The following is a 114,827-nucleotide window of genomic DNA, read 5'->3' as shown; positions in this document are numbered from 1 at the left end:
AGCCGGCGGTAACGCTCGGCGTCCGCGTGCGGCTCGTCGCGGGTGTTGATGATCGGCCGGGACCGGGTGGTGGCGCTGGAGACGCCCTCCCAGATGTGCTCGGCGCGTTGCGACAGGCAGAACACGGCCCCGCGCGGGGTCTGCAGCACCTTGCCGGCGCCGCAGATCAGCTGGCGGGTGACGAGGAACGGGATCAGGACGTCGGCGAGCCGGCCGAACTCGCCGTGGCGGGACACGAGATAGTTCTCGTGGCAGCCGTACGAGTTGCCGGCCGAGTCGGTGTTGTTCTTGAACAGGTAGATCTCGCCCGCGATGCCCTCGTCGTGCAGCCGTTTCTCGGCGTCGACCAGCAGGCCCTCCAGGATGCGCTCGCCGGCCCGGTCGTGAGCGACCAGATCGGTGACGGAGTCGCACTCGGGCGTCGCGTACTCAGGGTGGGAACCGACATCCAGGTAGAGGCGGGCGCCGTTACGGAGAAAGACGTTGCTGCTGCGTCCCCAGGACACCACTCGGCGGAACAGGTAGCGAGCCACTTCGTCCGGAGACAGCCGCCGCTGCCCCCGGTAGGTGCACGTGACTCCGTACTCGGTCTCGAGGCCGAAAATTCGCCGTTCCATGACGAAACATTAGCCTCATCGGCCACCCATTGGCAGACTCTGGGACGGGATGAACCTTCTGGTCACCGGTGGCGCCGGCTTCACCGGCTCGCACTTCGTGCGGGCCGTCCTCGGCGACCGCCTGCCGGGGCTGGAGGGCGCGTCGGTCACGGTCCTGGACAGCCTGCGGTACGCGAGCACGGGCTTCGACAACCTCGACGAGGTCGCCCACGCCAAGCGGCTCGACTTCGTGCCCGGCGACGCGGCCGACGCGGCGCTGGTGGAGGTGCTCGTCCGGCGCTGCGACGCGGTGGTGCACTGCGCGCTGGGCGAGGGCGCGGACCACGTCGTGGCCACCGCGACGCTGCTCCAGGCGGCCCAGCGGCGCGGTATTGACCGATTTGTACACATGTCGGCGGACTCGGTGTTCGGTTCATGGCCCGAGGATGCCGCAACGGAGGTTTCCCCGATGTCACCGTCGTCGGTCTCCGCGGCCGGGGTGGCCGGGGCCGACCTGCTAGCGACCGCCTTTCACCGCACCCACGGCCTGCCGGTCGTCGTCGCCCGGGCCAGCACGACCTACGGGAGCCACCAGCATCCCACCGGGACACTCCCCCAAGCCGTCACCGGCCTGCTGGACGGCCGCACGGTGCCCCTGCATCCCGGCCGCGTCCGGGACTGGCTCCACGTCGACGACCTCGGCCGGGCGATCGCGCTGACCCTGACCACCGGCCGACCCGGCGAGACCTACCACGTCGGCGGCTCGATCGAGTTGAGCGAACGCGCCCTGCTCGCCTTGATCGCCGAGGAGATGGGCATCGACCCCGGCCCGCTGATCCCGGCCGACGACGAACCCGGCGACCTCCGCTACGCCCTCGACGACACCAAGATCCGCGAGGAGCTCGGCTGGCAGCCCCAGGTCGAGTTCACCACCGGCCTGGCCGCCACGATCCGCTGGTACCGCGACAACCCCGCCTGGTGGCGCCCGCTCCTGCCTTGACCACCGGCCCGCGGCCCCAGCCGCCCGCCCTGACCACCGGCCTGCGGCCTCAGCCATCAGCACGCGGCCTCAGCCATCAGCACGCGGCCTCAGCCATCAGCACGCGGCCTCAGCCATCAGCACGCGGCCTCAGCCACCGGCGCGCGGCGGCAGCGTTCGAGAGCTGCCGGGACGCGACCTCAGCCGCGCCCCGGTCACATCGTCAGGAGCCGTCGCCGTTGACGCCGTCAGCCGGCTCGGCCGGGTCCGTGGGCTCGGCCGGCTCGGTCCCCTTCGCCGCCGGGGCGCCCTTGTCCTCGGTGTCCTCGGACGCCGCGGAGACGGTCGGCTTGTCGGTGGCGGGGCTCGGCGGGGCCGCGTCGACGTCGCCCAGCTCCTTCTCCGGCACGTCCTGGCCGCCCTCGAGCAGCGTCGACAGCGCCGCCCCGGAGATGCGGCGGAAGGCCCGGCCCTTGCGGCGCCGGTCCAGGACCGCCACCTCGAGCTGCTTGGTGGTCAGCTGACGGGTGGCCCCGTTCTCGCCGCCCACGCTGCCCAGCGCCTCGGCCGCCAGGGCCAGCGCCGCCGGCAGGTCGGCCGTGGTGTCGTGCCGCTCGCGCAGCACGTTCGAGATCGCCTCGGCCTGCCCGCCCATCGCCATGAAGCCCGGCTCGTCCATCACCGAACCGTCGTAGGTGATCCGGTAGAGCTCGTCGGTCTCCGGCGAGGCGCCGACCTGCGCCACGCAGATCTCCACCTCGTACGGCTTCTGGGTCTCGGTGAAGATCGCGCCCAGGGTCTGCGTGTACGCGTTGGCCAGCCCGCGCCCGGTCACGTCCCGCCGGTCGTAGCTGTAACCGTTGAGGTCGGCCATCCGCACGCCGGCCCGGCGCAGGTTCTCGAACTCGTTGTACCGCCCGACCGCCGCGAACCCGATCTTGTCGTAGATCTCGCTGATCTTGCGGAGGGTGGTGATGTTCTCGGCGACGAGCAGGATGCCGCCCTCATACGTCAGCACCACGGCCGAACGGCCGCGGGCGATGCCCTTGCGGGCGTACTCCGAGCGGTCCCGCTGGACCTGCTCGGGTGATGCGTAGAACTGCATGGCCACGGGTGGCTACTCCCTCATGAAGTCGACTGGCGGACGGTACGGGGCGTCAGCCGCCCGGGTTCTCCATGCGGCCGGAGACCACCTGCTCGGCCACCGCGGTGATCTCCTGCTCGGACAGACGGTGCGTGCCGTTCGCCGTCGCGCTCATCACCACCGGGAAGATCTTGCGGGTCAGGTCGGGCCCACCCGTCGCGGTGTCGTCGTCCGCCGCGTCGTACAGCGCCTCCACGGCCAGCCGGACCGCCTCGTCGGTGCTGATCCCGGGCCGGTACTTCTTCTTCAGGGCCGACTTCGCGAACAGCGAACCCGAGCCGATCGAGTCGTAGCCGGTCTCCTCGTACAGCCCGCCGGCCACGTCGAAGCTGAAGATGCGCCCCACCCGGGCCGGGTCGGACGGCGTCAGGTCGAAGCCCGCGAACAGCGGCACCACCGCGAGGCCCTGCATCGCCGCGCCCAGGTTGCCGCGCACCATGCCGGCCAGCCGGTTCGCCTTGCCGTCGAGCGAGAGCATCGTGCCCTCGATCTTCTCGTAGTGCTCCAGCTCGACCTGGAACAGCCGCATCAGCTCGATGCCGATGCCGGCCGTGCCGGCGATGCCGATCAGCGAGTACGAGTCGGCCGGGTGCACCTTCTCGATGTCCCGGCTCGCGATCAGGTTGCCCATCGTCGCCCGCCGGTCGCCGCCCATCACGACACCCTCGGCCGTCGCGATCGCCACGATCGTCGTGCCGTGCGGCGCGAGGTCGGCCGCCATCCCCGGCGGCAACGGCCGGCGCCCCGGCAACATCTCGGGCGCCGCCTGGGTCAGGAACTGCGTGAAGGACGACGTCCCCGAGTTTTGGAAGAACGCTGGTAGACGCCCGGATGGATCAAAGTCCATTGCCACGTGGTTCCTTTCAGATACGTGATCGCCTCGGCGAGGAACACCGGGTTGTCCCGGAACTGCCCGAGCCCGCCGTTGCAGTTGAAGCACAATATCCCGCGCACCCATCCAGTGCGATGATCGTGATCGACGTGTTGAGGGTCGGGCGCGCCACAGATCGCACACACCCCACCCTGCTCCGCCAGCATCTCCTTGACGTCAGCATCGGTGATGCCATAGCGATGGCGTAGGTGGTACTCGCGGGTGCCGCCGTAGAGCCGCTGTTTTGTCTCTCGGCCTCGGGCGTTGTGACAAGGGCGGCAGTACGTGTGATAGCCGTTCTTACTGGCCTTGGTGCGGGCGAACTCGGCCAGCGGCTTGACCACTTCACAGTCCGGGCACCACTTCGAGCCCTCGGCCACTGGCTCCGACGACCGCCGCTGCTCCTTGATCCCGCGCTTACGACGGCTGGCCTCCGACCGCTCAGCAGCGCACTGCTTGCAGTAGAAGGCCAGTCCGTCTCGCTGCCGGGCGTTGCGGTGAAAATCGCTCACCGGCAACGTCCGGCCGCATTGAGGGCAGCGCTTATTGTCCGATCCCCGTAAATCGGACATTTCGTTCACTGACCCCCTTTTTGCACGTATCCCCTCACGAACTCTTCTGCGTTCTCTTCCAGAACGGAGTCGATTTCGTCAAGGAGGTCGTCGACGTCTTCGGTGATTTCGGCGTGCCGCTCGGCTACCTCCGGGTTGGCCTCAGTGGTGACGTCCTCAACCTCTGAGTCCTGCCGGCCCTTGCCGGACTGCGACTGACCGCCGGTGTCTCGAGTTGCCATGGGGTACCACCTTTCTAGCCACCCGAAGCCCGCGACATCGGGTGGCTAAAACCTACCTCGCGGTTGTGACAAAAAACCGCCCGCCGGCCCCGTGTTTCTCAGCGGCTGGTGATGACTTCGAGGAGGTCCTTCGCGCTCTCGCACTTGTCGAACAGCGCGCCCACGTGCTTCTTGGTCCCGCGCTCGGGCTCCATCATCGGCACCCGCACCAGAGACTCGCGCCCGACGTCGAAGATGACCGAGTCCCAGCTGGCCGCGACCACTTCGGACGCGTACTGCGCGAGGCAGCGCCCGCGGAAGTAGGCCCGGGTGTCCTCCGGCGGCTCGGACATGGCCATCTGCACGTCGTTGGGGTCGAGCAGCGTCTTCATCGAGCCGCGCGCGACCAGCCGATGGTAGAGCCCCTTCTCCGGGCGCACGTCGCTGTACTGCAGGTCGACCAGCTGCAGTTTCGGCGACGACCAGGCGAGGTTCTCGCGTTCGCGGTAGCCCTCGAGCAGCCGCAGTTTGGCCACCCAGTCGAGGGTGTCGGCGCACTCGAACGGGTCGCGCCCGAGCTTGTCGAGCACGTCCTCCCAGCGGTCGAGGATGTCGAGGGTCTGCTCGTCGGCGTCGTCGCCCTCGCGCTCCTCGACGAACGCGCGGGCCCGCTCGTAGTAGGCCCACTGCAGGTCGAGCGCGGTGAGCCGGCGCCCGTCGCGCAGCCGCATGAGGTGCTTGAGCGCCGGGTCGTGGCTGACCGATTTGAGCTCGCTGACCGGGTCGGCGATGCCGAGGTCGCCGCTGAAGACCTTCTCCTCGATCATGTTGAGCACCAGCGACGTGGTGCCGACCTTGAGGTAGGTGGAGATCTCGGAGAGGTTGGCGTCGCCGATGATGACGTGCAGGCGCCGGTATTTGTCGGCGTCGGCGTGCGGCTCGTCGCGGGTGTTGATGATCGGCCGTTTGAGGGTGGTCTCGAGGCCGACCTCGACCTCGAAGAAGTCGGCCCGGGAGGAGATCTGGAAGCCGGACCCGGAGCCGTCCTGGCCGAGGCCGACCCGGCCGACGCCGGTGAAGATGGAGCGGGTGACGAAGAACGGCGTCAGGTGGGCGACGATGTCGGCGAACGGCGTCTGCCGGCGCATGAGGTAGTTCTCGTGCGACCCGTACGAGGCGCCCTTGTTGTCGGTGTTGTTCTTGTAGAGCTGGATGCGGTGGGTGCCGGGGATGGTGGCGGCGCGCCGTGACGCCTCGGCCATCACGCGCTCGCCGGCTTTGTCCCATTTGACGACGTCGAGCGGGTTGGTGCACTCGGGGGCGCTGTACTCCGGGTGCGCGTGGTCGACGTAGAGGCGGGCGCCGTTGGTCAGTATCACGTTGGCCAGGCCGAGGTCTTCGTCGGCGAGGGCGTCCGCGGGGTCGTAGGCGGCCCCGGAGTAGGTGAATCCGCGGGCGTCGCGCAGTGGCGACTCCTCCTCGTAGTCCCACCGGGCCCGGCCGCCGCGGTTGAGTTCGGGCCGTGCGCCGTAGGCGTTGACGACCTGGGACGAGGTGACCATTGGGTTGGCGCCGGGCTGGCCGGGAACGGAGATGCCGTACTCGACCTCGGTGCCCATAATCCGTCGAACGCTCATGCGACCATCCCGCCCGCCGTGCTGCCCCTGCTGCTCATGCATCGAGCCTAGACGCTTCGGCGCGGGTTCTCGCCCCGCCGTGTGCGCGGCGTGGCACGCTCGGTGGCGGCGGAGGGACCTTCGAGGCGAGGGCGCGGGCGGGAAGTTCCACCATTCGGTACGAGATCCAGGCAAGTCCGATCGCCCCGCAGAGGTACGTAACCCCAGCCAGCGCCCGGGTCGGGGCCGGCCCCGTCCCGAGGTCCGGGATCAGGCGCACGATCAGGAACAGCAGCACGACGTGCAGCAGGTACAGCGAGTAACTGATCTCGCCGAGCCAGGTCAAAACGCGGGGCATGGTCCGGTTTCGCATGACGAACGCGAACAGGAACGTGACGATCACCGCGGCGCACGTCAGCGCGTACGTCCTCTGAGAACCGATGAAACCGGCGGTGACCACCGTCAGGGCCGTGAGGCCGGCGAAGCGGCCGATCTGCCCGTGCTGCCACCGGTAGATCACCGTGCCGGCGAACATGACGGCCAGCAACAGCAGGCCCTGCCGGGACGAGCTGACCGTGCTGCCGGCCGCCGGGTGCCCGTTGAGGGCGGGCACGAGCACGACCGCGATCCCCAGCACGCCCGCGGCGGGCACGTGACGCCCGGTCAGAGAGGCCAGGACCACGAGGATCAAGACCGCCAGCAGTACGCCGGCGAGCGCGCGACGGTCCGCGAAGCCGCCCCCGAGCAGATCATCGGGAAGGTACGGGCCCACGACCAGCGCCGTCGTCGCCAGCAGGACCGCCCACCAGGCGCTGTGCCGGTGCAGCCGCCACGCGTAGAGCCCGGTCACGATCAGGTAGAACGTCATCTCGTACGACAGGGTCCAGAAGACCCGGACCAGGCCGCGCAGGCCGACCAGGTCGGGCATCATCGTCGCGTGGGCGAGCACGCCGGTGACCGTCTCGGCCCGCAGGGAGCCCGGCCAGCGCAGCAGACCGGCCGCCACCAGCAGCGCGACCAGGGCGATGGTGGCCAGGTAGGCCGGGTAGATCCGCAGCAGGCGGCCGGTCCAGAAGCGGCGCAGCGAGCCGTGCCGCTCCAGCGACATCGGGATGACGTAGCCGCTGACCAGGAAGAACAGCAGCACGCCGTACTTGCCGAGGTCGATCTGGCGGTAGATCGCCATGTGCCGCTCGACGCCGATCATCTGCGGGCTCAGGTGGAACAGCACGACGGTGAGCGCGGCGTAGCCACGGAGGGCATCGAGCCAGGCCATGCGTCTCATGCCCGGTAGAACGAGAGCGCGAGCCCGGGGAAACCCGGGCTCGCGCTCTGGCGAGAAACTACAGGTACTGACCGGTGTTGCTGGCCGTCTCGATGGAGCGGCCGGCCTCGGCGCCCTTGCCGCCGGAGACGAGCGTGCGGATGTAGACGATCCGCTCGCCCTTCTTGCCGGAGATGCGGGCCCAGTCGTCCGGGTTGGTGGTGTTGGGCAGGTCCTCGTTCTCGCGGAACTCGTCGACGCAGGAGTCGAGCAGGTGCTGCAGGCGCAGCCCCTTCTTGCCGGAGGTGAGGAACTCCTTGATGGCCATCTTCTTGCCGCGGTCCACGATGTTCTGGATCATCGCGCCGGAGTTGAAGTCCTTGAAGTACAGAACCTCCTTGTCACCGTTGGCGTAGGTGACCTCCAGGAAGCGGTTCTCCTCGGACTCCGTGTACATCCGCATGACCACAGCGTCGATCATCGCGGCGACCGTGACGTCGGCGTCCTTGCCGTGCTCGGCCAGGTCCTCCTCGCTCAGCGGCAGGCCGGGCAGGATGTACTTGCCGAAGATGTCCTTGGCCGCCTCGGCGTCCGGGCGCTCGATCTTGATCTTCACGTCCAGCCGGCCCGGGCGCAGGATGGCCGGGTCGATCATGTCCTCGCGGTTGGAGGCGCCGATGACGATCACGTTCTCCAGGCCCTCGACGCCGTCGATCTCGCTGAGCAGCTGAGGGACGATCGTGTTCTCCACGTCGGAGGAGACACCCGAGCCACGGGTCCGGAAGATCGAGTCCATCTCGTCGAAGAACACGATCACCGGCGTGCCCTCGCCGGCTTTCTCCCGCGCCCGCTGGAAGACCAGGCGGATGTGCCGCTCGGTCTCACCCACGTACTTGTTGAGCAGCTCCGGGCCCTTGATGTTGAGGAAGTAGCTGGTGTGCTTCTCCTCGCCCCGGCGCTCGGCGATCTTCTTGGCCAGCGAGTTGGCCACCGCCTTGGCGATCAGGGTCTTGCCACAGCCGGGCGGGCCGTAGAGCAGGATGCCCTTCGGCGGGCGCAGCTGGTGCTCCCGGAACAGGTCGGCGTGCAGGAAGGGCAGCTCCACCGCGTCGCGGATCTGCTCGATCTGCGAGTGCAGACCACCGATGTCGGTGTAGTCGACGTCGGGGACCTCCTCGAGGACGAGCTCCTCGACCTCGCTCTTGGGGATCCGCTCGTACGCGTACGCCGACCGGGGCTCGATCATCAGCGAGTCGCCGGCACGGAGCTTGGCGATCTCGAGCGAGTCGGCCAGCGAGACGATGCGCTCCTCGTCGGCGTGCGAGACGACCAGGGCCCGGTCGCTGCGCTCGCCGTCGGGGCCCGCGAGGACCTCCTTGAGGGTGACGACCTCGCCGGTGCGCTCGAAGCCGAAGGCGTCGACCACGTTGAGGGCGTCGTTGAGGAGCACTTCCTGCCCGCGCTGGAGGTCCTCCACCGTCAGCGACGGTGAGACCGCCACGCGGAGCTTGCGGCCGCCGGTGAACACATCGACGGTGCCGTCCTCGTGTGCTGCCAGGAATACGCCGTAGCCGCTGGGCGGCTGGGCGAGCCGGTCAATCTCTTCCTTGAGAGTGACGATCTGGGCCCGGGCTTCCTTCAAGGTCGCCACGAGCCGGTCGTTGTTCTCGGTCACTCGGGCCAGCTGCGCCTGCGTTGCCGCAAGCCGTTCCTCGAGCTGCCGGACGTGTCGTGGGCTTTCGGTCAACTTCCGCCTGACAAGGGCGAGTTCCTCCTGCAGGAACGCGACCTGGCTGGAGAGATCGTTGGCCTCTTTTTCCCAACGTGCGGCGCGGTTGTCCGCCTCGTCGCTGCGTGCCACGTCCCACCTCCCCGGGGGCTCGAACGTCTTGGGTTAACACTAGCCGCTGCGGACCGGATTTCGACCCATGCAACACCCTCGTCACCGAGTCTTGATCCATACGGCTGGTCCTAGCAAGTTAGTTGTCGGGGGTGTCGGGTACGGTCGGCCGGGGCTAATTGCGGGAGGTTCGAAGTGTCGGCACAGACCGGTGGGGACGAGTTGCAGGTCTGGGTCGATCAGGACCTGTGCACGGGCGACGGGCTCTGCGTGCAGTACGCGCCGGAGGTCTTCGAGCTCGACATCGACGGGCTCGCCTACGTCAAGGACACCGGTGGTGAGCTGCTGCAATCCCCGGGTGTACGGACCGGCGTACCGGCCCGCCTGGTCCTGGAAGTGATCGACTCGGCCAAGGAGTGCCCGGGCGACTGCATCCACGTCGTGCGCCGCTCCGACGACGTGGAAGTCGCCGGCCCCGACGCCGCCTGAGTCTTCGGCGATTCCCAGCCGCCGCACCGCTTTCCGGCCCGCCGGGGCCACGATAATTTCGCGGAAAAAGTCACACGCCCGAAACGCAGGTTTAGAGGGTCGGCCGTCCCACGAGAGAGGCCACAACCCTCGAAAACTCCTCAAGTCGGGCGATTTGCCCGGGTCCGCCGTCGTCGAGGGTCTTGCCGAAGCGCAGCGCGTCGTGCCGCAGCGTCTGCCGGGACTCGCCCTCGTCCATGCCGGGCGGCGGCACCGCGTCGTCGACCGAGCTCAGCAGCAGGTAGACGTCGATGCTGTCGACCCGGGCCTGGCCGTTGGAGGTGCGGGTCAGCCGCCGCCGGCAGCCCACCTCGGTGACCGTGGACAACGGCACCACCCGCAGCGACGAGGTCATCGAGCCGACCGGGCCGTCGCCGGGAGCCACGTCCTCGCCGTGCCACAGCACCAGGCGGCTGCCGTCGCAGATGACGACTTCCTGCCAGACGCCGTTGACCTCGTTGACGAAGCGCTCCAGGGTGAAGCAGAGCACCGAGGCGCCGCGCAGGACCCCGAAGAGCGCGTCCAGCGCCACCTCGGGGTCACGCAGGTAGGCCCGGGCCGCCGAGTCGAGATCCTGGTACGGCGACCAGTCGGGGAAGACGGCCGGCATCTCGTTGCTGCTGCCGAACGGCGGAGAACTCATAGCGCCCACCAAACCCTCCCCGTCCCATCCGGCCGCCCCGCCGCCACCCTTGAACGGACTGAAGGCTGTGTAACCGGTCGCCGCTTGGAAGTTACCCGACCCGAGTAGCTGTCGTCACATCTCCGGGGGCCCATCGGTGCTTACTTCGTCCGAGCGAGTGTCATCGATTTCGGCCACGGCCGCCGCGGCCAGCGCCGCCTGGGCCGCCCGGCGCAGCGCGTAGGCCTCGGCCCCCTTGCTCGGCTTGCGGCGGCGCGGCGGCGCGGTCACCCCCGGCGCCAGCTTGCGGGCGGAGACCAGGAAGGCGGTGTGCGCGATCATGCGATGGTCGGGGCGTACGGCCAGGCCCTCGGCGTGCCAGTCGCGCACGAGCGACTCCCAGGCGCGCGGCTCGGTCCAGCCGCCGCGCTCCCGCAGCGCCTCCACCAACTCGGACATCTGCGGCGTGGTCGCCACGTACCCGATGAAAACCCCGCCCGGGATCAGCGAGCGCTCGACCATGTCGAGCGCCTCCCACGGCGTCAGCATGTCGAGGATGATCCGGTCGAAACCGGTCTCGGTGTTGGTCGCCACGTCGCCGTGGTGGATGTGCCAGGCCGGGTGCGGGCCGCCGAGGAACGCCTCGACGTTCTTGCGGGCGATCGCCGCGAAGTCCTCCCGCAGCTCGTACGAGTGCAGCTCGCCGCCGGTGCCGATGGCGCGCAGCAGCGACATCGACAGGGCGCCCGAGCCGACGCCAGCCTCGAGCACCTTGGCCCCGGGGAAGACGTCGCCCATGGCCACGATCTGCGCCGCGTCCTTGGGGTAGATGACCTGCGCGCCGCGCGGCATCGAGAGCACGTAGTCGCTGAGCAGGGGGCGCAGCGCCAGATAAGCCGTACCGCCGGTGGAACTCACGACACTGCCGTCGGGCAGGCCGATCAGGGCGTCGTGGGCCAGGGCGCCGCGGTGGGTGTGGAACTCCTTGCCGGCCTGCAGCACGATCGTGTGCATCCGGTTCTTCGGATCCGTCAGCTGGACGCGATCGCCCTCCCGGAACGGCCCGCGGTGCGCGGGCAGCGAGTCGGTGTCGACGGCGGTAGGCGTAAGGGTCACAGCTAGGTTCACTTCCGTTGTTTCGTCGGTCTACGGGGCTCCAGCACCTGGGCGACGTCGCCGACGCGGAGCACCCCGACGACGTCCTCGCCGGAGATGACCACGTACTGCGCGGCGGGGTGCGCCTGGAGCGCGCGCACCACCTGCTCGCCGCTGAGCTCCAGCGGCAGCGCGGGCACCGCGTCACGCGAGCGCGACACGGTGTCCACCGCCACCCAGGGGCGGCGATCCACCGGAACCCGCTCGGCGGCGACCGGGTCGACCAGTGCGGTGAGATTACCGGCCGAGTCCGAGACGGCCAGCACCACGTTGGGCCGCGGGTCCTCCGAGCGGCGCCGCTGGGCCTCGCCCAGCGGCGTGCCGGCCGGCACGGTGAGCAGCGGGCGGGCCAGCTCGCGCAGCTTGACCAGCGGAAAACGCCGGGTCATCCGGGCCAGCCGGATCGACTGCCCGGCCCCCTGCCACAGGGTGAAGACGACCAGCAGCACGAACAGCATGCCGAACAGGGTCAGCGTGCCGAGCCGGTAGAACCAGAACGCGACCATGGCGGTGGCGAAGGCCAGGACACGCCCGGACCAGCCCGCGGCCTCGGTCGCCCGGTTCCGGTCCTTGATCAGCGCCCACAGGCCCGCCCGCAGGGCCCGGCCCCCGTCGAGCGGCAGGCCCGGCAGCACGTTGAAGATCGCGACCAGGATGTTGCTGGCGGCCAGCTGGAACGCGATCTGCCCGGCCACCGTGCGATCGGGCAGGGCCAGCGTGGCCGCGGTGGCGATCCCGCCGAGAACCAGCGAGACGGCCGGCCCAGCCAGGCTGACCAGGGCGTCCACGCGCGGGGTGGGCGCGTCCCGCTCCATCTCGGTCCAGCCGCCGAGCAGCTCCAGGGTGATCCCGCGCACGCCGATGCCGAACCGGCGCGCCGTCAGCGCGTGGCCCAGCTCGTGCAGCAGCACCGAGCCCAGCAGGCACACCACAAAACCCAGACCCACGAGGTACGCGACGGGGCCGGGCAGCTCCAGACCGGTGCGCACGTAGTTGCCGTACACGTACGTCACCAGCACCGCGAGCAGCAGCATGGATCCGTTCACGAAGACCGGGATGCGCAGGACGTGCCCCACCGGCCGGGCGCCGCGGCGGGTCCTGGGGGTCGTCCTGCTCTCGTCCACGCCGTCGATGCTACGGAGTCGCGGTCACGGGGCGGTCAGCGCGTTTTCGTCGTACCCCTGCCCTAGCCTCTTGGACATGACGGCACCCACGGTCTCCCCTCCCCCGCCCGGCTCCCCCCGCCGGGATCCCGCCGACCGGCCGGCCGGGCCCTCCCTGTCGCCGTCGCGGGCGGCCGACTTCAAGACGTGCCCGCTGCTGTTCCGCTTCCGCACCATCGACAAGCTGCCCGAGCAGCCCTCGGCCGACCAGGTCCGGGGCACGCTGGTGCACGCGGTGCTGGAGAGCCTGTTCGACCTGCCCGCGGCCGAGCGCACCCCCGAGGCCGCGGCCGCCCTGGTCGAGCCGGCCTGGCAGCGCGTGCTGAGCGAGGAGCCGCGCGCCGCCGAGATCCTCACCGCCGCCCCTCGCGCCGGCGTCGCCGACCCCGCCGCGATCGCCGCCGAGGCCGACGCCACCGGCGCTGTGGCAGTGATCCCCGGCCAGGGTGAGCTCGTCGACGTCACCGAGGCCGAGGAGGCCGCCCGCCTGCGCAACTTCCTCGACAGCGCGCGGGCCCTGCTGCCGGGCTACTTCGCCGTGGAGGATCCGCGCCGCCTCGAGCCGGCCCAGCGCGAGAGCCTCGTCTCCACCCTGATCGACGACGAGCTGCTGATCCGTGGCTACATCGACCGCCTCGACATCTCCCCCGCCGGTGACCTGCGCGTGGTCGACTACAAGACCGGCGGCGCCCCGCGCGAGGCGTTCGAGGGCCGCGCCCTGTTCCAGCTGAAGTTCTACGCGCTGGTCCTGTGGCGCACCCAGGGTGTGGTCCCGCGCGTCCTGCGCCTGCTCTACCTCAAGGACGCCGAGGCCCTCGACTACAGCCCCGACGCCGAGGAGCTGGAGCGCTTCGAGCGCACCCTGGTCGCCCTCTCCGCCGCCATCGAGCGGGCCAAGCGCGACCAGGACTTCCGCCCCAAACCCAGCCGTCTCTGCGGCTGGTGCAACCACCAGGCCCTGTGCCCCGAGTTCGGCGGCACCCCGCCCCCGTTCCCGGCCGCCCCCGAGCTCCTGCAGATCGACACCACCCCCGCCGACGACGACCGCCTGGCCTGACCCCGTGCCCGGGTCCCCGCGCCTCGTCCACACCAACCCCGCCCCCGCCTGGCTGCCCCCGGGAAGCACGGCCGAGGCGTGGGCCGGCGCCGACCTGGCCGTGCCCGCCCCCACCGTGATCGTCCGCCTGGCCGTCTTCCGCCCCACCGCCCTGTTCTGCGTCCGGACCCCGAGGGGCTTCGACCTGCCCACTCTTTTCCTCGACGGCCTGCCCGCCCTGGCCGGGGTGGCCCAGCTGACCCGGCGACACCTTCGCGCGCCCGCCACCACGCATGCACCCGCCGATCCAGCCGTCGCCCCGGGGCCGGCCATCCCCGCGGGCGCATCCCCTCGGGCGGCCGCGAGCACCCGCTCGAACGCAACCACCAGCGCGAGCGGGAACAACGGCGCCAGCCGGACTGCCGGCTTCAACGGCGACCTCCCCACGCGGTGCATCGGATTCGTCCGGAATGTCGTGCCCAAGCCGGACGAGACGTACCGACTGCCGGCACCGCTGGCGCACGTGCCGGTCTTCACCCCGCGCGATGCCGCACTCAGGCCGGCGGAGGGCACCGGCACCTGGATCGAAGCCTCCGAGGCGCCGGCGTCACTGAGCGAGCGTCACTGGTGGCCCATCGTCCGCGAGGCGCTCGGGCCCCGGGCCGACGACGGCCGTCGCAGCCTGTAACAGCGATCGCCTAGGGTGACCGCCATGCACGCCGCCGTCGGCCGGAAACACCGGTGACCCCGTCCCGCCCGCTGCGGGTCCTGGTGGCCGACGCCGCCCCCATGCAGCGGTCCGGCCTCCGGATGGTGCTCACCACACCCACACAGGGCGGCGGCGCGGCCGGTGGACCCGCCACCGGTGCGAGCGCGGCCGCCGCCGGCTCTGGCGCCCCCGGCCCAGCCGGCCCCGGCGCTGCGCATGCTGCTGGTGCTGCTGGTGCTGCTGGTGGTGCTGGTGCTGCGCATGCTGCTGGTGCTGCCGGGGCTAGTGCTGATGGCGCTGCGCATGCTGAGGGCGCTGCGCATGCTGCGGGCGCTGCGCATGCTGCGGGCGCTGCGCATGCTGCGGGCGCTGCGCATGCTGAGGGCGCTGCGGGCGCTGCGGGCGCTGCGGGCGCTGCCGAGATTGTGGTGGTCGGGGAGGCCGGGGACGGGGGCGAGGCGATCGACCTGGCGCGGCGGCTGCTGCCGGATGTGCTGATCACGGATCTGGTGCTGCCGCGGGTGGACGGGCTCGGGGTGGCGCGGGCGGTGACCGAGGCCGGGCTGCCGGTGCGGGTGCTGGTCGTGGCCGCCGACGACACCGACGAGGATGTGCTGGCCGCGGTGGCGGCGGGAGCGGCCGGCTTCCTCAGCAAGAACGTCCCGGCGGAGGAGCTGATCGCGGCCGTACGGGCGGTGGCCGCGGGCGGCGCGGTCATCACCCCGGCCGTGCTGGCCCGGATCCTGGCCCGGGTCGCCGACGCGCTGCCGGCCCCCGAGACGACCACCTCGGGCAAACTCGACGCCCTCACCGAACGTGAACGCGAGGTCCTGGTCCACGTCGCCCGCGGCCACTCCAACGCCGAGATCGCCGCCGCCCTGCGCGTCAGCGAAACCACCATCAAGACCCACGTCGGCCACGTCCTGACCAAGCTACGCCTGCGCGACCGCACCCAGGCTGTGGTCCTCGCCTACGAGACAGGCCTGGTCAAACCCGGCGCCTGACCCGCGGCGCGCCCAGCCAGCGCGGTGCCACAACCGGCGGTCAGGCAGCGTTTGGTCCGCCCAGCACAAAGGCACCAAGACGCCGGACCGGGTCACCCCGCCCGGGTACCCACGCCATACCGCCACCGGCATGGGGCCGTGAAGCGGCCACAAGCACGAGAGCCACAACCCACCGCGAACACGGACCGGACGAGCCGCCGCTGACGAGAGCGTGACATACAGCCACAGGCGCGAGGGCGAAAAGCCACCACGAAGACGGACCGGACGGGCGGCCGCCGGCAAGGCCGCCGACGACGGGCGTGAGGGCAGGCAACCGGTCACAAGCAGCAGAGAGCCACAGGCTGCCACGAACACCGACCGGACGGACCGCCGCTGACGTGGCCGCGACCTACCGCCAAAGGCGCGGGCGGCCAGCCGCCGCGAGCGCCGCCCGCGCCGGCCCCTCCGCGGGCAGGAGGCCGCGGGCTCGGCCGCGACAGGTTGCCCGACGCGACGGCCTTCGACCACGCAGGCGCCGGCAGGCGGGGCACGAAACAGACGCAGGGCACGTCGTCGCAGGTGGGCGGAGGGTGTCACGAAACGGTGGGGTGGCGGGTCTCCGTGGTGAATCCAAGGAGGCTCGTGATGGTGGCACCGGTGGTCGTGGGAATTGACGGATCCGAGCAGGCTCTCGGCGCGGTGCGGGTGGCGGCGGCCGAGGCGCGGCATCGGGGGCGGCCGCTGCGGGTCGTGCACGCGTTCATCTGGCCGTCCCTGCATGTGAAGGTGGGGCCGGTGGCCGAGGACATGCCCGGCACGGGGTTGCGTCACCAGGCCGAGGATCTGCTGGCGGAGGCGGCGGCCGAGGCGGGGAAGGTGGCGCCGGAGGTGCCGGTGACGACGGCGCTCGTCGAAGGGGCGGCGACGCCGGTGCTGCTCGGGGAGTCGCGGGAGGCGGCGCTGCTGGTGCTCGGGGACCGCGGGCTGGGTGGCTTCAGCGGGCTGATCATCGGGTCGGTCGCGGTGCACGCGAGCGCCCACGCCGACTGCCCCGTCCTGGTGGTGCGCGGCGACCAGCCCACTACTGAGCCGGGCAACCCCGCCGGCGGCGAGCCGGGCGGCGAGAGAAGCGGCGAGCCGGGCGGCGAGAGAAGCGGCGGGCCGGTTGTGGTGGGGGTGGACGGGTCGGAGGCGGCGGGGCTGGCCGTGGGGATGGCGTTCGAGGAGAGCGACTTCCGCGGGGCCGAGCTGGTCGCCGTGCTGGCCGGGCCCGAGGCGGGTGCGCCGGCGGCGCGGCTGCTGCTCAGCGAGGCGCTGGCCGGGTGGGGTGAGCGCTACCCGGATGTCGTGGTGCGGGCCGAGGTGGTCCAGGGCAGTCCGCGGCAGGTGCTGGTCGAGCGGTCGCGGACCGCGCAGCTGGTCGTGGTGGGGGCGCGCGGGCGGGACACGTTCAAGGGGTTGCTGCTCGGCTCGGTCAGCCAGGCGCTGCTGCATCACGCCGGGTGCCCGGTCGCGGTGGTGCGGGCGCCGGTGCTGGAGGCCGGGGACAACGTGGACGAGTTCGTGGAGCGGCCGGTCGACGCCGTCTCGGGGCTCGTGCCGGACCGGGACGTGCTGGCGGCCCTGCTGGAGGATCTGCGGGCGGCCGGGGTCGACGTCGGGGGCGTGGTGGTGCTGCACGGGCCGGAGGGGGTGCGCATCCTCGACAGCGACGGCACCCACCACGGCTGGCACGCGCGTTTCGTGCGGTTCTTCCAGAACTGGGGGTACGACGACGCCATCCTCAACCTGTACGACGAGGGGCTGCGCAAGGGCGAGGTGGCCTTCATGATCCCGGCCGGGCCGGACGAGCGGTACGAGATCGCTCGTCTGGTCCGGCAACGGCAGGGGCACGCCGTCCACTACTTCGGGGCGGACAGCGCGGAGTCGCTCAGCGGTCCTTGAGGGAGGAGCGGACGATCTCGATGACCGTGTCGGCGGTGCGGTCGAGGTGGCTGCGCCCGTCCGGGAGCATCGCCGTGGGGCTGATGTAGCTGAGCGGGCCGACGTGGGTCGCCGGGTCGAGCGCGTGCACGGTGACCTTCCCGGCCCGCCGGGCCCGGTTCCAGCCGGTCCAGCGCAGCAGCGGCCAGCGCGGCGGGAAGATCCGCCCGCTGGTGTGCTCGATCCAGTCGGCGCCGCTGGTGAGCTGGTCGAGGTGCTGGGCGTGGGTGAGGTCGTTGGCGCCGTTGTGGAAGCCGCCGAGCGTGATCGGCCAGAGCGGTGCGCGCAGACGGCGAAAGATCTCGTCCACGACGCCGAGGGCCAGCTGCGCGCCGCCGCTGTAGCCGAGCAGCACGACCGGGAGGCCGCAGTCCGGCCGGTAGCCGGCCTGTTGCAGCTGGATGGCGATCTGCGAGCCGACGGCCCGGTTGTAGAGGGGCCGGTAGCGGCGGTCGGCTGCGATGAAGATCTGCATCACGTTGTGCAGGAACAGCAGCAGCCCGGCCCGGTGGCGCAGCCAGGTCCACACGCGCCGGTCGGCCAGCGGGTCGGCCAGCGGCGAGTACGGCAGCACCTGCCCGAGCACCCGCAGCTCCGGGGCGCCGTCGATGACGGCTTGGACGAGCCGTCCGCCGTCACGGGTGTCGCGGAAGCGGCGCTTGCCGATGCCGTCGAGATAGACCAGATAGGCGTCCGGTGGGCGGTCCGGTTCCGCGCCCCGGGCGTACGGCATCCCGGGCGGCAGCGTCGTGACCGGCGCCCGCCAGCGCGCCGCGTAGGTGAGCAGCTCGAACCGGGCCAGCAGCGCCTCGGCCAGCAGGACCGGGCCGAGCCCGGCCAGCAGCAGCACCAGCAGCACGTCGGTCATGTCGCCCCCTCCGCCGCCGGGATCCGGGTGAGCCACGCGACGAACCGGCGGACACCCTCGACGGCCAGGGCCAGCCCGGCGCCGGTCACGGCCACGGCGCCGGCCGCGGTCCACCAGCCGGTGGCCGTCGCCGCCGCGAGCGCCCCGGCCAGGCCGGCGCCCACCCCCACCAGCAGAAGGAAGTGCAATAGCGGCCCGAGCAGCGGGAACGCGAGGACGGCGGCCAACAGCAGGGGCACGGCGAGCCCGGGCGTCCAGAGCTGTCCGACATCGCCGGGCGACACGAGGACCCACGCGGTCAGCGGCCACAGCGTGAAGACCGTCGCGTCGACCACCGCGCCGAACAGCAGCAGGCCGGCCGCCGCGGTGCGCGACGCGCCGGAGCGGCGGGCCACCACGGGCAGCACCCGCCCGAAGGCCTCGGACAGCCCGGCGAAGAGCAGCAGGAGGGCCGTCGGGGCGCTCATCGGACGGCCGTCTTCGCGTAGCGCTCGAGTTCGTCGGCGGCTCGCCGGTATCCGCCGGCCTCCCGCTGGGCGGCCTGCAACGTGGCCGCCGCCGCGCGGAAGCGGGGCTCGTCGAGCAGCCGGCGCGCGAGGGCCCGTACCGCCTCGGAAGTGACCTCGCCGGAGGCGAGTGACAACCCGGCGCCGAGCCCGGCCACGCGCGCCGCGACCAGCGGCTGGTCGGCGCCCTGGGGCACGACCAGCATCGGGACCCCGGCCAGCAGGGCCTCGTTGGCGCTGTTCATGCCGCCGTGGGTGACGAACAGGGCGGCCCGGTCGAGGATCTCCGGCTGCGGTACGGATCGGCGGGCGATCACGTTGGGCGGCAGCTCACCGAGCACGGCCGGCTCGGTCTGCCCGGTCGCGACGACCACGGTGCCGCCGAGCGGGGCCAGCGCGGTCGCGAACGCGCCCAGCAGGCGGGGATCGGCGCTGAAAACGGTGCCCAACGACGCGTACAGCACGGGGTCCCGCAGTTGATCCAGGGGGAACGATCCGGCCGGCGGGCGGGCGCCGACGCTGGGCCCGACGAGGCGGTACGAATCGTCGAGCTCGCCGATCTGGAACGCTCGCGACGTGAAGACGAGGTTGAGCGGCTGGCGCAGGTTGCCGAGGTCGACCGCCGGCAGCCCGCCCGTGCGGTGGCGGCGGCGCAGAGCCCAGCGTGACCGCAGATAGCCCGGCGCGAACAGAGCGCGCATGTCGGCGGTGGGGCTGGGCACCTGCCGGTTGAACGCGAACGTGGTGAACGACGACACGGCCGGCACACCCAGCTCGCGGGCGGCGATCGCGCCCCACGGGCAGGCCGAGTCGTGCACTATCAGCTCCGGCCGCCCGCCCCGCAGGTCACGCAGCACCGCGGGCAGGACCCGCACGGCCATCGCGGCCAGCGCCGCCACCAGCCGGGGCGGGGTCGGCGGGTCCGGGATGCTCAGGTCGCCGCCCGGATACAGATGCACAGTGGCCCCGGCCGCCTCGAGTTCGTCACGGAAGGTCGCCGAGGTGTGATAGCTGACCGTATGGCCGCGCCGCACGAGCTCGGCCACGATCGGCAGCGTGGGATTGACCCGCCCGTGCATGCCGATGTTCAGGAACGCGATCGTGCTCATCGCCCGGCCCCCGCCGGCACGCGGGCGGAGGCGCGGTAGAGGCCGGGCCCGTCGACCTCGAGCCGGTCGAGGAAGCCGCCCGCCGTGGCCGCGGCCGTCCGGATCAGCCGCCGTGCCTGCCCGAAGTCCCACGGCGCGGGCCAGACCTCGACCCCGGTCGGCAGCACGACCGTCGGCACGTGACGGGCCACCTCCCGCAGATCCCGCTCGACTTGATGGCGGAAGAGCAGGTCCCCGGCCCGGGCGGCGATCGCGCCGGCCCGAGGGGGCGGAGGTCCCGAGGGCGACGGCCCGACCGACAGCACGACCACGCTCGCCGCTCCCGCCCGCCAGGCCGCACACACCGGGACGTAGGCGACGACGCCGCCGTCGACCAGCGTCCGGCCGCCGCGGACGACCGGCGGGAAGACGCCGGGGATGGCCGCGCTGGCCAGCAGGGCCGACTCGAGGTCCCCGCGGTCCAGCAGCACCTCGTCGCCGCCGGCCAGGTCCATGGCGACGGCGGTGAACGGGATCGGCAGCTCCTCGATCGACGACGGCAGCCCGGCCCGGCCGATCAGCCGGCGCAGGCCGCTGTCCGCGCACAGGCCGGGCCGCGACCAGGGCGGACCGAGTGGGAAGACGTCGCGGCGGCGCAGCCGGGTCCACACGTCGTCGAGCCGGGGCGCGGCCCGGTCCGGGTGGGCGGCCGCGATCGCGCCGGTGAGCGCGCCGACCGACGTGCCGACGATCAGGTCGGGGACGAAACCGCGCTGCTCCAGGGCGTAGCCGACGCCGGCGTGGGCCGCGCCGAGGACGCCACCCCCGCCGACGGCCACGGCCACGGGGCGGGGAAGAGCACGTAAGCCTGCGGTGCCACGCATGATCCACCTCTCTCGGGTCGCCTCCTTCTCAGACCCGGCGGCGGCCCGATGCGTGACAGGGGTGTCACGCATGGCGCGTACGCGTGGTCCTCCGGGCGAGTCGCACGATCCCAGAGGAAGGGACAGCACATGATCAGGCACCGATCACGCGCCACCTCGGCGATCCTTCTCGCCGCGGTCGCGCTCCTGGCGCTCGCCGCCGGGCCCGCGTCGAGCGCCGCCGCCCGGCCGCCGAAACCGACCGTCGTGCTCGTGCACGGGGCGTGGGCCGACGCGTCGAGCTGGAACAAGGTCATTCCCCGGCTGCTCGCCGACGGCTATCCGGTCGTCGCGCCGGCCAACCCGCTGCGGTCGCTCAGCGGCGACGCGGCCTCCATCCGGGCCTACCTGCAAACCGTCCCGGGCCCGGTCGTGCTGGTCGGTCACTCCTACGGCGGCGCGGTCATCACCAACGCGGCGACCGGGCTGAGCAACGTCAAGGCCCTGGTGTACGTCAACGCGTTCGCCCCCGATCAGGGTGAGTCGCCGCTCGCGCTGGCCGGGCCGGACTCCGCCCTGTCGGCCGATCCCACCACGGTCTTCGACTTCGTGCCGGCCACCCTGCCGCCGACCGCCACCACGGATCTCTACCTGAAGAGGTCGACCGTCTTCACGTCCTTCGCGACCGGGCTCAGCAACCCGGACAAGGCGCTGGTGGCGGCCACCCAGCGGCCGGCCGCGTTCGGCGGGCTGGCCGACACGTCCGGGACGCCCGCGTGGCGGACCATCCCGTCCTGGTACCTCATCGGGACCAAAGACGTGATCATCCCGGCCGGCGTGCAGCGGACCATGGCCCGGCGGGCCGGCTCCACCGTGACCGAGTACAACGCCGGGCACCTCGGGCTGATGTCGGACCCGAGGACCGTCACCGCCGGGATCGAACGGGCCGCCCGGGCCGGCTAACCGGTCTCCGAGGGGCGCAGCTGCCGGCGGGAGGTGATGCCCAGCTTGGTGAAGACCTTGCGCAGATGCCACTCGACGGTGTGCGGGCTGAGGAACAGCTGGGCGCCGATCTCGGCGTTGGTCAGCCCGCGGCCGGCGAGCCGGGCGATGTGCGCCTCCTGCCCGGTCAGGGCGTCGCTGATCCGGGCCGCCCGCTCGGCCACCGGGGCGCCGGCCGCGGCCAGCTCGTGGCGGGCACGCTCGGCGAACGCGCCGGCCCCGGCCGCGGCCAGCATGTCGTAGGCCAGGCGGAGCTGACCGCGGGCGGCCCGGCGGTGGTTCTCCCGGCGCAGCCACTCGCCGTAGAGAAGATGGCACCGGGCCAGGTCCGTACGGATCCTGGTCCGGCCCAGATGCTCGATCGCCCGCCGGTACAGCGCGTCGGCCGCCTCCCCCTCGGCCACCAGGGCGCCCGCGCGGGCCAGCGCGCCCACGGCCCAGTCGGTGCCGGCGGCGCTCGCGGTCACTTCCAGGCGGCGGTACGCGTCGGCCGCCGTGTCCCGGTCGCCGCTGCGTACCGCCGCCTCGACCAGCTCGGACAGCGCCCAGTAGGCGAGGGCCGAGTGGATCGGATGGGCCGCGGCCGCCCGGGCCGCCGTGACCGCCTCCTGGTAGCGGGCCAGGCCGTTGAGCAGCACCGACCGGGCCCAGTGGACGAGCAGGACGCCGGCCGCCTCGCCGCGGGCCACGACGTCGGCCAGGGCGGCCTCGATCAGCGGCCCGGCGACCGCCTCGTCACCCCGCCAGGCGGCCACCGTCAAGGCGCCGTACGGGGCCAGCGCGACCCCGGTCGCCTCGCCGATCGCCTCGATCTCGGCCACCCGCGACGCGGCCGAGGCGTGCTCCCCGGCGAAGATCTCCACGCAGGCCAGCGAGCTCAAGGTCAGCGGCAGTGAGCTGAGGTCGCCCTGGGCCCGGGCCACGTGCACGTGCCGGGCCGTCACGACCGCCCAGGTCTCGTCGTCCCACACGTCGGCCGCGGCCATCCCGGCCAGCCACAGCCAGGCCTGGTCGTCGCCGCCGGCCCCGCTCCCCCGGAACGCCCGCAGCGCGCCCAGCACCAGCGGCGCCGCGACGTCGTAGCCGTCGGTGCGGGCCACCGCCAGGCTGTCCAGCAGGTCGTCACCGGGCCGGGCGTTCGCCGGCCGCGGCGCCGCGAGGACCGCCCGTGCCACGTCGGCGACCCCGGCGCCCTCGGCGAAACCGGCGGCGAGGCTGGCCGCGCCCAGCGCGTCCCGGTACGTGTCGCGGGCCAGCCCGGCGTCCAGCGGCTCGAGCCGGCGGGCGGCCTCGAGCAGCAGCCGCGGCGCGGCCATGTCGTGCCCGGCGGCGAACGCGATCTGGGCCCGCATCAGGTTGACCATGGCCCGGTGCCGCTCCGAGGCCGGGCCCTCGTCGGCGGTGAGCAACAACTTCAGCGCGGTCTCGAAGGCGCCGCAGCGCATCTCGGCCTCGGCCGCGGCCAGGGCCCGGGCGGCCCGGGTGGCCGGGTCGGGCGTCAGCTCGGCCGCCCGGCGCAGGAACTCGGCCGCGGCCGCGACGCCGCCCCGGCGCTGGGCCCGCTCGGCCGAGCCGGCCAGCTCGGCCGCGACCTGCTCGTCGGCCTCGTCGGCGGCCCCGGCGCGATGCCAGGCCCGCCGGTCCGGGTCGGTGGCCGCGTCGGTGGCCCGGGCCAGGGCCCGGTGGACGTCGCGGCGCTCGGCCGGCGACGCCGCGCGATAGACGGCCGTACGGACCAGCGGGTGCCGGAACCGGACCCGCGACCCCAGCTCGATCAGGCCCGCCGCCTCGGCCGGGGCGCCCGCGCCGGCCGGCAGATCCAGCAGGCGCGTCGCGCGGCGCAGCAGGCCGGCGTCGCCCAGCGGCTCGGCCGCGGCGGCGAGCAGCACGGTCTGCGCCGGCTCGGGCAGCGACCGCATCCGCTGCTCGAAACTCCGCTCGATCTGGGTGGCCAGCGGCCGGGCGTCGGGCCGGCCGAACCCGCCGGCCAGCTCGGCCGCGGTCAGCCCCCGCGGCAACTCCAGCAGCGCCAGGGGGTTGCCGCGGGTCTCGGCGACGATCCGGTCCCGTACCTGCGCGTCCAGGCGGCCCGGCACGGCCGAGTCGAGCAGGGCCCGGGCGTCCTCGTCGGGCAGGCCGTCCACCCGCAGCTCGGGCAGGCCACGCCACTCGGGGCCGGCCGCCGCCTCCCGGATCGCGAAGAGAAGCCCGACCCGCTCGGCCAGCAACCGCCGGGCCGCGAAGGTCAGGGTCTGGGCCGAGGTGCTGTCCAGCCACTGCGCGTCGTCGATCAGGCAGAGCAGGGGCTGCTCCTCCGAGACCGCGGCCAGCAGGCTGAGCACGGCCACACCGACCAGGAACCGGTCCGGGGCCGGTCCGGCGGCGTCACCGAAGGCGACCGCCAGCGCTGCCCGCTGCGGATCGGGCAGCCGGTCACGCCGGTCCAGCATCGGCGCGCACAGCTGATGCAGGCCGGCGAAGGGCAGCTCCATCTCGGACTCGGCGCCCGCGGCCCGGGCGATCCGCGCACCGTCCGCACGGCCCGCGACATACTGCAGCAAAGCCGACTTCCCAACCCCGGCCTCGCCGCGGACCAGCAGGGCCCGGCCCCGCCCGGCGCGCACGTCAGCCACGGTTCTCTCCAGGACCGCACGCTCCGCCCGCCGGCCACGGAGCACGCGCGGCGCGACACCGCTCGTCATGGCTGACCCCCCGAAACCGAGGCTAAGCCCGCTCCGCGGCCCGGGATAGATCCTCCGGCCCGCCGTCACGAGCAGATTGCGACCATCGCGCGGGCATCTCGGACAAACCGCCACCAGCGCGAGGTCGCAGGGCGGGCTCGAGGCCCGGCCTCGCGCGGAATGCGGGCGCGGGGGCGCGGGGCCCGGCCTCGCGCGGAATGCGGGCGCGGGGCCCGGTCTCGCGCGGAATGCGGGCGCCGGGGCGCGCGGGGCCGCGGGGCCCGGCCTCGCGCGGAATGCGGGCGCCGGGGGCGCGAGGGACGGGGCCGCGGCCTTGCCCGGCATGCGGACGCGGGCCCGCGCGAGACGCTGGGCAGGCTCGCGCGAAGCGTGGGGTGGGGTGGGGTGGGGTGGCACAGGCTTGCCAGGGCACGGCGAACGCCCCGAGCGGGGCTCGGGGCGTTCGCGGGCGGCCGCTCAGTCGCGGCGCGGGTTGGGGGTGGGGCCCCGGCTCACGGGCCACTCCGGCGGGGCGAAGCGGCCGGTACGGCCTTTGCGGCCGGTGAGCAGGCGGCGGCGGACGCCGCGGGCGGAGCTTTCGATGCCGAAGCGGTTGTCGGGGAGCATCAGACTGCCTTCCTCTCGGTGGTGGCGCGGTGGATGTGGATGTCGCCGCTGGCGGTGCGGACCCGCAGCTCGATGGAGCCGGGGCCGCCGGCCTCGGGCGGGAGCACGTCGTCGGGCACGGGCTCGGGCTCGGCCTCGGACGTGGGCGCGGGCCCGGCGTCCCGAGCGGAGGCGGCGTCCGGTCCGGAGTGGAATCCGGGACCGGGGTTGAAGCCAGGACCGGGGCCCGGGCGGAAGTCAGGACCGGGGCCGGGACGGAAGTCGGGACCGGGGTGGAAGCCGCGGCCGGGGCCGTAGTCGCCGAAGTCGGGGACGCGCACGGACTGCAGCATCGCCTTCAGGCCGGGCACCGCGTTGAGCCCGGGCAGGTTGTCCAGGTCGACGAAGGCGCCCAGGCCGACGCCGCCGGGCCCGGCCCCGTGCCCGGGCCCGGTCGGCGCCGACTCCGCGGCCTCCGGGCGGAGGTCGCTGGTGGTGCGGCCGGAGGCGCTGCTCAGGTCGAGCCAGACGCGGGTGCCGGCGGCGATGCCGACGCTGACGTCACCGGAGGCCGACCGGATGTCGCCGGCGCCGTTGACCATGCGACCGATTTCGATGTCGCCGCTGGCCACCGACGAGCGGATGGAGCCGCCGAGGCTGTCGATGCGGATGTCGCCGCTGGCCGTCTTGGCGCTGACGTCACCGGTGACGTCACCGATGCGCAGGTCGCCGGAGGAGCTTTCGGCCTTCAGTGAGCCGCCGACCCGGCGTACATGCAGATCGCCGCTGGCCGCGGTGAGCGCGGCGTCGCCGGTGACCTCGTCCACCGAGACGTCGGCCGAGGCCAGGTCGAGCCGCACGAGCGACCACACCCCCTCGGCCCGCACGTCGGCCGAGGTGCTGCGCCCGGTCAGGCCGCTGCCGAGCGGGACCCGGGCGGTGATGCGCAGTTTCGGGAAGCGGCGCAGGCGCCAGCCGGAGTCGGCCCCGGGCGCCTCGATGAGCAGGTTGTCACCGTCGAGGACGACCCGGGTGCGGTCGGCCTCTTCCTGGTTCTTGTCGTCGTAGGGCTCGACGTCGACCTGGACGGAGTCGCGGGACTCGGCGACCAGGTCGACCGTGCCGTTGATGGCACGCAACGCCACCACGACCGGGGTGGGGTGCTCGAACTCGTACATCTGCATCTCCTGAGGGAAAGGCCTCACCGAGGGTGAAGGTCAAGGGGTCCTAGGCCTGGAAATATCCGGTGATGCGCTTGGCCGAGCGCGTCGTGTACGGCGGGGGCGCCGCCGGGCCGTTGACGGCCGCGGTGACGGCGCGCACGAGCCAGGCGTTGACCGAGATGCCCTCGGCCGCGGCGGTCTGCTCGACGTGGGTCTTGAGCGACTCGGGCATGCGCAGGGTGAGCCGGGTGAGGTCGCCGCCGTCGACCGGCGGGGGCGGGGCGGCCGGCGGGGCGGGCGGCTCCACCGTGGGCGCGTGCTGGGTGACCACGAGGTCGGCCTCGCGGCCGCGCAGCCGCACCTCGACGCTGGCGTCCTGCAGGCGGGTGGTGATCTCGGCGGCCGCGTCGGAGAGCGCCTCCAGCATCGCCAGCCGGGCGGAGGGTTCGAGCGAGTGGCCGAGCAGCTCGGCCGCACGGGTGGTCTCGGGGCCGCCTGGCGCGGCGGCCGCGGCCAGGTCGGCCCGGAGGCTCTCGAGGTACGGCGTCAGGTCCATGTCACCACTATGACGTCATTGGTGACGTCAGTCAAGCGTCAGGGTGACATCTCAGGGACGTCCCTGATGCCGCCTAAGGATTCCCCGTACCGAAATCTCCGCGTCGCGGTACGCCCCTGGGCGGACGTTTCCGCCCCCGTGCGCCGAAACACTGAGTCGGCACGGGCCGGCCGACGGGGGCGGCCCGCACGACCAGGGGGCAGGACGACATGAATGGGACGCCGGTGGCGGCGCGAGCCGAGGAAGTGTGGAAGGTGTACGGCTCCGCGGAGGCGCGTGTGGTCGCCCTCCGCGGTGTGAGCGCGAGCTTCGGCCGGGGCCGGTTCACGGCCATCATGGGCCCGTCCGGCAGCGGCAAGTCGACGTTGATGCACTGCCTGGCCGGGCTCGACACGGTCACCCGGGGCGCCGTGCACATCGGCGACACCGAGGTGACCGGGCTGGGCGACAAGGCGCTGACCCGGTTGCGCCGGGACCGCGTCGGCTTCATCTTCCAGCAGTTCAACCTGCTGCCGACGCTGACCGCGGCCGAGAACATCCGGCTGCCGATGGACATCGCCGGCCGCAAGCCCGATCCGCAGTGGTGGGACACGGTGATCAGAACCGTCGGCCTCGAGGACCGTCTCGGGCACCGGCCCAGCCAGCTCTCCGGCGGCCAGCAGCAGCGTGTCGCCTGCGCGCGGGCCCTGGTCAGCCGCCCCGACGTCATCTTCGCGGACGAGCCGACGGGCAACCTCGACTCGAAGTCGGGCGCCGAGATCCTGTCGTTCCTGCGCGACAGCGTGCGCGAGCACGGCCAGACCATCGTCATGGTGACCCACGACCCGGTGGCCGCCAGCTACACCGACCGGGTGGTCTTCCTGGCCGACGGCGAGATCGTCGCCGAGCTGGACAACCCGACCCCGGAGACGGTGCTCGAGGCGATGAAGTCCGGGGAGGTGCTGGTCTGATGCTGCGCGCGACGCTGAAGAGCCTGCTCGCCCGCAAGCTGCGGCTGGTCCTCTCCGGCTTGGCCGTGGTGCTCGGCGTCATGTTCGTCTCGGGCGCCTTCGTCACCACCGACACCCTCGGGCGTACGTTCGACAACCTGTTCACCGAGGGCTACGCGACCACCGACGTCGCCGTCACGGCCAAGCCCAAGGTCGCCGTGGCCGAGATGGACGGCGAGGAGGTGCCCACACCCCTCAAGGCCTCCGTCGTGGACGAGGTGGCCCGGGTCGAGGGGGTCAGGGACGCCATCGGCTCGATCGGCGTCGACGGCGCCCGGGTCATCGGCTCCGACGGCAAGGTGGTGACCAGCTTCGGCCCGCCGCGCATCGGCGCCAACTGGACCGGCCTGGACGCCATCATGCAGATGCGCCAGGGCCGCGGGCCGGCCGCCGACTCCGAGATCGCGGTCAACGCCGAGGTCGCCAAGGCCGCCGGCATCAAGGTCGGCGACCAGGTGGCGGTGCTGACCCAACTCCCCAAGAAGACGTTCACGCTGGTCGGCGTCTGGGGTTACACCAATGACCGCGACTCGATCGGCGGCGTGCAGGAGGTCGCCTTCACCACCCCGGTCGCCCAGCGTTCCATGATCGGCCAGACCGGCGTCTTCACGCAGGTCACGGTCCGGGTCGACCAGGGTCAGACCCCCGAGGCCGTACGGGACCGCATCGCCGCCCGGCTCGGCGACGCGTACGTCGTGAAGACCGGAACGCAGCTGGCCGAGGAGAGCTCGGCCAACTTCAAGGAGGCCCTGAGCTTCTTCAACAACATCCTGCTGGGCTTTGCCGGGGTGGCCCTGTTCGTCGGCATCTTCCTGATCCTCAACACGTTCTCGATCATCGTGGCCCAGCGGACCAAGGAGCTCGCGCTGATGCGGGCGCTCGGGGCCAGCCGCCGCCAGGTGATCAACTCGGTGCTGACCGAGGCTGTCGCCATCGGGCTGATCGCCGCGGTGCTCGGCCTGGGCGCCGGCGTCGGCGTGGGCGCGCTGCTGGTCTGGCTGTTCGGCCGGATGAGCGGCGGCATGGACCCGGCCACGGTCGGCGTGCCACCGGCGGCCGTCCTCAGCGCGCTGATCGTGGGCGTGGTGGTCACCGTGGTGGCGGCGGTGCTGCCGGCGCTGCGGGCCTCGCGCATCCCGCCGGTGGCCGCGATGCAGGACGTGGCGACGCCGGACCGGCCGCTGACCAAGGTCACCGTGGCCGGCGCGATCGTCGGCGCGGCCGGGGCGGCGCTGCTCGGCGTCGGGCTGTACGGCACGAGCTCGCTGATGCTGATCCTGGCCGGGGTGCTGGTCACCTTCATCGGGGTCGCGCTGCTCACGCCGCTGATCTCCAAGCCGGTGGTGGCGCTGCTGGGCCGGTTGTTCTCCTGGTCGGTGCCGGGGCGCCTGGGCCGGCTCAACTCGGGCCGCAACCCGCGCCGGACGGCGATCACGGCCGCGGCCCTGATGGTCGGCATCGCGCTGGTCACCGGGGTCACCGTGGTCATGGACTCGGCCAAGCAGAGCCTGGCCGCGCAGGCCGACGACACCATCAAGGCGCAGATCGTCATCGCCGGGGGGCAGAACGGGCCGCGGCCACCCACCTTCGACGAGAGTGTGCTGGCCCGGACGCGGGAGCTGCCGGGGGTCCGCTCGGCCGCCGGGTTCTGGCAGGAGCAGGCGCTGGTCGACGGCAAGCGGACGTACGTCGACGCCACCGACGACCTGGGCAAGCTCGCCGACGCGTACGGCACCCCGGGGTTGACCACCTTGCGCGACGACCAGATGGCCATGAGCTCGCAGGAGGCCGCGGACCGCGGCTGGACCGTCGGCAGCGTCCACGAGGTCCAGCTCCCCCGCGGTGAGCTCCACCGATACACGCTGGTGGCGACCTACGACGAGAAGGGCATCCCCGGCACGTACATGCTGCCGGCGGCCGCGACGAAGGAGTTCGGCATCACCCAGCCGATCTTCGGTTTCGTCCGGCTCGACGAGGGCGTCGCCGTGGACCAGGTGCTGCCGCAGGTCAAGCAGCTCGTGGCGGACAGCCCCGAGGTCAACGCGACCGACCGCAGCGCCTTCATCGCCCAGCAGACCAGCTTCTTCGACACGGTCATCACGATGGTGCAGGTGCTGCTGGGCCTGGCGATCCTCATCGCCGTGCTGGGCGTGGTCAACACCCTCGCGCTGAGCGTGCTGGAGCGCACGAGGGAGCTCGGCCTGCTCCGGGCCGTCGGCCTGGGCCGCGCGCAGACCATGCGCATGGTCACGGTCGAGTCGGTGGTCATCTCGGTCTTCGGCGCCCTGCTCGGCGTCGTGGTCGGCGCCGGGCTGGGCACCGCGGTGGTCCGGGCGCTGGACGGCGAGGGCATCACCGACCTGGTCCTGCCGTGGGACCGGATGGGCCTCTACCTGGGCCTGGCCGCCCTGGTCGGGGTCCTGGCGGCGGTGCTGCCGTCGATCCGCGCGGCCCGGCTCAACGTTCTGTCGGCAATAGCCCACGACTGACGAGCAGGTGGGCCAGATAGTCGGGGTCCACCCCCACCAGCGAGGTGCGCAGGTGGACCCCGTCGGTCGGCGGCAGCTCCAGCTCGGCCGGCACGGCCAGCACGACCGCCCCCGAGGCGAGCGCGCTGGCCACGCCGGTCGGGGAGTCCTCGATGGCGACGCACTGCTCGATCGGCACGCCCAGCAGGGTGGCCGCGGTCCGGTAGGGCTCGGGGTCGGGCTTGGGCATGCGAACCTCGTCGCCGACGACCACGACGTCGAAGTTCTCGGCGCCCAGGGTCTTGAGGGCGACCTCGACCAGGCGGCGTCCGGTCGAGGTGACCAGCGCGGTCGGCAGGCCGGCCCGGCGTACGGCCTGAAGCAGCTCCAGAGCGCCCGGGCGCCACACCAGCCCTTCGCCGAACAGCTCGAACACGCGGTCGGTGAGCCACTGCACGTCCGGGGCCTCGGGCCGGTCGGGCTGGCCCAGGTCCTCCCGCAGGATGCGCATGCTGTTGGCCATGCTGCTGCCGATCATGGCGTGCCGCGCGGCCGGCGAGAGGACCCCACCGGCCCGGGCGGCGAGCTCGTGCAGCGCGACCTCCCACACCTTCTCGCTGTCCACCAGCGTGCCGTCCATGTCGAAGAGCACCGCTGCGGGTCGTCGCGCGTTCAGGATGAGCCCCTATCCGTGTGTCGTTGCCTGGGCTTTCATTGTCGCCGAGCCGCCGCGTAGCTTCAGGCGCATGAGAGACGTCTCACTGGCCGAGCCCGTCACCGCCACCACGCCGCGGCCGGTGCGGCGCCGGCTGATGGGCCAGCGCTGGGCCGAGGTGACGTTCCTGCACTGGCCGCTCGACCCGGCGGTGGCCGCGCCGCTGCTGCCGGCCGGGACCGTGCCCGACACGCTCGGCGGCGTCACCTACGTGGGGCTGATCGCGTTCCGGATGGAACGCGTCCTGCACACCCCCTACTTCGGTAGGTTCCCCGAGACGAACGTGCGTCTCTACTCTGTGGACTCGCAGGGCCGGCGCGGGGTCGTCTTCCTCTCGATGGAGGCCTCCCGCCTCGTTCCGGTCCTTCTCGCGCGGGCCACCCTGGCCCTGCCGTACAACTGGGCGCGTATGCGCCTGACCAGGGAGGGGGACCATGTCACCTATGCCACGCGCCGCCGCTGGGGCGCCCGGGCCGCAAGCGCCATGACGATCCGCGTCGGCGAGCCGGTGACCGCGCCGACGCCGCTCGAGCTGTTCCTCACCGCGCGCTGGGGCCTGCACAACACCGCCTGGGGGCGCACGCTGCACCTGTCCAACGAGCACCCGCCCTGGCCGCTGCACCGCGCCACGCTCGAGTCGCTGTCGGACGAGCTCCTCCCGGCCGCGGGCCTGCCGGCCCCGCCCGGCCCGCCGGTCAGCATCCTCTACTCCCCCGGTGTCCCGGCGGTCTTCGGCCCTAGCGCTTCCTGACGACCGACACGTCGGTGGCGACCTGGAAGTCGATGCGCCCGCCGTGCGCCTGGACCACGGCAGCGGCCGCGGCGTCGGCCGCCTCACCGAAGACCGTCCGCCGCTCACGCATGGTTTCTCCGTCTCAGAAGGCCCACAGCAAGCCCACAGTTTTCCGACGCACAGTAGGGGCACCAACCCATCCGGTCACTGGAGGTCTTTCGTGGGTCCTGTCCTAGCCCTAGTGAGCTTCGCGCTCCTGCTTCTGCAGCTGCTGCTCGTGGCCCGGGCGGTGCTGGACTGGAGCGTGGTGCTGGCCGGCCCGGCCGCTCCCGGTGGTGTGCGCTCGCGGCTGACCAGCGGTGTCTTCGCCCTGACGGAGCCGATCCTGGCCCCCGTCCGCCGCGTGGTCCCGCCGCTGCGGGCCGGCGGCATGGCGATCGACCTGTCCTTCATCATCGTGTTCTTCGCGATCGTGCTGCTGCGCTCGTTCATCTAGTCCCGTCACCGTGCTGAACCCAGAGGTTCTCCTCCACGTAGACGCCACGGTCCCGCTCGACGTCGACACGTACCAGGTTCAGGGCGTCGGGCACCACGTAGTCGTAGGTCACCGGGAAGACCATCTCCGTCCAGCTCTCCCACTCGGCGACCGTGCCGGTGATCACCATCGACTCGGCGGCCGGCCCGAGGATGCGGGCGCCCATCCGCTGATGGGTGCGGATCCACGGGTCGATCGACAGGCCGTCGGCCCGCGTCCACGTCGCGTACTCGGCCATCGGCACGGTCGGGTACCGGTGCTTCCAGGTCGGCCGCAACGGCGCGATCACCTTCGAAAGACCTTGGCCGTACGCCCGGCGGGTGAGCTCCCGGAGCACAGCGGTCGCGAGACCCCGCTTGTCGTGGGCCGAACCGACCGCCGCGGCCATGAAGCTCAGCGCCGTCGGTGCCGTCCCCGCCTCGTGACCTTCGACCGCCCGTACGAGCGCGTCGTCGTAACCCGTCGGCAGGCCGGCCACCGTGCCGTCCCAGGCCAGCGGCACACCCCAGCCCCCGGCCACCACCGCGCCGTCGTCGTCGAGCGCCATCACGTCGAACTCGCCGAAGTGCTCCTCGACGCGGCCCAGGTATTTCTTGGGCACCTCGTCGTGGAAGATGAACTCCGGCCACCGCTCCCGGAAGACCGTCGCGGCCTCGTCCTGCAGCTCGGGGTGATCGGCCCGCGTCACTATCTGCACGGCGCGAAGCCTCTCACAGGAACAGGCCCCCGGTCGCCCGGATGTTCTGCCCGGTGACCCAGCCCCCGTCGGCCGACGCGAGGAACGCCACCACGGCCGCCACCTCCTCCGGCCGCCCGAGCCGGCCCAGAGAGGTCTGCGCCGCCGCCCCCGCGAGCGCCTCCGCCGAATTCTCCCCGCGCAGCAGGTCGGTGTCGGTCGCACCGGGCGACACCGTGTTGACGGTGATACCCCGCGGCCCGAGCTCCTTGGCCGCCACCGCGGTGATCTGCTCGAGCGCGCCCTTGGTCGCGCAGTAGAGCGCCAGCCCCGGCCCCGCCACCACAGTGTTCAACGTCGAGATGTTCACGACGCGCCCGCCGTCACGCAGCAGCGGGATCGCCTCCCCAATCGCCAGCAAGGGAAACTTCACGTTCGCCGTGAACGCCCGGTCGATGTCCTCCGCACCGAGCTTCTCGATCGCCGTCGCCCCCACCACCGCCGCGTTGTTGACCAGGATGTCGAGCCCGTCCCGCACCGGCTCCAACATCACCGCAACGTTGCCCGGATCCGCCTGATCGGCCCGCACCGCCACGCTCCCCGGCACCCGCGCCTCGACCTCGCCGGCCGCTTCCCGGTTCCGCCTGTACGTGAACACCACCCGCGCCCCGTCCGCGCCGAGCCGCTCCACGATCGCCCGCCCGATCCCGCGCGAACCCCCGGTAACCAGCGCCGTCTTCCCCGTAAGCCTCATGCCGGCAAGCTAGGCCGCTCCCCCGCCGCCCGTCTTGAACGAATGCGCACCGCTCTCACAGCGGTTCGTGCTGGAACAGCGACCGCAGCTGGGTCGGAGTCACGCCGGCCAGCGCCCGAACCTCCCGCGTCAGATGAGCCTGATCGGCATACCCGCTGTCGGCGGCCGCCGCGGACAGCGCCATCCCCCGGCCGAACTGCCCGGCGACCCGCTGGAACCGGCTTATCCGGGCCACCGAGCCCGGCGACAGCCCGACATCGCGCCGGAACCCGCGCTCGAGGTTGCGCCGGCTCACTCCCAGCTCGGCCGCGACCTCACCGATCCGCGGCGCCCCGGTCCGCTGCAGACGCCGCCAGGCCACCATGACAGCCCGATCTGGCCCCGTCGCCCGGGGCACATCAGCTGCCCAAAATGCTCGCCCGGGCCCGAGCACACCGCCCAGCAGCATGTCGAGCAGCTTGTAGCGCGCTGCCCAGCTCGGCTCCGCGGCGAGACGCCCCGGCAGCTCGGTCGCGCGGGCCCCGATCAGATCGGCCAGCGGCACGGTCTCCCCGGCCAACTCCCCCATCGGCACCCCGAGCAGAGCCGCCACCCCGGCCGGCGTGAGCCCCACCGACACGCCGTGACCCCACATCGAGTCCCCCCACGCCGTCGCCTCCGCCCGCGGCCCGGTCACCAGCCCCGATGGCGAATCGAAGTCGATGACCAGCGTCGTGTAGGCGAGCGCCAGCAGCCGATGAGCCACCGGCTCCCGCGTGCCCGAGCGAAAACCGGCATACCCCACCACATGCCGAAGGAGCCTCGGGTGGGCCGCCCCCACCGCCACCTCACAGGCCGCCGCCGGCGACTCCACCGGCACCGAATGCACCTGCGCCACCATCGGTGAAACCCCCGCTCCGTTGCTCCGGCACGCCCCTGGTCCGGCTCAACGGCATGCCGGCCGGCGAGGTGCCCGACCGCGAGACCGGCTGCCCAGCCACGCCGTCGCCGCACCACCGATCGACCGCGCGCGCCAACGGCCGGAGCCCGCCCTCCCAGGGGGAGCCCCCGCAGGTCATTATTCCGGAGGTGGCCATGATCAGGCGGGGCGCCTGTGGACGGCGGGTGATTGTGGATACCCCCTGGCGGGTCCCGGGGTGGCCTACTCTCGACCGGATGCCGGCGGCCTGCTCCCGACCAGATGCCGGTGGCCTGCTGGGGGGCGGCGTGGCTCAGACCTTGGCGGGGATGCGCCGGTGGAGCTCGGCCAGGAGGACCTCGGGGCCCGGGGACATCAGGCCCACATCCACCAGGTACGCGGTCCGGCCGTTGCGGCGGCGGGTGCGGGGGGCGCGGCCCGGCCCCGCCAGCTCCTGGGCGAATTCGCCGTCGACCGGGGTGACGATCAGTTCGGTGAAGGGGCCCCGGTAGCGCAGCGCCACGGTGTCGACGCCGGACCAGGGCAGGTGGACGGGGCGGCGGCCGGTGGCGGCGAAGTCGAGGCCGCGCATGCTCGTGTGCAGCCAGCCGAGGCGGCGCCAGGCCAGCAGCATGATCAGGGCGGAGACGACGACCGGGACGATCAGGGCCAGCTCGACGTAGCGGACCAGGTCGCCGGCAGTAGGGGTGTCGCCGAGGGCGGCCCGGAGGGCGGCGAACAGGGCGAGGGTGGTGACCCAGACGGCCGCCACGACCCACAGCATGGTGACGTAGACGTTGGCCCGGGGCTGGAAGAACGTCAGCGTGTCGTCGTCCGGTCCGAGGACTTCGTCGATGTGCGCCACGATTGGATTATGGCCGATTTGACGGGATATAGCGGGATTATAGGCAGGTGGGCGTGACGCGACTGACCGGGCCGCCGTACGGCGAGGCGGCGAGGGTGCTCGACGAGTACCGCCAGCATTACGGGGCGAATCCGGCGCCCGAGGCGGTCGAGGCGTGGCTGCGCGAGCAGGTCGAGTCGGCGAAGATGAAGGTCTGGCTGGCCGATGACGCGATCTGCACGGTCGCGGTCGTGCCGGCCGCGCTGACCCTGCGCACGGTGTGGCTGATCCGCGACCTGTACGTACGCCCGGAGGCCCGCCGTCAGGGCCGGGCCCGGGCGCTGCTGGCCGTGGTCGAGCAGGAGGCCCGGGCCAGCGGCGCGCACCGGCTCTCCCTGCAGACCGAGACCACCAACGCCCGGGCCATCGACCTGTACGCCACCAGCGGCTTCCGGGCCGTCACAGAGGTGACAGTGATGGACGACGTGCTGCCGCCGCCTCCCGCACCTTCGTGAAGTTGCGGAAGCGGTAGATCAACAGCAGTTCGAACGCGGTGAGCATGACCGCCGAGAAGATCGTGGCCACGATGACCTGATGAACGAGCGGGCCGACGATGAAGACGAACATCATGAACTCGATGCCGCTGAACAGATGCGGCCGGATACGCCGGCCGACGAGCAGGTTGCGGTACTTCCACCAGCCCGGCGCGACGGTCGCCCCGACCGGGGCCGACGGCTGCGTCTCGGTCACCGGCGGCGGGACGTCGTCCTTGGTCAGCTCGGCCCGGACCTTGCCCATCTCCAGCGCGTTGAGGTAGCGGAACATGTCCAGGAAGATCACCAGGCCGGCCAGCCACACGTACATGAAGTTGTGCGTCGCCTCGTACTGCCCGCCGAACAGGCCGACCGCGCAGGCCAGCACCCGCAGCCGGTCGAAGACGTAGTCGAGCCACGATCCGAACGCCGACGACTCCTCACGCAACCGGGCGATCTTGCCGTCCATGCAGTCCAGGACGAAGCTGAGGTGGAACAGCAGCGCGCCGGCGAGCAGCCAGGGGTAGCTCGCCCGCCAGAAGCACAGCGCCGAGCCGAGGCCGACCAGGAAGGCCAGGACGGTCAGCCGGTTCGGGGTGACCGACCGGAACGGCGCCACCAGACGGATGAGCCGGGAGGCCAGCGGATCGACCAGCAGGACGGTCCACCACGCGTCCTTGTCCTTGTATGTCCGTGACCGGATTTCGCCGAGAGTGTAGTGCCGCGCCATGCCGCAACTCCGTAAGAGTGAAGATCAGACCGCGCGGACCTTACTAGAACATGAACCAGCCGTCCTAGCGTTAACGGAAGGAAAACACGGTGGAGTCCAGCCACGTCACCGGTGAGATCGAGGCGGTGATCCTGACCGAGGAGCAGATCCTGACCCGGGTCGGCGCCCTCGCCGCCGAGCTGCACGAGCGGTACGGCGACCGCGTGCCCGTCTTCGTGGGCGTGCTCGGCGGCGCCGCCACCTTCACGGTCGACCTGACCCGGGCCTATCCGGGCCAGGTCGAGATCGGCTGGATGGCGATCAAGTCGTACAGCACCCGCAATCGCGCCTCGGGCTCGGTCCGGCTGCTCAAGGACCTCGACGTCGACATCCGCGACCGGGACGTGATCATCGTGGACGGTGTCATCGACACCGGCCTGACCATGTCCTGGCTCATCGCCAACCTGGCCCAGCGCGGGCCCCGGTCGATCGCGGTCTGCGCCCTGCTGCGCAAGCCGGAGACGGCCCGGTTCGGGGACACGCGGACGTCGATCGGCTTCGACGTGGGTCCCGGTCTGATCGTCGGCTATGGCCTCGATCACCAGGGCCGCTACCGCAACCTCCGGTGCGCCGCGGTCCTGGCGAGAACCGCGGTCCAGCCCTCCTAAATCACCACAAAAACGGGCGAATGGCAGGAAGCGGGCGTGTGACACCCCGGCGGCGCGGCCGACGGGTGCTGCGCTCCACCCGCAAGTAGTCTTTGGCTATGACTGAGTTCGACGGCCTTCCGCTGCTCCGCTCCCCCGTGGCCATCGCTGCCTTCGAGGGCTGGAACGATGCCGCGGACGCATCGACCGCGGCCGTGGAACACCTCGAGCAGGTGTGGCAGGCTCGCGAGATCTCCACCATCGACCCGGAAGACTTCTACGACTTCCAGGTCAGCCGCCCCACGGTCACCATGTCCGACGGCGAGACCCGCAAGATCGAGTGGCCGACCACGCGCTTCACCGTGGCCAGCCCGCCCGGCAGCGACCGTGACGTCGTGCTGATCCGCGGCATAGAGCCCAGCATGCGCTGGCGCACCTTCTGCGAGCAGATTCTCGAGGTCTGCCACAGCCTCGAGGTCAACCGGATCGTCCTGCTGGGCGCCCTGCTGGCCGACGTGCCGTACACCAGGCCCCTGCCGATCAGCGGCTCCGCGACCGACAAGGGCGCGGCCGAGCGGTACAAGGTCGTCCCCACCCGGTACGACGGTCCCACCGGCATCGTCGGCGTGCTGCAGGAGGCCGCCGGCAAGGCCGAGCTCGACGCGCTGTCGTTCTGGGTCCACGTGCCGCACTACGCGAACAACCCGCCCTGCCCCAAGGCGACGCTGGCCCTGCTCAGCCGCCTGGAGGACGTGCTCGACCTGCCGGTGCCCATGACCGACCTGGCCGAGGAGGCCGACGAGTGGGAGAAGCGGGTCCGCGCCGCCGCCGAGCAGGACGCGGAGCTCGGTGAGTACGTCCGCGAGCTCGAGGAGCGGGTCGGCGACGAGGGCATCCAGCCGCTGACCGGCGACGAGATCGCCAGCGAGTTCGAGAAGTACCTGCGCCGCCGCGGCGGCTCGGCCGGTCCCACCGCCGGCTCCTGGTGAAGTGAGGGCCGGCGGCCGCGGACAAGGCCGCCGGCCGATAACGCGTGTCGCTGCACGGGACGACACAGTGCCTACCGCATCCTAGGAACCTAGGGTCTAGGAGGTCGGTATGACGATCAATCCCGGCGCCGCGGAGTTCCCGCACAGGCAGATCGCCACGCAGCTGCGTGAGCGGATCCGCCGCGGCGATTGGCAGCCCGGCGAGCGGCTGCCGTCCATCCCGGCCATGGCGGAGATGTTCGGCGTGGCCAAGCAGACCGTGCAGCGCACGGTCGACCAGCTGCGGGTCGAGGGCATCCTGATCACCAAGCCCGGGTCCGGCACGTACGTCCGGGGCACCCGCCGCCGCCTGAACCGCCTGTCGCGGGGCCGCTACGGCGCTCACCGCGGTTATCACGCCGATCTGGCCGCGCGGTACCGCCAGCAGTTGGTCAGTGTCGGCCGCGAGCCGGCCCCACCCGAGGTGGCCGACGCGTTCGGCGTGCGGGACGGCACGGAGATGCTCGTCCGCCGGCACATCGTCAAGACCGACGACGCGACGGTCGAGCTCGGCGCCTCTTGGTTCCGCGTCACCGACGCCGGCGGTACGTCCCTGGAGCGCCCCGAGGCCTTCGGGCGCCCGCTCTACCAGGAGGCGGAGGAGGTGCTCGACAAGCGGTACGCGTCGGCGACCGACACGATCAGCGCCCGCCAGCCCAGCCGGGACGAGGCCGAGATCCTCCAGATCCGCCCCGACACCCCGGTCCTGCACCTGCTGCACGTCGCCTTCGACGAGACCCGCAAGCCGATCGAGGTCGCCCAGGCCACCTGGCCCGGCCCGATGACCACGCTCACCGAGGAATACAAGATCCCGGCCCCCGTCCCCACGCCCGACCCGGGCCCGGGTCTGGCCCTCACGTAGCCCGCACAGCGAAAACCCGGGGCCCCTCACGGGAGCCCCGGGTCTCAGTCAACGGCAGATCAGCCGCCGAGGATGCCGCCGGTGCCGAGGATGCCGAGGCCCAGGCCCTGGTTGCCCTCACCGTTCGGGCTGAGGACGTTCAGCAGCGCGAACTGGCTGTTGTTGTCGTTGTCCTCACGGTTGAGACGGTAGTCGAGGTCGTAGTTCGACGAACGGTAGTCGAAGTCGTAGTCGATGTCGGTGCCATCGCCCCAGGGGTTGTTGGCAACAGCAGCGGCGCTGCCGTTGTGGGAGACAGCGGCCGAGGCGGGACCCGCGAAGGCGAGGGTTCCACCGGCAGCCAGCAGCAGACCCGCAACGTACATGACCGGACGACGCATGGTGATTCCTTTCGGACGATTGTTTGACCACCGAAAGTCTGGACGATTGAAGATCAAAATGTGGCTGATTTCGGCTAATTACGACCAATAGCGTACAAATTTCCCGAACTGCCCAGTAACCCAAGATCATCATCTAGGGTCGCCTCGGGGGCGTCTCGGCCGTGATGCCGAACAGCGCTCAAACAGCTCGTCATCCGGCCAAAACCCGCGACACGCCGAAAACAAGCGCCCGGCGATCCGAGGGATCACCGGGCGCTTGGAGGCGGCATCGGCGGTGGGCGCCCGGGCGGGTTCGGGGAAAGCGGGGCGCCGCGGGCCGGCCGAAGGTCAGAGGCGGACGCCGAGGAGCGCGTCCACGGTGCGGGCCATGAGGGCCGGGGCCTGGTCGTCGTCGCCGGCCGAGGACAGGGCGGCATCGGCCCACGCGTCCACCACGGCCAGCGCGGCCGGGGCGTCCAGGTCATCGGCCAGGCTCGCGCGCACGGCGGCCAGCAGACCCTCGCCGGACGGGCCGGACGGGGCGCTCGCGGCCGCGCGCCAGCGGGTCAGGCGCTCCTCGCCGGCCTTGAGGACCTCGTCGGTCCACTCCCGGTCGCTGCGGTAGTGCCCGGAGAGCAGACCCAGCCGTACGGCCATCGGGTCGACGCCGTCGCCGCGCAGGCGGGAGACGAACACCAGGTTGCCCTTGGACTTCGACATCTTCTCGCCCTCGAGGCCGATCATGCCGGCGTGCACGTAGTGGCTCGCGAAGGGCGCCGCGCCGGTGAGCGTCTCGGCGTGGGCGGCCGAGCACTCGTGGTGCGGGTAGATCAGGTCGCTGCCGCCGCCCTGCACGTCGATGGTGTCGCCGAGCAGGTTGAGCGCGATCGTCGCGCACTCGATGTGCCAGCCGGGACGGCCGGGGCCGAGGTCCCCGCCGTCCCAGGCCGGCTCGCCGTCGCGGGCGCCGCGCCACAGCAGCGGGTCGAGCGGGTCCCGCTTGCCGGCCCGGTCGGGGTCGCCGCCGCGCTCGGCCGACAGGACCGTCATTTCGGACCGGCTCAGCGAGGACTCGTAACCGAAGCGGGGGGCCGCGGCGATGGAGAAGTAGACGTCGCCGGTGCCGTCATCGAGGGTGTAGGCGGCGCCCGAGGCGACCAACTCGAGGACGTGGGTGACGATCGACGGGATCGACTCGACCGCGCCGACGTAGTGGGCCGGCGGGATGATCCGCAGGGCCTCCATGTCCTCGCGGAACAGGGCCGTCTCGCGCATGGCCAGGACCACCCAGTCCTCGCCGTCACGCTCGGCCCGCTCCAGCAGCGGGTCGTCGATGTCGGTCACGTTCTGCACGTACGTGACGTCGTGGCCGTTGTCCCGCCAGAGGCGGTTGACCAGGTCGAACGTGATCATCGTGGCCGCGTGGCCCAGGTGGGTCGCGTCGTACGGGGTGATGCCGCAGACGTACATCGTGGCCGGCCCGCCCGAGGGCGCCGAGGCGAAAGCCGCACGGCGGGCCGTGTCGAACAGGCGGGGCGGCTCCCCCGAGCCGGGCAGGGTCGGCACGTCGTGCCCGGTCCAAGCGTCCATGGTTCGCAAGCCTATCCAGTTGGTAGGAACAAAGACGGGCGACCGTGACCGACTACACGGGCGGCCACGGGATCGCGGGCCAGTCCTGCGGCGGCTGCGGGAAGCGGCCGGCGCGCAGCAGGCGCTTCGCGCGCAGGCGTACGTGCTGGACCTCGGAGATCGTGAGGTGCTCCTCCAAGGCCGGCCCGAGGTCGCCGTCGAGCGCGGCCACCAGGGACGTCAGGACCTCGGCGGCCTCGGGGATCAGCGGCTTTCCCGTCCAGCCCCACAGGACCGTACGCAGCTTGTTCTCCACGTGGAAGGAGACGCCGTGATCGACGCCGTGGATCGACCCGGTGGACGGGTAGAGGACGTGCCCGCCCTTGCGGTCGGCGTTGTTGATCACCGCGTCGAAGACGGCCAGCCGGGCCAGCCGGGGATCGTCGGCGTGGGCGAGCGCGTAGGCGTCCCCGTCCTCGTCCCGGGCGTTGGCCACGGCGAGCCAGCCGTGCGGCACGTCGTAGGCCGGGACGAAGCCGATCAGCGGCGACAGGTCATCGGGCTCGTCGATCCAGAGCTGCAGGGCGCCCGGCCCCAGCGGCCCGTCCCGCAGGATGGTCGGGGGCACGAGATCCCAGCCCGTCGCCCGCGACACGAGGTAGGCCGAGATCTCCCGACCGGCCAGCGTGCCGTCCGGGAAGTCCCACAGCGGCTTCTCGCCGCGCACCGGCTTGTAGACGCAGCGCCGGGTCAGGCCGTTGAACGAGATCTCGGCCCGCAGCGTGGTGTTGGACGCGTCGACGAGGCGGCCCTCGATCTCCATCTCGCCGTGGGCGAGCAGGTCGAGGGCGTCACTCTCGGCGAGCGCCGCCGCGGGCTCCGCCGTCACCGGTGGTAACCGTTGTGCCGGGGGCAGAGGTGGCCGGCCGGGTCGAGCGGCTGGCCGCAGAGTGGGCACGGGGGACGGCCGGCGGCCACCACGCGGCGGGCCCGGTCGATGAAGGCCCGGGTCGCCTCGGGGGTCAGCCGCACCCGGAGCCGGTCGAGGTCGTCGTCGGGCTCGTCGTCCTCATCGTCGTCGTCCTCGACGTCGTCGTCCTCGTCTTCGTCGTCGGGGTCGGCGCCGAGCTCGATCTCGACCTCGGACTCCCCCGCCTCGATGGCCTCGATCACCACGGTGCTCGAGTCGACGTCGAAGGCGAGCCCCAGCGTGCCGACGCGGAACTCCTCGTCGACCGGGGTGTCGAGCGGCTCGTTGTCGTGCCCGGCGAGCATCGCGGTCTCGGGCAGCGAGACCCCGAACCGTTTGTTCGCCTCGACGAGCAGTTCCTCGAGCTTCTCGGCGAGGAGCGACACCTGGACCTTCTCCAGCGCGACGCTGATCACCCGGCCGCCGCCGCGGGCCTGGAGGAAGAAGGTCCGGTCACCCGGCTCGCCCACCGTCCCGGCCACGAACCGCTCCGGCGGCTCGAAGGAGTGCACCTGGTGGGTCATGAGGACAACCCTATCCACCCTCCCCGGCCCTCGCGCATCCCCACGGGGCCGGGTTCGCCCACGGCGCAACGCACACCAGCCAGCGGTGACACGCCGGTCACACTGCGCTCCTAAACCCCACTCCCGGCCCCGCCGCCGACGGCGGCATCCGACTGCGCGGCGGGTTGCCCACCGTCCTTGGCCGCCGCGGGCGGGGGTACGAGGGAGGCCAGGTCGGAGGTGTCGTTGACGCGCACGACGAACGGGCGGGTCGGGGTGTACCGGATGACGCTCACCGAGGCCGGATCCGCGACGATGCGCTGGAACTGGTCGAGGTGCAGCCCGAGGGCGTCGGCCACGATGGCCTTGATCACGTCACCGTGGCTGCACACCACCCAGAGCGCCTCCGGGCCGTGCTCGGCGGTGATACGCGCGTCCCAGCGCCGCACGGCCCCGACCGCGCGGGCCGACATGGCTGCCATCGCCTCGCCGTTGGGGAAGACCGCCGCGCTGGGGTGCTGCTGCACCACCGGCCACAGCTCCTCCTTGGCCAGCTCCTTGAGCGGGCGGCCCTCCCAGTCGCCGTACCCGCACTCGGTGAAGTCGTCGTCGACGACCGGCGTGACCCCGGGCAGGGCGAGCTCGACCGTGGTCCGGCAGCGGATCAGCGGGCTGGTCACCACCGCGGCCAGCGGCAGCGCGCGCAGCCGCTCGCCGGCCCTCTCGGCCTGGCGGCGGCCGGTGTCGTCGAGCTCCACCGGCCGCCGGCCGGCCAGCTCGCCGGTCGCGTTGGCGGTGGTCCGCCCGTGCCGGAGCAGAAGGACGGTGGCCACTACTCGGCCACGCCGGACTCTTCGTACGCCTCGGCGACGATCCGGAGGGTGTCGAGGCCGCTCTTCAGGTCGCCGACGTAGGGGCTCACCGACAACGTGCCGACGCCGGCGGCAGCGTACTGCCTGATCCGCTCCTTGACCTGGATCTTGTTGCCCAGAATCGAGGTGCGCTCGATGAACTCCTGCGGCACGGCCTCCGCCGCCTCGGCCTTCTTGCCGCTCAGGTAGAGCTCCTGCACCTTGGCCGCCTCGTCGGCGTAACCCATGCGGACGGCCAGCTGATTGTAGAAGTTCTGCTCACGGCTGCCCATGCCACCGACGTAGAGCGACGCGTAGGGCCGGATCACGTCGGCGCACCACGCCACGTTGTCGCCGAGCACCACCGGCACCGTGGGCGCGACGTCGAAGCCGGTCAGGCCGAGGCCCTTCTTGGCCCGGCCGCGCTCGATGTGCTGCAAATACTCCCCCGCGGCGTCGGGCGCGAAGAAGATGGCGAGCCAGCCGTCGGCGATCTCGCCGGCCAGCTCCAGGTTCTTCGGGCCGACGGCGGCCAGGTAGATCGGGATCTGCTCGCGCGGCGGGTGGAAGCCGAGCCGCAGCGCCTTGCCGGGGCCGTCGGGCAGCGGCAGCGTGTAGTGCTCACCCTGGTACGACACGGGCTGGCGGGCGATCGCCATCTTGACGATCTCGACGTACTCCCGGGTGCGGGCGAGGGGCTTGGCGAAGCGGACGCCGTGCCAGCCCTCGGAGACCTGCGGCCCGGAGACGCCCAGCCCGAGCCGGAAACGGCCGCCGGAAAGGGTGTCGATGGTGGCGGCGGTCATCGCGGTCATGGCCGGGGTACGGGCCGGGATCTGCATGACGGCGGCGCCGAGGTCGATCTGCTGCGTCTGGCCGGCGATCCAGGCGAGCATGCTCACCGTGTCCGACCCGTAGGCCTCGGCCGACCAGGCCACGGCGTAGCCGAGCCGGTCCGCCTCCTGCGCCATCGCCAGATGATCCTGCGGCGTGCTCCACGCCGACTGATAGCCGAGGCTGAGTCCCAGTCGCACGTTCGCTCCCCTCCGTTTTCGCTGTTCGAAGCCTACTGACGAACGCTGCGTGATCTCGGTCGGGTAACCGACGGGTTCCACCTGGGCGTCAGCATTTCCCTATGGAGACTGTCTGAATAAGGTTCACTCATGCAACAGCGACCGCTCGGCCGAAGCGGGCTGGCGGTCTCGCGGCTCGCCCTCGGCACCATGACCTGGGGCCGGGACACCGACCCGGACGACGCGGCCGCCCAGCTCAAACTCTTCCTCGAGGCCGGCGGCACCCTGCTCGACACCGCCGACGTGTACGGCGACGGCGACGCCGAGGCCGTGATCGGCTCCCTGCTCGACCACCTGGTCCCCCGGGACGAAGTGGTGATCGCCACCAAGGCCGGCCTCACCCCGCACGGCTTCCGCACCCGCGACGGCTCCCGCGGCAACCTGCTGCGCTCGCTCGACGCGTCGCTGCGCCGGCTCGGCACCGACTACGTCGACCTCTGGCAGGTCCACGGCTACGACCCGCTGACCCCGCTCGAGGAGACCCTGGCCGCCCTGGACCACGCGGTCAACAGCGGCCGCGTGCGATATGTCGGCGTCTCCAACTTCGCGGCCTGGCAGACCACGCGGGCGGCCACCTGGCAGGCCGCGTACCCCGGCCGGGCCCCGATCGTCGCCTCCCAGATGGAGTACTCGCTGCTCGAGCGGGGCATCGAGCGTGAGCTGCTGCCGGCCGCGGCCGCGCTCGGCTTCGGGGTGCTGGCCTGGTCGCCGCTGGGCCGGGGCGTGCTCACCGGCAAGTACCGCAACGGCCGTCCGCTCGACTCGCGGGCCGCCACCGAGCATCTGGCCGCGTTCGTGCAGACGTACCTCGAGCCCCGCAGCTCCAGCATCGTGCAGGCGGTGGTGACCGCCGCCGCCGGTCTCGGCGTCTCCCCGGTCGAGGTGGCGCTGGCCTGGCTGCGTGATCGGCCCGGGGTGGCCGCGCCGATCCTGGGCGCGCGCACGGCCGGGCAGTTGCAGGGCGCGCTGCTCAGCGAGGAGCTGACCCTGCCGGCCGAGATCGCCCACGCCCTCGACGACGTCTCGGCCATCGACGTCGGCTACCCCGAGCGTGAGGGCGTCGGCTACCCGGACGGCGAGGGCTGACCGGTCGCCGTCCTGCGCCCCCTGCTCCGCGCCGGCACCTACCGGCGCGGCGTCTTCCTCCTGCTGGGTGCGGTCGTCCTCCTGCCGTACGCGCTGACGGCCGGCCTGCTCGCCCAGGCGCTCCTGGTCAGCGACGACAACGTGCCCGGCGTGGTCGTGACGGCGCTGGTCGCGGCGGCGGTGGCGCTCGTGCCGCCGTTCCTCGGCGGCACCCGCGAACTGGAGATCTCGGCCGCCCGCGCTCTGCTGCAGGTCGACCTTCCCGCGCCGGCGCCCGGCCGCCTCCCGCTGGAGACCCGGCTGCGGGCCGCCCTCTGGTTCGGCCTGCACCTGGCCATCGGCGGGGTGGTCGCGGCCGCGGTCGGCATCGCGGTGCCGCTGGCGCTGATCGCCTTCGCCGAGCGCCTCGGCATCACCGAGGGCGCGCTGACCGGCACCGACGTCGGGCCGCTCGGTCCGGGCGACTTGTGGGCCTGGACGGCCGTCGGCCTGGTGCTGCTGATCGGCACCATCTACGCGGTCGCCGGCCTGGGCAAACTCGCCGCGACCATGGCCCCGGTGCTGCTGGGCCCGTCCCCGGCCGAGCGGCTGGCCGCGCTGGAGGCCCGCGAACGGCAACTGGCCCACCGCAACCGTCTCGCCCGCGAGCTGCACGACTCGGTCGGCCACGCCCTGACCGCGGTGACCCTTCAGGCCGGTGCCGCCGGCGCCGTCTTCGACAGGGACCCGGAGTTCGCCCGCCGGGCCCTGACCGCGATCGAGGACCTCGGCCGCAACGCCCTCGACGAGCTCGACGCGGTCCTGGGCGTCCTTCGCGAGGCCCCGCCCGGTGCATCCCCGCGCGAAGGGCCGGGTCGCGAAGGGGGGCCACGGCAGGAAGCGGAGATGCGGCGGGCGGCGCCGACGCTGGCCGAGATCGACCGCCTGTTCGCCGAGGGCGTGGACGCCGAGGTGGACGTCGGGGACCTGCCGCCGCACGTCTCCCGGGAGGCCTACCGCATCGTGCAGGAAAGCCTGACAAATGCCGCGAAACACGGAACCGGCACGGCGCGGGTGCGGATCGCCGCGGGCGGCGACCTGACCATCGAGGTCACCAACCCGCTCGCCGGCGGGCCCGGCGCCCGGGTCCGGGCCGGCGGCGCGGCGGGAAGCGGCGGGCCCCGTGCCCGGGTCCAGGCCGGCGGCGCGGCGGGAAGCGGCGGGCGAGGTCTGGACGGGATGCGGGAGCGGGTGCGGCTGCTCGGCGGCGAGCTGACGGCCGGGCCGCAGGCCGGCTCGTGGCGCGTCGTCGCGCGGCTGCCGATCACGGAGGGACGCCATGACTGACGGGCCGCTGCGCGTGCTCATCGTGGACGACGACGAACTGGTGCGGAGGGGCCTGCGGGCCATCCTCGACGCCGAGGACGACCTGACCGTGGTGGGTGAGGCCGGCGACGGGGCCGAGGTGGTTCCGGCGGCGGTCCGCCTGCGGCCGCACGTCGTGCTGATGGACGTACGGATGCCGCGGCTCGACGGTATCCAGGCGACCCGGCTGCTGATCGAGCGCGGTCCCGACCCGGCGCCGCGCGTGCTGGTCGTGACGACCTTCGAGAACGACGACCACGTCTACGAGGCGCTGCGGGCCGGGGCGGACGGGTTCCTGCTCAAGCGGGCCCGCCCGGCCCAGATCGTCGAGGCGGTACGCGTCGTGGCCCGCGGCGACTCGCTGCTCTTCCCGGCCGCGGTGCGCCGGCTGGCCGCCGCCCACCAGCCGTCGCGGGAGCTCGGCCTGCCCGGCGCCCGGCTGACCGACCGCGAGGCCGAGGTGCTCACGCTCATGGCGGAGGGTCTGTCCAACGCGGAGATCGCGGCCTGCCTCTTCCTCGGCGTCGAGACGGTCAAGACCCACGTCGGCAGCCTGCTCGGCAAGCTCGGCGTCCGCGACCGCACCCAGGCCGTCGTCGTCGCGTACCGCTCGGGGTTCATAGCGCCGTAGCTCCCCCGCGCGAGGGAGACGGCTCGCTTCGCGGAGGGATCCGGCCGAGCCGGGACATCGCGATCGTCGAAGCATGACGAACTCGGCACGCAAGCTCGCGGCCACCTGGGCCGCCCTCTACGGCACCGTCGCCCTGGTCTGGACGTTCACCGGCCGCGGCTTCCCGTTCGGCGCCGGCCACCAGGACGGCCAGACCGCCGTCCTCAGCCGCCTCGACCCGGAGGCCGGAGCCCCGCTGTTCGCCGGGGCGCTGCTGACCGGCGCCGTCGCCCTGCTGATCATGTTGGACAGCGACCGGCCGCCCCGCTGGATCAGACTCGCGGTGCTCGGCTACGTCTGGCTGCTGGTGGCCGGGCTGCTGGTCGTCGTGCCGGACATGCGGCTGCTGGTGGTCACCGGCTATCTGCCGATCCTGATCATCGGCTTCCCGTTCGGATTCCCGCCGATCGACTACTCCGAGGTCTTCAACTGGACCCTGCTCAACCAGGCCTGGGCCGTCCTCGGCGGACTCCTGCTGGCCCGGGCGGCGCTGCGCTGGCAGTTCCGTACGGCCGGGGCCTGTGAAGAGTGCGGCGGCAGCCGCGGCTGGAAGTCACCGGCGTCCGCGGCCCGCTGGGGCCGATGGGCCGCCTACGTCGCCGCTGTGATCCCGATGTTCTACGCCGTCGTCCGGCTGGCCTGGGTGGCCGGCATCCCGCTCGGCATCTCCCAGGAGTTCCTGGACGAGTTGCACGCCGACGGCGGCGTCTGGGGCGCGCTGGGTCTCGGCGCGTTCGCCACCGTGGGCGCGATCCTCACGCTGGGCCTGACGCAGCGATGGGGCGAGCGGTTCCTGGGCCGGCGGCTGCCGATCCGGGCCGCCACCATCCCCGCGACTTTGGTGGCGATCTTCGTGATGTCGGCCTCGGTGGCCTTCTTCGCCGACCCCGAGGCCCTGGACCTGCTGGCCGAGCACGGCCTGGCCGCCTTCCCGATGGCGACGTGGCCGCTCTGGAGCCTGGCCCTGGGCGCGGCCACCCTCGGCTACCACCTACGCCGGCGCCCAGCGTGCCGCACCTGTGAGACACCGGCCCTGGACCGGCTGCGCGAGTCAGCACACCAGCGGGCCGCCGGCCTGTGATCATCGCCGCACGGGGCCGCCGTGACCAGGCGAGATGTCAGCGGAGGGGATAAGCGCTGGTCAGTGCTTGTCGGGGGCCCGCGAACAGGTGCACTCTAGTGGCCATGGACTACGAATACGCGCCGCTGAGGTTGCCCTCGAATGTCGATCGGTTGACCGCGGCGGCGCAGCTCGCCATTCAGGCGGAGTTCTCGGGATGGGAGCTGGCCCGCGTCCAGCTCTACCGGGACGGCACCCGCAAGGTGATGCTCCGCCGTCGCGTTCAGCCCAGCCCGCAGCCCGGGCTGAGCTACTGAGAAGGGCCCGTCCGTGCGGACGGGCCCTTCCTGGTCACAACCGAAGATCAGTGCTGGTGGCCGGCGTGGTCCTCTTCCTCGTCGGGCAGGTACGGGTGCTCGTCGAGCCGGCCGACCAGCAGGTCGCCGGGCTTCGGAGCGAACGGCCCGTCGCCGTCCGAGTCCTCGTACGCCTCCAGGTCGAGCGGCTCGGAGATCTCGCTCACGGTCAGCAGGCCGTCGAGCGGCTCCAGCTCCGGCACGTCCAGCGACGACAGCGAGCCGTCGCCGGCCTGCAGCAGCTCGAGCACGGCCTCACCGACCGTCTCGACCGCGCCCGGGTCCTCGTCCTCGGGGACGGCGCTGCGGCGGGCCACCTCGGCCCGGCGCAGCAGCGCCGAGATGCTCGGCACGCGGTAGTCGCGGCGCTGGCGCACCGAGAGGACCTGCGGGTACGGGTCGGTGGACTCGGCCGGGTCGAAGCCGTCGACACCGAGACCGAAGCGCTGGTCGGCCTCGTCGGGGTCGATCGACTCCACGTCCCAGGGGGTCACCTCGCCGTACGCGTCGAGCATCTTCTCGTCGTACGCGAAGGAGGCGTTGTTGAGGTTGACGTACGCCTGCCAGACGTCGTCGTCGTCCATCCGGCCCTCGGCCGCCTTGACCGCCGTGAGGTGCGCCCGGGCGGCCTCCACGACGCGCTCGAGGGCGGCGTCGAGCTCCGCGTTCTGGTCGGTCATCGAAGTGGGTCCTTCCACACAAGTCAGCTGTTTCGGAGCAGACGGTCGAGCACACGCACGCCGAACTCTAGTCCCTCGACCGGAACGCGCTCGTCGATGCCATGGAACAACGAGCTGAAGGCCAGGTCGGCGGGGAGCTTGAGCGGGGCGAACCCGAAGCACCGGATGCCGAGGGTGGAGAACGCCTTGGCGTCGGTGCCGCCCGACATCATGTACGGGATGGTGCGCGCGGCCGGGTCCTCGGCCCGCAGCGCCTCGCCCATGGCCTCGACCAGCGCCCCGTCGAAGCCGGTCTCGACCGCCGTCTGCTGGGAGATGTGCTCGATGTCGACGCCGGGGCCGATCAGCTCGCGCAGCTCGGCCAGGAACGCGTCGGCGTGCCCGGGCAGGGTGCGGCAGTCGATGGTGGCGCTGGCCCGGCCGGGGATGACGTTGTCCTTGTAGCCGGCCTCGAGCCGGGTCGGGTTGGCCGTGTTGCGCACCGTGGCCCCGATCAGGTTGGCGATCGGGCCGAGCTTGGCGATGACCTCCTCCGGCTTCTCCGGGTCGAGCTCGACCTGCAGGGCCTCGCTGATCTGGTCCAGGAAGGTCCGCACGGTCGGGGTGAGCACGGTCGGGAAGCGGTGCCGGCCGACCCGGGAGACCGCCTCGGCCAGGGTGGTGATCGCGTTGTCGTCGTGCACGAACGAGCCGTGCCCGGGCCGCCCGGTGGCGTGCAGGCGCAGCCAGTCCAGGCCCTTCTCGGCGGTCTGGACCAGGTAGAGGCGCAGGTCGTCGTTGACCGTGAACGAGTAGCCGCCCACCTCGCCGATGGCCTCGGTGACACCCTCGAACGCGTCGCGGTGGTTGCGCACGAGCCACTGCGAGCCGTACTCCATGCCGGCCTCTTCGTCGGCCGTGTACATGAGCACGATGTCGCGCGGCGGCACGTAGCCGGTGCGCTTCCAGTCGCGGACGACGGCGAGCATCATCGCGTCGAAGTCCTTCATGTCGATCGCGCCGCGGCCCCACAGGTAGCCGTCCTTCTCCTCGCCGGAGAACGGGTCGACGGACCACTCGCTGGCGTCGGCCGGGACCACGTCGAGGTGGCCGTGCAGCATGAGCGCGCCCCGGCTGCGGTCGGCCCCGGGGATGCGGGCGAACAGGTTGGCCCGGTTCGGCGCCGACTCGTGGATCTCGGACTCGATGCCCACCTCGCCGAGTTTCTCCGCGACGTACTCGGCGGCGACGCGCTCGCCGACCGTGGTGCGCGGGTCGCCGGTGTTCGTGGTGTCGATGCGCAGCAGGTCACGGCAGATGCCGGTGACCTCCTCGGCGGCGGTGGTCGTCATCCGCTATTCCTACCAGCAGATCGTTACAAGGTTTGTCATGGGCATCACTCGGGGAAACGTTGCGGCCGTGTCGTCACTGAATCTTCCCCCGCTTCCGCCCATGGGTGGCGAGACCACCGGGCGCAACGTCGTCGACGTCATCACCCAGCAGCACCGCGAGCTGCTCAAGCTGTGCGACCGCATGCTCGAGGACCCGGCCGACAAGCGGGTCACCGACGTCGTGATCGCCACCCTCTCGCGCCACCTGAGCTGCGAGGAGCAGTACCTCTACCCGGCCATCCGCAAGGTCGTGCCCGGCGGCGAGGAGCTGACCGACCGTGAGCTCGCCGAGGACCACGCCCTGCTGGTCACGCTGCAACAGTTGCAACAAGGCCGCAGCGCCGAGCACGCCGCCGACGTGGCCGCGGCCGTCCGCCGGCACGTCGACGCGGACGCCGAGGAGCTCCTGCCCGTGCTCGTGCAGATGGTCCCGATCGAGGACCTGATCCGGGTCGGCAACCGGTTCGAGACGGCCGCGGAGGCCGCGCCGACCCGCCCGCATCCGGCCACCCCGTCCACTCCCCCGTGGAACAAGGTCGTCGATCCGGCCGTGGCCGTGGTGGACAAATTGCGCGATGCCGTCACTCGCCGCACCACGTATGCCAAGGATTTGTAGGGAAAACGCCGGATTCGTTAACCCATTTGTCACAAGTGGGGGATCTTTCAGCGGCGCTTAGGGCTAGCCATCTATGTCTTCGTGGTCCTAACGTCACGCTATGAACCTGGAGCTGCGGCATCTCAAGGTGGTCTGCGCCATCGCGGAGACCGGCAGCGTGACCAAGGCGGCATCGCAACTGGGCCTGGCCCAGCCGGCGCTGACCGCGCAGCTGCAGCGCATCGAGAGAACTCTCGGCGGGCCGCTCTTCGAGCGCGACCGCCGGGGCGCGCGTCCCACCGCGCTCGGCGAGCTGGTCCTCGCCCGGGCCCGAGTGCTCCTGCCGGCCATGAAGGGCCTGCAGGACGAGGCGGCCCGGCTGGCCGGGGCGACCGGCGAGGGCCGGATGAGCCGCTACCGGTTCGGGGCGATCGGCGGCCCGATCCTGGGCGGCATGGTCCACCGGCTCTCCATGGCCGAGCCGGAGGCCCAGATCACCACGTACGCCTCCTACTACGTCGACGAGCTGGCCAACATGGTGATCGCCGGCAAGCTCGACTACGCGCAGGTCGGGGTCTGCGGCGACGCCATCCCGTCGGCCGACTACGGCCTGGTGTGGCAGACCGTCGCGGTCGACGCGGTGTGCGTGCTCATGCCCGAGGACCATCCGAACGCCAAGGACACCGACGTCGACCTGGCCGAGCTGGCCACCGAGCAGTGGGTGGCCGGCACCGGCGACGGCTGTTTCGGCGACTGCTTCGCGGCGGCCTGCGCGCGGGCCGGGTTCACGCCGCGGCGGGTCCTGGAGAGCGACATCCGCGGCTGCGTCGACATGGTCGAGGCCGGGTCGGCGCTGGGGTTGTGCCAGCCGACGTTCCGGGCCCCGGCCGGGCTGGCGCACCGTCCGCTGCGCGGGGCCCCACTGCGCTGGCGCTATGTGATCGGCTGGCATCCGGACTCGCCGGCCGCGCTCAGCGCGCCCCGGCTGATCGAGATGGCCCAGGACGCGTACGTCGAAGTGGCCGCGCGCAACCCCGCCTACCTGGACTGGCGGGTCGACTATCCCCACCTGGGCGTCTTCGACGGCCTGGCCCAGCTCGGCGGCCGATGACGAAACGGCCCGGCTTCTCGCGAAGCCGGGCCGTTCTGTTCGCAGGGATCAGGCGAAGGTCAGCTTGCCCTCGACCGCGTCCACCTTGACCGACTGCCCCGCGGCGATGTCACCGCCGAGCAGCATCTTGGACAGCCGGTTGTCCAGCTCGCGCTGGATCACCCGGCGCAGCGGGCGGGCGCCGTACTCGGGCTGGAAGCCCTTCTCGGCCAGCCAGTCGATCGCCTCCGTGGTGATCTCCAGGCTGATGTCCTGCGCGTGCAGGCGGCGCCGGGTCTCGTCGAGCATGAGCTCGGTGATCTGGCGGACCTGCTCCTGCTCGAGCTGCCGGAAGATGATGATCTCGTCGATCCGGTTGATGAACTCGGGCCGCAGCTGCTCCTTGAGACGCCGGTCGAGCCGGTCGCGCAGCTCCTCGCTGGCCGCGCCGCCCTCGCCGGAGCCGAAGCCGACCGAGCGCCGGGTGCCGCTGATGATGTCCGAGCCGAGGTTGCTCGTCATGATCAGCACCGTGTTCTTGAAGCTCACCGTGCGGCCCTGGCTGTCGGTCAGCCGGCCGTCGTCGAGCACCTGGAGCAGGATGTTGAAGACGTCCGGGTGGGCCTTCTCGATCTCGTCGAGCAGGACCACGCTGTACGGGCGGCGGCGAACCGCCTCGGTCAGCTGACCCGCCTCGTCGTAGCCGACGTAGCCGGGAGGGGCCCCGACCAGGCGCGACACGGTGTGCCGCTCCTGGAACTCGCTCATGTCGAGGCGGATCATCCGGTCCGACTCGCCGAACAGCGCCTCGGCCAGCGACCGCGCCAGCTCCGTCTTGCCGACACCGGTCGGGCCCAGGAACAGGAAGCTGCCCACCGGGCGGTCCGGGTCACCGAGGCCGGCCCGCGAGCGGCGTACCGCCTCGGCCACGGCCGCGACCGCGTCGTCCTGGCCGACCACCCGCTCGTGCAGGTGTCCCTCCAGGCGCAGCAGGCGCGCCTTCTCCTCCTCGGTCAGCTGGGACACCGGGATGCCGGTGGCCCGCGACACGACGTCGGCGATGTCGGCGTCGGTCACCTGGGGCACGCCGTCGGCGCTGACCCCGGCCGCCTCGATCTGCTCCTTGAGCGAGTTGATCTCGTCGCGGAGCTGGACCGCCTTCTCGTAGTTCTCCGCCGCCACGGCCTGGTCACGGTCGCGGGACAGCTGCTCGAGGCGGCGCTCCTTCTCGCGTACATCCGCGTCCGGGGTCTTGACCCTCAGCCGCACCCGCGCCCCGGCCTGGTCGATCAGGTCGATCGCCTTGTCCGGCAGGAACCGGTCGGTGATGTAGCGGTCGGACAGCTCGGCCGCGGCCTGCAGGGCCTCTTCGGTGATCCGCACCTGGTGGTGGGCCTCGTAGTTGTCGCGCAGGCCGCGCAGGATCGAGACGGTGTCCTCGACGCTGGGCTCGCCCACCAGCACGGGCTGGAAACGCCGGGCCAGGGCCGCGTCCTTCTCGATGTACTTGCGGTACTCGTCGAGCGTGGTCGCGCCGACCACCCGCAGCTGGCCGCGGGCCAGGGCCGGCTTGAGCATGTTGGAGGCGTCCATGCCGCCACCGTCACCGCCGCCACCACCGGCGCCGACCAGCGTGTGGATCTCGTCCAGGAAGACGATCATGCTGTCGCCCGAGTCACGGATCTCGTCGATGACCTTGCGCAGGCGCTCCTCGAAGTCGCCCCGGTAGCGGGTGCCCGCGACCAGACCGGCCAGGTCGAGCTGGATGACCCGCTTGTTCTCCAGGGTCAGCGGGACGTCGCCGTCCACGATGCGCTGGGCCAGACCCTCCACGATCGCGGTCTTGCCGACGCCGGCCTCGCCGATCAGCACGGGGTTGTTCTTGGTGCGCCGGGAGAGGATCTCCACGGCCTGCTCGATCTCGCTCGCGCGGCCGATGACCGGGTCGATCTCGCCGCGGCGGGCCATCTCGGTCAGGTCGACGCCGAACTGCTCGAGGGTGGGGGTGTTGGCGTTGCCGCCGGCGCCGCCGCCACGCTGGGCACCGGCCCGCGGGGCGCCCTGCTGCGGCTCGGCCGACTGCTGCAGCGCCTGCGGGTCCAGCTTGCCGCCCAGCAACCGCCCGGCCGCCGAGTCGGGGTTGAGGCCGAGGGCCATCAGGATGTGCTCGGGACCGACGTACGAGGCGCCGACCGCCCGGGAGATCTGCAGGCTGTCGAGCAGCGCCCGCTTGGCCGCGGGGGTCAGCTGGACCTGGGTCGGGAGCTCCTCGCTCACCCCGGCCGGGCGGCCGAGGGCGGACAGCAGCGCCTCGGGGTCGGCCCCGGCCCGGCGCACGGTCTGCTTCATCGGCTCCAGCTGCAGGGTCGCCCAGAGCAGGTGGTCGGTGTCGAGGTCGGCGATGGTGCGGTCGGGGTCGGCCAGCTCGGCCGCCCGGCGCGCCGCCGCGGAAAGAACCTCACGGGCGTCGCCGCTCATGTACTTGGTGATGTCGATGCGCTGCGACCGGCGCGGGTCAGCCGCGCCGAAGAAGCGCGCGAAGAAGTCGTCCCACTGGCCGGGCCCGCCCGGTCCGATCGGTCCGATGCTCATACGTCTTCTCTCTTCTCCGTAGCCGTTGTGCCGGGGGCCTTTACCCACCTTGCACGACCCGTATCAGCGCCGTGCCGGATCGATTGATTCCCCGTTCTCGAAGAAAGTTGACTCGGGTACGCTCAACTCCATGACCGTACCTTTGGTGATCGTCGACGGGGCCAATGTCGTCGGTTCCGTGCCCGACGGATGGTGGCGCGACCGCCCCGGCGCGGCCCTGCGACTGCGCGACGCATTGACTCCGGTCGCTGCCAATGGTCTGCCCGATCTACCCGGCCCGGTCGAGGTCGCGCTGGTCGTGGAGGGTCAGGCCAAGTCAACCCCACAAGGCCCGGCGGAGGTACGCGTCGTGAGCGCCCCCGGCTCGGGCGACGACAGGATCGTCGACCTGGTCCGTGAGGCCGGCCGCGAGAGGCGCGTCGTCGTCGTGACAGCCGACCGCGGATTGCGCGACCGGGTGACACAACTAGGGGCCGAAGTGAAGGGCCCGTCAAGCGTGCCCAGACGGTAAGGTGTGACGATGATCCCACGGTCCGTAGCCCCCGTCCGGGCTCCGGCTGCGACCTGGGTCACGCCCCCGCTTCCGTTGTACGGCAACGATCACGAGCGTCGCGATCGCTCCTGGGTGGACTCCGCCGCCACAGTTCCCGCCGTGGCGGCCCGCTCCCCCGGTGTCCCTCGCCTCCCTCGCCGCCGGCTGACGCGCTCCTCGGGCGACTTGCCGCGGCTGTTCGCCGTGCCCCCGGAGTTGCCCGCATGTCCGCACCCGCAGACTCGCGCGCCGGCGCTCGTGCCGTGCTGCGCCGGCCGTACGTCCCGCTCGTCCTCACCGCCAGCCAGGTCGGCCGCCTCCCATGGGCGCGGCGCCACTGGCCCTGCTTCTGTTCGCCCGCGAGTCGGTCAGCCTGGCCGTCGCGGGCGCCCTGGTCGCCGTCTTCACCGCCGGCATGGCGGCCGGGGCCCCCGTGCCGGCCCGGGCCGTCGACCGCTGGCGGCAACCGCCGATCCTGTACGGCTCGGCCCTGCTCTCGGCCGCGGGCTATGTGGTGGTCGCGCTCAGCGGCGGCCGGGCCGGCCTGATCGTCGCCGGGGCCGCGCTGGCCGGGCTCGGCCCGCCACCGATGGAGGCCTGCCTGCGCGCCCTCTGGCCCGATCTGGTGCCCCCGTCGGCCGTGCACGCGGCCTACGCCCTGGATGTGGCGCTGCAGGAAGTCATCTTCGTGGCCGGGCCGCTGGTCACGCCGGCCGCCGTCGCGATCGGCGGCCCCACGGCCGGCCTGCTCACCGCGGCCCTGCTCCAGCTGGCCGGGGTGATCGCCTTCGTCCGCGTTCCCGCCGTACGCCGCTGGCGCGGCCGCCCGGCCCGCCGTCACTGGCTGGGCCCGTTGCGCGAGCACCGCCTGGCCGTCATGGTCACCGGCATCCTGATCGACCGGTCCCGGCCGACCGGGCGGGACGGCGGGCCGGACGACCACGAGCACTCGGCGGCCATCCTCGACCAGGCCGCCGCCCACCTGGCCCCGCACGGCTCGCTGGTCCTGTTCACCAGCACGGGCATCGTCGGCGGGCGTGACCCGTTCCAGCGGGCGGCGGCCGAGCCCCTCACCGGCACCGGCCTGGCCTGGGCCTATCACGAAGTCGACTCCGACGTGTTCGGCGAGCAGCTCGACGGCCCGGCCTACGCCGACACCGAGCGCATCGCCCTCGTCATGCTCGTCGCGACCCGCGGCCGATGACCGGCGGCCGCGAACCGGCAGGAATGGGCGGCGCTTCCGTGGGCATGCGGGGCGCCATGACGATCACCGCCATGACCGCCGCCCCGGCCGAGGAGCTCGACGCCGCGCTGGTCGGCCTCGGCCGCGCCCTGCGCGAGGTCGGCTACGAGTTCACGACTGTCACCCCGGCCACCCACGAGCGGGTCAACCGGCGGCCGCAGAACCAGCGGGCGTTCGGGGTGCGCGACGTGTTCGGGTGGAGCCGCCCGTTCGGGCCGGGCGTGCTGCCGGAGCGGATCGTGCAGCTCATGGCGGCGGCCGGCGTGCTCGAGCAGGACGGGGAGCAGTGGCGCAGCACCGTCCGTTTCTCCTCCTACGACGGGGAGCTGTTCGTGCACTCGGCCTTCCCCACCGACGCCGAGGACTCCGTGTTCTTCGGGCCGGACACCTACCGGATGGCCGGCGCCGTGGCCGCCCACGTCGAGCAGCGTGAGCAGCCGATCCGCCGGGCGGTGGACATCGGCTGCGGCACCGGGGCCGGGGCGATCACCGTGGCCAAGCGGGCGCCGGAGGCGGGTGTGCTCGCCGTCGACATCAACCCGGCGGCCCTTCGGCTGGCCCGGATCAACGCCGAGCTCGCGGGCACGCCGGGCGTACGGCCGGTCCGCAGCAACCTGCTGGCCGATGTCGACGGGCAGTTCGACCTGATCTTCTCCAACCCGCCCTTCATGATCGACCCGGCCGGGCGGGCGTACCGGCACGGCGGCGCGCACGGGCACGAGCTGTCCATGGCGATCATCGACGCGGCCGCCGAGCGGCTGGCCCCGGGCGGGTCGCTGGTGCTGTTCGCCGGGACCGGGATCGTCGGCGGGCAGGACCCGTTCCACCGGGCGGCGGCCGAGCGGCTGGCCGGCACCGGCCTGGACTGGACCTATCGCGAGTACGATCCGGATGTGTACGACGAGGAGCTCGACGGGCCGGCCTACGCGCACGCCGAGCGGATCGCCCTCGTGCTGCTGACCGCGACCCGGTGAGGGAGCCGATGACCGGGCCGACGATCGGCGTCGAGGAAGAGTACCTGCTGCTCGACCCGCGGACGGGCCAGAACGTGCCGGTGGCGCCCGCGGTGGCCGGGAAGCTGCCGGAGGAGCTGCGGGAGCAGAGCCGCCGCGAGTTCCGGCACAGCATGATCGAGATGGTCACCCCGGTCTGCCACGACCTGTCCGAGATCGATCAGAGTCTGCGGACGATGCGCCTGGCCGCGGCCGAGGCGGCCGCCGCCTCCGGGGCGAACCTGGTGGCGCTGGGCGCGACGCCGGTCGGCGAGCCGGCCCTGACCGTGACCGACGACCCCCGCTACCAGGCGATCGCCGGGCACTACGGGCCGATCGTCGCGGATCCGGCCGTCTGCGGGTGTCACGTGCACGTCGGCGTGCCCGACCGGGCGACCGCGATCCAGGTGAGCAATCACCTGCGGCCGTGGCTGCCGGTGGTGCAGGCGATGTTCGTGAACTCGCCGTTCTTCGCCGGGGTGGACACGGGCCACGCCAGCTGGCGGGCCATGCAGCTGGACCGGTGGCCGAGCCTGGGCCCGGCGCCCTGGTTCGACTCGGGGGCCGACCTGGAGCATACGGTCCGGTTGCTCGTCGACTCGGGCGTGATGCTCGACGAGAGCCTCGTGCTCTGGCACGCCCGGCCGTCGCTGCGCTACCCCACCATCGAGGTCCGCGTCGCCGACGTGTGCCCCTCCGTCGGCGACACCGTGCTGCTCACGGCGCTCATCCGCGCCCTGGTCGGCACGGCCCTGGACGAGCTGGCGGCCGGCCGGCGGGCCGACCCGGTGCCGGACTGGGTGCTGACGGCGGCGCACTGGAACGCGGCCCACGCCGGGCTCGGCGGCACGCTGATGGAAGGCGACCGGGCCCGGCCGGCCTGGGAGATGGCCGGTGAGCTGGTCGAGCGGGTGACACCGGCCCTGGAGCGGCACGGCGACCGGGCGACGGCCGAGGAGCTGATGGACCGCCTGCGTACCGTGGGCACCGGCGCCGAACGGCTGCGCCGCGAGCTGGCCCGCACCGGCGACCTGCCGGCCACGCTGGCCGACGCGGCCCGGCGCACGGTGGCCGGGTGACCCAAGGTCACCCGTGGGGTTCAATCCTGTTCACTCAAGCGCGGCCGCCGACCGCGGGGAAAGCCGCCCGAAGTGGACTGTCGGTGGTCCCCGCGCCGAGCATTTTCGCAGGTCGAGCCGCTCGTCAAGGGCGGCCCGGGTAAATGGGGCGTGCGGGCATGGCCGGGCCGGGAGGGGGCAGTAGGCTTTGAGGACAGTAGTCCTTTTCCGCATAGCAGGAGGCTGCACGGGTGGCCAGTGTCGCCGAGGTCAAAGCGGCCGTCGACGCCGCACTTCAGCAGGTGACCGAAGGGCAGGCGGCGATTCAGGCGGCCCGGGAGAAGATCGGCGAGGCCCAGCAGAGCCTGGCCGCGGCGCTCGACGGGAGCGGTAACGACGCGGTCGGGGCCGCGCACGCCTCCCTGTCGCAGGCCGACACCTCCCTCGAGGAGTGCCTGGGCGCCACGCTGCTCGCCATGGAGCAGGCGCAGACCTACACGGCGATGCTCTGACGCGATGTCGCTGATCCAGGAGCTCGGCGCGCGGCTTCGCGCCACCTCGGACGAGTTGCCCACCGGGCAGGTCACCGTCGCGATGGAGAAACTGCGCAGCGCCACCGAGATTCTCATGTGGGTGCGCGAGCAGTCGGTCGACCCGATCGGCGTGCCGCAGCTGGCCAACGCCACCGAGGCGGCCGAGCGGGCCGCCGCCGCGCTGCGGCTGGCCCAGGACGCGATCGCGCAGTACCTCGCGTCGATCGGCCTGACCGGCGACGCCGGCGCCCCGCCCGACCGCGACTGGAAGGCCGGCCTGGAGAAACCCGGCGAGAGCTCCGCCGCCCCGGGTGACGCCCCGGCCAGGCCGGAGCAGCTGGGCCGGTGGTGGCAGGAGCGGGTCGCCCAGCTGACCGGCGAGCCGCCCCCGGCCAAGGACGACAAGAGCAACCAGCCCGACACCGCCGAGCTGCTGCGCCGGGTCGCGAAGGACGTGCGGTCCGGGAACCGCGCCGGGCTCGGCCGCGAGCTGCACGGGGTGAACGCCTCGACCGGGCTCGCCCTGTCCGCGGTCACGCCCCCGGTGCTGCACCGGCTGGCGGGCGACCTGCTCGGCCACGAGCCCCGCCCCGAGGACGTGCCGCGACTGCGCTCGGCGGCCGAGGGCCGCGTCCGCTCGTTGCTGCCCGGCACCTCCCCCGCGGTGCTCGAGACTCTGATCGCCCGCATCTGCCGGGTCCCCGTGGAGAAGGGGGGCGCCCAGCGCCCACCCGGGCATCCGGCCGACAACGCGGTCACCGCGAGCGTGCTCACCGGCGTCCTGCTGGCCCGCCTCGGGCGCGACGCCGGCACGCTCGACCCGACGGCGCCGGACCCCGTGCGCCGCCCCACCGAGGCCGCCGAACCCGGATGAGCGTGAATCCCGCCGCGGCCGCTCCCCGATCGCCGGAGCGCGCCCGCCCCGGGCGGCCCCGTCCACCGGGCCGCCCGTCCTCTCCAGTAGCCCTTGCCCGAACATTGACGCCGCGAGAACGTGTTGAGCTATATGGCTGAGTCGACCGCACAGCAGGTGATGGAGATCCGGGCCGGGCTGTCGCACGCGCTCGGCGCGGCCGCGATCGCCCTCGACCGGGCCCGGGGCGCGCACGCGGCCGCCGTCGAACGACGGCGGCGGCTGGGCGCGGCCGCCGAGACGCGCCTCCGCAAGATCGACAGCGCCCGCGACGCCCGGGTGGCCGAGATCGATCAGCAGCACAAGGCCGACCTCGCCGCCTACGCCGGAGCCGCCGCGGCGGCGGCCGACCGGGCCGCGCCCGGCGCGGCGGGCGACCCGTGGGACGACTGGCAGGCCACGCCGCTCGACCGGGCGGCCGAGCTGCGGGTCGGCCGGCTGCTGTTGCCGCACCCGGAGGAGGTGCCGGCCCTGGTGCCGCTGCTCGACCGCGGGCACGTCGTAGTCCGCGGCGACCGGACCCTGGGCGACGAGGTGGTGGCGGGCCTGCTGCTGCGCGCGCTCGGCACCGCGGCCCCGGGTCAGGTGCAGCTCATCGGCTACGACCCGGAGCACCTGGGCGGCGGCCTGGCCCGGTTCGCGCCGCTGGCCCCGGCCGGCGTGCTCACCTTCGTCGGGCCGGGCGGGCTGCCGGCGCTGCTGGACGACCTGACCGGCCACGTCCGGCGGATCAACGAGACCGTGCTGGCCGGCGAGTACACGTCGCTGCGCGAGCTCAACGCGGCCACCCACCGCCGGCCGGAGCCGTGGCGGGTGGCCGTGCTGCTCGGCGCGGGCGAGCTCGGCCGGGCCGAGCAGGCCCAGCTGCAGAGGCTGCTGCGCACCGGGGCCGCCTGCGGCGTGCACCTGGTCATCCAGGGGCTGCCGGTCCAGGCGGCCGACGGGATCGAGTTCGTCACGGCCGCCGGCGGCGACCATGCGCGTCTGAGCAGCGCCGGCGCTCTACCCGTACGGCTTGATGGTGGTCCTCCGCAAGCTGTCGTGGCCGCCACCTGCCGCCGGATCGCCGAGGCCGTGGCCGCCGGGCCCGCCCCCGTCGCGCTGGACAGCCTGCTGCCGCCGGAGGAATGGCAGGAGAGCGCGGCCACCGGGCTGAGCGCGCCGCTGGGTGACAGCCCGCAGGGCGTGCCGGTGCAGGTGACGCTGGCCGACTACCCGCCGCACGCGCTGATCGCCGGGCCGTCCGGCACCGGCAAGACCAACCTGATCTACGCCTGGATGGGCGCCCTGGCCGCCCGCTACTCCCCGGCCGAGCTGGCCTTCTACCTGCTCGACTTCAAGGAGGGGGTGTCGTTCGCCCGGTTCGCCCCCGGCCGGCGCGACCCGAGCTGGCTGCCCCACGTGCGCCTGGTCGGCGTCAACGTCAACACCGACCGCGAGTTCGGGCTGGCCCTGCTGCGCTTCCTCGGCGAGGAGCTGCGGCGGCGGGCCGACGCGGCCAAGCGGTACGAGGTGACCAACCTGGCCGAGCTGCGGGCCGAGGACCCCACCGGCTCGTGGCCGCGGATCGTGGCCGTGGTCGACGAGTTCCAGGTGCTGCTCTCCGGGCGCGACGCGGTCGCCGCCGAGGCCGTCGACCTGCTCGAGGACCTGGCCCGGCGCGGCCGCTCCCAGGGCATCCACCTGATCCTGGCCTCGCAGGACGTCAGCGGCATCGAGGCCCTGTGGGGCCGCCCGGCCCTGGTCGCGCAGTTCTCGCTGCGCATCGCGCTCCCCCGGGCCCGGCGCATCCTGGCCGAGACCAACACCGCGGCCGAGTCGCTGCCGCGCTACCACGCGGTGGTCAACGCCGACTCGGGCGCGCTCGGGGCCAACAAGGTGGTCCGGGTGCCGGCCGCCGGCGACCGCGAACGCTGGAACGCCCTGCAGCACCGGCTGTGGCGCCGGCGCCCGCCCGAGCTGGGCCCGCCGCGGCTGTTCGACGGCGACGTGGTGCCGCGGCTGGCCGACAGCCCCGACTTCCGGCGGCTGGCCCCGGCCGAGCCCGCCACGGCGCCGATGGTGCTGCTGGGCGAGACCATCGACGTGGCCGCCCGCTCGGCCCGGACCGTGCTGCGCCGCGCCCCCGGCCGCAACCTGGCCGTGCTCGGCACCCGGATGGACGAGGCGTGCGCGGTCCTCGCGACCGCCGCCCGGTCGCTGGCCGCGCAGTTCCCGCCCGACGGGGCCCGCTTCTCGATCCTCTGCCTCGACCCGGACGCCCGCCCGGCCGCCGCCGCCTTGTGCGAGCAACTGCCCGACTGCGGGTGGTACGAGGCCGACAACGCCGACTGGCTGCTGGAGGACGCGGCCAACGAGGCGTCGTCGTCGTGGCCGGCCGACCGCCCGCACTTCCTGATGATCTACGCGGCGGACGCGCTGCCCGGTGGCAAGGACACGGCCGACCAGCTCCGCACGGTCCTGCGCCAGGGCCCGGAACGCCGCCTGCACGTGCTCGGCTGGTGGCGCGGGGCGGCGCTGCTGCGCGACGCGCTCGGCGGGCAGGCGTCCCGCACCGACCCGATCGGGGCCTGGGTCGCCCTGGACGTGCACGGCAGCGAGCTCGCCCCGTTCTACCCGGGCGCCGGCGCCCCGGCCTGGTACCCGCGCCCGTGGCGGGCGCTGCACTTCGACCGCTCGGTGCACCGCGGCGCCGAGGTGATCATCCCGTATGGAGCTGGGTCATGACGCAGGGCCTGCAGCCGCACGACTTCGAGACCGCCGACTACCGCAGCGTGCTGCGCCGGCTCACCACCCTCGACGACGAGGCGGCCACCATGCGGGCCGAGGCCGTCCGCTGGCACGAGGAACGCGTCGCGGCGGCCGAGCAGGCCCTGCGGAGCGCCGACGAGGCCGTGCTCGACGCCGAGGAGGAGGTCGCCGCGGCCCAGCGCTCGCTGGAGGCCGCCGACGCCCGCGCGGCCGGCCTGTGGTCGGAGTACGTGCACAAGGTGGGCCCGGTCGCCGAACGCTACGGCCGCACCGTGCCGCCGGCGGCCATCCCCCGCCAGCGCACCGACCGCGACGCCGACGACTACTTCGACGAGGTCGCCAACAAGGTCAAATACACCGCTCCCGCCCGCCCCATCACCACCGGCATCAAGATTCTCTTCGGCCTGTTCGGCTTCCTGGGCGGCATCATCGGCGTCATCCTGCACCAGGTCCTCCGCGAGAACGGCGGCTCCGCCACCGGGACCTGGAAGGACGCCCTCCCGGTGGTAGCCCTCCTGGTCCTCCTGGCCTGCCCCGTCCTGGCCGTGGTCGCCGCCAAGCGCGTCGCCGACCGCCGGGGCGCCGCCCTCGACACGTCAACGGTCGTCACCGTCCTGATAACCGGCCTGGTCACCGCCGGCCTCCTGCTCACCGCCGTGCGAGCCGCCGCGCCCTAGGCCACTGGCTCGACCTTGATGAAGTCGGCGAGCTCCACCGGATTGCGGTGGGCGTCGTATCTGCGGAGCAGGCGGATGTACTCGGCTTTGTCCACGTTCCAGTCGTAGATGACGAGGTTTGCGTCTTCCGTGTCGGCGGCGCGCTGGGCAGCGATGAGAACGAGATCGGCGGTGAGCCTGGTGGAGCGGCCGTTGCCGTCAGCGAAGGGGTGGATGCGAACCAGCTCGGCGTGCGTGGCGATCCCCAGCTGACGAGGGCTCCAGTCCTCGGTGTGCTCCCAGCGGTACCGGATGTTCTCGAGCGAGTTACGCAGCTCCACCGTGATCTGCCAAGGGTCGACGCCGATGTTGAGCTCGTGTCTCCGGATGGCTCCGGCCCAAGTCCAAAGGTCGCCATACAGCCAACCGTGAAGGTCCGCAGGAAGTACTCGTCCAGAAGCTCGGTCAGGCCGCGCTCTCGGCTGAGAACTTCCAGCAGCAGGCTCTGGGTGACCTCGTCGAGGATGGTCTCTTCAAGGTCAAAAACTGCCGCTTTGGTGATCGGTTCATCGAGAAAGCGACGAGCCCTGGGCAACGGCGCTTCGAGCTCGTCGTCCGAGACCGGAGTCTCGCCGTAGCCCGGCGTCAACACCGTCAGACGGCTTTCGACCTGCGCTTCAGGAACTCCTCGGCCTTCGCGGAACGCACGAACCCGGGCGGGACCACGCGGCCTTCCAGCCGCATGGAAGCCTTGGCCGAACGAGCGGCAATGCGCTTGATGACGTCCTTGGTGATGACCCGAGACTCCATACGAGCACCTCCCAACGTCGGCTGCTCTTGCTCCGCGCCAATAGTACAACCTGAGTCAGCGGGGTAGGTGGAGGCGGAGGATGGTGCCGCCGGTGGGGGCGGAGTCGATGGTTATGCGGCCGTTGTGGCGTTCGATGATGCGCAGGCATGTGGAGAGGCCGATGCCGTGGCCCTGGCGGGCGGCGGGGTCGACCTGGGCGAACATGTCGAAGACGCGGGCGCGCTGGTCGGGTGGGATGCCCAGGCCGTTGTCGGTCACCGTGATCTCCCAGCCGGTGGCGGTGGGGGCGCCGGCGACCTCGACGCGGGGTGGGCGGCCGGGGTGGCGGTACTTGACCGCGTTGTCGATCAGGTTCTGCAGGAGCTGGCGGAGCAGGGTGGGGTCGCCGCAGACGGTGGGCAGGGTGGCGGTGACGGTGACCTCGGCGCCGGTGCTCTCGATCAGGGTGCGCAGGTCGGTGACGACGTGGGCGACCACGCCGGCCAGGTCGACCGGCTCGGTCACGCGCGGGGCGTGGCCGGCCCGGGCGTAGGCGAGCAGGGCCTGCACCAGCTGTTGCATGCGGTCGGTGGCGGCCGCCGCGCCGGCCAGCCACTTCGCGGCCCGGGGGTCCAGCTGGCCGCCGTACGTCTCGGTGAGCATCTCCAGGTAGCCGCGGGCGCCGGCCAGGGGGCGTACGAGGTCGTGGCTGACCGCCGCCGCGAAGCCCTCCAGTTCGTCGTTGGAGCGCCGCAGGTCGGCCACCAGCTCCTGGATCTGGCGCAGGTGCTCGCGTTCGCGGGTGATGTCGGTGAGGGCGACCACCGCGCCGATCCGCTCCCCGTTGTCGGCGATCATGCTGCGGGCGCTGGCGGTCAGCGTCAGCAGCCGGTCGTCGGCCGTGCGCAGCACCAGTTCCTCATTGTCGACCCGGATGTCGTCGTTCAGGGCCCGGAACAACGGCGCCTCCGACTCCGGGACCTCGGTGACGCCGTCTGCCTCGAGCAGGTTCATCCGGCTCGCCACCTCGGCCGGGTTCTCCCGGTTGTCCAGGGCGCCGCCCCAGCGCCGGACCGCTCGGTTGAGGACGGTGAGCCGGCCTTCGCCGTCGGTGGCCACGATGCCCACGTCGACCGTCTCGACCAGGGTCTCGGCGAATTTGCGGCTCTCGGCCGCGAGCCGGCCCTGGCGGCGGCGTTCGAAGAGCCCGACCAGGATGTCGGCCAGGTCGCTCAGGCGCTCGATCTGGCGCGGGCTGAGTTCCTTGGGCGCCGAGTCGAAGACGCAGAGGGTGCCCAGGGCGTACCCGCTGGGGGCGATCAGCGGGGCCGAGGCGTAGAAGCGCACGTCGGCCATCCGGCCGTCGACCCACGGGTTCCCCGCGTAGAGCGGGTGCTCGCGGGCGTCGCGGACGTGCACGAACTTGCCCTCGCGGAGCTGGATGTCGCACATCGAGTCGGACCGCGGCGAGTCCCCGCCCTCGAAGCCGACGGTGGTCAGCTGGCACTGCCGGTTCTCGTCGATCAGGTTGAGCGTGGCCGTCGGCACGTCGGCCACCATGGCGGCCACCCGCACCACCGCCGACAGCTCGTCGTCGGCCGGGTTGTCGAGCAGTTGGTACTCGTGCAGCGCCGCGACCCGGTTCCGTTCGAGAGACGTCACGTCCTCCGATCGGCGGGCCCGGCCGGAATCTTAATCGCCGAAGGCTTTCGACAAGGTGATCACGGCGGGGCCGACGACGACGATGAAGATGGCCGGGAACATGCAGAACATGACCGGGAAGAGCAGCTTGACCGGGACCTTCTGGGCCATCTCCTCGGCCCGCTGGCGGCGGCGCATGCGCTGGTCGGCGGCGTGTTCGCGGAGGATGCCGGCGACCGAGATGCCCAGCTCGCCGGCCTGGATGAGGGCGGTCATCAGGCGCTTGAGGTCGCGGACGGTGGTCCGGGCCGACAGCGAGCGCAGCGCCTCCGAGCGGGAGACACCGAGCCGCATCTCCTGCAGCACCCGGTTGAGCTCGTCGGCCATCGGGCCCTTGGTCGCGCCGGCCACCTGGTCCATGGCCGAGTCGAGACCGAGGCCGGCCTCGACGCCGATGACCATCGCGTCCATCACGTCCGGCAGTGAGTAGAGGATTTTCTCCTGGCGTTTGATGCCGGCGTTGTAGACGAGCAGTTGCGGCAGCAGGAAGCCGGCGATCAGGCCGGCCGGGGCGCCGATCAGGATGTCGTCGGTCTTGGAGGTCCAGCCGTAGGCGAAGAAGGCGCCGACCCCGGAGCCGGCCACGGCGGCGACCGGGCGGGCCCGCATGACGCGGGCCAGCGGCCACAGCGCCGGGTTGCCCGCGTAGTCGAGCAGCCGGCTCAGCCGTTGCCGGTCGGCGGCCGGGGTGAGCAGCTCGGCCAGCCGGTCGAGGGCGGCGATGACCAGCACCCGCAGCCGCCGCTGGAACGCGCTGCCGGTGTCGCGCTGGATCTCGGGGCCGGTGCCGAAGGCGGCCAGCGCCCGCAGGATCCGCTCGAAGCGCGGCGGGGGCAGCAGGACGGCGATCGCGGCCAGCAGGAAGGCCAGGACGATGCCCGCGACCGCCGCGCCCAGCACGATGTTGGCCATGGCGTTACGCCTTCACCTGGACCACGACGCGCAGCCAGATGGCGCCGACGGTGATCGCGATGATGCCGATGGCCAGCATGGCCCAGCCCAGCGGCTCGGTGAACAGCGGGTTCAGGTAGGCCGGGTTGGTCAGGTAGAGGACCAGGCCGGTGCCGATCGGCATGGCGGTCAGCACGTAGGCCGACATGCGGCCCTCGCCGGACAGCGCCCGTACGTGCCGGCGCAGGTACGAGCGTTCGCGCATGGTGTCGGCGGTGGTCTGCATGACGTCGACCAGGCTGCCGCCGACCTCCCGCTGCAGCCGCAGCGCCATGACCAGCCACAGCATCTCGTCGCTGCGGGTGCGCTCGCCGATGCGTTCGAGCGCGTCCTCGAAGCTGCCGCTGATCCGGGTCTCGGACAGCGCCCGGCGCAGCTCGGCCGCGACCGGCCCGGCGTCGTCACGGACCGCCGCCTCGACGGACTGGTGCAGGGTGAAGCCGGAGCGCAGCGAGCTGATCATCAGCTGCAGGGCGCCCGGCAGCTCGTCCGAGAAGGCCTGCTCACGCCGCTTGATCCGGCTGCGCAGCAGCGCGTTGGACCCGAAGAAGCCGGCCAGCAGCCCCAGCGGAACTCCGGCGCCGGGCGAGAAGAGCACACTGAGCAGTACGGCGGCGACCGCGCACACGAGCAGCCGGATGGCCAGCCACTCCGCGGGCCGGGTGGTGGCGCCCAGGCGGTCGAGCAGCGGCGCGCTGCGCTCGGCGAAGCGGCTGAGCAGCTCCGAGCGTTCCACCCGGAGCCCGGTCGCCTGCACCACCCGCCGCCACCAGACCTCTTTCTCGGCCTCGCGGCGGACGGTGAAGTGCTGCAGCGAGGCCAGCCGGCGCTGGATCGGGGTGCGGCCGAAGGCAGCCACGAGCGCGGCGTAGGCCAGCAGGAAGGTGGCCGCCGAAGCGGCCGCCACCGCGATGACGAAGGCCGGGATCACCGCGCGCGGCCCGGGGCGAACAGCGCCGGGGGCAGGGTCACGCCGTAGCGGGCGATCGCCTCGGCGAACTGCGGGCGGATGCCGGTCGAGCGCAGGCCGCCGGACCCGCCCGGGGTGTCGGCGCCGGCCGTCGGGTCGAACAGGAACAGGTCCTGCAGCGTGATCACGTCGGACTCCATGCCGACCACCTCGGTGATGTGGCTGACCTTGCGGGTCCCGTCCTTGTACCGGCCGACCTGCAGGATCAGGTCGACGGCGGAGGTGATCTGGTCGCGGATGGCCCGGCTGGGCAGGTCGAGACCGGCCATCAGCACCATGGTCTCGAGCCGGGCCAGGGCGTCGCGCGGGGTGTTGGCGTGCAGGGTGGTCAGCGAGCCGTCGTGACCGGTGTTCATGGCCTGCAGCATGTCCAGGGCGGCCGAGTCGCGGACCTCGCCGACCACGATCCGGTCGGGGCGCATCCGCAGCGCGTTGCGCACCAGGTCGCGGGTGGTGATCACGCCCCGGCCCTCGGAGTTGGGCGGGCGCGTCTCGAGCCGGACGACGTGCTCCTGGTCGAGCTGGAGCTCGGCCGCGTCCTCGATGGTCACCACCCGCTCGTCGACCGGGATGAAGCCGGAGAGGATGTTCAGGATGGTCGTCTTGCCGGAGCCGGTGCCGCCGCTGACCAGGATGTTGCGGCGCCCGCGGACGCAGACGTCGAGGAATTCGGCGGCGGCCCGGGTCAGGGTGCCGTACGACATGAGGTCGCCCACGGTCAGCGGCACCGACGAGAACTTGCGGATGGTCAGCGACGAGCCGTCGATGGCGATCGGCGGGACGATCGCGTTGACCCGGCTGCCGTCGGGCAGGCGGGCGTCGACCATCGGGCTCGCCTCGTCGACCCGGCGGCCGACCCGGGAGCAGATCCGGTCGATGATGCGGCGCAGGTGCGCCTCGTCGTCGAATTCGGCGGTGACCTTCTCGATGCGGCCGAAGCGCTCCACGTAGACCGACTGCGGACCGTTGACCATCACCTCGGTCACCGAGTTGTCGCGCAGCAGCGACTCGATCGGCCCGTGCCCGAGCACCTCGTCGACGACCTCGTTGACGATGCGGGACCGGTCGGCCCCGGACAGCGGGGTCTCCTCGCGGGCCAGCAGCTCGTTGAGGGCCTCGCGGACCTTGCCGTCGAGCTCCTCGGTGCCCTCGCCGCGGCCGGCCGCGTACAGCGACGGTCCCAGCTCGTCGGCGAGTTTGCGCTGGATGCGCTGCCGGACCTCGTACACCTGGTCGTTGACCGGCCGGCCGGGGCGCTGCCGCTCCTCGGCGGCCGGGACCGGTGTCTTGTCGGCGGGCGGGTTGGCGCCGATGCGCGAGGACAGGCTCATGACCGGCCCTTCCGGGACAGGAACCGGCGGCGGCGTTCCGGCGCCTCGGCCACCCCGGCGCAGCGGTCGGCCAGGGTGCGGATGGCCCGGCTGACCGGGTGCATCGGGTCGGTCTGGCAGAGCGGCTCGCCCGCGTTGACCGAGACGGTGACGTCGCGGCTGGAGGGCACCTGCACGGTGAACGGCATGCCGACGGCCAGCTCGACCTCGGCCGGGCTCAGGCCGACCTGGGTGTTGGCCCGGTTGAAGACCAGCAGCCGCTTGTCCTGGGCGTAGTCGAGCAGGTCGAACATCTCCACGGTGAGCCGCACCGACTTGAGAGTGGGCAGATCAGGGGTGACGATCGGGATGTACCAGTCGGTCATGTCGAGCGCCGCCAGCACCTGGTCGGTGACCACGGCCGGGGTGTCGACGACGATGAAGTCGTAGACGGGCCGGGCCGCGTCCAGCAGCTCGACCACGAACTCGCGGGTGACCTTCTCCCCCTCGGCCGGGCTGGGCGGGGCCAGCAGGGTGTCCAGGCCGGGCCGGTACGGCGTGATGATCGAGCGCAGGCCGGGCTCGTCGAGGCGGCCGGTCATGGTCACGCCGCCGGCGATGTTCCGCTCGGGTGAGAGTTTGAGCATGATGGCGATGTCGCCGAACTGCAGATCGAGGTCGATGAGCAGCACACGCCGTCCGCCACCGGCCAGGGCCACGGCCAGGTTGGTGGCCAGCATGCTGCGCCCGTTCCCGCCCTTGCCGGAGAAGATCGTGATGACCCGGGCGTACGGGGCCACGTCGGCCGACGTGCGCAGGGTGGTGCTCAGCGCCTTGGAGAGGTCGATCGAGCGGATCGTGGCCTCGCGCAGCCCCTGCTCGTCGTCCTCGGCCACGATCTCCCGCACGCCCGACTGCAGGCACCGCAGCACCACGCCGGGGTCCACGACCTTGCGGATCAGCACCACGCCGATCAGCGGCCGCTGCAGCCGCTGGTAGGCGGCGACCATCAGCGCCTCCTCGAGGTCGACGGTGGCCCCGATGATGATCAGGATGGTCTCCGGGTAGCGCCGCAGGTGCGCCTCCAGGTCGGCCATGCCGTCGAGCATCGTGCAGCCGACCTCCCGGAAGGCCGGGCCGACCTGCGAGCGCCGGGCGTCGTCGGGCTCGACGTAGACGTAGAGGCTCACGGGAACAGCCTCGAGATGTCGACGCCGGGGCCGGGCTCCGCGGTGGCGTCCGGGCCGAGCATGGCGAGATACAACAGGCCGGTACGGGCGGCGTGGATCAGCCGCTGCGCGTCCTCCGAGTCCACGGCCAGGGTCGCCACGTACCGGACGTACGTGCTCTGCGAGGTGCCCGCCGCGGTGGCCGAGGCGCTGGCCGAGGCCGAGGCCGATGCCGACGGGGCGGGGGTCGGCTTGGGCGTGATGTCGGGAGCCAGGGCCTCGCCGATCGAGATGACCACCGCCCGCGGCAGCAGCAGCCGGGTGGTCTGGTCCTCGGCGTTCTCGGCGGTGATCGGGAAGGTGCCGTAGACGGCCACCCGGTCCCCCGCGATCAGGTTGCCGGCCACCTGCTGCGGGATGCTGAGCTGCACGGTCACGGCCAGCATGCCGGTCGGCACCGCGAAGGCCCGGCTCGAGGCGGAGGCGGACGGCCCGGCCGCCTGGAACAGCGGGCGCATCAGCAGCTGCATGCGCTCCGCCGGGGCGGTCAGCGTGAGCCGGTCGAGGTCGCTGGTCCAGCTGGTCAGGGTGCCCTCGGGCACGGTCCGGGCCGGCATCAGGACCCGCTCGGCCAGCCCCTTGGAACGGATGTCGGAGCCCTTGGTCCCGGCCGGGATGCGCTGTTTGGCCACCAGCACCCACACCCCCTTGGCGCCGTTGAGAGCCCGGCGGTCCGCGGAGTGCGCGTACGCCAGGATCGCCACCCCGCTGATACCGGCCAGCAGCAGCGCCGCGAGCAGAATCAGGACACGCCGTCGCATGTCCTAACAATCCCAGGTGAAGGTCATCCCGTGCGGCCAATCACCTGGACTCCGTACACGTCAGGCGAAGTGCCGAAAGCGGTCGGGAACGGCTGCGGGGTCACCGAGCGCGTGAAGTAGCCGTAAATGCAGCCCTGCAGCGCGCAGGCGGTGGTCCGCAGTGAGGTGAGACCGGTGCTGAACAGCGTCGACAGGGTGCCGGTGAGACCGGAGACCAGGCTCTCGTAGCCGGTCAGGACAAACGGCGCGAAACCCACGATGCGGTACGAGGCGGGCAGGATGTTCGTGGCGCCGGCGACCTTGTCCCAGATCGGCACGAGGACCGACTGCCCCTTGGCGATGACGTCGTTCATGGCGTTGAAGCAGCGGATGGCGCCGGCCAGGTCGAGCAGGCCGGTGTTCATCCACAGATTGGTCGTCGCGGTGGGGGCGATGGTGATCCGGCAGTTGGCGTCGGCGGTCGGCGTCAGCCAGGCCCAGCCGTTCTGGTTGCCGGCCAGGATGTCGGCCGGGGTGTTCTTGCAGGGCGAGAGCAGCGGGTTGTTGACCGGGATGGAGAAGTTCTGCGGCGGGCCCAGGCCCAGCACGCCGAGCAGGCCGGTGCCGCCGAGCAGCGGGTCGAGCAGCGGCGACCGCAGCAGATCGGCCCCGTCGTTGGTGAGCCGCTGCCAGTCGCACTTGCTGATGGCCAGCGCCAGCACGGTGGCGGTGACCGGCACCCCCCACGCCACCCGGGCGCAGGCGCCCACCTTCTTGCCGGCGTATCCGGCGACCAGGGTCTGGGCCAGGCGGGGCGGGATCAGGGTCGAGTTGTCGGTGTTGAGTGTGGTCGTGCGGACCTCGACCTGGTGATAGTTGCCGGTCATGGTGGGCTGGGGCCGGCAGGTGGTGGCCGTGCCCCACGGATTGGGGCAGTTCGCGTTGTCGAGGCAGATCTGCGCGTCCGCTCGGCCGTCCTTGGCGTTCTTGCCGGCGTAGGCCTGGGCGTTGAGGGTCTGCAGCGGGACCGTGCACTCGGCCTTCTTGGCCACACAAGCCTGCGCGACCTTCCAGGAGGCGGCGTCGGCCCCGCTCTGCAGCTGCTCGCGCTCGGCGTAGAGCAGGCCGATGTCGATGACGATGGCGCCCATGCCGAGCAGGATGCCCATGCTCAGGAAGAGCGCGACGACGACGGCGATCGCGCCCTGGTCACCCGGCTCGCCGTCGCGCGAGGCGCGCGGAATGAGCGAGGTCAGCCCAGGCACGACATGACCCCGATGGCCTTGATGGTCGGGGTGCCCGGGTTCTGGCTCGAGCCGCCGAACTGCACCATCAGCTTGAACAGCGGGGTCACCGGGGAGAAGACGCGGGTCACGGTGACGGAGGAGTCGAGCGCGCCGGTGCCGCAGACGGTCGGGGCGGTCGGGTAGGTCAGCGTGACGCCGGCGCCGGCGATGCCCTGCACCTTGGCCTTGACCTCGGTCACCGTGCCGTTGAGGGCGCCCAGCCGGGCCCCTTCGCGGGCCGCCTCGGTGAGCAGAATGTACTGCTGAAGAAACCGCCCCATGTCGATGATCCCGAACAGGATCAGCAGGAGCAGGGGCAGGACGATCGCGAACTCGATGGCCGCGACACCGCGATCGCCGCGGGTGGGCCCGAGGGCCCGCCCGCGGCGGATGAACCGGCGACAGCGATCGGTCAGATGGCGTTCATCAGGGTCTTGAACAGCGCGATGATGTCGTCGCGGAGCAGGCCCAGCGTGGCGACGAGGCCACCGGCGATCAGCGCGGCCAGGATCGAGTACTCGACGGCGGTCGCGCCCTCGTCCGACTTGTGCGCCGTGCGAACGTAGCTGATCAGCATCTTGAAGAATTCCATCGGTGTCCCCCAGGGTCAGCGGCGGCCGGTTTCGCCCGCCAGTTGCTGTACATATCGGGAGCCCAAAGGTCTGCTTGAGATCGCTCATGGTTGCAGGGCAGTCGCTATCGGTTGCTATCAGGATCAGCGCGAGGGCGAGGTCGAGCCCTGGGCCAGCACCGCCCGCAGGGTCCCGGCCAGCACATCCGCGGTGAAGGGCTTGGCCAGGAACGGCGAGCCGGCGCGGATCATGCCCTTCTTGACGGCGATGTCCTCGGGGATGCCGGAGATGTAGACGATCTTCATGTCGGGCCGGACGGCCGCGGCCGAGCGGGACAGCTCCCCACCCGAGACGCCGGGCAGGCCCAGATCGGTGAGCAGGACGTCGATCCGGCTGCTGTGCACCCGGCAGGTCATCATCGCGCTGACCGGGTCCTTGGCGGCGAGCACCTCGAAGCCGCGCATCTCGAGCATCTGCGTGGTCATCTCACGCAGGTCCTCGTCGTCCTCCACGAGGAGGACGACGGGGCCGCTGCGTTCCGTACGATTCCACATCATTTCCCCCTCTCACCGCACACGCTAGCGAGAGTTACGGGGCCTCCGGCCGGGTTCCGCGAAAGAACCCGGCCGTTTAATTCTCAGACAGCGGGTACGACGAGCGCCTCAGTGAGCAGGCGCCGGGCCAGCACCAACCGGTCCGCGTCGTCCTCGAGCGGCAGATCACCGACCCGGACCGCCTCGCCGGACAGGGCCCGCCGCAGCGCCGGAGCGCAGTACGAGGGGAACTTCATGGTGCGGCCCACCAGCCGCAGCACGACGTCGTAGGCGCCGTCCTCGGCCAGCCGCCAGCGCAGGCCCTCGCGGGCCCGGATCTCGTCGCCCGGGGTCAGCCCGGCCGCGAAATCGAGCTGGGCGAGAGGGCTGACCGGCTCCGGACGGGCCGACGGCCAGTCCCGGCCGAGCAGCCGCCCGGCCACCTCGGCCGGCTCGACCGTGCTCAGCCAGTCGCGCAGGGCCTCGATCGTCTCGGTCAGCTCGGGCTCGATCGCCGCCGGGTCGGAGACGTCGAGGCCGTAGGGCAGGGTGGCCCGCAGGCGGGCGTCGTTCAGGGCCAGGCCGAGCAGCTCCTCGACCATCGCGTAGCGGGTCATGGCCCGGACCCCGATGGTCAGGTGCAGCGAACGGGCGCCCTGGGCCTCGGCCGAGTGCAGCCAGCCGCGGGGCAGATAGAGGGCGTCGCCCGGCTCGAGCAGGATGTCGAACGCCGGCTTGCCCTCGGCGGTGGCGCCCACCTCCTCGGCCCGGCCGCCCCAGGCCTGCTTCTCCAGCGGGTCGGCCAGCACCGGCTCGTGCAGGCGCCAGCGCTTGGTGCCGTCGACCTGGAGCACGAACACGTCATGGGTGTCGTAGTGGGTGCTGAAACCCTGGCTTTGCGGGGGCGTCAGGTAGGCGTTGACCTGCAGCGGGCGGCGCAGCTCGGCGCCGAGCCGGCGGCTGTAGTCGATCAGCGGCGGCCAGAGCCGGTGCAGGCCCTGCAGCACCAGGGTGGCGCCCTCGGCGTACAGCCGCATGGCCTTCTCGTCGATGACCTGGTCGCCGATCTCGGCCCCGGCGCCGCCGCTGCCGGTGAACCTCTCGGCCGGCAGCACCTTGCCCTTCTGGGCGACCCGCAGGAACGGGGTCCGCAGGCCCCGGCGGCTGAGCAGCTCGTCGACCGCGGCCGGGGAGAGCAGGTCGGCGAAACCGTCCGGACCGGCCAGCTCGGCGGCCCGGGACAGCAGCGGGGCCTGGCCCCAGTAGGCGGCGGCGAACTTGGCCGGCTCGACCGCCACCGCACGGGAGAGCGCCGGGCTTTCGCCCGGCGCGTCGACAGTCATCCCGTTGTTCCTTAATCAGTTGGCGGAGCCGTCGGCGCCACCGTCGTGACCGTCCGGGTTGGCGCCGCCGTCCGCGGGACCCTCGGCCGAGCCGTCCGCGCCGCCGTCGTGGCCGCCCGGGTTGGCGCCGCCGTCCGCGGGACCCTCGGCCGAGCCGTCCGCGCCACCGTCGTGGCCGTTGGGGTTCGCGCCGCCGTCGGCCGGGCCCTCGCCGGCGTTCGAGCCCGAGGTGGTGGTGATGTCGTCGTCACTGAGAGACATGAGAGCTCCTTGGTGGTCCGTGGTGCGTGGGATCCCGCCATACCCCGTGATCATCCCGTCTAACCGGGGTAGGAGCGGGGTAACCGGGCTCACGTGATTCGTATCGGGACCTCGGGATGGCAGTACCGGGACTGGCGGCCGGCCAAAGGCGCCGATGAGACCGGCTATCTCTATCCGGGCGGGCTGCCGCAGCGGCTGTGGCTGGAGCACTACGCGGCCCGCTTCCAGACGGTGGAGGTCAACAACGCCTTCTACCGGTTGCCCGAGCGGTCGACGTTCGAGCAGTGGCGCGCCCGCACACCCGAGGACTTCTGCGTGGCGGTGAAGATGAGCCGCTATCTGACCCACATCAAGCGCCTCAAGGATCCCGCGGAGCCGGTGGAGCGGTTCATGTCGCGGGCCGAGGCGCTCGGGGACAAGCTCGGGCCGGTGCTGATCCAGCTGCCGCCGACCCTCAAAGCCGATCTTGCGCAGCTCGACGCGACACTGAGCCTTTTTCCCGCCGACGTCCGCGTTGTCGTCGAACCGCGCCACGAGAGCTGGTTCACGGCCGATCTGTGTGCTCTCCTCAAGGAGCGCAGGGCCGCTTTGTGCTGGGCCGACCGGCTCGGGCGGCCGGTCACCCCGCTGTGGGTCACGACCGACTTCGTGTACCTCCGGTTGCACGAGGGCCGGGCCAAGCCGTGGCCCCGCTACGGACGGGCGGCGCTCAAGACGTGGCTGGAGCGGCTCACGGGCGTACCGCAGGCCTTTGTCTTCTTCAACAACGACCCCGGCGGCGCCGCTGTGATCGACGCTGCGGCCCTGGCCGCCGAGGCCGACCGGCGTGGCCTCGACCGCACCCGCACGCCCGAGACCAAGGACCGCCCGTAGGGTGGGCGAGGTGCGCAATCTCGAGTTGAACGGCCGCGTCCCCGACCTCGCCGAGACCCACCGGCTCGCCACCATCAACTACGGCCACTTCACCTCGATGCAGGTCCGCGATCTCGCCGTGAAGGGCCTGGCCCTGCACATGGCCCGCCTGGCCGACGGCAACGAGGAGTTCTTCGGCTGGAAGATGGGCGTGGACGACGAGGCGCGCCTGGTCTCGCTCATCCGCCACGCACTCGGCGACGTTCGTGACGCCAGCGTCCGGGTCTCGTTCGTCCCCGGTCCGGCCGAGGGCAGCCCGCCCGACGTGGTGATCGCGGTCGGCGATCCGCGGCCCGCCGAGCCGGGCAAGCCCCTGCGCGTGCGCACCGACGGCTACCGCCGGGACTGGCCCGAGCAGAAGCACTCGGCCACGATGGGGCTGATCGTCACCCGTCGGCAGGCCGTCCGCGACGGCTACGACGACGCCCTCTTCGTCGGCGACACCGGCCTGGTCAGCGAGGGCACGACCTGGAACGTGGCCTTCCACGACGGCCGCGAGGTCGTCTGGCCGCAGGCGCCGATGCTGCGCGGCACCACCATGGTGCTGCTGCAGATCGCCATGACCATGAACGGGGTGCCCTGGTCGCTGCGCCCGGTGGCCCAGGCCGACCTGCCCGGCTTCACCGGCGCCGTCACGGTCAACTCGACCTGCCCGGCCCAGCCGATCGCATGGATCGACCACCAGGCCTACCCGTCCAGCGACCGGCTCGCCTCGTTGCTGACCGACACCTGGAAGTCGGTGCCCTGGGACGAACTCTGAAAGCCGGTCCGGTCGGCGTCGGTGATGGATCTGATCACCCGCGCCGGGACGCCGGCGGCGATGACGCCGGCCGGGATCGACTTGGTGACCACGCTGCCCGAGCCGACGATGGCGCCGTCGCCGATCGTCACGCCCTGGTTGATGGTGACGCCGCCGCCGATCCAGACGTTGTCGCCGATCACGACCGGCTTGGCGTAACAGGCGCCCGCCGCCCGCTCCCCCGCGTCCACCGCGTGGTTGGACGTGTAGATCCCGACCCGCGGCCCGAACAGCACATGATCGCCGATGGTGATCCCGCCGCCGTCGAGCATGACGCAGTCGAAATTGGCGTAGAAGTGATCGCCGATGCTGATGTTGAAACCGAACTCGCACCGGAAGATGGGCTCGAAGTAGCAGTCGCGGCCCACCTTTTTCAGCAGGCGGGCCAGGATCGCCTCCCGCTCGGCCGGCGGCCGGCCGAAGCTCGCGTTGTACTCATTGGTGAGCAGCACGGTGCGCTGCCGCGCCTCGATGAGCTCCACGGTGAGGTCGTCGTACATCTGCCCGGAAAGAATGCGGTCGCGCTGCGCCTCAAGCGTCACCGAGCAGTTCTATCAGAGTCGTCGCGTTGCGCTGCGCGTAGTCCGTGTAGCAGTTGTTCATGAAGACCTGGGTGGTGTCGGCCTCGGCGGCCAGCTCCTTCAGACGCGGGGCCCAGGCTTCCAGCTCGGCCACGGAGTAGTTGTAGCCGAACTTCTCGTGGATGTCCTTGCTGGTCCACTTGTCGCTGTGGCCGTGGAAGCGGACCACGGCCAGGTCGGAGGTGGCGGCCAGGACCGGCGGGACCGACGACTTGTAGCCCTGCGGCATGTCGACGCCGACGAAGGCCAGCTTGTGCGCGCGCAGGAAGTCGAGCGTCTCGTTCTGGTTGGCGCCGTCGAACCAGGAGGCGTTGCGGAACTCGAAGACCGGGCGCAGCGGCTTGCACCGCGACGCCACCTCGAGCAGGTACTCCTTGTTGGACTTGCGGATGCCCCACCACGGCGGGAACTGGAACAGCAGGGCGCCCAGCTTGCCCGCCTCGACGAGCGGGTCGAGGGCCGACAGGAAGCGGGTCCAGACCTCCTCGTACGACTGCGGTGGCAGGTCGTCGGGGTAGACGTTCTTCTTGTCGGTCTCCGGCCGCAGGTCCTTGTAGAGGGCCGACACCTTCGTCGGGTGGCCGGTCAGCATGCTGAAGGCCTTGATGTTGAAGGTGAAGCCGTCCGGGGTGCGCTGCGCCCACAACTTCGTCGTCTGCTCCGCCGGCGGCCCGTAGTACGTCGAGTCGACCTCGACGACCGGGAACTGCTTGGCGTAGTAGGCGAGCCGCTTCTCGGGGGTGTCGGCCGAAGCCGGGTACCAGCCCGAGGCGAGCAGCGTCTTGTCCGTCCAGGACGCCGTGCCGACCTCGATCGAGCCCATGCCCTCAAGCTAACCCTTCAAGCGGCAGGTCCGCCGCTTTCACCAGCGGCGGACCTGACCTCGAGACGCGTCAGCCGGCGCGGCGCTCGCGGTTCTGCTTGCAGTTCACGCACGTGGTGGCCGAGGGGAAGACCTCGAGCCGCTCCCAGGGGATCGGGTTCGAGCAGCCCTCGCAGTTGCCGTACGTGCCGTCGTCCAGGCGCGCCATGGCGTGCTCGGCCTGGGTCCGGCGGTCCAGCAGGGTACGCAGGAGCGACGTGGCGGCGTCGCGCTCGGCCGTCTTGGACCCGCTGTCGGCCTGATCGTCGCCGGCCGCGTCGCCGATCTCGACCAGGCGCAGCTTGTGGTTCTCGGCCAGCGCCTCCTCGTACTCGGTGTTGATGTCGTCGAACCGGCCGCGCAGGATGACCCGGATCTGCTCGATCTCCTCCGGCGTACGCCCCACCTTGGCGGCACCCTTACCCGTGATAACCGCTCCATTGACGAGCATGCGCTCCCCTGCCCTTCCATTGCCCCAACCGGCGGGTTCCCCCGGGGACGGCCCCATCGCACCGTGGTGCCGTCGATACCCACCGCCGAAGATCCCAAACGGGGCCTCCGCTGAAAAAGTAACCGGAGCATAACTGTCAGTGGTCGGTCGCGCTACAGACTCGCGTCACCAACGTTCTTCGACCACCGCCGGGCGCCTCAGGTCGTCCATCCGCACGACCCAGTCGGCGAAGGACGCGGGAGCCACCTCCTCGGCGTACCGCCTCATCGCCGGGACGGTCCAGAGCTCGCCAGCGGGCGTACGCCGCCTCAGCGCGCCCTCCGAGATCTCGAGATGCACGGTGACGTCGAACGACAGCCCCCCGCCGAGCAGCAGCGGGCCACTGACCAGCAGCACCGTGCCCTCCGCCAGATCTTGATAAGGCGCCCGGGCCGCCCGGTCGGTCGCCGCGTTCCACAATCTGGTCACGATCCGGCCCGATCCGCCCGGCCCGGCGGGGTCGAGAACCTCCCGGGCCAGACCGGCCTCGTCGAACCAGCCGGCGTAGAAAGTGTCCGGATTGTCCCGTCCGAACTCCAGCCGCACCGAAGCGGGCCGGAGGAAGTCGGACGTGTCGATCCTCACCACCGGGCGGCCGCGCTCGCGCAGCGGATCCACCAGGGCATCCGCCAGATTTCCGGCGCCCGCGGCGGCCGGGCCGTCGATCGCAACTCGGAGGTAACTGTCGGGTTCCCGACTCATCAGGAAATCGGCCAATTCATTCACGAGGTTGTCGGTCGAGACGGGTCGCACACGCACGCGGACAGAGACTACTCGTGGGGCTTGACGATCACCCGCGCGTCGTCGGCCAGGCGATAGCCCACCCCGTACACCGTGGTGATGACCGGGGCCGCGCCGCCCAGCTTGAGCCGCAGCCGGCGCACGTGGACGTCGACCGTGCGCTCGCCGGTGTGCTCGTAGCCCCACACCCCGGTCAGCAGCTGGCCGCGGGTGAAGACCCGGCGCGGGCGCTCGGCCAGGAACAGCAGCAGATCGAACTCCAGGCGGGTCAAGGGCAGCGTCTCGCCGTCGACCACCACCTGACGGCTGCCGGTGAGCAGCCGGATCTCAGGCCCGTCACCGTCGGCGGCCGGCCCGGCCGCGGGTGCCTCGACCGCGATCGTCCCCTGGTTGTCCTCGACCAGCTCGCGGACGGCCTCGATCAGCCGCCGGGCCTGCGGGGTGAGCGTGTCGCCGGTGAGCGGGATCGCCAGCGTCACCGTGAGAGCGGGTTCGCGTAGCGCATTGACCGGCATTTGTGTTCAGCCCCCTGAAAAAACGAATACGAACAGTCACACTCCGTAAACCGCGAACGATATTTCCCGTTTCGGGCGGGCCGGGTCAACCCGGCAACCACAGTGTGGGAAAACCGTTCCAGAACCAGCTTTCCGGCACTGAAAATGCATTTTACGAACCGATTAAGAGCAGGATTTCCGACCAAAATCGCCGGGTGCCCGTGGTGGGCGCCCGGCGATTTTTGGGCCTTGATCAGTCGCCGCTGGAAATGAGGCGGCGGCCGACGGCCGCGATGAGCCGGTCGAGCTCGGAGCCGAACGGGTTGTCGTGCACCAGATAGGTCCACGTCGCGCTCGGCCGGACGATCTTGGCGCGGTCGGGCTCCCAGCCGTCGGAGAGGTCGACTTCCTCGAACGTCTCGATCGTGCGCTTCTCGACCTCCAGCAGCAGCGTCTGGAAGGCCGGCACGGCGGACCGGTGGAACTCGTCGAGCGGGTCGAGCTTGCCCAGCGCTCGCAGGTGCACGCCCTCGCGGACCTCGGAGAGGTAGGCCAGGTGGTCGACCCAGAGCCGGTCGAGCTGGAACAAAGCGATGGCCCGGGCCGCCTCGGAGAGCACGTCCTCGTCGATCTCCTTGGCCTTCTCCGGCGAGCGCTCGAGCAGCATGATCGCCGCGACCTCGGAGGTGAGCAGCCGCTCGCGGCGCTCGGCCAGGGCCACCCGCTGCTGCTCGATCACCTGGCTGTAACGCCAGGTGTTGCGGTGGATCTCGTGGTTGACGCCCTCGGCCACCCGCTGGGCGTGCTCGACGGCGTAGTTGACCTGGTCGTCGTGGACCACGCCGTCCATGTCCATCCGCGGCGAGGCGGGCAGGATGTCGCCGGCGTGCCGGGTGACCAGCTCGTCCTCGAGGCTGACGAAGAAGACCGAGCCACCGGGGTCGCCCTGCCGGCCGGCGCGGCCGCGTAGCTGGTCGTCGACGCGGCGGCTGTCGTGCCGGCCGGCGCCGATCACGTACAGCCCGCCGAGCTCGACCACCCGGTCGCGGTCGGCCTCGTCGCTGCCGCCGAGGCGGATGTCGACGCCGCGGCCGGCCATCTGGGTCGAGACGGTGACCGCGCCCAGCGCGCCCGCCTCGGCGATGATGGCCGCCTCCTCGGCGTCGTTCTTGGCGTTGAGCACGTTGCTCGGCACGCCGGCCGCGGCCAGCTGCTTGGCCAGCAGCTCGGACGCCTTGACGTCGAGGGTGCCGATCAGGACCGGGCGGCCCTTGTCGTGGGCGATCTTGATCTCCTCGACCAGCGCCTCGTCCCGGGTGTCGTGGGCCGAGTAGATGCGGTCGGGCTCGTCCTCGCGGATGTTGTCGGTGTTCGACGGGATCACCGCGACCTCGAGCTTGAAGTACTCGCGGAGCTGCTCGCCGACGTGCACGGCGGTGGCGGTCATGCCGCACACCGTCTTGTAGAGGGCGATGAACGCCTGCACCGTGATCGTGTCGAGGACCTCGCCCTCGGCGGTGGCGCTCAGGCCCTCCTTGGCCTCGACCGCGGCCTGCAGACCGTCGGGCCAGCGGCGGCGCTGGGCGACCCGGCCGCGCATCTCGTCGATCAGCTCGACCGAGCCGTTGCGCACGATGTAGTCGACGTCGCGGCGCAGCAGCGTCTCGGCGTGCAGGGCGACGTTGACCGCCGACAGCTGCAGGACCTGGTCGTCCGCGTACAGGTCGACGCCGCCGAGCTTCTCCTCGACCTTCTTCAGGCCGGCCTCGGTGAAGGCGACGCTGCGCCCGTCCTCGGCCACCTCGTAGTCCTTGCCGCTGACCAGGTCGCGGACCAGGTCGGCGGCCTCGTGCACCGGGTCGGCCTCGGAGGAGAGGCTGCCGGCCAGCACCATCGGCACCCGGGCCTCGTCGATCAGGATCGAGTCGGCCTCGTCGACGATCGCCGTGGCCAGCTCGCGCTGCACCCTGTCCGCCACGTCGGTGACCAGCTGGTCGCGCAGGTAGTCGAAGCCGGCCTCGCTGACCGAGACATAGGTGACGTCGGCCTGGTACGCCTCGACGCGCTCCTCGTGAGTCGACGCCTCGGTCACCCAGCCGACGGTGAGCCCGAGCAGCTTGTAGACCGGCTCCATCCACTCCGCGTCGCGGCGGGCCAGGTAGTCGTTGACGGTGAGGACGTGCACCGGGCCCCGCCCCAGGCGGACGTGGCCGTAGGCGGCGATCGTGGCGGTCAGCGTCTTGCCCTCACCGGTGGCCATCTCGGCCACCCGGCCGTCGAGCAACGCCATCGCACCGAGCAGCTGAACGTCGTACGGCCTTTGCTCGAGAGCCCGCCAGGCCGCCTCGCGGCCGACCGAGCAGATCTCGGCGTAGTCGCTCGCCTCGCTCGCCGCGGCGGTCAGGGCCTCGTCGTCCAGCTCGCTGAGGGCCTCCGCATGAGCTTCGATCGCCGGCAACCTCTTCCGCAGCGGCCCGAGGTCGACCGTGGTGCCCGGACGCTGCAGAAACTTGCGGAAACGGCCCTTCAGCCGCTGAGAGACACCCATGGCGCGCAACGGTACTCGATTTACCTGAGCGCTAGGTCACGACACCGCCGCCGCCAAGACGTTTGTGGCCCCCTCACGCCGGGCACCATGACCCGACGGATTAAGAAGTTAGGGAGACAGCGTGCCGAATCAGCTGGTGTGCCGCCCCGAGCAGGCAGGCCCGGTGGCCGTGCTGCGCATCAACGGGACGCTTGACCAGCTCACCGGGGACGCTCTCAAGCAAGCCATCCGGTTGCGCCTGGCCACCCAGCCCAACCGGTTGCTGCTCGACGTCACGGACATGCACGTGGGCGACCCGCTCGGCCTGTCCGCGCTCAGCGCCGCGGTCTGTGAGACGGCGGAATGGCCGAACGTGCCCATCGTGGTCTGCGGCGCCGACGAGAGCACCCGGGGTTCGGTGACCGAGACCCCCGACTGCGAGGGGCTCGCCTTCTCCGACGACTGCGACAAGGCGATCGCCGAGAGCGCCGGCGAGCCCGTGTTGCCGCGCGTGCACGTCCGGCTGCGACCGGTGCCTGACGCCTGCCGGCAGGTGCGCACCCTGGTCACCCAGGCCTGCGCCGCCTGGCACCGGGCCGACCTGGCCGCGGTGGCCGCGCTGATCGCCACCGAGCTGGTGGCCAACGTGGTGCGCCACGCCCACACGACCATGGAGTTCACCCTGACGGCGCTGCGCGACGGGCGGCTGAGCATGACCGTGCGCGACCACAGCCGCCGGATGCCGAGGCCGACCGAGGCGGCCGTGGGCGACGCCGGCGGGCGGGGGCTCAAGCTCGTCCGAGATCTGACCGACGCGTGGGGTGTGTTGCCGGTCAGCGACGGTAAGGTCGTGTGGACGCAGTTGAACGCCGGACCTTCCTGACCCTTTTTATGACAGAGCATCGGGACATCGTGGCTGTCGGCGCCTCCGCCGGAGGTGTTGAGGCTCTGCGCGCCCTGGTGGCCGGTCTGCCGCCCGATTACCCCGGCGCGATCCTCGTCGTCCTGCACATCGCGCGGTCCGCGCCGAGCGCCCTGCCGGCGATCCTCAGCCGGGCCGGGTCGCTGGGGGCCAGCTCCGCCGTCGACGGGGAGGCCTTGCAGCCCGGCCACATCTACGTCGCCCCCAGCGACCACCACCTGATGTTGCTCGAGGGCCGGGTGCGGCTCACCCGCGGCCCCTCCGAGAACGGGCACCGCCCGGCCATCGACCCGCTCTTCCGGTCGGTGGCCCGCGCCGCCGGGTCCCGCGCCGCCGGTGTGGTGCTCTCCGGCTCACGGGACGACGGCGCCGCGGGCCTGGCCGCCATCAGCGCCCAGGGCGGGGCGACGATCGTGCAGGACCCGGAGGACGCGCTCTGCCCGTGGATGCCGCAGGCCGCGATCGCCCGGCTGACCCCCGACCACATCCTCCCCGTCGCCAAGATCGGGGCCCTGCTAGGCGGGATGGCCGAGATGGACCTACCCGATTCACACCCGCCGCGCGACCGCGTGCTCGACTTCGAGATCGCCGTCGCCGATCCCGAGCAGCAGGCGCCGACCACGGACCAGGTTGCCGAGCCGGCCGGTTACGGCTGCCCGTCCTGCGGCGGCAGTCTGTTCCAGATCGAGTCGGATCCGCTGCCCCGCTTCCGCTGCCGCATCGGCCACGCCTGGTCACCCGAGAGCCTGCTCGACGAGCAGGCGGTCGCGCTCGAGGGCGCCCTGTCGATCGCCCTGCGGGCCCTCGAGGAGAAGTCGGCGCTGAGCCGCCGCCTCGCCGACACCCGGTTCGCCGGAAGCGGCGCCCGTTTCGACGACATGGCCGTGGAGTCGGCCGCGGCGGCGGCCACGCTCCGGAAGTTGATCGACCGGCTCGGCACGCCGACCGGCGGCCCGTTGCCCGCGGCATGACGTACGGTAGCGTCTCTGCCGTGCAGCCGACGGATCCGCACTTCGAGGCGCTCCTGGTCTATCTGAAAGAGGCTCGCGGCTTCGACTTCACCGGTTACAAACGGTCGAGCCTGATGCGGCGGGTCAACCGCCGGATGAGCCAGGTGAACACGGGCGACTACCAGGAGTACCTGGACTTCCTCCAGGTCCACCCGGACGAGTTCACCGCGCTCTTCAACACGATCCTGATCAACGTCACGGCCTTCTTCCGCGACGCCGACGCGTGGGACTACCTGACCAAGGAAGTGCTCAACCCGATCGTCGAGAGCAAGCCGGCCAACGCGCCCATCCGCATCTGGTGCGCAGGTTGCGCCTCCGGCGAGGAGGCGTACACGCTGGCGATGGCGCTGGCCGAGGTGCTGGGCGTGGACGGCTTCAAGGACCGGGTCAAGATCTACGCCACCGATGTGGACGAGGAGCAGCTCAACGAGGCCCGCCAGGCCACCTACGGCGACCGCCAGATGCAGGGCCTGCCGGACGAGCTGGTCGAGCGCTACTTCGAGCCGGTGGCCGGCGGCCGCTTCGCCTTCCGCAAAGATCTGCGGCGCTCGGTCATCTTCGGCCGCAACGACCTGGTCCAGGACGCCCCGATCTCCCGGATCGACCTGCTCACCTGCCGCAACACGCTGATGTACTTCAACGCCGAGACCCAGGCCAAGATCCTCGGCCGGTTCCACTTCGCCCTGCGCGACGACGGCGTGCTGTTCCTCGGCAAGGCCGAGATGCTGCTCAGCCACGCCAGCCTGTTCACCCCGATCGACCTCAAGCGCCGGGTCTTCCGGCGGGTCCCCCGGCTGTACGCGACGCCGGGTGTCGCCTTCGCCGAGCCGACGCCGCTGAGCAGCCTGCCCGTCACCGGGCTCGACGAGCTGCGCAACGAGGTCTTCGCGGCCAGCCCGCTGGCCCAGCTCTCGCTCACCTCCGACGGCCTGGTCGCCCTCTCCAACCGCCAGCTCGAGAAGCTGTTCGGCGTCTCCTCGCGCGACATCGGCCGCCCGTTCCGCGACCTCGACCTCTCCTACCGCCCGGTCGAGCTGCGCCGCTTCATCGAGCAGGCCCAGCTCGAGCGCCGCACGCTGCGCATCCCCGACGTGGAGTTCCAGCGCGGGGCCGACCTGGTCAACCTCGACGTGCAGATCAGCCCGCTCAGCGGCGCCGACGGCAGCCTGCTCGGGGTCAACCTCATCTTCCACGATGTCACCGCCTCGCGCCGCCTCAAGGACGAGCTGGAGCACGCCAACCAGCAACTCGAGGCAGCGTACGAGGAACTTCAGTCGACCAACGAGGAGCTCGAGACCACCAACGAGGAGCTCCAGTCCACCGTCGAGGAGCTGGAGACCACCAACGAGGAGCTCCAGTCGACCAACGAGGAGCTGGAGACCATGAACGAGGAGCTCCAGTCCACCAACGACGAGCTCCAGAGCATCAACGACCAGCTGCGGATCAGCAGCACCCAGCTCGACGAGGCCAACGACTTCCTCGAGACCGTGCTGACCAGCATGCAGGCCGGCGTGGCGGTGGTCGACCCCGACCTGCGGATCCGCATGTGGAACAGCCGCGCCGAGGACCTGTGGGGGCTGCGCTCGGGCGAGGTGATCGGCCAGCACTTCCTCAACCTGGACATCGGGCTGCCGATCGAGCACCTGCGCCCGCTGCTGCGCGGCGCCCTCGGCCCCGACGCGGAGACCGCCGAGATGCAGGTCGACGCGGTCAACCGGCGGGGCAAGGCCATCTCCGTACGGGTCGCCTGCACCCCGCTGCGCCGCCGCGAGGGCGGAGCGCGGCCCGAGGGTGCGATCATCGTGATGGAGACCGCAGCCGCCGAGTTGTCCTGACCGGTTTGCCCATCAGCCGCCGGGGTATCCCGCGGGCGGCCGGAGAAGGTGGGAACATTGAGCGTCGCGTTCGAGGTCACGGGCACCAGGCTGGAGCTGGTCGTACGGCTGAGCGGGTCGCTCAGCCTGACCGACGTCTCCAGCCTGCACCTGCGCCTGCTCAAAGCCCTGGCCGAACACCCGGACGCGCTGCTGCTCGACCTGTTCGAGCTGACCGTCGACGAGCCGCTGGCGCTGGCCGTCTTCACCGCGGCCAACCGCCAGGCCGCCCGGTGGCCGGGCATCCCGCTGCTGCTCTGCGCCGCCCAGCCGCAGGTGCACGAGCTGCTGACCGGGCCCGCCTACCACCGGCTGCCCGTCTTCAAAAGCCTCGACGCGGCCCGCGCTCAGATCGCCGGCGTGCCACCCGCCCTCTCCGAGCAGCTGCTGCCGGTGACCGGGGCGCCCCGGCACGCCCGCGACATGGCCACCGAAGCGTGCCTGCGCTGGGATCTGCCGGGTCTGGTCGCGCCGGCCAGCCTGATCGCGAACGAGCTGGTCAGCAACGTGGTCGACCATGCCCACACGATGATGACGATGGAAGTGTCGCTGCGGAAGCGCTATTTCAACATAGCCGTCCGGGACGGCTCGCCGGCCGAGCCCGTCCGTCCCGGCGCCGCGTCGGCCGACCTCAACCGGGGCCGGGGCCTGCTGCTGGTCGACGCGACCGCGCACGCGTGGGGCTGGATGCCCTCGGCCGACGGCAAGGTCGTCTGGGCGTCCCTGGCGCTCCCCCGCGAGCCGCGTTAATCCAGCAGATTGGCCAGGCCGGTGACGCCCAGGATGCTGGTGACGTACGGCTGAGCCCCGGTCAACCGGAGCTTCACCTCGGCCACCGACGCCGCCGACGCGGCATCCACCAGCACCGCGATGCCCGCGGCGTCCAGCAGCGGCACCCCCGACAGGTCGATCACCACCGGGTCGTCCCCGGCCAGGCTGATCGCGTGCCGCAGACCGATCCGCAGCCGCTCGGCCGTGTCCCGGTCGACCTCGCCCCGCACCTGGACCCGCACGACACCGTCCACGTGGACCGACTCCACCACCATCGGGCTGCGCTCGGGCCGCGACTCGGCGCCCTCCCAGCGGGGCGGGGTGTCGCTCAGCATCGCCTCCCGCAGCCAGGTCAGGGCGCGGGTCAGCAGCCGCGACACGTGCATCTGGGAGACACCCAGCTCGGCCGCGATGTCGGCCTGCGTGCGGTTGCCGTAGAACCGCAACGCCAGCATCCGGCGCTCCCGGGCCGGCAGCCGCATCAGCAGGTCGGCCACGGTGACCTTGTCGTCGACCATCTCCAGGTCGTCGTCGAGCCCGCCGACCAGGTCGCCGAACTCGGCCGCGCCGTCCCCGCGCATCGGCGCGTTCAGCGACGAGGGGGCATAACCGGCCGACGACTCCATGGCCTCGAGCACGGCCCCGACCTCGACCCCCAGCCGCTCGGCGATCTCGGCCGCGGTCGGCGTCCGGCTGAGCGTGCTCGTCATGACCATCATGGCGTGCCCGACCTCGAGGCTGAGATCCTGCAGCCGCCGCGGAACGTGCACACCCCAGGTCTTGTCCCGGAAGTGCCGCTTGATCTCACCGGAGATCGTGATGACGGCGTACGCGGTGAAGGAACCCCGCTCCGGGTCGTACCGGTCGATGGCCTTCACCAGCCCCAGCCGCGCGACCTGCTCGATGTCCTCGAAGGTCTCGCCGCGGCCGCGGTACCGCCGGGCCAGCCGGCCGGCGAAGGGCAGGCACAGTCGGGTCAGCTCCTCACGCAGCTCGGCCCGCTCACCCTCGGCGGCGCCATGCGCTTTCTCGGCGTACGCCAGCGCGGCCGCATCCAGGTCGTCGAGACCGTCACCCGGTCGCAGACCGGGCTTGTCCTGCTGTCTCACGTCACGCGCGAACACAGGCTCTCCCCTCGACGACAGCCACGGCATCCGTTCCCGGCCAAGCCCCCCAAACGAATCTTCGGCCGCCCGGCCGCACGTCCGCCAGGCCACCAAGATCATTATCCCGGCCGCCCGTTCGCGACGTTACTGCCCTGAGCGCCTCTGCACTAAACACTTGAGAGAGTGCAACGAACTTTCCCCCGTCAGGCGGACCCCTCGTCCCCACCACCGAGCGGCTTGTTCACCTGCCCCATGTTCGGCGCCTCCAGCGGCGGCCGGTTGGGCCGCCCACCAGCCCCCTGCGCCGCCGCCGGCGCCCGGTTGATCGGCCCGGCGGCCGGCCCGTCGACCGGCGCCCGATTGAACTGCCCGGCCTGCGGCCCGTCGGCCCCCGTCACCGGCACCTCGATCGGGGCCCGGTTGGGATTCACCCCCGCGGGCCGCACGCCCAGGCCGCTGCTCCCCTCGGCCTCGAACCCGCCCCCGAACCGCACAGCGCTCCCGTCACCGCTCCCGGCAGCGCCACCGACCGCCGGCCGCCCGGGAAGCCCACTGGGCGCATCGTCCCCAGCCCCCGGCCGCCCCACCGGCCCGGCAGCCCCCACCGCGGCCCCAGCCGGTCGCATCGCGGCCCCGGAATTCCGTGGCAACCCGCTCGGCTCCTCCCCCGGCGCGGACCCGAACGTTTGCGACCGCCCCGGCCCGCCCGGCTCCCCGCCGAACTGCCCAAGCCCACCCGGCTCCCGACCCGGCGCGGCAAGCCCGCCCGGTTCCCCACCGCGCGACGCAGGTCCACCCGGCTGCCCACCCAGCGCGGCAAGCCCGCTCGGCTCTCCACCTGGCGACGCAGGTCCGCTCGCCTGCGCACCCTGCGCGACGAGTCCGCTTGGTTCCCCACCCCGCGACGCAAGTCCACCCAGCGCGGCAAGCCCACTCGGCTCCCCACCGCGCGACGCAGGTCCACCCGGCTGCCCACCCAGCGCGGCAAGCCCGCTCGGCTCTCCACCTGGCGACGCAGGTCCGCTCGCCTGCGCACCCTGCGCGACGAGTCCGCTCGGCTCCCCACTCGGGGCGGCAAGCATGCTTCGCCCGCCGCTCAGCGAGGCAAGTCCGCTCGGCTCCTCGCCCTGCGGGGCGTGCGGGCCAGGCCCGAGTGATTCCTCGCCCTGGCTGCGCCGCATGCCAGTCGGCAGCTCGCCCGTGAAGGACGGCGCGCTCATCTCCCGCGGCTCGGAGTCCTGGCCGAGACGCAGACCCGAACCGTCGTGCCCCGGAACCGAAGACAGCCCATGTGGCTGCGAAACCCCCGGCGCCTGAACGCCCGGACCGCCGCCCGACCCGACCGGGGAGGCACCGGCCGATCGTCCGGCCGCCGTGTCGAAAGCGCTCGCAGCCGAGTTCGGCTCGAAGCGCTGCGACGCGTCCGGCGCCTCGAAACGCCCCGCAGCAGCCGGCGGCTCGAACAACGGCGGCGCAAGCGGCTCCGGCGGCCGATCCTCAGCACCCGGAGCCCGCTCCGGAATCGGCCGGCCGGCCGGCGACACCGGACCGCCGGCCCCACCGCCGGCGGCACCCCGCCCAGCCGCGTTCCCCGGCCACACCGAAGGCGTGAACCGAGGAGACGCATCCAACGGCCGGTTCTGCCGCCAGCCGGGCGGAAGCACCGGCGCCGCCATCGGCTGACCTTGAGCCACCACCCCGCCCGAACTCACCGATCCGGCCGCCGGCTCTCCCTCTCCTCTGATGCCCGCCGGCCCATGACCGGAGAGTTCTCTTCCTCCCGACTGCTGGGCCACTGGCCCTTGCGCCCCGCCCGCCCAAGCCGCCGGAACGGAATGTTCCGTTCCTTGGTGTGCCACGGTGTACTGCGTGTCGCTTCCCTCGTGCGGAACGGAAGACTCCGTTCCACTGTGAAGGGCGCCTGAGGTGTACTGCCCTTGGTCCTCTGGCGGAACGGACCGTCCCATGTCGCCCTGCCGTGAGCCGGCGTCCTGCGCGCCGCTCTGCTCGTGGCCAACATGCTGCCCGTCGTCGTTCGACAAGCCGGCGAACTGCGAACCGTCACGCTGGAGGTCGGCGCGCTGCGAACCGTCCCGCTGCGTGTCGGCGCCCTGCAGGACGGCGCGCTGCGAACCCTCCCGCTGCGTGTCGGCGCCCTGCAGTACGGCGCGCTGGGAACCGTCACGCTGCAGGTCGGCGCGCTGCAGATCGGCTTGGTGCAGGCCTGCGGGTGCTTCGACCGGCCCGTGCGGAACAGAGTGTTCCGTTCCGGCGGGTTCAGGCGCGGTGTACTGCATCTGCGACGCTCGCGGAACCGAGTGTTCCGTTCCGTGGCTCTGCTGCTCGAAGAATTGGGTGCCGGCCAGCGGCTGCGGGGTCGAGGATCGCCGACCGGGAGGAGTCGCCTCGGCTGGGCGGGCGGCTTCGATTACGCGGGCGGCTTCGATTACGCGGGCGGCTTCGATTACGCGGGCGGCTTCGATTCCGCGGGCGGCTTCGGTCGGGCGCGCGACATCGGGCGGGCGGGCCGCTTCGGTGGGATGAGTGAGGTCTTCGGGATGCGCAGTCGGCCACGGGTTCTGGGTGGGAGGGCTCACTTCGGCTCGCCCGGAGGGGTGGTCGGGGGTCATTGCCTCGAGTGTCGCTTTGGGCTCGGCGTGGGCGTTCGCCTCGGATGACCAAGGGCTGTCGAGGTGGATTCCGGTGTCGGCCGGCGCGGGGCGCTCCGGCCGAGCCGGCGCTTCCGGGTGCCACATGGAGGCTTGGGGATCCGCGTTGACGAGCGAGGCGCTGCTGAAGCCGAGGCCACTCGGCGGTGGGGTCTCGAACGAAAGAGCCACTGGCTTGGCCGCCGTCTCGTTCGGGTAGCCGGAGCCGGCCGTGGGCCCACCGATCGGACTCGCGGGGCTCGCGGCCTCGTTCAGCTCGGCGGCATTCCACTGCGAAGTCTCGTCCGGCTCACTGCGCCGGCGCGGGTACGCGTCGCCCGGCTGATCGCCGTGGGCGGCCGGGCGGTCGGTGGGGTGGATCTCGTCCAGCTTGGGGAGGTGGGCGATCAGGCCTGGCACAACGGGTTCCTCGGCGGCCGATGACTCCCAAGCGAGCCGGCCCGGGGCGGCGGGTGAGGACAACCGGTGCGCGCCCTCGCTAAAGGGACCGAACGCCGGCGACTCGGCGCCGGACGCGGGCGGCTCGAGACCGGCGGGGGCACCGTGTGCGGGTCGATCAAGGCCAATGGGTGAGCCGAAGCCGGGCGGCTCGAGACCGGCGGGGGCACCGTGCGCGGGTCGATCGAGGCCAATCGGTGAACTGAAGCCGGGCGGCTCGAGGTCGGCGGGCGAGTCGAAGCCGGGGCCGTCAGGGCCGGTGGGCGAACTGACGGCGGGCGAGCCGAGAGCGGGCGTGTCGAAGGCCGGCGAGCCCAGAGCGGACGAGTCGCGGGACGGGAGGGTGGGGGGTGCACCGAGTTCGGAGGGCTCGGAGCCGGCGGACGGGAGCGGATTGAAGGCGGCCCGGGGGTCGTAGGTGGGGGGTTTCGGGGGCGCGGGAACGAAGCCGCCGGGTGACGAGTGGGCGGCGTTGTAGCCGGAGGCAGGGCCGCGGCCCTGGCGGGAGGCGGCGACCAGGCCCGAGGACTCGGCGAGGCCGGCGGCGGTCAGGACCTCGGCGGCGGCTTGGCCGGCGGCGCACGGGAGGGGCTGGCCGCAGGAGGGGCAGATGGTGGAGTCGGGGCCTGCGTGGGCCGCGAGCATCTCGCGGGCGGTGCGTGCGAGGACGCTGTCCGGGTTCACGAACGCCTTCGTCGATGCCACTGTTTTCCGCCCCCATCGCGCGCCTCGGCGAACCTGAGAACAGTTCACCGCCGGGAGGTGGCGATTCGCGCGATTTTCCGTAATTCGGGGACAGGCGGGGCGTACGAGCCGAATCTTCTGACGCTTCGGGCCTGCGTACGCCGCGAAAACGTGAATCTTGGGCCGGGGCGGGGCTTAACGTTCAGACGTATTCACTCACGGTGTGGATCTAGTTGCGCTCCGTACGATGTGAATAGTTTTCAGGAGGTGATCCCCGATGGACGACGTCGAGCTGCACCGTGAGCAGATCCTCCGGCACGTCAGCCCCGTCATCACCGGCCGGTTCGCCGGCTTCCAGAGCTCGTACACCCGGCAGGTCAAGATCGGGCAGTCGGTGCTGATGGCGATCTTCGTGGCGGCCGGCATCACGCAGATGATCGGCTCCCTGCTGCGGATGGGCGGGGCCCGGCGCAGCTTCAAGGAGCTGAAGAAGGGCCCGGAGTTCCTGGTCACGCCGGTCCGGGTCCGTGACGACCTGGGCCAGACGTACGAGGTCGAGATGCACGGCCAACTCCCCCAGTCGGCGCTGCACCGGGGCGACCTCGTCCAGTTCACCACGGCCCCGCAGAAGGACCCGACGCTGCCGGTCCGGCTCGTCCAGGTCGTCAACCTCACCACGATGCAGCCACTGACGCCGCGCATCCCCACCATGTGGTCGCACCTCGGCCCGGCCCTGCTGCTGCAGGCCGTCCTCGGCGCCGCCGTGGTCGCCGCCCTGGCGGCACTCGCTCTGCGGTAAACGAGCGGTCAGAGCTTGTCGACCGGGACCGCCCCGGCCATCGCCTGCATGCCCACGTCGTTGGGGTGCAGGTGGTCGCCGCCGTCGAAGTCGCGGCGGAGCTTGCGGGGGTCGGCCGGGTCGCGCAGCGCCTGATCGAAGTCGGCCACCGCGTCGAACTCGCCGTTGCCGCCGGCCCGGATCCAGTCGTTGACCTTCATCCGGACCTGGTCGAGGGCGGGCGTCCACGGCCCCCACCCCTGGAACGGCGTGATGGTGCCGGCGACGACCCGCAACCCCCGCGCGTGGGCCCGCGCGGCGAGGTGGGCCAGGCCGGAGGTGAGCTGGGCCGGGTTGGTCTGCTGGGGCTGGCCCATGATGTCGTTGATGCCCATCAGGATGATGACCGTGCGGGCGCCGGACTGCTCGAGGACGTCGTCGGCGAAGCGGGACTGGGCCGAGCGGCCCGCCACCGACTCGTTCTTGGTGTACGGGTACTGCCCGTCCAGCAGCAGGCGGTTGCCCCCGATGCCCACGTTGGCCACGCCGTAGTCGGGCTCGGGACCGGCGGCCAGCCGCGCGGCCAGGAAGTCGGGCCAGCGGTGGTTGGCGCCGCGCACGGTGGCCGCGCCGTCGGTGATCGAGTCGCCGAGCGCGACGATCGTGCCGGCCGCGCCGGCCACCTCGACCCCGCTGAGGTAGAACCAGGGCGACGTCCGCGCCGTGTAGGGCCGTGGCGTCAGGTCGGCCGTGACGTCGGCCGGGCCGGGGCTGACGAACGACATCTGCCGGCCGTCGACGTGGTAGGTCGACACCGGCGGGCGCACCGGTGTCCAGATGCTGACCAGTAGGTCGGTGTCGACCGGGGCCTCGAGCGCGACCGGGTCGGAAAGAACATCGGCGCCGACCGGAACCGAAACCCACTTGATTCCGTTGAACGTGACGTCGTGCATGGTGCCGGGGGCGGCGCTGCCGTCGCTGGGGTCGTCGGACCCGTCGCGGCGCCCGCCCGCGTGGGCCGAGACGGCGACGGTGACGTGCCCGAAGAGCACCGGGGCGGTGCCGAAGCGGTTGGTCAGGCGGACCCGGACCTGGGTGCCGCCGACGGTGGTGTGCACGACATTGCGCACGGTGTGGCCCTGCGGGCCGCCCCGGTAGCCCGCGGCGGGCGCGGCGGCCCACGCGGTCGACCACTCGGGGCCGGCCGGCGCGGCGGGCGCCGAGGCCTGCGCGGCGGTGGTGGGCGGAGCCGCGCGCAGCGGCCCCATGCTCACCCAGGCGACGGTGAGAATCGTGGAGAGCACCGCCGCCACCACGACGCCGATGACCAAGCGCCGGCTTCTCACTCTGTTGCCCTCCCCAGGGTCAAGTCCGGATGAAATCCGGTACCGCAGGGTACCGCTGCGGTGTCGTCCCCCGGCGTCAACCTTCATTACATCGACGATGATGGAAGGGACACCCTGTGCGATCTCATGCTTTGGTGTCTTCTGGCGCGACACGCCGAGCGTGTGGGAGTTTGAAACTTGTCCAGAAAGAAGGTGTGCCATGGGCGAGGAAGTCGAGCAGACCAACTTCACCCGTGAGGACCGCGCCAAGTACCGGCACAAGATCCGGCGGAGTCTGGACGTGTTCGCCGCGATGCTGCGCGAGTCGCGTTTCGAGTTCGAGCGGCCGCTCACCGGCATGGAGATCGAGCTCAACCTCATCGACGAGCGGGCCGACCCGGCCATGCGCAACTCCGAGGTTCTCGGTGCCATCGCCGATCCGGATTTCCAGACCGAGCTGGGCCAGTTCAACATCGAGATAAACGTCCCGCCGCGGCGGCTGGCCGGCGACGAGAACGCCGACCTGGAGCGCAGCCTGCGGGGCAGCCTCAACAACGCCGAGATGCACGCCCGCAAGGTCGGCGCGCACACCGTGATGATCGGCATCCTGCCGACGCTGCGGCGCGAGCACATGACCCTCGAGGCGCTCTCCGCCAACCCGCGCTACAAGCTGCTCAACGAACAGATCTTCGCGGCCCGCGGCGAGGATCTGGACATCCGGATCGACGGCGTCGACCGGCTCGCGGTCACCACCGACAGCATCGCACCCGAGTCGGCCTGCACCAGCACCCAGTTCCACCTGCAGGTGAGCCCGGCGCAGTTCGCCGCGTACTGGAACGCGGCCCAGGTCATCGCGGGCATCCAGGTCGCCCTCGGGGCGAACGCCCCGCTGCTGTTCGGCCGGGAGCTGTGGCGTGAGACCCGCATCCCGCTGTTCGAGCAGGCCACCGACACCCGGTCGGACGAGATAAGAGCTCAGGGCGTACGCCCTCGCGTGTGGTTCGGCGAACGATGGATCACCAGCGTCTTCGACCTGTTCGAGGAGAACGTGCGGTACTTCCCGGCGCTGCTGCCGATCTGCGACGAGGCCGACCCGTCGGAGATCCTCGAGCGCGGCGAGGTGCCCGAGCTCTCCGAGCTGCGGCTGCACAACGGCACGATCTACCGGTGGAACCGCCCCATCTATGCCGTGGTGAAGGGCCGCCCGCACTTGCGGGTGGAGAACAGGGTGCTGCCGGCCGGCCCGACCGTGGTCGACACGATGGCCAACGCCGCCTTCTACTACGGCCTGATCCGTACGCTGGCCGAGGCCGAGCGTCCACTGTGGACGCAGATGAGCTTCAGCGCGGCCGAGGAGAACTTCCACACCTGCGCCCGGCACGGCATCGACGCGAGCGTGTTCTGGCCCGGTCTGGGCTACATCCAGGTCACCGAGCTGGTGCTGCGCCGGCTGCTGCCGATGGCCCGGCAGGGCCTGGACAAGTGGGGCGTCTCGGCGGCCGAGAGCGATCGGCTGCTCGGCATCATCGAGCAGCGCTGCCTCACTCACCGGAACGGGGCCGCCTGGCAGGTGCAGACGCTGCATGCCTTGGAGGCCGACGGAAACGACCGCCAGGAAGCGCTGCACGAAATGCTTCGGCGATACCTCCCGCTGATGCATGAGAACCTCCCTGTGCACGAGTGGCCGTACCCGTCCTGACCGCGGTCGCCGGCCGGCGTTCGCGGACCAGGAGCACCAGCCCGGCGCCGGCCACGATCAGCAGGAGCGACATCACCCCGAGCCCGGCCACCTGGGCGCCGGTGGTGGGCAGGTCCTCGTCCTCGCCGCCGTTGCCGCCGCCGTTGTCCCCGTCGCCGCCGTTGTCCCCGTCGCCGCCGTTGTCGCCATTGCCGCCGTTGTCGCCATTGCCGCCGTCATCGCCACCGTTGCCGCCGTCGTCCCCGCCACCGGTGTCACCGTCGCCGCCGTTGTCGTCCTCGTCCTCGTCGGCGGCCGCGGCCAGCTTGAGCCAGACCTGGACGGTGTTGTCCGCCGAGTCGCCGTCGGCGCTCGTCGTGCTGATGGTGACCGGCATCGCGTAGGTGCCGGCCGCCACCGAGTCGGCCGCGTCGAGGGTGAGCCACAGCTCGTGACCGGCCGAGGCGGCGGTGTCCGGCGCGCTGCACACCACGTCGTTGGTGACCGCGGTGTCGTCGACCGCCATACAGGGCGCCTCGACAGTGTTGTCGGTGGTCTCGGCGAGGGCCGACACCTCGGCCGCCTCGGCGTCGGCGGCGGCGAGCAGGACCGCCGCCTTGAGGATGGTCACCCCGGCCGGCGGCGCGACGGCGAACCGCACGTCGTCGGCCGTCTCGGTGCCGTCGTTGGTGTACGGGAGCTTGACCACCAGCGAGCCGTCCCGCGGCAGGGTCTGCGCCGGCTTGCCGTACTTGATGGCCAGGTTGACCTTGTAGCGGCCGACGGTGATGTCCGGAATCGCCACGTCCGCACTACCGCCGCAGGTCAGGTCGAACTGGGGAGCGGAGCTGAGCGCCTCGTCGACGCACCCGCCGGTGAGTTTCTGGTCGTCGGCCGCGCCGGGGTCGACGACCAGCGGCAGTGAGATCGTCTTCTTGGTCCCGGCGTTCAGCGAGATCGTGCAGACCACGATGCCGGCGCTCGATCCGGCGGCGCAACCGGAGGGTAGCCGGCCGGGGGTCATGCCGTCCGGAACCCTGATGGTGGCGACATAGCGGCCGGCGTTGCCGGGTCCCGAGTTGGTCAGGGTGATCGGCAGCACGGTGGCCTGGCCGGCGGCCGGGTTGGCCACGGACGGGCTGCCGATGGTGACCGCGACCGAGTACGACGTGTCGGTCGTGCTCACCAGCAGACCGGCCGTGGTGAGCTTGTCGGTCGGGTCGTCCGGGTCCACCAGCGTGACGCCGGTGACCCGCCACGCGGACAGGCTCGCGGCGGTGGAGCCGACGGCGACGGCGAGCCGCAGCACGCGCGGGGTGCCGGCCGCCAGGTCGACCCCGGTGCAGGTGACCGCGGATCCGGTGACCGGGCAGGTCAGGCCGCCCAGGGTGGCCCCGGTGACCCGGAAGCCGGTCGGCAGCTCGGCGAGCGGGACGGTCAGCGTGAGCCCGGTGTGCGCGACCGTGGCCGAGAGCCGGACCAGCGCGGTGCCGGACGACCCGGCCGCGATCACCGAGCTGTCCAGGCTCAGTGCTCCGGTGGTGCTCAGCGGCTGGTCGACCGGTGTCGCGTCGAGCGCCACGTCGAGGTCGTCGCCGCAGGCGCTGTTGCCGTCGCCCGAGACGCAGCCACCGGTCAGCGAGTCGCCGTCGGCGACCCCGCTGGAGACGACCAGCGGCAGGGTCCAGCCCAGCGAGTCGTTCGCTTCGAGGCTGTACGTGCACGTGAGCACCGTGGCGCTGCTGACCTGGCAGTCGTCGAGAGCCTGGCCCGACAGCGGGCCGAACTGGGTGTTGTTGGCGGCGACGATCCGGGCCGTGCGGTTCACGGCGTGCGAGGGCCCGGCGTTGGCCGCGGTGACCGTCAGGCTGGTCGTCTCCCCCGGCCGGACCGTGGCGCTGGTGTTGGTGGCGGTGAAGGTGATGGCCGAGACCGGGTCGCCGACGGTGAACATGTCGGCGTTGATGCCGGTGCTGGTCTCGCCGTTCGCGGTCACCGAGATGCCGGTGGCCCGCCAGCGTGCGCCCGGCGCGAGGCCGGGGTCGGAGTTGACGACCACGGTCACCGCGGTGTTCGTGCCGGCGCGCAGGTCGACCCCCGTACACCTGATCTGGACCGAGGTGTAGCCGCAGGTCGAGCCGGCCGGCCCGGAGACGCCGGTGATGGTGAGGCCGGCCGGCTTGCCGGTGAGCGGGATGGTGAAGGCGGCGTCCTGCACCGCGCCGGCGGCGCTCAGCTTGAGGGTGCCCGAGGCGACCCGGCCCGGCACCACCGTGGTGTCGGCCGGCACGAGCTGCAGGCGGCCGGCGAGCGGGGTGGCCAGTTCGATCTCGGGGATGGCGACGTCCGGTGGGACCGCGCAGGAGCCGTTGCCCGCGGCCTCCACGCAGCCGCCGGTCAGCGCGATCCGCGGGTCCGCGTTGGCGTCGATCTTGATCGGGAAGGCGATCGACAGCAGGCCGCCGCCGGCCACGGTGATGCGGCAGTCGAGCCGGGTGTCCGAGGTCCGGGTGCACAGGCCGGCCGGCGCGCCGATCAGCTCGGGGAAGGTGGCCCCGGGCGGCGCCAGCACCGTGTAGGGCAGCCGGTTGCCCTGCGACAGCCCGGCGTTGGTGAAGTTCAGCGTCACCGCGCCGGTCGCGCCGGGCAGCAGGCTGCCGGCCGGCGGCCCGGTGACGTCGACGGTGACCCGGACGTCGGTGGCGCCGATCCGGGCCAGCGTGGTGTTGAGGAACGAGGCCGACTGCGTGTTCTGCGCGACCTGGACGTCCGCCCGCCAGGTGGCGTTGGCCGGCGCGTCGTCCGCGACCTGCGCCGTGAGCGTGATCGCGGCCGTGCCGTCGGCCGCCAAAGAGATGTTGCGGCACGTCACGTCGACGCCGCGGGTGATCGTGCAGGAGCCGCCGTCGACCCGGGCCTGCAGGATGCTCAGGCCGGTGGGCAGCCCGGCGGCCGGGATGGTGACGACGAGACCGGTGCGGGCCTGGTCGGTGTGGACGTTGACCAGGATCGTGCCGGTGGCGCCGGGCACCAGCGACGGGTTGCTGGCGGTGACCGTCACCGACTGGGCCAGGGTCGGCGTCAAGGTGATGGCGGGCAGGCTCCGGTCGCAGACGTTGTCCTTGTCGGTGTCCAGGCAGCCGCCGGTCACCGGCTGGGCCGGGTCGGCGTTGGCCGGGATCTGCACCGGCAGCGCCCACGTGATCGGCGCCGGGGCGTCGGCGGCCAGGTCGAACCGGCAGTCCAGGTAGGCGGTGCCGACCGGCGTGCAGTCGTCCGCGGCCGCGCCGGCGAGCGGGCCCCAGGTGGTGCCGGCCGGCGCCTTGACGCGCAGGGACACCCCGGTCGCGTCGGAGAAGCCGGTGTTGTCGATCGAGGCCGTGATGGTGGCGGTAGTGCCGGTGGCGATGGTTCCGGTCGGCGCGCTCAGGTCGTACGTGATCTGTGGCTGCGGCGTCCCGGTGCGCAGCAGCACGCCCGAGGCCTGGCTGGTGGCGCCCGAGGAGTTGGTCAGCGTCACCACCGGCGCCCACACCACGCCCGCGGCCAGGTTGGGCGCCGGCCGCATCCGTACATCCAGAAGGGTCTCGTTGTCCCCGTCGGCCAGGGTGACGTTGGTGCAGGTGATCACACTGGTGTTGGCCGTGCACTGCGAGCTGGGCGGGCCGGCCACGTCGATGACGGCGATGCCCGGGTCCTTGCCGGCCAGCGGGACGGTCAGGGTGAGGCCGCTCAGGGCGCCGTCGGTGTTGACCCGGACGTGCCCGAAGTCGGTGTCGCCGGGCACCACGGTGGTCTGCTCGACGGTCATCCGGGCCCGGTCGGCGAAGGGCGTGCCGAGGGCGAAGGCGATGGCCGCGTCACAGGTGGCGTCGCCCGGCACATCCGCGCAGCCGCCGGTCACGCTGCCGCCGGCTGAAGTCGCGATCCGCAGGGCGAGCTTGAACGAGCGTGACTGGCCCGGCGTCAGATCGGTGACGCAGGTGACCCGGGTGGCCGAGTCGGCCGTGCAGTGGGCCGCGGCGTCCGTGCCGGCCAGGTCGGCGAAGGTGGTGCCGGCCGGCGCGGTGAAGACGGCCCGCGCTCCGGGGTGGTCGGAGAGGCCCTCGTTGGTCATCCGCACCGTCACGTCGGCCGTCCCGCCGGGCAGCACGCTGCCGGCGGCCGGCAGGTCCAGGGCGATGGCCAACTGGCGGTCGGGCTGGCCGACGGTCAGCGCGAGCGGCCCCAGCGTCGTGCTGCTGCCGGCCCCGGCCGGGTCGGTCACGGTGATCACCGGCGTCCAGGTGGCGCCGGCCGCCGTGTTCGGGGCGGTCCGGAGGTCGAGATCGAGGGTGGCCGTGCCGCCGGCGGTGATGGCCGTCGCCGGGCAGGTGATCGTCGACCCCACGGTGCAGGGGGTGACGCCGAGGCGGGCCCCGGTGACGGTGACCCCGGCCGGCAGCCCGGCCCGGCTCACCTCGACGGCCAGGTTCGAGCGGGCCAGCGTCGAGCGCAGCACGATGGTGGCGGTGCCGTCGTCGCCGGGCACGGGGGTGGCCGCCGTGGCGCCGGCGACACTGAGCACCGCGGCCAGCGGGTTGCGCACGGTGAAGTCGGCGATCGTCGCGTCGCAGGTGCCGTCGCCGGTCAGATCCAGGCAGCCCCCGGTCAGCACGGTGCCACCGGTCGCGTTGGCGGGGATCACCAAGGGCAGGCTGTACGAAGCCGCGGGGCCGTTCGCCGAGACATCGGTACGGCAGGTCAGAGTGGTCGGCGTGGTGCGGACACAATCGGCCAGCGCGTCGCCGGTCAGGGTGCCGAAGGTGGTGCCGGCCGGGGCGACGATGCGTACCGGCGCCCGGAAGTTGGGAACGACGCCCGTGTTGGCGAGAGCGGCCGTGATCGTGACCGTCTGGCCGGGCAGCGCCACGTCGTTCTGCGGAACACCGCTCAGGGTCGCGGCCAGGGTGTAGTTGGCGGCGCCGACCCGGGAAAGCAGCTGGTCGGTGATGACCGTCTCGGTGCCGTTGCGCCCTCGGATCTCGATGTTCTGGGCGTCCCACACGATCCCCTCGGTGAGTCCGCCGGGGATGGTGATGTCCAGGGTGAGGGTCGCCGGAGTGTTGGCGGTCAGGGCCACCGTGCAGAGCACGCCGCTGCCGCTGGGCGCGCACGGTGCGTTCGGCGTGACCGAGTGGCTGCCCGGCACGTCGCCGAGCGGGACGAACACGTCGACGGTCTGATTCTTCAGAGAGGTCACCACGAGCCGGGCCGTCCCGGTGCCACCACCGATCGGCAGGTCGGCCCGTTCGGCCCGGACCAGGATCTCCTGGTCGAAGCGGGTGGTGAGGGCCAGGGCCGGCAGCGGCCGGTCGGTGACGGTGCACGCGCCGTCGTTGTCGAGGTCGACGCAGCCGCCGGTGATCGTGCCGGTGGGGTCGGCGCCGGCGCTCACCGTCACCGGGAGGGCGACGTTCAGAGTGTCCCCGGCGTCGATGTCGGCCTGACAGGTTATCCGGGCCGCGCTGACCCGGGTGCAGCCGCCGGGCGCGCTGTCGAACGTGGTTCCGGGCGGGGCGACGAAGCCGAAGCTGTGGTTGGGCGCGTCGGACGGGCCGGTGTTGGCCACCTTGACCGGGACGGTGCCGGTGTCGCCGGGCTCGACCGCGGCGACCGGGTCGAAGGACGCGACGATGGTGGAGCGCGGCGCCCCGGTGACGGCGAGCAGCCGGGTCCCGTTCAGGGTGGCCGTGTCGGCGGCGTCGAGCAGGGTGATCGAGGTGGTCTCCCACCTCACGCCGGCCGCCAGGTCGGCGGCGGCACTCGCGGTCAGCGTGATGTCCCTGCTGTCGCCGCTCGGGATGGACGCCCAGGTGCAGGTCACGAGGGTGGTCGGGTTCTGGGCGCAGCCCGGGTTCGGGCTCAGCGTGTCCAGCGTGACGCCGGTGGGCAGGCTCAGCGGGAACTGTACGGTGAGGTTGGTCAGCGGAACGCCGGCCGCAGTCACCCGGACGGTCGCCGAGCCCGAGTCGCCCGGGGTGATCGTGGCCGGGGTGACGATCACCGTGGCCCGCCGGTCGATCGGCTGGCGCAGGGCGAAGGCGGCGATGGCGTCGGAGCCCGGGCCGCAGCCGGGCACGCCGGTCAGGTCGACGCAGCCGCCGCCGACCGGGGTGAAGATGTCGGCGTTCAGCGGCACGGCGATCGGCAGGGTCAGGGTCGCGGTGCCACCCGCGGCGGGCACGTCGACCCGGCAGAGCGCCTGGTCGGGCAGGGTCCGGAGGCATCCCGTGGGCATCGTGCCGAAGGTGGTGCCGGCCGGCGCGGTGACCAGCGCGATCTGGCCGGCCGCGAGGGACGGGCCGGTGTTGCGCAGCGTCACCGTCAGGTTGGTGTTCTCGCCCGGGTTCACCGTGCCGGTGGCCGGGCCGGTCGCGGCGCTCACGGTGACCGCGGTACGCGGCGCACCGATCACCACCAGGTCGCCGGTGTCGGCCGCGGTCTCGGCGCCGTCGGTGACGGCGATGCCGGAGGTCCACGTCGCGGCCGCGGCGTCCGCGGCCGCGGCGACCTGCACGGTGATCACGGCGTCGTGGCTCCCGCCGGACAGGTTGACGCCGGTGCAGGAGAACGACCCGTTCGGGTTGAGTGTGCAGGTCGAGCCGAGCGGGCCGGCCACACCGGACACCGTCAGCCCGGCCGGCTTGGCCACCGGCGCGGTGACGGTCAGGCCGGTGACGTCGGCGCCGGCCGAGATCCGGATCCGCCCGGTGCCGCTCTCCCCCGGCGCGATGGACGCGCTGGTGGTGGTGATGGTCAGCCGGTTCTGCAGCGGGGTGGCGATCGGGATCGGCGTGATCGTGCCGTCGGCCGCGGTGCACACGGCGTTGCCGTCCAGGTCGACGCAGCCGCCGCTCAGGGCGGCCCCGGGCCGCACGGAGGCGTCGATGCGCAGCGGGAAGGTCCAGGTGGGCGGGGCCGCCGCCACGGTCAGGTCGAACGTGCAGGTGGCCCGGGTGCCGGCGAGGACGACCTGGCAGGCCGGGTTGTCGGCGCCGGTGAGGATGGCGCCGTTGGGCGGGATGACCGTGACGGTCGCCCCACGCGCGTCGGACGGCCCGGTGTTGTCGACCGAGACGGTCATCGTGCCGGTGCCGCCGGGCAGGATCGGGGTGCCGCCGGCGTCGGCGGTCGCGGTCAGCGTGGAGCGCGCCGCGCCGACCCGGGCCAGCACCTGGTCGGTGGCCGGGACCGTGCCGGCCGGGATCTCGGTCGTGATGCCGGCCGCGGTCCAGGTGGTGCCGGCGGCGGCGCCGGCCGGGGCGGTGACGGTGACCTCGATGTCCTCGGGCGTCAGGGGGTCGACGGCGCCGACCGCACAGGTGGCGATGGAGCCGGTCACCGGGCACGGCGTCCCGTTGTTGACCGTCACGGACGGCGCCTGCAGCCCCCCGGGCAGGCCGGTGAGCGGGATGTTCACCCTGACCCCGGTCAGCGCCGACCGGGTCGCGGTGACCCGGACCGTCGCGGTGGCGGTGCCGCCGGGCGTCACCGTGGCCGGGGTGGAGCTCACCGCCACCTGCGCCGAGGCCGGCACCTTGAGGACGATCGACGGGAGCGCCACGTCGCCCTGGCCGCAGCCGGAGAAGCCGTCGATGTCGACACACCCGCCGCCGATGGTCGAGCCCGGCTCGGCGTTCGACGGGGTCACCAGCGGGATCGTCAGCTCGGGGGTGGGCTCGTTCACGGCCAGGTTGACCGCGCAGGACAGCAGCGTGCGGTTGAGGTCGGTGGTGCACAGCTGCGCGGTCGCGGGGTCGGTGAGCTGCCCGAAGCTCGTGCCGGGCGGCGCCGGGACGGTGAAGGTCCCGCCCGTGGCGACCGACGGGCCCTTGTTGGTCACGGTCACCTTGAGATCGGCCGTCCCGCCCGGCGCGACCGTGCCCGCGGCCGGGCCGGTGACGCCGGCCTCCAGGACGTACGCCGGCACGGTGGTGGTGGCCAGGGCGCCGAGCGTCGTGATCCGTTCGTTGTCGGTGTCGACCGTGACCCCGGTGGCGGTCCACGTCTGCCCGACGGTGGCCGTGGCCGGCACCCGTACGGTGACCAGTATGTCCTTGGCCGCCCCGGCCGTGAGACCGAGGCCGGAGCAGACGATCGAGGCGCCGGACGGATCGCACGTCCCGCCGCTCACCGAGGCCGCGGTGACGGTCCAGCCGCTCGGCAGCTGGGTCTTGGGAACGGTGACCGTGACGCCGCTCTCGGCCTGGGTGGAGGTCAGCGTGACCCGGCCCGTCCCGGTCTGGCCCGGCGTGATGGTGGCCGGGCTGACCAGCGCCGTCATCCGGGTGCTGAGCGCGGCCCGCAGGGTGATCGCGGGCAGGGCCGGCTCGCCCGCGCCGCAGGTCGAGTCGTTGTCCACGCTCACACAGCCGCCGGTCAGCGGGGTGGCCGGGTCGGCCGTCGGCAGCACCAGCAGCGGCAGGGCGAAGGTCGTCGGCGGGTCGGTCGGCGTGCGGTCCACTGTGCACCGCACGGTGGTCGCCGTGAGCACCTGGCACGCGCTCGGCAGGCCGACCGTGCCGAACGTGGTGTTGCGCGGGGCGACCACGACGAACGGGGCGTTACGGGCGTCCGACGGCCCCTGGTTCTGCACGTCGATCGTCATCGTGGTGGTCTGGCCGGGACTGACCGTGCGGGCGGCCGGGCCGCGGGCGTCCACGCCCAGCGTGTACCGCGGCACCGCCGTGATGACGACGGCGCCGCTGGCCGAGCCGGTCGAGTCGCCCGACTTGGCGGTCACCGTGCCGGTCCAGTTGGCCGAGGTGCCCGAGCCGAGCGAGACCGGCAGGGACAGAGTGACCGCGCCCGGGGTGCCGCCCGAGGCGGCCGGGACGGTCACGTTGGAGCAGCGGATCTCGGTCCCGACGACGATGCAGTTGCCGCCGCCCGGGTTGCTGAGCTGGCCCATCGAATAACCGGTGGGCAGGCCGGTGACCGTGATCGTGGTGCCGGTGGCGGGCAGGGCGCCCGAGTTGGCGACCCGGATGGTCGCGGTCGTCTCCGGCCCGCCCGGCGTCGCCGCGGCCGGGATGATGGAGACGCCGCCGGTCAGGTTCACGTCCGGATCGAGGATGGTCAGCAGCCGGCCGTGCCCGGTCACCGCGGTGCCGTTCAGGCTGGTCGTGATGTTGGCGAGGTCCCAGGTGCTGGTGGGGGCGGTGGTGCCGGCGGCCGAGACGTTGAGGGTGATGGTGGTGCTGCCGCCGCCGGGGACCGAGACGCCCGTACACCTGACGTTGCCGTTGGCCACCGCGCAGGTCCCGCCGGGGACCGAGGCCGTGTTGACGGTCACGCCGTCGGGCAGGCCGGTCAGCGGGATGGTGACGATCGCGTCGTCGGCGTCGGAGGGACCGTTGTTGGTGAGCTTGACGGTGGCCTGGGTGCTCTTGCCGGCGGCGAGGGTGGTCGGGTTGACCGTGAAGGCGCCGCTGGTGGTCGACCGGGCCTGGGCGGAGGCGAGGGTGCCCTGCCCCTTGACGGTCATCGTCTGGGTGGGATCGCCGGGCACCGGGACGCTGGTGGCCGTGATGGTGTCGGCCGCCGGCGCCCACGGCGGGGCCGAACCGGTGGCCGAGGACTTCAGCTGCACGGGGAGGTTCACCTTGGCCACGCCGTTGCCCGGCACGGTCACGTCCTCGCAGATGATGTAGTTCGCGTTCGACGTCATGTCGCAGGCGACGTTGCCGACCGTCGCCGGCTTGAGGGTGTAGTAGGCCGCGTTCGGCTTGGGGATCCGGATCGTCGTGTGCGGGGCCGCGATGTCACCGGTGTTGGCGACCGTGACCGAGGGAGTGCCGGACTCGCCGGGTACCAGGGGCGTCGGGGCGGTGACGACCGCACCCAACTTGATGTTGCCGGTGCAGAACGCCTCGTTGACGACCACGCTGCCGCTGACGAGGACTCCGGTGATCTTGAGGGCGTCCAGACTGAGCGAGCGGACCGTGACGTCGAACTTGCCGGTCGTCGTGTTCCAGTCGGCCTTCTGGTAGTTCGTCTTGCCGGTGATGATCCCGGGCAGGTTGATGTCGAGGTTGGCGGCCGCGCCGACGTTGAGGCCACCGATCTTCAAGCCCAGCGTGTTCGTGCCGGCCGTGAAGTCGGTGGCCGACATCTCGCAGGAGGCGTCGAGGGCGTCGGCGGCGATCACCCCGCCGAGCAGGTTCAGCCCGGCGACCCGGCTCCTGGCCCGGCCGCCGCCGGGAACCGGCTCCGCGGTCGTGGTGATGGCGCCGGTGTCGAGGACGAGCGGCACGAGCCCGGTCAGCACGGAATGCGTGTCGGCCGAGCCGTCGTGCCAGTTCGACGTCACCCCGGGCAGCTTGACGTTGGCGTTGATGATCACCGCAGCGGTGAGGTTGACCCTGACGCCGTCCGCCCGCGTCGTGACGGAGGTCGCCGCGTACGCGGGGCGGGGCACCATAAGCAGGGCAAATGCCACGAGGACGGCGATGAACGCCGCCGGGATCCGGCCGAGCCTTTCCGCAACCACGATCCGATCTTCGATGGCCTAAGTCGGATATGTCTCTCGTTTGCGGGAGTTCCTGACAATTCTTTCATGTTCGGCCCAGGCTCATGAAACGTCTCAGCAATCACGGTGACCCCGTGAGCCACTCCCGCCACAACTTCCCCGGACCGGGCCGCGGGTTCCACCATGGACAGTCGACAGTTGGTCGGATGGCTTACCTAGCAACAGTTCCCGGTTTGTCGTCCACGATGGACTTTTACGAACCTCGTGAGCTGAGAGATTGCGACGCTGCTCACGTACGCGGGCGGGCATGCGCAGTCGATCATCGGCGTTGTCCACACCTGGAGGGCACGTGATTTCATTCTCATTGAGAAAACTTGCGTGATAGGCAATCTTTGGCGGATCCTGATCGAGCCACCGAAGAACGGGCACGCCAGGAGCACGCCGTGACACAAGCAGTACAGCGATCCGCCGGGACGCGGGTCGCGCGCGGCCGCTGGGGGCGGCGGCTGAAGACCGGCGGCGTGGTCGCGGTGCTGATCCTCTTCGCGGTCGAGCTGGTCGTGGGCTGGTCCTCACTGTCCGGCGCCCTGCGTCAGCTCCGCACCCCGCATGTCGGCTGGCTGGCGCTGGCCGTCCTGGCCGAGGTCGCCGCCATGAGCGCCTACGCCCGGATGCAGGGCCGCCTGCTGCGCTCGGCCGGCGTGCGGGCCTCGCACCTCGACAACGTGAAGCTCACCTACGCCGCCCACTCGCTCAACGAGACGCTGCCGGGTGGGGCCGCCTTCTCGACCCGGCTCAACTACCAGCAGATGCGCCGCTTCGGGGCCAGCCCGGCCATCGCGTCCTGGACCATCGCGCTCAGCGGCATCCTGTCGGCCTGCGCCCTGGCCGTGGTCACCGTCGGCAGCGCCCTCGCGGCGGGCGGCGGGGCCGACTGGACCCACCTGGCCGCCCTGTTCGTCGCGACTGTCCTGCTGATCCTCGGCGCCCGGCGCTTGGCCCGGCGCCCGGAGAGCGCCGAGGCCCTGCTCCGTTCCCCGCTGGCCGCCGTCAACCGCCTACGGCACCGCCCCGCGGCCCAGGGCCAGGAGCGCGTCCGCGACTTTCTCCTGCAGTTGCGGGCCGCCCGGCTCCGCCCCGCTCACGGCGCCGCCGCCGCGATCCTGGCCGTGCTCAACTGGCTGCTCGACGCGGTCTGCCTCTGGCTCTGCTTCCTGGCCGTCGGCGAGCACCCGGCCGGCCCGACCGCCGTCCTGCTGGCCTTCTGCGCCGCCATGGCCGCGGGCACCATCACCATCGTCCCGGGCGGCCTCGGCATCATCGACAGCGCCCTGATCCTCGGCCTGATCGCCGGCGGCGTCACCACTCCGGCCGCGGTCGCCACGGTCGTGCTCTACCGCATCATCAGCTTCGGCTTCATCATCGGACTCGGCTGGCTCTCGTGGCTGCACCTCCGCCACCAGGCCCCCGCCATCGCCGCCTCCCCTGTCCCCCACCACGCCGCCGACCTCGTCATCGCCCCCGCGCCGAAGGCCCTCACCTGCCCGGCCGCCGCGGAAGCCATCGCCGTCTCCCTCATCGGCCTGCCGCTGCCGGCCGAGCCGCACCGCCCGAGTCCGGTCCCGGCCAACCTGCCACCCGCCGCCGGTCACCGCCTCGCCGCCTCCCCCAAGGCGAACGCGGCCAAGGACAACGCCACGCTGCTCCCGCGCCGGCGCCGGTCGAACGCCGCGAAGGCCACCCTCCCCCAGCGCCCGGCCCCCGATCCGGAGACGGCGTTTCGGGGATCGTAGGCATCCTCGATGCGTAGAACGCGCAGGCGCAGGGAAATGCAGCGGTCGATGAGTAACGACCGCCAAGCCCCCCTGATCGAGCCGCCCCGGCTGCGCACCGAGGAGGAGCGGCACGCCACCCGGCTCGAGCTGTTCTTCGACCTCGCCTATGTGCTCGTCGTGGCCGAGCTCGCCCATTCGTTCGCCGACCACCTCGACCTGCGCGGGGCCGCCAGCTTCGCCGGGCTGCTGGTGGTGACGTGGTGGTCGTGGGTGACCACCACGCTCTACGCCAACCGGTTCGACACCAACGACGTGATCTACCGGATCGCCAAGCTGGCCATGACCGGCGCCGTCATCGGGATGGCGGCCTCGGCCCAGGGCGCGACCGGCGGCGACGGCGCGCGCTTCGCGGCCTGCTATCTCGCGACGCGGGTCATTCTGCTGCTGCTGTACGCCCGTGCGTACCGCCATGTCGAGGACGCGCGGCGCACCATCGCGATCTATCTGGCCGGCGCCGGGATCGCCGCGGTGCTGTGGGCGATCTCGATCCCGGTCGAGGGCACGGCCCGGTACGTGTTGTGGGGCGCCGGCATCCTGATCGAGGCGGCCGCGCCGCTGGTCGCCACCCGGCTCGGCGACGATGTGCCGCTACATCTCGATCACATGCCGGAGCGCTTCGGTCTGTTCGTGATCCTCGTGCTCGGCGAGTCGATCGCGTCGCTGGCCACCGGGGTGCACGACGCGCACTGGTCCGGTTCGTCGGTGGTGGCGGCCGCGGTCGCCTTCACCGCGGTGGCCGCGATGTGGTGGGTCTACTTCGATCTGGGTGGCGCCGCCGGCAAACGCCAGCTGATCGAGGAGAGCGACGACGACGAGGAGAGCGGCGTCGTCGACGCGTACATCTATGGGCATCTGCCGTTGATCGTGGGTCTGGCGATCGCGGCGGTCGGCATCGAGCAGTTCGTCGTGCACCCCGCCGGGGAGCTGGAGGCGGCCGGCCGGTGGGCGCTGCACGGCGGCGTGGCCCTCTACCTGATCGGTGTGGCGGTCGTGATGATGGGGACCTCGGGGCGGTGGCGTTCGGCCTGGCCGTGGCCGGCCGCGGTGATCCCGGTGGTGGCGGGGCTCGGTTTCGTCGAGGCGCTGGAGCCGGTGCTGGCGGTCGTGTCGGTGACGCTCGTGCTGGTGGCGACCGTGCTGGCCGGCATCTACGAGCAGCGCCGCGGCGCCCTGCGGACGACCGAGACCTGATGCGGGTGGCGACCGCCCCTGCCCCATGAAGGGGCGGTCGCCCGCCGGAGCTCAGAGCTGGTTCGACGCCTCGGTCAGCACCGAGCGCAGAATCTGCTCGATCTCCTGGAACTGCGCCTCGCCGGCGATCAGCGGCGGGGCGAGCTGGATGACCGGGTCGCCCCGGTCGTCGGCGCGGCAGTAGAGGCCCGCGTCGAACAGCGCGTGTGAGAGGAAACCGCGCAGCAGGCGCTCCGACTCCTCCTCGTTGAACGTCTGTTTGGTGGCCTTGTCCTTGACCAGCTCGAGACCGAAGAAGTAGCCGTCGCCGCGGACGTCGCCGACGATGGGCAGGTCGGTCAGGCGCTCGAGGTAGGAGCGGAACAGGTCGCTGTTCTCGCGGACGTGACCGTTGAGGTCCTCCCGCTCCATGATGTCGAGGTTGGCCAGGGCCACCGCCGAGCCGACCGGGTGGCCGCCGTAGGTGATGCCGTGGGCGAACCAGTTGGTGCCCTCGAGGAACGGCTCGGCCAGCCTCTCCGAGGCGATCATCGCCCCCAGCGGCACGTAACCACTGGTCAGGCCCTTGGCCACGGTGATGATGTCGGGCGTGTAGTTGTACTTGAGCCCGCCGAAGTACTCGCCGAGGCGCCCGAAGCCGCAGATCACGTCGTCCGAGACGAGCAGTACGTCGTACCGGTCGCAGATCTCGCGGACCCGCTGGAAGTAGCCGGGCGGCGGCGGGAAGCAGCCGCCGGCGTTCTGCACCGGCTCGAGGAAGACCGCGGCCACCGTCTCCGGGCCCTCGAACTCGATGGCCTCGGCGATGCGGTCGGCGGCCCAGACGCCGAACTGCTCCGGCGTCATGTTCTCGTCGGGGCGGCGGTAGTAGTTGGTGTTCGGCACGCGCATCGTCGACGGCACGAGCGGCTCGAAATCCGCCTTGAGGGCGGGGATGCCGGTGATCGACAGGGCGCCCATCGACGTGCCGTGGTAGGCGATCGACCGCGAGATGACCTTGGTCTTGGTGGGCTTGCCGGTCCGCTTGAAGTACGAGCGGGCGAGCTTCCAGGCCGACTCGACCGCCTCGGAGCCGCCGGTGGTGAAGAAGACCCGGTTGAGGTCGCCCGGGGTCAGGTCGGCGATCCGGTCGGCCAGCTCGACCGCCTTGGGGTGGGCGTACGACCAGATCGGGAAGTACGCGAGCTCGCCCGCCTGCTTGGCCGCGGCCTCGGCCAGCTCCTGGCGGCCGTGGCCGGTCTGCACGACGAACAGCGCCGAGAGACCGTCGAGGTATTTGCGGCCGGTGGAGTCCCAGACGTAGCAGCCGTCGCCCCGCACGATCATCGGGATGTCGGCCTTCTTGTACGACGAAAGCCGGGTGAAGTGCATCCAGAGATGGTCGCGCGCGTCGCCGGCCAGCTTCTCGTAGTCGGGTGACTGGAGGTCGGTCAAGGGGTGCTCCTTAAAAGCTCTGCTCGAGCAGGGTGAGGCCGCGGTCGAGCTCGTCGTCGGAAATGATCAGGGGCGGCAGCAGGCGGACGACGTTGCCGTAGGTGCCGCAGGTCAGCAGGAGCAGGCCGAGCTCGTGCGCCTTCTTCTGCACGGCGGCGGTGGTGACCGGATCGGGGCTCCGGTCATCAGGACCGACGAGCTCCAAGGCGAGCATCGCTCCGCGCCCGCGGACCTCGCCGATCACCGGGTGCTTGGCCGCGAGGGCCTCCAGCCGGGGGCGGGCCACGGCCTCGATGCGGCGGGCGGCGGCCGCGAGGTCGAGCTCGCGCATGGTCTCGATCGAGGCCAGGGCGGCGGCGCAGGCGATCGGATTGCCGCCGTACGTGCCGCCGAGGCCGCCCGGATGCACCGCGTCCATCAGCTCGGCCCGCCCGGTGACCGCGGCCAGCGGCAGCCCACCGGCGATGCCCTTGGCCGTGGTGATCAGGTCGGGCACCACGCCCTCGTGCTCGCTGGCGAACCAGGCCCCCGTACGGCAGAAGCCGGTCTGGATCTCGTCGGCGATGAACACCGCTCCGTTTCGCTTCGACCAGTCGGCCAGCGCCGGGAGGAAGCCCTCGGCCGGCACGACGAACCCGCCCTCGCCCTGGATGGGCTCGATCAGGACGGCCGCGACGTTGGTCGCGCCGACCGTCTTCTCGATCTGACCGATGGCGTACGCCGCCGCGTCCGCCCCGGTGCGGCCGTCGCGGAACGGGTACGACATCTGGACCCGGTAGATCTCGCCCGCGAACGGGCCGAAGCCCTGCTTGTACGGCATGACCTTCGCGGTCAGGGCCATCGTCAGGTTGGTCCGGCCGTGGTAGGCGTGGTCGAACACGACGACCGCCTGCCGGCCGGTGGCGTGGCGGGCGATCTTCACCGCGTTCTCCACCGCCTCGGCGCCGGAGTTGAACAGCGCCGAGCGCTTCTCGAAGTCGCCCGGGGTGAGCGCGGCCAGCTCCTCGCAGACCGCCACGTACTGCTCGTACGGCGCGATCATGAAGCAGGTGTGGGTGAAACGCTCGACCTGCGCCTTGACCGCCTCGACCACCTTCGGCGCGGAGTTGCCCACGTTGGTGACCGCGATGCCGGCGGCGAAGTCGATCCACTCGCGGCCCTCGACGTCGGTCAGGGTGCCGCCCGCGGCGGTGTCGACATACGACGGGATCATGCTGCTGACCCCGCGCGCGACGACCGCGGCGCGGCGCCGGTGCAGATCGGCCGAGGTGGGCATGTCTCAACTCCTTCAGGTCCAGAGGACGGATCATTTCACTGATTCCGTGGTCAACGGAAGGCCTGACAACTATTTCCGTGTTACATCTGTGGGTACGCTGCGCCCGTGATCCCCTTTTACGTCGCCGGTCGCCCGGCTACCAGCAGCGATGTCCTGACCGTTCGTCACCCGTACTCGGGCGCGGTCGTGGGCGAGACCTCCTACGCCACGTCATCTCAGGTCGAGGAAGCTGTGGCCGCCGCATCCAGCGTTATGTCTGATTTGTCGGCAGCGGCTCGGGCCGCCGCCTTGGATTCAGTGAGCCGGCAGCTTGGTGATCGGGCTGCAGAGATCGCCACGCTGATCACTGCCGAGAACGGCAAACCGGTCAAATGGGCGGCGGCCGAGGTGAACCGGGCCGTCTCCACCTTCCGATGGGCGGCCGAGGAGGCCCGCCGCTTCTCCGGCGACCTGCAACGCCTGGACACCGACCCGGCCGCGGCGGGCCGGATCGCGCTGGTACGCCGGGTACCGCGCGGCCCGGTGCTCGGGATCGCGCCGTTCAACTTCCCGCTCAACCTGGTCGCCCACAAAGTGGCGCCGGCCCTCGCGGTCGGCACGCCGATCATCGTGAAGCCGGCCCCGGCCACACCCCTGACCGCGCTGCTGCTCGGCGAGATCCTGGCCGGCCTGGACCTGCCGGAAGGCATGTTCTCGGTGCTGCCGGTGCCCAACGACCGGATGGCGTCGCTGGTCGCCGACCCGCGCCTGCCGGTCGTGTCGTTCACCGGCAGCGGGCCGGTCGGCGCGCGGATCCGGGCCGCCGTGCCGCACAAGCACGTGACGCTCGAGCTCGGCGGCAACGCGGCGGTGCTGGTCGCCGAGGACTGGGACGACCTGGACTACGCGGCCCAGCGGGTGGCGACGTTCTCCAACTACCAGGCCGGGCAGAGCTGCATCGCGGTCCAGCGGGTCTTCGTCCACCAGCGCCACCTGGCCGCGTTCGAGCCCAAGCTGATCGCCGCCGTCCAAGCCCTGAAGACCGGCGACCCCCGCGACTCCGCCACCGACGTCGGCCCGGTGATCGACTCGCGCGCCGCCGACCGCATCGCCGACTGGATCGACGAGGCCGTGGCCGCAGGCGGCCGGGTCCTGACGGGCGGCACCCGTTCCGGGACCACCGTCGCCCCGACCGTGCTGACCGGCGTGCCGGCCGGTGCCAAGGTTTCCGCCGAGGAGGTCTTCGGCCCGGTGCTGGTCCTCACGGCCGTCGACTCGGACCAGGCCGGCCTGGCCGCGATCAACGACTCGGCGTACGGCCTGCAGGCGGGCGTCTTCACCCGCCGCCTCGACCTGGCCTTCACCGCCCACCGCCGCCTCCAGGTCGGCGGCGTCGTCATCGGCGACGTGCCCAGCTTCCGCGCCGACCAGATGCCCTACGGCGGCGTCAAAGGAAGCGGCTCCGGCCGGGAAGGCGTGGCCAGCGCGATGGAGGACTACACCGAACCCAGGGTCATGGTCCTGACCGGCGTGGACCTCTGAGGCGCGCCCGGTCGGTCAAACGCGCCCCACCCCAGGGACCCGCCCTCCCAGGGGGACCCCCACAGGTCATTATCGTCGGTTTTCCACGATCGCGCGCGAGTGCCTGTGGACAAGCGCCAATGTGGAAAACCGGTCGCTCGCGATCGGCTGCGTTAGGCTCGCAGCCCTTCGATGATCAGCTGGAGGAGCCGCTCGCGCTCCTCCAGCTCCGGGGCGGACTCGGCGGTCCAGGCGACGGCATTGACCAGAGCGAACAGCTCCGCCGCGGTGAGGTCGGCCCGGATATTCCCGGATTTCTGGGCGTTGGCCAGGAGCGTTCCGCCGGCAGTGCGCATGGCGTCGCACGACGAGTAGAGCGGCGATTCCGCATCGGCCAGCGTGGCCATGATCGAGGCGGGCAGACCCTGATAGGCCCCGGCGCCGTACGCGAACTCGATCAGCCAGCGCTCGAGCGCCTCTCCCGCTTCGTACTGCTGCTCCAGCGCCGCCGCCCGCAGGGTGAGGTGGTCGAAGCGCCGCCGCATGAGCTGCTCGAGCAATGCCTCCCGCGACGGAAAGTGCCGGTAGAGGGTCCCGAGCCCGACCTCGGCCCGCCGCGCGACATCCCGCAGCGAGGCCTGCGTGCCATGCTCACGCACCACCACCCGGGCGACATCGAGAATCCGCTCCCGATTCCGCCGCGCATCCGCCCGAAGCTCCGCCACAGCGGCAGCCTATCGGCGATCTCCGCCCGTCCTTATCCGAAATGTCGGAAAGGCCAGCGCTGAGAGCGGGGTGGGTGGGGCGCGGCGCGGGCTTCGTGGCGCGGGGGTGACTGCGGGAGTGTGACGCGGCGCGGGCCGGGGCGCGGCGCGGGCTTGCCGGCGCGGGCTTGGCGCG

Annotated in this window: 101 protein-coding genes and 3 pseudogenes (1 of these 104 running past the window's edge); 42 read left to right on the top strand and 62 right to left on the bottom strand. The window is 72.1% G+C overall.

Translation table 11 applies throughout. From position 1 onward, the window contains the following. Positions 1–617: the beginning of a Pup--protein ligase gene (gene pafA / locus AB0J66_RS32895; RefSeq protein WP_364669009.1), read on the bottom strand. Its footprint begins 742 nt before the window's first position; only the first 617 of its 1,359 coding nucleotides appear in the window; the start codon lies at positions 615–617; its stop codon lies off the left edge, out of view. Positions 618–666: 49 nt separating this feature from the next. Between pafA and AB0J66_RS32890 the strand changes: the two genes are divergently transcribed. Then, positions 667–1,596: a GDP-mannose 4,6-dehydratase gene (locus AB0J66_RS32890; RefSeq protein WP_364669006.1), complete on the top strand. Its 930-nt coding sequence runs from the start codon at positions 667–669 to the stop codon at positions 1,594–1,596. Positions 1,597–1,798: 202 nt separating this feature from the next. Here AB0J66_RS32890 and prcA read toward each other — a convergent pair whose 3' ends face one another. The 7 genes from prcA to arc all read right to left on the bottom strand — a co-directional run bounded on the left by prcA (position 1,799) and on the right by arc (position 9,103). Beyond that, positions 1,799–2,686, bottom strand: a complete 888-nt coding sequence (gene prcA / locus AB0J66_RS32885) for a proteasome subunit alpha (RefSeq protein WP_364669004.1) — start codon at positions 2,684–2,686, stop codon at positions 1,799–1,801. Positions 2,687–2,732: 46 nt separating this feature from the next. Beyond that, a complete protein-coding gene (gene prcB / locus AB0J66_RS32880) occupies positions 2,733–3,572 on the bottom strand; it encodes a proteasome subunit beta (protein WP_364669002.1) in 840 nt (279 codons plus the stop codon). After that, on the bottom strand, positions 3,491–4,102 hold the full coding sequence (locus tag AB0J66_RS32875) for an endonuclease VII domain-containing protein (RefSeq protein WP_364669000.1): 612 nt from the start codon (positions 4,100–4,102) through the stop codon (positions 3,491–3,493). The genes prcB and AB0J66_RS32875 overlap by 82 nt, the downstream gene beginning before the upstream one ends. Before the next feature lie 65 nt (positions 4,103–4,167). Then, on the bottom strand, positions 4,168–4,383 hold the full coding sequence (locus AB0J66_RS32870) for a ubiquitin-like protein Pup (protein WP_364668998.1): 216 nt from the start codon (positions 4,381–4,383) through the stop codon (positions 4,168–4,170). Positions 4,384–4,481: 98 nt separating this feature from the next. After that, complete coding sequence (gene dop / locus AB0J66_RS32865) at positions 4,482–5,999, bottom strand: depupylase/deamidase Dop (RefSeq protein WP_364668995.1); 1,518 nt, start codon at positions 5,997–5,999, stop codon at positions 4,482–4,484. A 34-nt stretch (positions 6,000–6,033) separates the two neighbouring features. Further along, positions 6,034–7,263, bottom strand: a complete 1,230-nt coding sequence (locus AB0J66_RS32860) for an acyltransferase (RefSeq protein ID WP_364668993.1) — start codon at positions 7,261–7,263, stop codon at positions 6,034–6,036. Positions 7,264–7,321: 58 nt separating this feature from the next. After that, positions 7,322–9,103: a proteasome ATPase gene (arc, locus tag AB0J66_RS32855; protein ID WP_364668990.1), complete on the bottom strand. Its 1,782-nt coding sequence runs from the start codon at positions 9,101–9,103 to the stop codon at positions 7,322–7,324. Positions 9,104–9,277: 174 nt separating this feature from the next. On the opposite strand from arc, the gene AB0J66_RS32850 reads away from it, so the two are divergent. Further along, positions 9,278–9,571 (top strand): ferredoxin, encoded by a 294-nt coding sequence (locus AB0J66_RS32850; RefSeq protein WP_364668987.1) that lies wholly within the window; start codon positions 9,278–9,280, stop codon positions 9,569–9,571. Positions 9,572–9,662: 91 nt separating this feature from the next. Here the strand turns inward: AB0J66_RS32850 and AB0J66_RS32845 are convergent, their stop codons facing one another. From AB0J66_RS32845 to AB0J66_RS32835, 3 genes are all read right to left on the bottom strand, one after another. Continuing rightward, positions 9,663–10,253 (bottom strand): hypothetical protein, encoded by a 591-nt coding sequence (locus tag AB0J66_RS32845; RefSeq protein ID WP_364668984.1) that lies wholly within the window; start codon positions 10,251–10,253, stop codon positions 9,663–9,665. A gap of 114 nt (positions 10,254–10,367) precedes the next feature. Continuing rightward, on the bottom strand, positions 10,368–11,348 hold the full coding sequence (locus AB0J66_RS32840) for a tRNA (adenine-N1)-methyltransferase (RefSeq protein WP_364668982.1): 981 nt from the start codon (positions 11,346–11,348) through the stop codon (positions 10,368–10,370). Between the two features lie 8 nt (positions 11,349–11,356). Beyond that, the gene (locus tag AB0J66_RS32835; RefSeq protein WP_364669260.1) at positions 11,357–12,421 is read right to left on the bottom strand and encodes a site-2 protease family protein; all 1,065 of its coding nucleotides are present in this window, start codon (positions 12,419–12,421) and stop codon (positions 11,357–11,359) included. A gap of 166 nt (positions 12,422–12,587) precedes the next feature. Here AB0J66_RS32835 and AB0J66_RS32830 point away from each other — a divergent pair, with 166 nt between their 5' ends. From AB0J66_RS32830 to AB0J66_RS32810, 5 genes and pseudogenes are all read left to right on the top strand, one after another. After that, complete coding sequence (locus AB0J66_RS32830) at positions 12,588–13,607, top strand: PD-(D/E)XK nuclease family protein (protein WP_364668979.1); 1,020 nt, start codon at positions 12,588–12,590, stop codon at positions 13,605–13,607. A gap of 4 nt (positions 13,608–13,611) precedes the next feature. Continuing rightward, positions 13,612–14,274, top strand: coding sequence for a hypothetical protein (locus tag AB0J66_RS32825; RefSeq protein WP_364668976.1), 663 nt, complete (start codon positions 13,612–13,614; stop codon positions 14,272–14,274). A 177-nt stretch (positions 14,275–14,451) separates the two neighbouring features. Then, complete coding sequence (locus AB0J66_RS32820) at positions 14,452–14,793, top strand: hypothetical protein (RefSeq protein ID WP_364669279.1); 342 nt, start codon at positions 14,452–14,454, stop codon at positions 14,791–14,793. Next, a pseudogene (locus AB0J66_RS32815) lies at positions 14,706–15,299 on the top strand (response regulator transcription factor); the annotation flags it as partial. The gene AB0J66_RS32820 and the pseudogene AB0J66_RS32815, both read left to right, overlap by 88 nt. Positions 15,300–15,923: 624 nt before the next feature. Then, positions 15,924–16,808, top strand: a pseudogene (locus AB0J66_RS32810) (universal stress protein); the annotation flags it as partial. Positions 16,809–17,208: 400 nt separating this feature from the next. On the opposite strand, the gene AB0J66_RS32805 reads toward AB0J66_RS32810, so the two are convergent. From AB0J66_RS32805 to AB0J66_RS32790, 4 genes are read right to left on the bottom strand one after another with little or no spacing between them, the layout of a single operon-like run. Further along, positions 17,209–18,129, bottom strand: coding sequence for a hypothetical protein (locus AB0J66_RS32805; protein ID WP_364668974.1), 921 nt, complete (start codon positions 18,127–18,129; stop codon positions 17,209–17,211). Further along, positions 18,126–18,596: a hypothetical protein gene (locus AB0J66_RS32800; protein WP_364668972.1), complete on the bottom strand. Its 471-nt coding sequence runs from the start codon at positions 18,594–18,596 to the stop codon at positions 18,126–18,128. Before AB0J66_RS32800 ends, AB0J66_RS32805 begins: the two co-directional genes overlap by 4 nt. After that, positions 18,593–19,744: a macrolide family glycosyltransferase gene (locus tag AB0J66_RS32795; protein ID WP_364668970.1), complete on the bottom strand. Its 1,152-nt coding sequence runs from the start codon at positions 19,742–19,744 to the stop codon at positions 18,593–18,595. The genes AB0J66_RS32800 and AB0J66_RS32795 overlap by 4 nt, the downstream gene beginning before the upstream one ends. After that, positions 19,741–20,607 (bottom strand): patatin-like phospholipase family protein, encoded by an 867-nt coding sequence (locus AB0J66_RS32790; RefSeq protein WP_364668967.1) that lies wholly within the window; start codon positions 20,605–20,607, stop codon positions 19,741–19,743. Before AB0J66_RS32790 ends, AB0J66_RS32795 begins: the two co-directional genes overlap by 4 nt. A gap of 129 nt (positions 20,608–20,736) precedes the next feature. On the opposite strand from AB0J66_RS32790, the gene AB0J66_RS32785 reads away from it, so the two are divergent. Then, positions 20,737–21,549: an alpha/beta hydrolase gene (locus AB0J66_RS32785; RefSeq protein ID WP_364668965.1), complete on the top strand. Its 813-nt coding sequence runs from the start codon at positions 20,737–20,739 to the stop codon at positions 21,547–21,549. On the opposite strand, the gene AB0J66_RS32780 is transcribed toward AB0J66_RS32785, so the two are convergent. The 4 genes from AB0J66_RS32780 to AB0J66_RS32765 all read right to left on the bottom strand — a co-directional run bounded on the left by AB0J66_RS32780 (position 21,546) and on the right by AB0J66_RS32765 (position 26,594). After that, positions 21,546–24,290 (bottom strand): AAA family ATPase, encoded by a 2,745-nt coding sequence (locus AB0J66_RS32780; RefSeq protein ID WP_364668962.1) that lies wholly within the window; start codon positions 24,288–24,290, stop codon positions 21,546–21,548. The two genes, AB0J66_RS32785 and AB0J66_RS32780, sit on opposite strands and share 4 nt — an antisense overlap. Before the next feature lie 456 nt (positions 24,291–24,746). Then, positions 24,747–24,896: a hypothetical protein gene (locus AB0J66_RS32775; protein ID WP_364668960.1), complete on the bottom strand. Its 150-nt coding sequence runs from the start codon at positions 24,894–24,896 to the stop codon at positions 24,747–24,749. After that, positions 24,896–26,053, bottom strand: a complete 1,158-nt coding sequence (locus tag AB0J66_RS32770) for a DUF4097 family beta strand repeat-containing protein (protein ID WP_364668959.1) — start codon at positions 26,051–26,053, stop codon at positions 24,896–24,898. Before AB0J66_RS32770 ends, AB0J66_RS32775 begins: the two co-directional genes overlap by 1 nt. Before the next feature lie 49 nt (positions 26,054–26,102). Further along, complete coding sequence (locus tag AB0J66_RS32765; RefSeq protein WP_364668956.1) at positions 26,103–26,594, bottom strand: hypothetical protein; 492 nt, start codon at positions 26,592–26,594, stop codon at positions 26,103–26,105. 209 nt (positions 26,595–26,803) lie between these two features. Between AB0J66_RS32765 and AB0J66_RS32760 the strand changes: the two genes are divergently transcribed. Further along, a complete protein-coding gene (locus AB0J66_RS32760) occupies positions 26,804–27,544 on the top strand; it encodes an ABC transporter ATP-binding protein (protein WP_364668954.1) in 741 nt (246 codons plus the stop codon). Beyond that, on the top strand, positions 27,544–30,072 hold the full coding sequence (locus tag AB0J66_RS32755) for an ABC transporter permease (protein ID WP_364668952.1): 2,529 nt from the start codon (positions 27,544–27,546) through the stop codon (positions 30,070–30,072). Before AB0J66_RS32760 ends, AB0J66_RS32755 begins: the two co-directional genes overlap by 1 nt. Here the strand turns inward: AB0J66_RS32755 and AB0J66_RS32750 are convergent. Continuing rightward, a complete protein-coding gene (locus AB0J66_RS32750) occupies positions 30,041–30,703 on the bottom strand; it encodes an HAD family phosphatase (protein WP_364668949.1) in 663 nt (220 codons plus the stop codon). The genes AB0J66_RS32755 and AB0J66_RS32750 overlap by 32 nt on opposite strands. Positions 30,704–30,797: 94 nt before the next feature. Here AB0J66_RS32750 and AB0J66_RS32745 point away from each other — a divergent pair, with 94 nt between their 5' ends. Beyond that, positions 30,798–31,517, top strand: coding sequence for a DUF2071 domain-containing protein (locus AB0J66_RS32745; protein ID WP_364668947.1), 720 nt, complete (start codon positions 30,798–30,800; stop codon positions 31,515–31,517). Here AB0J66_RS32745 and AB0J66_RS32740 read toward each other — a convergent pair. Continuing rightward, complete coding sequence (locus AB0J66_RS32740; protein ID WP_364668945.1) at positions 31,504–31,629, bottom strand: hypothetical protein; 126 nt, start codon at positions 31,627–31,629, stop codon at positions 31,504–31,506. The two genes, AB0J66_RS32745 and AB0J66_RS32740, sit on opposite strands and share 14 nt — an antisense overlap. Positions 31,630–31,740: 111 nt before the next feature. On the opposite strand from AB0J66_RS32740, the gene AB0J66_RS32735 reads away from it, so the two are divergent. Then, a complete protein-coding gene (locus tag AB0J66_RS32735; RefSeq protein ID WP_364668942.1) occupies positions 31,741–31,995 on the top strand; it encodes a YggT family protein in 255 nt (84 codons plus the stop codon). Here the strand turns inward: AB0J66_RS32735 and AB0J66_RS32730 are convergent. The 4 genes from AB0J66_RS32730 to AB0J66_RS32715 all read right to left on the bottom strand — a co-directional run bounded on the left by AB0J66_RS32730 (position 31,988) and on the right by AB0J66_RS32715 (position 35,227). Beyond that, a complete protein-coding gene (locus AB0J66_RS32730) occupies positions 31,988–32,731 on the bottom strand; it encodes a hypothetical protein (protein WP_364668940.1) in 744 nt (247 codons plus the stop codon). The two genes, AB0J66_RS32735 and AB0J66_RS32730, sit on opposite strands and share 8 nt — an antisense overlap. A gap of 13 nt (positions 32,732–32,744) precedes the next feature. Continuing rightward, positions 32,745–33,464: an SDR family oxidoreductase gene (locus tag AB0J66_RS32725; RefSeq protein ID WP_364668937.1), complete on the bottom strand. Its 720-nt coding sequence runs from the start codon at positions 33,462–33,464 to the stop codon at positions 32,745–32,747. Positions 33,465–33,519: 55 nt separating this feature from the next. Further along, a complete protein-coding gene (locus tag AB0J66_RS32720) occupies positions 33,520–34,344 on the bottom strand; it encodes an AraC family transcriptional regulator (protein WP_364668934.1) in 825 nt (274 codons plus the stop codon). Positions 34,345–34,675: 331 nt separating this feature from the next. Then, positions 34,676–35,227, bottom strand: a complete 552-nt coding sequence (locus AB0J66_RS32715; protein WP_364668932.1) for a hypothetical protein — start codon at positions 35,225–35,227, stop codon at positions 34,676–34,678. Between the two features lie 53 nt (positions 35,228–35,280). On the opposite strand from AB0J66_RS32715, the gene AB0J66_RS32710 reads away from it, so the two are divergent. Then, positions 35,281–35,721, top strand: coding sequence for a GNAT family N-acetyltransferase (locus AB0J66_RS32710; protein WP_364668930.1), 441 nt, complete (start codon positions 35,281–35,283; stop codon positions 35,719–35,721). On the opposite strand, the gene AB0J66_RS32705 is transcribed toward AB0J66_RS32710, so the two are convergent. Beyond that, positions 35,666–36,469, bottom strand: a complete 804-nt coding sequence (locus AB0J66_RS32705) for a CDP-alcohol phosphatidyltransferase family protein (protein ID WP_364668927.1) — start codon at positions 36,467–36,469, stop codon at positions 35,666–35,668. The genes AB0J66_RS32710 and AB0J66_RS32705 overlap by 56 nt on opposite strands. Positions 36,470–36,558: 89 nt before the next feature. Here AB0J66_RS32705 and AB0J66_RS32700 point away from each other — a divergent pair, with 89 nt between their 5' ends. The 3 genes from AB0J66_RS32700 to AB0J66_RS32690 all read left to right on the top strand — a co-directional run bounded on the left by AB0J66_RS32700 (position 36,559) and on the right by AB0J66_RS32690 (position 38,985). Then, positions 36,559–37,116: a phosphoribosyltransferase family protein gene (locus AB0J66_RS32700; RefSeq protein WP_364668924.1), complete on the top strand. Its 558-nt coding sequence runs from the start codon at positions 36,559–36,561 to the stop codon at positions 37,114–37,116. A 98-nt stretch (positions 37,117–37,214) separates the two neighbouring features. Beyond that, positions 37,215–38,084, top strand: coding sequence for a PAC2 family protein (locus tag AB0J66_RS32695; RefSeq protein WP_364668921.1), 870 nt, complete (start codon positions 37,215–37,217; stop codon positions 38,082–38,084). Positions 38,085–38,193: 109 nt separating this feature from the next. Further along, on the top strand, positions 38,194–38,985 hold the full coding sequence (locus AB0J66_RS32690) for a GntR family transcriptional regulator (protein WP_364668919.1): 792 nt from the start codon (positions 38,194–38,196) through the stop codon (positions 38,983–38,985). A gap of 59 nt (positions 38,986–39,044) precedes the next feature. Here AB0J66_RS32690 and AB0J66_RS32685 read toward each other — a convergent pair whose 3' ends face one another. From AB0J66_RS32685 to AB0J66_RS32660, 6 genes are all read right to left on the bottom strand, one after another. Next, the gene (locus AB0J66_RS32685) at positions 39,045–39,365 is read right to left on the bottom strand and encodes a hypothetical protein (protein WP_364668917.1); all 321 of its coding nucleotides are present in this window, start codon (positions 39,363–39,365) and stop codon (positions 39,045–39,047) included. Between the two features lie 327 nt (positions 39,366–39,692). Next, positions 39,693–40,934 carry a cysteine--1-D-myo-inosityl 2-amino-2-deoxy-alpha-D-glucopyranoside ligase gene (mshC, locus tag AB0J66_RS32680; protein ID WP_364668914.1) on the bottom strand — a complete coding sequence of 414 codons (1,242 nt, stop codon included), beginning with the start codon at positions 40,932–40,934 and terminating at the stop codon, positions 39,693–39,695. 52 nt (positions 40,935–40,986) lie between these two features. Beyond that, positions 40,987–41,802 carry an SCO1664 family protein gene (locus AB0J66_RS32675; protein WP_364668911.1) on the bottom strand — a complete coding sequence of 272 codons (816 nt, stop codon included), beginning with the start codon at positions 41,800–41,802 and terminating at the stop codon, positions 40,987–40,989. Next, positions 41,799–42,407, bottom strand: coding sequence for a DUF3090 domain-containing protein (locus AB0J66_RS32670; RefSeq protein WP_364668909.1), 609 nt, complete (start codon positions 42,405–42,407; stop codon positions 41,799–41,801). Before AB0J66_RS32670 ends, AB0J66_RS32675 begins: the two co-directional genes overlap by 4 nt. Positions 42,408–42,517: 110 nt before the next feature. Beyond that, positions 42,518–43,219, bottom strand: a complete 702-nt coding sequence (locus AB0J66_RS32665; protein ID WP_364668907.1) for a histidine phosphatase family protein — start codon at positions 43,217–43,219, stop codon at positions 42,518–42,520. Beyond that, positions 43,219–44,271 (bottom strand): LLM class F420-dependent oxidoreductase, encoded by a 1,053-nt coding sequence (locus AB0J66_RS32660; protein ID WP_364668905.1) that lies wholly within the window; start codon positions 44,269–44,271, stop codon positions 43,219–43,221. Before AB0J66_RS32660 ends, AB0J66_RS32665 begins: the two co-directional genes overlap by 1 nt. 129 nt (positions 44,272–44,400) lie before the next feature. On the opposite strand from AB0J66_RS32660, the gene AB0J66_RS32655 reads away from it, so the two are divergent. From AB0J66_RS32655 to AB0J66_RS32635, 5 genes are all read left to right on the top strand, one after another. Continuing rightward, a complete protein-coding gene (locus AB0J66_RS32655) occupies positions 44,401–45,396 on the top strand; it encodes an aldo/keto reductase (protein ID WP_364668902.1) in 996 nt (331 codons plus the stop codon). A gap of 141 nt (positions 45,397–45,537) precedes the next feature. After that, positions 45,538–46,722 carry a histidine kinase gene (locus AB0J66_RS32650; protein WP_364668899.1) on the top strand — a complete coding sequence of 395 codons (1,185 nt, stop codon included), beginning with the start codon at positions 45,538–45,540 and terminating at the stop codon, positions 46,720–46,722. Then, on the top strand, positions 46,715–47,371 hold the full coding sequence (locus AB0J66_RS32645) for a response regulator transcription factor (protein ID WP_364668896.1): 657 nt from the start codon (positions 46,715–46,717) through the stop codon (positions 47,369–47,371). The genes AB0J66_RS32650 and AB0J66_RS32645 overlap by 8 nt, the downstream gene beginning before the upstream one ends. 73 nt (positions 47,372–47,444) lie before the next feature. After that, positions 47,445–48,491 carry a hypothetical protein gene (locus AB0J66_RS32640; RefSeq protein WP_364668893.1) on the top strand — a complete coding sequence of 349 codons (1,047 nt, stop codon included), beginning with the start codon at positions 47,445–47,447 and terminating at the stop codon, positions 48,489–48,491. Between the two features lie 104 nt (positions 48,492–48,595). Beyond that, entirely contained in the window at positions 48,596–48,787 is a 192-nt protein-coding gene (locus AB0J66_RS32635; protein ID WP_364668890.1) for a DUF5703 family protein, read from the top strand. Between the two features lie 47 nt (positions 48,788–48,834). On the opposite strand, the gene AB0J66_RS32630 is transcribed toward AB0J66_RS32635, so the two are convergent. Together AB0J66_RS32630 and AB0J66_RS32625 are read right to left on the bottom strand one after the other, a co-directional pair. Then, positions 48,835–49,506 (bottom strand): hypothetical protein, encoded by a 672-nt coding sequence (locus tag AB0J66_RS32630; protein WP_364668887.1) that lies wholly within the window; start codon positions 49,504–49,506, stop codon positions 48,835–48,837. A 23-nt stretch (positions 49,507–49,529) separates the two neighbouring features. Continuing rightward, positions 49,530–50,837: a M20/M25/M40 family metallo-hydrolase gene (locus AB0J66_RS32625; protein WP_364668885.1), complete on the bottom strand. Its 1,308-nt coding sequence runs from the start codon at positions 50,835–50,837 to the stop codon at positions 49,530–49,532. 67 nt (positions 50,838–50,904) lie between these two features. On the opposite strand from AB0J66_RS32625, the gene AB0J66_RS32620 reads away from it, so the two are divergent. Both AB0J66_RS32620 and AB0J66_RS32615 read left to right on the top strand, forming a co-directional pair. Then, on the top strand, positions 50,905–51,492 hold the full coding sequence (locus tag AB0J66_RS32620) for a hemerythrin domain-containing protein (protein ID WP_364668883.1): 588 nt from the start codon (positions 50,905–50,907) through the stop codon (positions 51,490–51,492). A gap of 100 nt (positions 51,493–51,592) precedes the next feature. After that, entirely contained in the window at positions 51,593–52,582 is a 990-nt protein-coding gene (locus AB0J66_RS32615; RefSeq protein ID WP_364668880.1) for a LysR family transcriptional regulator, read from the top strand. Positions 52,583–52,630: 48 nt separating this feature from the next. On the opposite strand, the gene AB0J66_RS32610 is transcribed toward AB0J66_RS32615, so the two are convergent. Beyond that, the gene (locus AB0J66_RS32610) at positions 52,631–55,153 is read right to left on the bottom strand and encodes an ATP-dependent Clp protease ATP-binding subunit (RefSeq protein ID WP_364668877.1); all 2,523 of its coding nucleotides are present in this window, start codon (positions 55,151–55,153) and stop codon (positions 52,631–52,633) included. A gap of 130 nt (positions 55,154–55,283) precedes the next feature. Between AB0J66_RS32610 and AB0J66_RS32605 the strand changes: the two genes are divergently transcribed. The 8 genes from AB0J66_RS32605 to AB0J66_RS32570 all read left to right on the top strand — a co-directional run bounded on the left by AB0J66_RS32605 (position 55,284) and on the right by AB0J66_RS32570 (position 63,852). Continuing rightward, the gene (locus AB0J66_RS32605) at positions 55,284–55,664 is read left to right on the top strand and encodes a hypothetical protein (protein ID WP_364668874.1); all 381 of its coding nucleotides are present in this window, start codon (positions 55,284–55,286) and stop codon (positions 55,662–55,664) included. A gap of 343 nt (positions 55,665–56,007) precedes the next feature. Beyond that, complete coding sequence (locus AB0J66_RS32600) at positions 56,008–56,889, top strand: MFS transporter (protein ID WP_364668872.1); 882 nt, start codon at positions 56,008–56,010, stop codon at positions 56,887–56,889. A gap of 56 nt (positions 56,890–56,945) precedes the next feature. Continuing rightward, positions 56,946–57,902: a class I SAM-dependent methyltransferase gene (locus AB0J66_RS32595; protein ID WP_364668869.1), complete on the top strand. Its 957-nt coding sequence runs from the start codon at positions 56,946–56,948 to the stop codon at positions 57,900–57,902. 8 nt (positions 57,903–57,910) lie between these two features. Next, complete coding sequence (locus AB0J66_RS32590) at positions 57,911–58,999, top strand: glutamate--cysteine ligase (protein WP_364668866.1); 1,089 nt, start codon at positions 57,911–57,913, stop codon at positions 58,997–58,999. Positions 59,000–59,229: 230 nt separating this feature from the next. Continuing rightward, positions 59,230–59,490, top strand: a complete 261-nt coding sequence (locus AB0J66_RS32585) for a hypothetical protein (RefSeq protein ID WP_364668863.1) — start codon at positions 59,230–59,232, stop codon at positions 59,488–59,490. Between the two features lie 4 nt (positions 59,491–59,494). Next, positions 59,495–60,385: a hypothetical protein gene (locus tag AB0J66_RS32580; RefSeq protein ID WP_364668860.1), complete on the top strand. Its 891-nt coding sequence runs from the start codon at positions 59,495–59,497 to the stop codon at positions 60,383–60,385. 132 nt (positions 60,386–60,517) lie between these two features. Further along, positions 60,518–63,151 carry an FtsK/SpoIIIE domain-containing protein gene (locus AB0J66_RS32575; RefSeq protein WP_364668857.1) on the top strand — a complete coding sequence of 878 codons (2,634 nt, stop codon included), beginning with the start codon at positions 60,518–60,520 and terminating at the stop codon, positions 63,149–63,151. Continuing rightward, positions 63,148–63,852, top strand: a complete 705-nt coding sequence (locus AB0J66_RS32570; RefSeq protein WP_364668854.1) for a hypothetical protein — start codon at positions 63,148–63,150, stop codon at positions 63,850–63,852. Before AB0J66_RS32575 ends, AB0J66_RS32570 begins: the two co-directional genes overlap by 4 nt. On the opposite strand, the gene AB0J66_RS32565 is transcribed toward AB0J66_RS32570, so the two are convergent. The 14 genes from AB0J66_RS32565 to AB0J66_RS32500 all read right to left on the bottom strand — a co-directional run bounded on the left by AB0J66_RS32565 (position 63,849) and on the right by AB0J66_RS32500 (position 75,517). Beyond that, entirely contained in the window at positions 63,849–64,253 is a 405-nt protein-coding gene (locus AB0J66_RS32565; RefSeq protein ID WP_364669257.1) for a Fic family protein, read from the bottom strand. The two genes, AB0J66_RS32570 and AB0J66_RS32565, sit on opposite strands and share 4 nt — an antisense overlap. A gap of 232 nt (positions 64,254–64,485) precedes the next feature. After that, positions 64,486–64,641: a hypothetical protein gene (locus AB0J66_RS32560; protein ID WP_364668851.1), complete on the bottom strand. Its 156-nt coding sequence runs from the start codon at positions 64,639–64,641 to the stop codon at positions 64,486–64,488. A gap of 55 nt (positions 64,642–64,696) precedes the next feature. Then, the gene (locus AB0J66_RS32555) at positions 64,697–66,283 is read right to left on the bottom strand and encodes an ATP-binding protein (RefSeq protein WP_364668848.1); all 1,587 of its coding nucleotides are present in this window, start codon (positions 66,281–66,283) and stop codon (positions 64,697–64,699) included. 30 nt (positions 66,284–66,313) lie between these two features. Continuing rightward, positions 66,314–67,234: a type II secretion system F family protein gene (locus AB0J66_RS32550; protein WP_364668846.1), complete on the bottom strand. Its 921-nt coding sequence runs from the start codon at positions 67,232–67,234 to the stop codon at positions 66,314–66,316. 4 nt (positions 67,235–67,238) lie between these two features. After that, the gene (locus AB0J66_RS32545; protein ID WP_364668843.1) at positions 67,239–68,204 is read right to left on the bottom strand and encodes a type II secretion system F family protein; all 966 of its coding nucleotides are present in this window, start codon (positions 68,202–68,204) and stop codon (positions 67,239–67,241) included. After that, positions 68,201–69,574, bottom strand: a complete 1,374-nt coding sequence (locus AB0J66_RS32540) for a CpaF family protein (protein ID WP_364668840.1) — start codon at positions 69,572–69,574, stop codon at positions 68,201–68,203. The genes AB0J66_RS32545 and AB0J66_RS32540 overlap by 4 nt, the downstream gene beginning before the upstream one ends. Next, the gene (locus AB0J66_RS32535) at positions 69,571–70,743 is read right to left on the bottom strand and encodes a P-loop NTPase (RefSeq protein WP_364668837.1); all 1,173 of its coding nucleotides are present in this window, start codon (positions 70,741–70,743) and stop codon (positions 69,571–69,573) included. The genes AB0J66_RS32540 and AB0J66_RS32535 overlap by 4 nt, the downstream gene beginning before the upstream one ends. Then, positions 70,740–71,543 carry an RcpC/CpaB family pilus assembly protein gene (locus AB0J66_RS32530; RefSeq protein WP_364668834.1) on the bottom strand — a complete coding sequence of 268 codons (804 nt, stop codon included), beginning with the start codon at positions 71,541–71,543 and terminating at the stop codon, positions 70,740–70,742. Before AB0J66_RS32530 ends, AB0J66_RS32535 begins: the two co-directional genes overlap by 4 nt. A gap of 23 nt (positions 71,544–71,566) precedes the next feature. After that, positions 71,567–72,787, bottom strand: a complete 1,221-nt coding sequence (locus AB0J66_RS32525; protein ID WP_364668831.1) for a Tad domain-containing protein — start codon at positions 72,785–72,787, stop codon at positions 71,567–71,569. Further along, positions 72,775–73,146 (bottom strand): TadE/TadG family type IV pilus assembly protein, encoded by a 372-nt coding sequence (locus AB0J66_RS32520; RefSeq protein ID WP_364669254.1) that lies wholly within the window; start codon positions 73,144–73,146, stop codon positions 72,775–72,777. Before AB0J66_RS32520 ends, AB0J66_RS32525 begins: the two co-directional genes overlap by 13 nt. A 74-nt stretch (positions 73,147–73,220) precedes the next feature. Next, positions 73,221–73,400, bottom strand: coding sequence for a Flp family type IVb pilin (locus tag AB0J66_RS32515; RefSeq protein WP_364669251.1), 180 nt, complete (start codon positions 73,398–73,400; stop codon positions 73,221–73,223). Between the two features lie 123 nt (positions 73,401–73,523). Beyond that, positions 73,524–73,934: a response regulator gene (locus tag AB0J66_RS32510; RefSeq protein WP_364668828.1), complete on the bottom strand. Its 411-nt coding sequence runs from the start codon at positions 73,932–73,934 to the stop codon at positions 73,524–73,526. An 83-nt stretch (positions 73,935–74,017) separates the two neighbouring features. Beyond that, positions 74,018–75,256 (bottom strand): cupin domain-containing protein, encoded by a 1,239-nt coding sequence (locus AB0J66_RS32505; RefSeq protein ID WP_364668825.1) that lies wholly within the window; start codon positions 75,254–75,256, stop codon positions 74,018–74,020. A 15-nt stretch (positions 75,257–75,271) separates the two neighbouring features. Further along, positions 75,272–75,517, bottom strand: a complete 246-nt coding sequence (locus AB0J66_RS32500) for a hypothetical protein (RefSeq protein WP_364668822.1) — start codon at positions 75,515–75,517, stop codon at positions 75,272–75,274. A gap of 93 nt (positions 75,518–75,610) precedes the next feature. Here AB0J66_RS32500 and AB0J66_RS32495 point away from each other — a divergent pair, with 93 nt between their 5' ends. Continuing rightward, entirely contained in the window at positions 75,611–76,390 is a 780-nt protein-coding gene (locus AB0J66_RS32495; RefSeq protein ID WP_364668820.1) for a DUF72 domain-containing protein, read from the top strand. A 10-nt stretch (positions 76,391–76,400) separates the two neighbouring features. Then, entirely contained in the window at positions 76,401–77,189 is a 789-nt protein-coding gene (locus AB0J66_RS32490; protein ID WP_364668818.1) for an aminotransferase class IV, read from the top strand. Here AB0J66_RS32490 and AB0J66_RS32485 read toward each other — a convergent pair. The 6 genes and pseudogenes from AB0J66_RS32485 to secA2 all read right to left on the bottom strand — a co-directional run bounded on the left by AB0J66_RS32485 (position 77,117) and on the right by secA2 (position 82,944). Next, on the bottom strand, positions 77,117–77,770 hold the full coding sequence (locus AB0J66_RS32485) for a sugar O-acetyltransferase (RefSeq protein ID WP_364668815.1): 654 nt from the start codon (positions 77,768–77,770) through the stop codon (positions 77,117–77,119). The genes AB0J66_RS32490 and AB0J66_RS32485 overlap by 73 nt on opposite strands. Continuing rightward, positions 77,760–78,632, bottom strand: coding sequence for a DUF72 domain-containing protein (locus AB0J66_RS32480; RefSeq protein ID WP_364668812.1), 873 nt, complete (start codon positions 78,630–78,632; stop codon positions 77,760–77,762). Before AB0J66_RS32480 ends, AB0J66_RS32485 begins: the two co-directional genes overlap by 11 nt. Positions 78,633–78,702: 70 nt before the next feature. Then, a complete protein-coding gene (locus AB0J66_RS32475; RefSeq protein WP_364668810.1) occupies positions 78,703–79,122 on the bottom strand; it encodes a TraR/DksA C4-type zinc finger protein in 420 nt (139 codons plus the stop codon). Positions 79,123–79,287: 165 nt separating this feature from the next. Continuing rightward, complete coding sequence (locus AB0J66_RS32470; protein WP_364668807.1) at positions 79,288–79,920, bottom strand: uridine kinase; 633 nt, start codon at positions 79,918–79,920, stop codon at positions 79,288–79,290. An 11-nt stretch (positions 79,921–79,931) separates the two neighbouring features. Beyond that, positions 79,932–80,393, bottom strand: a pseudogene (locus AB0J66_RS32465) (winged helix-turn-helix domain-containing protein); the annotation flags it as partial. Positions 80,394–80,649: 256 nt separating this feature from the next. Continuing rightward, positions 80,650–82,944, bottom strand: a complete 2,295-nt coding sequence (gene secA2, locus AB0J66_RS32460) for an accessory Sec system translocase SecA2 (RefSeq protein WP_364668805.1) — start codon at positions 82,942–82,944, stop codon at positions 80,650–80,652. Between the two features lie 121 nt (positions 82,945–83,065). On the opposite strand from secA2, the gene AB0J66_RS32455 reads away from it, so the two are divergent. From AB0J66_RS32455 to AB0J66_RS32440, 4 genes are read left to right on the top strand one after another with little or no spacing between them, the layout of a single operon-like run. Beyond that, on the top strand, positions 83,066–83,806 hold the full coding sequence (locus AB0J66_RS32455) for an ATP-binding protein (RefSeq protein WP_364668802.1): 741 nt from the start codon (positions 83,066–83,068) through the stop codon (positions 83,804–83,806). Positions 83,807–83,814: 8 nt separating this feature from the next. Beyond that, positions 83,815–84,816 (top strand): chemotaxis protein CheB, encoded by a 1,002-nt coding sequence (locus AB0J66_RS32450; protein ID WP_364668799.1) that lies wholly within the window; start codon positions 83,815–83,817, stop codon positions 84,814–84,816. 20 nt (positions 84,817–84,836) lie between these two features. After that, positions 84,837–86,690, top strand: coding sequence for a CheR family methyltransferase (locus tag AB0J66_RS32445; RefSeq protein WP_364668796.1), 1,854 nt, complete (start codon positions 84,837–84,839; stop codon positions 86,688–86,690). 57 nt (positions 86,691–86,747) lie between these two features. Continuing rightward, entirely contained in the window at positions 86,748–87,479 is a 732-nt protein-coding gene (locus AB0J66_RS32440; RefSeq protein WP_364668794.1) for an ATP-binding protein, read from the top strand. Here AB0J66_RS32440 and AB0J66_RS32435 read toward each other — a convergent pair. Together AB0J66_RS32435 and AB0J66_RS32430 are read right to left on the bottom strand one after the other, a co-directional pair. Continuing rightward, positions 87,476–88,624 (bottom strand): SigB/SigF/SigG family RNA polymerase sigma factor, encoded by a 1,149-nt coding sequence (locus AB0J66_RS32435; protein ID WP_364668792.1) that lies wholly within the window; start codon positions 88,622–88,624, stop codon positions 87,476–87,478. The two genes, AB0J66_RS32440 and AB0J66_RS32435, sit on opposite strands and share 4 nt — an antisense overlap. Positions 88,625–88,809: 185 nt before the next feature. Further along, positions 88,810–89,100 carry a hypothetical protein gene (locus AB0J66_RS32430; protein ID WP_364668789.1) on the bottom strand — a complete coding sequence of 97 codons (291 nt, stop codon included), beginning with the start codon at positions 89,098–89,100 and terminating at the stop codon, positions 88,810–88,812. A gap of 1,515 nt (positions 89,101–90,615) precedes the next feature. On the opposite strand from AB0J66_RS32430, the gene AB0J66_RS32425 reads away from it, so the two are divergent. Then, positions 90,616–91,284 carry a hypothetical protein gene (locus AB0J66_RS32425; RefSeq protein ID WP_364668786.1) on the top strand — a complete coding sequence of 223 codons (669 nt, stop codon included), beginning with the start codon at positions 90,616–90,618 and terminating at the stop codon, positions 91,282–91,284. A gap of 1,390 nt (positions 91,285–92,674) precedes the next feature. Next, positions 92,675–93,196 carry a hypothetical protein gene (locus AB0J66_RS32420; protein ID WP_364668783.1) on the top strand — a complete coding sequence of 174 codons (522 nt, stop codon included), beginning with the start codon at positions 92,675–92,677 and terminating at the stop codon, positions 93,194–93,196. An 8-nt stretch (positions 93,197–93,204) separates the two neighbouring features. Here the strand turns inward: AB0J66_RS32420 and AB0J66_RS32415 are convergent, their stop codons facing one another. Further along, the gene (locus AB0J66_RS32415) at positions 93,205–94,521 is read right to left on the bottom strand and encodes an SGNH/GDSL hydrolase family protein (RefSeq protein ID WP_364668780.1); all 1,317 of its coding nucleotides are present in this window, start codon (positions 94,519–94,521) and stop codon (positions 93,205–93,207) included. Positions 94,522–96,041: 1,520 nt separating this feature from the next. Further along, positions 96,042–106,712 (bottom strand): hypothetical protein, encoded by a 10,671-nt coding sequence (locus AB0J66_RS32410; protein WP_364668777.1) that lies wholly within the window; start codon positions 106,710–106,712, stop codon positions 96,042–96,044. 422 nt (positions 106,713–107,134) lie between these two features. Here AB0J66_RS32410 and AB0J66_RS32405 point away from each other — a divergent pair, with 422 nt between their 5' ends. Both AB0J66_RS32405 and AB0J66_RS32400 read left to right on the top strand, forming a co-directional pair. Beyond that, positions 107,135–108,484 (top strand): flippase-like domain-containing protein, encoded by a 1,350-nt coding sequence (locus AB0J66_RS32405; protein ID WP_364668775.1) that lies wholly within the window; start codon positions 107,135–107,137, stop codon positions 108,482–108,484. 48 nt (positions 108,485–108,532) lie between these two features. After that, positions 108,533–109,717, top strand: coding sequence for a low temperature requirement protein A (locus tag AB0J66_RS32400; protein WP_364668772.1), 1,185 nt, complete (start codon positions 108,533–108,535; stop codon positions 109,715–109,717). A gap of 51 nt (positions 109,718–109,768) precedes the next feature. Here the strand turns inward: AB0J66_RS32400 and AB0J66_RS32395 are convergent, their stop codons facing one another. Continuing rightward, positions 109,769–111,151, bottom strand: coding sequence for an aspartate aminotransferase family protein (locus AB0J66_RS32395; protein WP_364668770.1), 1,383 nt, complete (start codon positions 111,149–111,151; stop codon positions 109,769–109,771). 10 nt (positions 111,152–111,161) lie between these two features. Then, positions 111,162–112,427 carry a 4-aminobutyrate--2-oxoglutarate transaminase gene (gabT, locus tag AB0J66_RS32390; RefSeq protein WP_364668767.1) on the bottom strand — a complete coding sequence of 422 codons (1,266 nt, stop codon included), beginning with the start codon at positions 112,425–112,427 and terminating at the stop codon, positions 111,162–111,164. 105 nt (positions 112,428–112,532) lie between these two features. Here gabT and AB0J66_RS32385 point away from each other — a divergent pair, with 105 nt between their 5' ends. Continuing rightward, complete coding sequence (locus AB0J66_RS32385) at positions 112,533–113,948, top strand: aldehyde dehydrogenase family protein (RefSeq protein WP_364668764.1); 1,416 nt, start codon at positions 112,533–112,535, stop codon at positions 113,946–113,948. 152 nt (positions 113,949–114,100) lie between these two features. Here the strand turns inward: AB0J66_RS32385 and AB0J66_RS32380 are convergent, their stop codons facing one another. Continuing rightward, a complete protein-coding gene (locus AB0J66_RS32380) occupies positions 114,101–114,652 on the bottom strand; it encodes a helix-turn-helix domain-containing protein (protein WP_364668761.1) in 552 nt (183 codons plus the stop codon). Positions 114,653–114,827: the final 175 nt, after the last annotated feature.

It is taken from the genome of Actinoplanes sp. NPDC049598 (genome assembly GCF_040675435.1).
Lineage (GTDB): Bacteria > Actinomycetota > Actinomycetes > Mycobacteriales > Micromonosporaceae > Actinoplanes.
Note: the sequence above shows the minus strand (reverse complement) of the source record. Positions and strands in the feature narration are given on the sequence as shown.

Coding starts and splice junctions, on each gene's coding strand:
- AB0J66_RS32890 (WP_364669006.1), top strand. CDS start 667: ATGAACCTTCTGGTCACCGGTGGCGCCGGCTTCACCGGCTCGCACTTC.
- AB0J66_RS32870 (WP_364668998.1), bottom strand. CDS start 4,383: ATGGCAACTCGAGACACCGGCGGTCAGTCGCAGTCCGGCAAGGGCCGG.
- dop (WP_364668995.1), bottom strand. CDS start 5,999: ATGAGCGTTCGACGGATTATGGGCACCGAGGTCGAGTACGGCATCTCC.
- AB0J66_RS32860 (WP_364668993.1), bottom strand. CDS start 7,263: ATGAGACGCATGGCCTGGCTCGATGCCCTCCGTGGCTACGCCGCGCTC.
- AB0J66_RS32845 (WP_364668984.1), bottom strand. CDS start 10,253: ATGAGTTCTCCGCCGTTCGGCAGCAGCAACGAGATGCCGGCCGTCTTC.
- AB0J66_RS32835 (WP_364669260.1), bottom strand. CDS start 12,421: ATGCTGCTGCTCGCGGTGCTGGTGACGTACGTGTACGGCAACTACGTG.
- AB0J66_RS32830 (WP_364668979.1), top strand. CDS start 12,588: ATGACGGCACCCACGGTCTCCCCTCCCCCGCCCGGCTCCCCCCGCCGG.
- AB0J66_RS32805 (WP_364668974.1), bottom strand. CDS start 18,129: ATGACCGACGTGCTGCTGGTGCTGCTGCTGGCCGGGCTCGGCCCGGTC.
- AB0J66_RS32800 (WP_364668972.1), bottom strand. CDS start 18,596: ATGAGCGCCCCGACGGCCCTCCTGCTGCTCTTCGCCGGGCTGTCCGAG.
- AB0J66_RS32795 (WP_364668970.1), bottom strand. CDS start 19,744: ATGAGCACGATCGCGTTCCTGAACATCGGCATGCACGGGCGGGTCAAT.
- AB0J66_RS32790 (WP_364668967.1), bottom strand. CDS start 20,607: ATGCGTGGCACCGCAGGCTTACGTGCTCTTCCCCGCCCCGTGGCCGTG.
- AB0J66_RS32785 (WP_364668965.1), top strand. CDS start 20,737: ATGATCAGGCACCGATCACGCGCCACCTCGGCGATCCTTCTCGCCGCG.
- AB0J66_RS32780 (WP_364668962.1), bottom strand. CDS start 24,290: ATGACGAGCGGTGTCGCGCCGCGCGTGCTCCGTGGCCGGCGGGCGGAG.
- AB0J66_RS32775 (WP_364668960.1), bottom strand. CDS start 24,896: ATGCTCCCCGACAACCGCTTCGGCATCGAAAGCTCCGCCCGCGGCGTC.
- AB0J66_RS32770 (WP_364668959.1), bottom strand. CDS start 26,053: ATGTACGAGTTCGAGCACCCCACCCCGGTCGTGGTGGCGTTGCGTGCC.
- AB0J66_RS32765 (WP_364668956.1), bottom strand. CDS start 26,594: ATGGACCTGACGCCGTACCTCGAGAGCCTCCGGGCCGACCTGGCCGCG.
- AB0J66_RS32760 (WP_364668954.1), top strand. CDS start 26,804: ATGAATGGGACGCCGGTGGCGGCGCGAGCCGAGGAAGTGTGGAAGGTG.
- AB0J66_RS32755 (WP_364668952.1), top strand. CDS start 27,544: ATGCTGCGCGCGACGCTGAAGAGCCTGCTCGCCCGCAAGCTGCGGCTG.
- AB0J66_RS32745 (WP_364668947.1), top strand. CDS start 30,798: ATGAGAGACGTCTCACTGGCCGAGCCCGTCACCGCCACCACGCCGCGG.
- AB0J66_RS32740 (WP_364668945.1), bottom strand. CDS start 31,629: ATGCGTGAGCGGCGGACGGTCTTCGGTGAGGCGGCCGACGCCGCGGCC.
- AB0J66_RS32725 (WP_364668937.1), bottom strand. CDS start 33,464: ATGAGGCTTACGGGGAAGACGGCGCTGGTTACCGGGGGTTCGCGCGGG.
- AB0J66_RS32720 (WP_364668934.1), bottom strand. CDS start 34,344: ATGGTGGCGCAGGTGCATTCGGTGCCGGTGGAGTCGCCGGCGGCGGCC.
- AB0J66_RS32705 (WP_364668927.1), bottom strand. CDS start 36,469: ATGGCGCGGCACTACACTCTCGGCGAAATCCGGTCACGGACATACAAG.
- AB0J66_RS32695 (WP_364668921.1), top strand. CDS start 37,215: ATGACTGAGTTCGACGGCCTTCCGCTGCTCCGCTCCCCCGTGGCCATC.
- AB0J66_RS32690 (WP_364668919.1), top strand. CDS start 38,194: ATGACGATCAATCCCGGCGCCGCGGAGTTCCCGCACAGGCAGATCGCC.
- AB0J66_RS32685 (WP_364668917.1), bottom strand. CDS start 39,365: ATGCGTCGTCCGGTCATGTACGTTGCGGGTCTGCTGCTGGCTGCCGGT.
- mshC (WP_364668914.1), bottom strand. CDS start 40,934: ATGGACGCTTGGACCGGGCACGACGTGCCGACCCTGCCCGGCTCGGGG.
- AB0J66_RS32670 (WP_364668909.1), bottom strand. CDS start 42,407: ATGACCCACCAGGTGCACTCCTTCGAGCCGCCGGAGCGGTTCGTGGCC.
- AB0J66_RS32655 (WP_364668902.1), top strand. CDS start 44,401: ATGCAACAGCGACCGCTCGGCCGAAGCGGGCTGGCGGTCTCGCGGCTC.
- AB0J66_RS32645 (WP_364668896.1), top strand. CDS start 46,715: ATGACTGACGGGCCGCTGCGCGTGCTCATCGTGGACGACGACGAACTG.
- AB0J66_RS32640 (WP_364668893.1), top strand. CDS start 47,445: ATGACGAACTCGGCACGCAAGCTCGCGGCCACCTGGGCCGCCCTCTAC.
- AB0J66_RS32635 (WP_364668890.1), top strand. CDS start 48,596: ATGGACTACGAATACGCGCCGCTGAGGTTGCCCTCGAATGTCGATCGG.
- AB0J66_RS32630 (WP_364668887.1), bottom strand. CDS start 49,506: ATGACCGACCAGAACGCGGAGCTCGACGCCGCCCTCGAGCGCGTCGTG.
- AB0J66_RS32625 (WP_364668885.1), bottom strand. CDS start 50,837: ATGACGACCACCGCCGCCGAGGAGGTCACCGGCATCTGCCGTGACCTG.
- AB0J66_RS32615 (WP_364668880.1), top strand. CDS start 51,593: ATGAACCTGGAGCTGCGGCATCTCAAGGTGGTCTGCGCCATCGCGGAG.
- AB0J66_RS32610 (WP_364668877.1), bottom strand. CDS start 55,153: ATGAGCATCGGACCGATCGGACCGGGCGGGCCCGGCCAGTGGGACGAC.
- AB0J66_RS32605 (WP_364668874.1), top strand. CDS start 55,284: ATGACCGTACCTTTGGTGATCGTCGACGGGGCCAATGTCGTCGGTTCC.
- AB0J66_RS32600 (WP_364668872.1), top strand. CDS start 56,008: ATGGGCGCGGCGCCACTGGCCCTGCTTCTGTTCGCCCGCGAGTCGGTC.
- AB0J66_RS32595 (WP_364668869.1), top strand. CDS start 56,946: ATGACGATCACCGCCATGACCGCCGCCCCGGCCGAGGAGCTCGACGCC.
- AB0J66_RS32590 (WP_364668866.1), top strand. CDS start 57,911: ATGACCGGGCCGACGATCGGCGTCGAGGAAGAGTACCTGCTGCTCGAC.
- AB0J66_RS32580 (WP_364668860.1), top strand. CDS start 59,495: ATGTCGCTGATCCAGGAGCTCGGCGCGCGGCTTCGCGCCACCTCGGAC.
- AB0J66_RS32575 (WP_364668857.1), top strand. CDS start 60,518: ATGGCTGAGTCGACCGCACAGCAGGTGATGGAGATCCGGGCCGGGCTG.
- AB0J66_RS32570 (WP_364668854.1), top strand. CDS start 63,148: ATGACGCAGGGCCTGCAGCCGCACGACTTCGAGACCGCCGACTACCGC.
- AB0J66_RS32560 (WP_364668851.1), bottom strand. CDS start 64,641: ATGGAGTCTCGGGTCATCACCAAGGACGTCATCAAGCGCATTGCCGCT.
- AB0J66_RS32550 (WP_364668846.1), bottom strand. CDS start 67,234: ATGGCCAACATCGTGCTGGGCGCGGCGGTCGCGGGCATCGTCCTGGCC.
- AB0J66_RS32540 (WP_364668840.1), bottom strand. CDS start 69,574: ATGAGCCTGTCCTCGCGCATCGGCGCCAACCCGCCCGCCGACAAGACA.
- AB0J66_RS32530 (WP_364668834.1), bottom strand. CDS start 71,543: ATGCGACGGCGTGTCCTGATTCTGCTCGCGGCGCTGCTGCTGGCCGGT.
- AB0J66_RS32515 (WP_364669251.1), bottom strand. CDS start 73,400: ATGGAATTCTTCAAGATGCTGATCAGCTACGTTCGCACGGCGCACAAG.
- AB0J66_RS32510 (WP_364668828.1), bottom strand. CDS start 73,934: ATGTGGAATCGTACGGAACGCAGCGGCCCCGTCGTCCTCCTCGTGGAG.
- AB0J66_RS32505 (WP_364668825.1), bottom strand. CDS start 75,256: ATGACTGTCGACGCGCCGGGCGAAAGCCCGGCGCTCTCCCGTGCGGTG.
- AB0J66_RS32500 (WP_364668822.1), bottom strand. CDS start 75,517: ATGTCTCTCAGTGACGACGACATCACCACCACCTCGGGCTCGAACGCC.
- AB0J66_RS32480 (WP_364668812.1), bottom strand. CDS start 78,632: ATGGGCTCGATCGAGGTCGGCACGGCGTCCTGGACGGACAAGACGCTG.
- AB0J66_RS32475 (WP_364668810.1), bottom strand. CDS start 79,122: ATGCTCGTCAATGGAGCGGTTATCACGGGTAAGGGTGCCGCCAAGGTG.
- secA2 (WP_364668805.1), bottom strand. CDS start 82,944: ATGGGTGTCTCTCAGCGGCTGAAGGGCCGTTTCCGCAAGTTTCTGCAG.
- AB0J66_RS32450 (WP_364668799.1), top strand. CDS start 83,815: ATGACAGAGCATCGGGACATCGTGGCTGTCGGCGCCTCCGCCGGAGGT.
- AB0J66_RS32420 (WP_364668783.1), top strand. CDS start 92,675: ATGGACGACGTCGAGCTGCACCGTGAGCAGATCCTCCGGCACGTCAGC.
- AB0J66_RS32400 (WP_364668772.1), top strand. CDS start 108,533: ATGAGTAACGACCGCCAAGCCCCCCTGATCGAGCCGCCCCGGCTGCGC.
- gabT (WP_364668767.1), bottom strand. CDS start 112,427: ATGCCCACCTCGGCCGATCTGCACCGGCGCCGCGCCGCGGTCGTCGCG.